Source organism: Catalinimonas alkaloidigena (genome assembly GCF_029504655.1).
In the GTDB taxonomy this organism is placed as follows: Bacteria; Bacteroidota; Bacteroidia; order Cytophagales; family Cyclobacteriaceae; genus Catalinimonas; species Catalinimonas alkaloidigena.
Genome location: NZ_JAQFIL010000001.1, coordinates 5,001 through 120,343 on the forward strand (window position 1 = coordinate 5,001; position 115,343 = coordinate 120,343).

General features: G+C 41.9%; 100 protein-coding genes, 2 rRNA genes, 1 pseudogene and 1 riboswitch (2 of these 104 cut by a window edge). Of the genes and pseudogenes, 67 read left to right on the forward strand and 36 right to left on the reverse strand.

Translation table 11 applies throughout. The features are described 5' to 3' along the window. The 5 genes from OKW21_RS00025 to OKW21_RS00040 form a co-directional block, all read left to right on the forward strand. Positions 1 to 757: ribosomal RNA gene (locus OKW21_RS00025) — 23S ribosomal RNA — on the forward strand; it begins 2,140 nt to the left of the window's first position. A 246-nt stretch (positions 758 to 1,003) separates the two neighbouring features. Beyond that, positions 1,004 to 1,112 (forward strand): 5S ribosomal RNA (gene rrf / locus OKW21_RS00030). Between the two features lie 206 nt (positions 1,113 to 1,318). After that, positions 1,319 to 1,681 (forward strand): ISAon1 family transposase N-terminal region protein, encoded by a 363-nt coding sequence (locus OKW21_RS00035; protein ID WP_277476278.1) that lies wholly within the window; start codon positions 1,319 to 1,321, stop codon positions 1,679 to 1,681. 61 nt (positions 1,682 to 1,742) lie between these two features. Continuing rightward, a complete protein-coding gene (locus OKW21_RS32660; RefSeq protein ID WP_420870092.1) occupies positions 1,743 to 2,051 on the forward strand; it encodes a transposase in 309 nt (102 codons plus the stop codon). After that, on the forward strand, positions 2,024 to 2,656 hold the full coding sequence (locus tag OKW21_RS00040; RefSeq protein ID WP_420870093.1) for an ISAon1 family transposase: 633 nt from the start codon (positions 2,024 to 2,026) through the stop codon (positions 2,654 to 2,656). The genes OKW21_RS32660 and OKW21_RS00040 overlap by 28 nt, the downstream gene beginning before the upstream one ends. Positions 2,657 to 2,938: 282 nt before the next feature. Here the strand turns inward: OKW21_RS00040 and OKW21_RS00045 are convergent, their stop codons facing one another. After that, on the reverse strand, positions 2,939 to 4,762 hold the full coding sequence (locus OKW21_RS00045) for an ABC transporter ATP-binding protein (protein ID WP_277476280.1): 1,824 nt from the start codon (positions 4,760 to 4,762) through the stop codon (positions 2,939 to 2,941). Positions 4,763 to 4,926: 164 nt separating this feature from the next. Here OKW21_RS00045 and OKW21_RS00050 point away from each other — a divergent pair, with 164 nt between their 5' ends. From OKW21_RS00050 to OKW21_RS00105, 12 genes are all read left to right on the forward strand, one after another. Beyond that, positions 4,927 to 5,907 carry an SDR family NAD(P)-dependent oxidoreductase gene (locus OKW21_RS00050; protein ID WP_277476281.1) on the forward strand — a complete coding sequence of 327 codons (981 nt, stop codon included), beginning with the start codon at positions 4,927 to 4,929 and terminating at the stop codon, positions 5,905 to 5,907. Between the two features lie 119 nt (positions 5,908 to 6,026). Further along, entirely contained in the window at positions 6,027 to 7,436 is a 1,410-nt protein-coding gene (locus tag OKW21_RS00055) for a tetratricopeptide repeat protein (protein ID WP_277476282.1), read from the forward strand. A gap of 10 nt (positions 7,437 to 7,446) precedes the next feature. Beyond that, the gene (locus tag OKW21_RS00060; protein WP_277476283.1) at positions 7,447 to 8,211 is read left to right on the forward strand and encodes a phosphosulfolactate synthase; all 765 of its coding nucleotides are present in this window, start codon (positions 7,447 to 7,449) and stop codon (positions 8,209 to 8,211) included. 62 nt (positions 8,212 to 8,273) lie between these two features. Then, complete coding sequence (locus OKW21_RS00065; RefSeq protein ID WP_277476284.1) at positions 8,274 to 9,224, forward strand: polyprenyl-phosphate transporter; 951 nt, start codon at positions 8,274 to 8,276, stop codon at positions 9,222 to 9,224. Between the two features lie 32 nt (positions 9,225 to 9,256). After that, positions 9,257 to 10,246 (forward strand): AAA family ATPase, encoded by a 990-nt coding sequence (locus OKW21_RS00070; protein WP_277476286.1) that lies wholly within the window; start codon positions 9,257 to 9,259, stop codon positions 10,244 to 10,246. Between the two features lie 197 nt (positions 10,247 to 10,443). Beyond that, on the forward strand, positions 10,444 to 12,126 hold the full coding sequence (locus OKW21_RS00075; RefSeq protein WP_277476288.1) for an IPT/TIG domain-containing protein: 1,683 nt from the start codon (positions 10,444 to 10,446) through the stop codon (positions 12,124 to 12,126). A gap of 99 nt (positions 12,127 to 12,225) precedes the next feature. After that, on the forward strand, positions 12,226 to 15,135 hold the full coding sequence (locus OKW21_RS00080; RefSeq protein WP_277476289.1) for a TonB-dependent receptor: 2,910 nt from the start codon (positions 12,226 to 12,228) through the stop codon (positions 15,133 to 15,135). Between the two features lie 119 nt (positions 15,136 to 15,254). Further along, positions 15,255 to 16,196, forward strand: a complete 942-nt coding sequence (locus OKW21_RS00085; protein WP_277476290.1) for a TIGR01777 family oxidoreductase — start codon at positions 15,255 to 15,257, stop codon at positions 16,194 to 16,196. Between the two features lie 162 nt (positions 16,197 to 16,358). Beyond that, positions 16,359 to 17,126 carry an LOG family protein gene (locus tag OKW21_RS00090; protein ID WP_277476291.1) on the forward strand — a complete coding sequence of 256 codons (768 nt, stop codon included), beginning with the start codon at positions 16,359 to 16,361 and terminating at the stop codon, positions 17,124 to 17,126. Positions 17,127 to 17,133: 7 nt separating this feature from the next. Continuing rightward, the gene (locus OKW21_RS00095) at positions 17,134 to 18,141 is read left to right on the forward strand and encodes a lytic transglycosylase domain-containing protein (RefSeq protein WP_277476292.1); all 1,008 of its coding nucleotides are present in this window, start codon (positions 17,134 to 17,136) and stop codon (positions 18,139 to 18,141) included. A gap of 475 nt (positions 18,142 to 18,616) precedes the next feature. Next, complete coding sequence (gene uvrA, locus OKW21_RS00100; RefSeq protein ID WP_277476293.1) at positions 18,617 to 21,490, forward strand: excinuclease ABC subunit UvrA; 2,874 nt, start codon at positions 18,617 to 18,619, stop codon at positions 21,488 to 21,490. Positions 21,491 to 21,659: 169 nt separating this feature from the next. Then, positions 21,660 to 23,051 (forward strand): NAD(P)/FAD-dependent oxidoreductase, encoded by a 1,392-nt coding sequence (locus OKW21_RS00105; RefSeq protein ID WP_277476294.1) that lies wholly within the window; start codon positions 21,660 to 21,662, stop codon positions 23,049 to 23,051. Positions 23,052 to 23,161: 110 nt separating this feature from the next. Here OKW21_RS00105 and OKW21_RS00110 read toward each other — a convergent pair whose 3' ends face one another. Both OKW21_RS00110 and hemW read right to left on the reverse strand, forming a co-directional pair. Then, the gene (locus tag OKW21_RS00110) at positions 23,162 to 23,719 is read right to left on the reverse strand and encodes an outer membrane beta-barrel protein (protein ID WP_277476295.1); all 558 of its coding nucleotides are present in this window, start codon (positions 23,717 to 23,719) and stop codon (positions 23,162 to 23,164) included. A 152-nt stretch (positions 23,720 to 23,871) separates the two neighbouring features. Next, on the reverse strand, positions 23,872 to 25,002 hold the full coding sequence (gene hemW / locus OKW21_RS00115; protein ID WP_277476296.1) for a radical SAM family heme chaperone HemW: 1,131 nt from the start codon (positions 25,000 to 25,002) through the stop codon (positions 23,872 to 23,874). Positions 25,003 to 25,149: 147 nt separating this feature from the next. On the opposite strand from hemW, the gene OKW21_RS00120 reads away from it, so the two are divergent. Beyond that, positions 25,150 to 26,601 carry a pyridoxal phosphate-dependent decarboxylase family protein gene (locus OKW21_RS00120; RefSeq protein WP_277476297.1) on the forward strand — a complete coding sequence of 484 codons (1,452 nt, stop codon included), beginning with the start codon at positions 25,150 to 25,152 and terminating at the stop codon, positions 26,599 to 26,601. Next, on the forward strand, positions 26,574 to 27,155 hold the full coding sequence (pnuC, locus tag OKW21_RS00125) for a nicotinamide riboside transporter PnuC (RefSeq protein ID WP_277476298.1): 582 nt from the start codon (positions 26,574 to 26,576) through the stop codon (positions 27,153 to 27,155). Before OKW21_RS00120 ends, pnuC begins: the two co-directional genes overlap by 28 nt. Before the next feature lie 99 nt (positions 27,156 to 27,254). On the opposite strand, the gene OKW21_RS00130 is transcribed toward pnuC, so the two are convergent. The 6 genes from OKW21_RS00130 to OKW21_RS00155 all read right to left on the reverse strand — a co-directional run bounded on the left by OKW21_RS00130 (position 27,255) and on the right by OKW21_RS00155 (position 35,379). Next, positions 27,255 to 28,100 carry a hypothetical protein gene (locus tag OKW21_RS00130; protein WP_277476299.1) on the reverse strand — a complete coding sequence of 282 codons (846 nt, stop codon included), beginning with the start codon at positions 28,098 to 28,100 and terminating at the stop codon, positions 27,255 to 27,257. Between the two features lie 97 nt (positions 28,101 to 28,197). Further along, entirely contained in the window at positions 28,198 to 28,599 is a 402-nt protein-coding gene (locus OKW21_RS00135) for a hypothetical protein (protein ID WP_277476300.1), read from the reverse strand. Between the two features lie 8 nt (positions 28,600 to 28,607). Further along, the gene (locus OKW21_RS00140) at positions 28,608 to 28,997 is read right to left on the reverse strand and encodes a T9SS type A sorting domain-containing protein (RefSeq protein WP_277476301.1); all 390 of its coding nucleotides are present in this window, start codon (positions 28,995 to 28,997) and stop codon (positions 28,608 to 28,610) included. Further along, positions 28,987 to 32,562, reverse strand: coding sequence for an ELWxxDGT repeat protein (locus OKW21_RS00145; protein ID WP_277476302.1), 3,576 nt, complete (start codon positions 32,560 to 32,562; stop codon positions 28,987 to 28,989). The genes OKW21_RS00140 and OKW21_RS00145 overlap by 11 nt, the downstream gene beginning before the upstream one ends. Positions 32,563 to 32,694: 132 nt before the next feature. Beyond that, entirely contained in the window at positions 32,695 to 33,354 is a 660-nt protein-coding gene (locus OKW21_RS00150; protein WP_277476303.1) for a response regulator, read from the reverse strand. A 6-nt stretch (positions 33,355 to 33,360) separates the two neighbouring features. Next, positions 33,361 to 35,379, reverse strand: coding sequence for a tetratricopeptide repeat-containing sensor histidine kinase (locus tag OKW21_RS00155; protein WP_277476304.1), 2,019 nt, complete (start codon positions 35,377 to 35,379; stop codon positions 33,361 to 33,363). Between the two features lie 80 nt (positions 35,380 to 35,459). On the opposite strand from OKW21_RS00155, the gene OKW21_RS00160 reads away from it, so the two are divergent. From OKW21_RS00160 to porN, 13 genes are all read left to right on the forward strand, one after another. Continuing rightward, a complete protein-coding gene (locus OKW21_RS00160) occupies positions 35,460 to 35,969 on the forward strand; it encodes an ATP-binding protein (RefSeq protein WP_277476305.1) in 510 nt (169 codons plus the stop codon). A gap of 26 nt (positions 35,970 to 35,995) precedes the next feature. After that, positions 35,996 to 36,092, forward strand: a riboswitch (TPP riboswitch). A 53-nt stretch (positions 36,093 to 36,145) separates the two neighbouring features. Next, the gene (locus tag OKW21_RS00165) at positions 36,146 to 38,440 is read left to right on the forward strand and encodes a TonB-dependent receptor (protein WP_277476306.1); all 2,295 of its coding nucleotides are present in this window, start codon (positions 36,146 to 36,148) and stop codon (positions 38,438 to 38,440) included. A 78-nt stretch (positions 38,441 to 38,518) separates the two neighbouring features. Then, positions 38,519 to 39,457: an ABC transporter substrate-binding protein gene (locus OKW21_RS00170; protein ID WP_277476307.1), complete on the forward strand. Its 939-nt coding sequence runs from the start codon at positions 38,519 to 38,521 to the stop codon at positions 39,455 to 39,457. A 131-nt stretch (positions 39,458 to 39,588) separates the two neighbouring features. Then, positions 39,589 to 39,798 (forward strand): ABC transporter substrate-binding protein, encoded by a 210-nt coding sequence (locus OKW21_RS00175; RefSeq protein WP_277476308.1) that lies wholly within the window; start codon positions 39,589 to 39,591, stop codon positions 39,796 to 39,798. Position 39,799: 1 nt separating this feature from the next. Beyond that, on the forward strand, positions 39,800 to 40,558 hold the full coding sequence (locus tag OKW21_RS00180) for an ABC transporter substrate-binding protein (RefSeq protein ID WP_277476309.1): 759 nt from the start codon (positions 39,800 to 39,802) through the stop codon (positions 40,556 to 40,558). Positions 40,559 to 40,691: 133 nt separating this feature from the next. Next, positions 40,692 to 42,434, forward strand: a complete 1,743-nt coding sequence (locus OKW21_RS00185) for a BamA/TamA family outer membrane protein (RefSeq protein ID WP_277476310.1) — start codon at positions 40,692 to 40,694, stop codon at positions 42,432 to 42,434. 180 nt (positions 42,435 to 42,614) lie between these two features. Further along, entirely contained in the window at positions 42,615 to 43,712 is a 1,098-nt protein-coding gene (locus OKW21_RS00190; RefSeq protein ID WP_277476311.1) for a DUF4271 domain-containing protein, read from the forward strand. Positions 43,713 to 43,836: 124 nt separating this feature from the next. Then, positions 43,837 to 44,622, forward strand: coding sequence for a uroporphyrinogen-III synthase (locus tag OKW21_RS00195; protein ID WP_277476312.1), 786 nt, complete (start codon positions 43,837 to 43,839; stop codon positions 44,620 to 44,622). A gap of 142 nt (positions 44,623 to 44,764) precedes the next feature. Further along, positions 44,765 to 45,724 carry a PorP/SprF family type IX secretion system membrane protein gene (locus tag OKW21_RS00200; protein WP_277476313.1) on the forward strand — a complete coding sequence of 320 codons (960 nt, stop codon included), beginning with the start codon at positions 44,765 to 44,767 and terminating at the stop codon, positions 45,722 to 45,724. Between the two features lie 162 nt (positions 45,725 to 45,886). Next, complete coding sequence (porK, locus tag OKW21_RS00205; protein ID WP_277476314.1) at positions 45,887 to 46,936, forward strand: T9SS ring complex lipoprotein PorK/GldK; 1,050 nt, start codon at positions 45,887 to 45,889, stop codon at positions 46,934 to 46,936. Between the two features lie 49 nt (positions 46,937 to 46,985). Beyond that, on the forward strand, positions 46,986 to 47,795 hold the full coding sequence (porL, locus tag OKW21_RS00210) for a type IX secretion system motor protein PorL/GldL (protein WP_277476315.1): 810 nt from the start codon (positions 46,986 to 46,988) through the stop codon (positions 47,793 to 47,795). A gap of 42 nt (positions 47,796 to 47,837) precedes the next feature. Beyond that, complete coding sequence (porM, locus tag OKW21_RS00215) at positions 47,838 to 49,424, forward strand: type IX secretion system motor protein PorM/GldM (RefSeq protein ID WP_277476316.1); 1,587 nt, start codon at positions 47,838 to 47,840, stop codon at positions 49,422 to 49,424. Positions 49,425 to 49,448: 24 nt separating this feature from the next. Beyond that, positions 49,449 to 50,387 (forward strand): type IX secretion system ring subunit PorN/GldN, encoded by a 939-nt coding sequence (gene porN, locus OKW21_RS00220; protein WP_277476317.1) that lies wholly within the window; start codon positions 49,449 to 49,451, stop codon positions 50,385 to 50,387. Between the two features lie 58 nt (positions 50,388 to 50,445). Here porN and uvrC read toward each other — a convergent pair whose 3' ends face one another. Then, positions 50,446 to 52,245 carry an excinuclease ABC subunit UvrC gene (gene uvrC, locus OKW21_RS00225; RefSeq protein WP_277476318.1) on the reverse strand — a complete coding sequence of 600 codons (1,800 nt, stop codon included), beginning with the start codon at positions 52,243 to 52,245 and terminating at the stop codon, positions 50,446 to 50,448. 12 nt (positions 52,246 to 52,257) lie between these two features. Further along, positions 52,258 to 52,842 (reverse strand): DUF6992 family protein, encoded by a 585-nt coding sequence (locus tag OKW21_RS00230; protein WP_277476319.1) that lies wholly within the window; start codon positions 52,840 to 52,842, stop codon positions 52,258 to 52,260. A 111-nt stretch (positions 52,843 to 52,953) separates the two neighbouring features. Between OKW21_RS00230 and OKW21_RS00235 the strand changes: the two genes are divergently transcribed. Both OKW21_RS00235 and OKW21_RS00240 read left to right on the forward strand, forming a co-directional pair. Further along, the gene (locus OKW21_RS00235) at positions 52,954 to 53,631 is read left to right on the forward strand and encodes a YggS family pyridoxal phosphate-dependent enzyme (protein WP_277476320.1); all 678 of its coding nucleotides are present in this window, start codon (positions 52,954 to 52,956) and stop codon (positions 53,629 to 53,631) included. 3 nt (positions 53,632 to 53,634) lie between these two features. Beyond that, positions 53,635 to 54,009 carry a DUF423 domain-containing protein gene (locus OKW21_RS00240; protein WP_277476321.1) on the forward strand — a complete coding sequence of 125 codons (375 nt, stop codon included), beginning with the start codon at positions 53,635 to 53,637 and terminating at the stop codon, positions 54,007 to 54,009. Between the two features lies 1 nt (position 54,010). Here OKW21_RS00240 and recR read toward each other — a convergent pair whose 3' ends face one another. Further along, positions 54,011 to 54,625 carry a recombination mediator RecR gene (gene recR / locus OKW21_RS00245; RefSeq protein WP_277476323.1) on the reverse strand — a complete coding sequence of 205 codons (615 nt, stop codon included), beginning with the start codon at positions 54,623 to 54,625 and terminating at the stop codon, positions 54,011 to 54,013. Between the two features lie 47 nt (positions 54,626 to 54,672). Continuing rightward, positions 54,673 to 54,981 (reverse strand): ATP-dependent Clp protease adaptor ClpS, encoded by a 309-nt coding sequence (locus OKW21_RS00250; protein ID WP_420870131.1) that lies wholly within the window; start codon positions 54,979 to 54,981, stop codon positions 54,673 to 54,675. Positions 54,982 to 55,043: 62 nt separating this feature from the next. On the opposite strand from OKW21_RS00250, the gene OKW21_RS00255 reads away from it, so the two are divergent. Continuing rightward, positions 55,044 to 56,534 carry a sodium:solute symporter gene (locus OKW21_RS00255; RefSeq protein WP_277476325.1) on the forward strand — a complete coding sequence of 497 codons (1,491 nt, stop codon included), beginning with the start codon at positions 55,044 to 55,046 and terminating at the stop codon, positions 56,532 to 56,534. Here the strand turns inward: OKW21_RS00255 and OKW21_RS00260 are convergent. Continuing rightward, positions 56,531 to 56,920: an ArsR/SmtB family transcription factor gene (locus OKW21_RS00260; RefSeq protein ID WP_277476326.1), complete on the reverse strand. Its 390-nt coding sequence runs from the start codon at positions 56,918 to 56,920 to the stop codon at positions 56,531 to 56,533. The genes OKW21_RS00255 and OKW21_RS00260 overlap by 4 nt on opposite strands. Positions 56,921 to 57,080: 160 nt before the next feature. Between OKW21_RS00260 and OKW21_RS00265 the strand changes: the two genes are divergently transcribed. The 4 genes from OKW21_RS00265 to OKW21_RS00280 all read left to right on the forward strand — a co-directional run bounded on the left by OKW21_RS00265 (position 57,081) and on the right by OKW21_RS00280 (position 63,240). Then, positions 57,081 to 57,728: a carboxypeptidase-like regulatory domain-containing protein gene (locus OKW21_RS00265; RefSeq protein ID WP_277476327.1), complete on the forward strand. Its 648-nt coding sequence runs from the start codon at positions 57,081 to 57,083 to the stop codon at positions 57,726 to 57,728. Between the two features lie 216 nt (positions 57,729 to 57,944). Beyond that, positions 57,945 to 59,705, forward strand: coding sequence for a complex I subunit 4 family protein (locus OKW21_RS00270; protein WP_277476328.1), 1,761 nt, complete (start codon positions 57,945 to 57,947; stop codon positions 59,703 to 59,705). 6 nt (positions 59,706 to 59,711) lie between these two features. Next, a complete protein-coding gene (locus tag OKW21_RS00275) occupies positions 59,712 to 61,292 on the forward strand; it encodes an NADH-quinone oxidoreductase subunit N (protein WP_277476329.1) in 1,581 nt (526 codons plus the stop codon). A gap of 43 nt (positions 61,293 to 61,335) precedes the next feature. After that, positions 61,336 to 63,240, forward strand: coding sequence for an amidophosphoribosyltransferase (locus OKW21_RS00280; protein ID WP_277476330.1), 1,905 nt, complete (start codon positions 61,336 to 61,338; stop codon positions 63,238 to 63,240). A gap of 142 nt (positions 63,241 to 63,382) precedes the next feature. Here OKW21_RS00280 and OKW21_RS00285 read toward each other — a convergent pair whose 3' ends face one another. From OKW21_RS00285 to OKW21_RS00295, 3 genes are all read right to left on the reverse strand, one after another. Further along, the gene (locus OKW21_RS00285) at positions 63,383 to 63,769 is read right to left on the reverse strand and encodes a VOC family protein (protein ID WP_338130020.1); all 387 of its coding nucleotides are present in this window, start codon (positions 63,767 to 63,769) and stop codon (positions 63,383 to 63,385) included. A 32-nt stretch (positions 63,770 to 63,801) separates the two neighbouring features. Then, complete coding sequence (locus tag OKW21_RS00290; RefSeq protein WP_277476331.1) at positions 63,802 to 64,344, reverse strand: YfiT family bacillithiol transferase; 543 nt, start codon at positions 64,342 to 64,344, stop codon at positions 63,802 to 63,804. A 436-nt stretch (positions 64,345 to 64,780) separates the two neighbouring features. Then, a complete protein-coding gene (locus tag OKW21_RS00295; RefSeq protein ID WP_338130110.1) occupies positions 64,781 to 65,674 on the reverse strand; it encodes a PAS domain-containing protein in 894 nt (297 codons plus the stop codon). A gap of 185 nt (positions 65,675 to 65,859) precedes the next feature. Here OKW21_RS00295 and OKW21_RS00300 point away from each other — a divergent pair, with 185 nt between their 5' ends. From OKW21_RS00300 to OKW21_RS00315, 4 genes are all read left to right on the forward strand, one after another. Then, positions 65,860 to 66,117, forward strand: a complete 258-nt coding sequence (locus OKW21_RS00300; RefSeq protein WP_277476332.1) for a 5' nucleotidase, NT5C type — start codon at positions 65,860 to 65,862, stop codon at positions 66,115 to 66,117. Next, on the forward strand, positions 66,101 to 66,277 hold the full coding sequence (locus OKW21_RS00305) for a 5' nucleotidase, NT5C type (RefSeq protein WP_277476333.1): 177 nt from the start codon (positions 66,101 to 66,103) through the stop codon (positions 66,275 to 66,277). Before OKW21_RS00300 ends, OKW21_RS00305 begins: the two co-directional genes overlap by 17 nt. Before the next feature lie 169 nt (positions 66,278 to 66,446). After that, positions 66,447 to 66,950, forward strand: a complete 504-nt coding sequence (locus OKW21_RS00310) for a DUF4112 domain-containing protein (protein ID WP_277476334.1) — start codon at positions 66,447 to 66,449, stop codon at positions 66,948 to 66,950. A 68-nt stretch (positions 66,951 to 67,018) separates the two neighbouring features. Next, positions 67,019 to 67,546: a flavin reductase family protein gene (locus tag OKW21_RS00315; protein WP_277476335.1), complete on the forward strand. Its 528-nt coding sequence runs from the start codon at positions 67,019 to 67,021 to the stop codon at positions 67,544 to 67,546. A gap of 82 nt (positions 67,547 to 67,628) precedes the next feature. Here the strand turns inward: OKW21_RS00315 and OKW21_RS00320 are convergent, their stop codons facing one another. From OKW21_RS00320 to OKW21_RS00360, 9 genes are all read right to left on the reverse strand, one after another. Further along, complete coding sequence (locus tag OKW21_RS00320; protein WP_277476336.1) at positions 67,629 to 68,468, reverse strand: zf-HC2 domain-containing protein; 840 nt, start codon at positions 68,466 to 68,468, stop codon at positions 67,629 to 67,631. A gap of 483 nt (positions 68,469 to 68,951) precedes the next feature. Continuing rightward, on the reverse strand, positions 68,952 to 69,323 hold the full coding sequence (locus OKW21_RS00325; RefSeq protein ID WP_277476337.1) for a hypothetical protein: 372 nt from the start codon (positions 69,321 to 69,323) through the stop codon (positions 68,952 to 68,954). Between the two features lie 69 nt (positions 69,324 to 69,392). After that, positions 69,393 to 70,163, reverse strand: coding sequence for an SDR family NAD(P)-dependent oxidoreductase (locus OKW21_RS00330; RefSeq protein WP_277476338.1), 771 nt, complete (start codon positions 70,161 to 70,163; stop codon positions 69,393 to 69,395). 138 nt (positions 70,164 to 70,301) lie between these two features. Next, positions 70,302 to 70,445 carry a hypothetical protein gene (locus OKW21_RS00335; protein WP_277476340.1) on the reverse strand — a complete coding sequence of 48 codons (144 nt, stop codon included), beginning with the start codon at positions 70,443 to 70,445 and terminating at the stop codon, positions 70,302 to 70,304. A gap of 28 nt (positions 70,446 to 70,473) precedes the next feature. Next, the gene (locus OKW21_RS00340; RefSeq protein WP_277476341.1) at positions 70,474 to 72,333 is read right to left on the reverse strand and encodes a DUF4974 domain-containing protein; all 1,860 of its coding nucleotides are present in this window, start codon (positions 72,331 to 72,333) and stop codon (positions 70,474 to 70,476) included. A 24-nt stretch (positions 72,334 to 72,357) separates the two neighbouring features. Further along, positions 72,358 to 73,389 carry a FecR family protein gene (locus tag OKW21_RS00345; RefSeq protein WP_277476342.1) on the reverse strand — a complete coding sequence of 344 codons (1,032 nt, stop codon included), beginning with the start codon at positions 73,387 to 73,389 and terminating at the stop codon, positions 72,358 to 72,360. Between the two features lie 64 nt (positions 73,390 to 73,453). Next, the gene (locus OKW21_RS00350) at positions 73,454 to 74,122 is read right to left on the reverse strand and encodes an RNA polymerase sigma factor (RefSeq protein WP_277476344.1); all 669 of its coding nucleotides are present in this window, start codon (positions 74,120 to 74,122) and stop codon (positions 73,454 to 73,456) included. Positions 74,123 to 74,341: 219 nt separating this feature from the next. Then, positions 74,342 to 75,136, reverse strand: a complete 795-nt coding sequence (locus tag OKW21_RS00355) for a zinc ribbon domain-containing protein (protein WP_277476345.1) — start codon at positions 75,134 to 75,136, stop codon at positions 74,342 to 74,344. Position 75,137: 1 nt separating this feature from the next. After that, a complete protein-coding gene (locus OKW21_RS00360; RefSeq protein WP_277476346.1) occupies positions 75,138 to 76,238 on the reverse strand; it encodes a Nif3-like dinuclear metal center hexameric protein in 1,101 nt (366 codons plus the stop codon). A gap of 97 nt (positions 76,239 to 76,335) precedes the next feature. Here OKW21_RS00360 and lpxK point away from each other — a divergent pair, with 97 nt between their 5' ends. The 7 genes from lpxK (at position 76,336) to ppk1 (ending at position 86,999) form a co-directional block, all read left to right on the forward strand. After that, positions 76,336 to 77,415: a tetraacyldisaccharide 4'-kinase gene (gene lpxK, locus OKW21_RS00365; protein WP_277476347.1), complete on the forward strand. Its 1,080-nt coding sequence runs from the start codon at positions 76,336 to 76,338 to the stop codon at positions 77,413 to 77,415. Between the two features lie 10 nt (positions 77,416 to 77,425). Then, positions 77,426 to 79,408: a putative porin gene (locus tag OKW21_RS00370; protein WP_277476348.1), complete on the forward strand. Its 1,983-nt coding sequence runs from the start codon at positions 77,426 to 77,428 to the stop codon at positions 79,406 to 79,408. A gap of 79 nt (positions 79,409 to 79,487) precedes the next feature. Further along, positions 79,488 to 80,090 carry a MiaE family protein gene (locus OKW21_RS00375; RefSeq protein WP_277476349.1) on the forward strand — a complete coding sequence of 201 codons (603 nt, stop codon included), beginning with the start codon at positions 79,488 to 79,490 and terminating at the stop codon, positions 80,088 to 80,090. A 116-nt stretch (positions 80,091 to 80,206) separates the two neighbouring features. Further along, entirely contained in the window at positions 80,207 to 82,042 is a 1,836-nt protein-coding gene (locus tag OKW21_RS00380) for a toxin-antitoxin system YwqK family antitoxin (protein WP_277476350.1), read from the forward strand. Between the two features lie 59 nt (positions 82,043 to 82,101). Continuing rightward, positions 82,102 to 82,476 (forward strand): CoA-binding protein, encoded by a 375-nt coding sequence (locus tag OKW21_RS00385; protein WP_277476352.1) that lies wholly within the window; start codon positions 82,102 to 82,104, stop codon positions 82,474 to 82,476. A 145-nt stretch (positions 82,477 to 82,621) separates the two neighbouring features. Continuing rightward, the gene (gene gyrB, locus OKW21_RS00390; RefSeq protein ID WP_277476353.1) at positions 82,622 to 84,610 is read left to right on the forward strand and encodes a DNA topoisomerase (ATP-hydrolyzing) subunit B; all 1,989 of its coding nucleotides are present in this window, start codon (positions 82,622 to 82,624) and stop codon (positions 84,608 to 84,610) included. Positions 84,611 to 84,884: 274 nt separating this feature from the next. Next, positions 84,885 to 86,999 carry a polyphosphate kinase 1 gene (ppk1, locus tag OKW21_RS00395; RefSeq protein WP_277476354.1) on the forward strand — a complete coding sequence of 705 codons (2,115 nt, stop codon included), beginning with the start codon at positions 84,885 to 84,887 and terminating at the stop codon, positions 86,997 to 86,999. Between the two features lie 11 nt (positions 87,000 to 87,010). On the opposite strand, the gene OKW21_RS00400 is transcribed toward ppk1, so the two are convergent. Then, positions 87,011 to 88,093: a sensor histidine kinase gene (locus OKW21_RS00400; protein ID WP_277476355.1), complete on the reverse strand. Its 1,083-nt coding sequence runs from the start codon at positions 88,091 to 88,093 to the stop codon at positions 87,011 to 87,013. 179 nt (positions 88,094 to 88,272) lie between these two features. Between OKW21_RS00400 and OKW21_RS00405 the strand changes: the two genes are divergently transcribed. The 6 genes from OKW21_RS00405 to OKW21_RS00430 all read left to right on the forward strand — a co-directional run bounded on the left by OKW21_RS00405 (position 88,273) and on the right by OKW21_RS00430 (position 93,493). Beyond that, positions 88,273 to 88,908, forward strand: a complete 636-nt coding sequence (locus OKW21_RS00405) for a peptidoglycan-binding domain-containing protein (protein ID WP_277476356.1) — start codon at positions 88,273 to 88,275, stop codon at positions 88,906 to 88,908. Between the two features lie 43 nt (positions 88,909 to 88,951). Continuing rightward, positions 88,952 to 89,293: a hypothetical protein gene (locus OKW21_RS00410; protein ID WP_277476357.1), complete on the forward strand. Its 342-nt coding sequence runs from the start codon at positions 88,952 to 88,954 to the stop codon at positions 89,291 to 89,293. 180 nt (positions 89,294 to 89,473) lie between these two features. Then, positions 89,474 to 90,301, forward strand: coding sequence for a hypothetical protein (locus OKW21_RS00415; protein ID WP_277476358.1), 828 nt, complete (start codon positions 89,474 to 89,476; stop codon positions 90,299 to 90,301). Next, positions 90,298 to 90,783, forward strand: a complete 486-nt coding sequence (locus OKW21_RS00420; protein ID WP_277476359.1) for a Rab family GTPase — start codon at positions 90,298 to 90,300, stop codon at positions 90,781 to 90,783. The genes OKW21_RS00415 and OKW21_RS00420 overlap by 4 nt, the downstream gene beginning before the upstream one ends. Continuing rightward, positions 90,780 to 92,705 (forward strand): ATP-binding response regulator, encoded by a 1,926-nt coding sequence (locus OKW21_RS00425; RefSeq protein WP_277476360.1) that lies wholly within the window; start codon positions 90,780 to 90,782, stop codon positions 92,703 to 92,705. The genes OKW21_RS00420 and OKW21_RS00425 overlap by 4 nt, the downstream gene beginning before the upstream one ends. Positions 92,706 to 92,788: 83 nt before the next feature. Further along, entirely contained in the window at positions 92,789 to 93,493 is a 705-nt protein-coding gene (locus OKW21_RS00430) for a LytR/AlgR family response regulator transcription factor (protein WP_277476361.1), read from the forward strand. Here OKW21_RS00430 and OKW21_RS00435 read toward each other — a convergent pair. Continuing rightward, positions 93,480 to 94,391: a Ppx/GppA phosphatase family protein gene (locus OKW21_RS00435; RefSeq protein ID WP_277476362.1), complete on the reverse strand. Its 912-nt coding sequence runs from the start codon at positions 94,389 to 94,391 to the stop codon at positions 93,480 to 93,482. The two genes, OKW21_RS00430 and OKW21_RS00435, sit on opposite strands and share 14 nt — an antisense overlap. A gap of 169 nt (positions 94,392 to 94,560) precedes the next feature. Between OKW21_RS00435 and metF the strand changes: the two genes are divergently transcribed. Beyond that, positions 94,561 to 95,514: a methylenetetrahydrofolate reductase [NAD(P)H] gene (metF, locus tag OKW21_RS00440; protein ID WP_277476363.1), complete on the forward strand. Its 954-nt coding sequence runs from the start codon at positions 94,561 to 94,563 to the stop codon at positions 95,512 to 95,514. Positions 95,515 to 95,690: 176 nt separating this feature from the next. Here metF and OKW21_RS00445 read toward each other — a convergent pair. Together OKW21_RS00445 and OKW21_RS00450 are read right to left on the reverse strand one after the other, a co-directional pair. After that, a pseudogene (locus tag OKW21_RS00445) lies at positions 95,691 to 96,617 on the reverse strand (PQQ-dependent sugar dehydrogenase). A gap of 180 nt (positions 96,618 to 96,797) precedes the next feature. Next, positions 96,798 to 97,652 (reverse strand): alpha/beta hydrolase, encoded by an 855-nt coding sequence (locus OKW21_RS00450; RefSeq protein WP_277476365.1) that lies wholly within the window; start codon positions 97,650 to 97,652, stop codon positions 96,798 to 96,800. Between the two features lie 80 nt (positions 97,653 to 97,732). Between OKW21_RS00450 and OKW21_RS00455 the strand changes: the two genes are divergently transcribed. From OKW21_RS00455 to OKW21_RS00465, 3 genes are all read left to right on the forward strand, one after another. Further along, a complete protein-coding gene (locus OKW21_RS00455; protein ID WP_277476366.1) occupies positions 97,733 to 98,515 on the forward strand; it encodes a sialate O-acetylesterase in 783 nt (260 codons plus the stop codon). Next, the gene (locus tag OKW21_RS00460) at positions 98,490 to 99,716 is read left to right on the forward strand and encodes a sialate O-acetylesterase (protein ID WP_277476367.1); all 1,227 of its coding nucleotides are present in this window, start codon (positions 98,490 to 98,492) and stop codon (positions 99,714 to 99,716) included. The genes OKW21_RS00455 and OKW21_RS00460 overlap by 26 nt, the downstream gene beginning before the upstream one ends. A 115-nt stretch (positions 99,717 to 99,831) precedes the next feature. Next, positions 99,832 to 100,608, forward strand: coding sequence for a YceI family protein (locus OKW21_RS00465; RefSeq protein WP_277476368.1), 777 nt, complete (start codon positions 99,832 to 99,834; stop codon positions 100,606 to 100,608). A gap of 96 nt (positions 100,609 to 100,704) precedes the next feature. Here OKW21_RS00465 and OKW21_RS00470 read toward each other — a convergent pair whose 3' ends face one another. Then, entirely contained in the window at positions 100,705 to 101,790 is a 1,086-nt protein-coding gene (locus OKW21_RS00470; RefSeq protein ID WP_277476369.1) for a DUF1573 domain-containing protein, read from the reverse strand. A gap of 225 nt (positions 101,791 to 102,015) precedes the next feature. On the opposite strand from OKW21_RS00470, the gene trpS reads away from it, so the two are divergent. Further along, positions 102,016 to 102,984, forward strand: a complete 969-nt coding sequence (gene trpS, locus OKW21_RS00475) for a tryptophan--tRNA ligase (RefSeq protein WP_277476370.1) — start codon at positions 102,016 to 102,018, stop codon at positions 102,982 to 102,984. Positions 102,985 to 103,066: 82 nt separating this feature from the next. On the opposite strand, the gene OKW21_RS00480 is transcribed toward trpS, so the two are convergent. After that, positions 103,067 to 105,313: a M1 family metallopeptidase gene (locus OKW21_RS00480; RefSeq protein WP_277476371.1), complete on the reverse strand. Its 2,247-nt coding sequence runs from the start codon at positions 105,311 to 105,313 to the stop codon at positions 103,067 to 103,069. A 160-nt stretch (positions 105,314 to 105,473) separates the two neighbouring features. Next, positions 105,474 to 105,887, reverse strand: a complete 414-nt coding sequence (locus tag OKW21_RS00485) for a hypothetical protein (RefSeq protein WP_277476372.1) — start codon at positions 105,885 to 105,887, stop codon at positions 105,474 to 105,476. A gap of 591 nt (positions 105,888 to 106,478) precedes the next feature. Here OKW21_RS00485 and OKW21_RS00490 point away from each other — a divergent pair. The 6 genes from OKW21_RS00490 to OKW21_RS00515 all read left to right on the forward strand — a co-directional run bounded on the left by OKW21_RS00490 (position 106,479) and on the right by OKW21_RS00515 (position 113,288). Continuing rightward, the gene (locus OKW21_RS00490) at positions 106,479 to 107,135 is read left to right on the forward strand and encodes a response regulator (protein ID WP_277476373.1); all 657 of its coding nucleotides are present in this window, start codon (positions 106,479 to 106,481) and stop codon (positions 107,133 to 107,135) included. 316 nt (positions 107,136 to 107,451) lie between these two features. After that, on the forward strand, positions 107,452 to 109,179 hold the full coding sequence (locus OKW21_RS00495; RefSeq protein ID WP_277476374.1) for a phospho-sugar mutase: 1,728 nt from the start codon (positions 107,452 to 107,454) through the stop codon (positions 109,177 to 109,179). 40 nt (positions 109,180 to 109,219) lie between these two features. Then, complete coding sequence (locus OKW21_RS00500; RefSeq protein ID WP_277476375.1) at positions 109,220 to 110,572, forward strand: DNA recombination protein RmuC; 1,353 nt, start codon at positions 109,220 to 109,222, stop codon at positions 110,570 to 110,572. 103 nt (positions 110,573 to 110,675) lie between these two features. After that, positions 110,676 to 111,020 carry a MerR family transcriptional regulator gene (locus OKW21_RS00505; protein ID WP_277476376.1) on the forward strand — a complete coding sequence of 115 codons (345 nt, stop codon included), beginning with the start codon at positions 110,676 to 110,678 and terminating at the stop codon, positions 111,018 to 111,020. 2 nt (positions 111,021 to 111,022) lie between these two features. Further along, positions 111,023 to 112,165, forward strand: a complete 1,143-nt coding sequence (dprA, locus tag OKW21_RS00510) for a DNA-processing protein DprA (protein ID WP_277476377.1) — start codon at positions 111,023 to 111,025, stop codon at positions 112,163 to 112,165. A gap of 37 nt (positions 112,166 to 112,202) precedes the next feature. After that, complete coding sequence (locus tag OKW21_RS00515; RefSeq protein WP_277476378.1) at positions 112,203 to 113,288, forward strand: tetratricopeptide repeat protein; 1,086 nt, start codon at positions 112,203 to 112,205, stop codon at positions 113,286 to 113,288. A 7-nt stretch (positions 113,289 to 113,295) separates the two neighbouring features. On the opposite strand, the gene OKW21_RS00520 is transcribed toward OKW21_RS00515, so the two are convergent. The 3 genes from OKW21_RS00520 to OKW21_RS00530 form a co-directional block, all read right to left on the reverse strand. After that, positions 113,296 to 113,925, reverse strand: a complete 630-nt coding sequence (locus OKW21_RS00520; protein ID WP_277476379.1) for a tetratricopeptide repeat protein — start codon at positions 113,923 to 113,925, stop codon at positions 113,296 to 113,298. 108 nt (positions 113,926 to 114,033) lie between these two features. Beyond that, complete coding sequence (gene hemF / locus OKW21_RS00525) at positions 114,034 to 114,930, reverse strand: oxygen-dependent coproporphyrinogen oxidase (RefSeq protein ID WP_277476380.1); 897 nt, start codon at positions 114,928 to 114,930, stop codon at positions 114,034 to 114,036. Further along, a protein-coding gene (locus OKW21_RS00530) for a CIA30 family protein (protein ID WP_277476381.1) crosses the window boundary here: on the reverse strand, positions 114,920 to 115,343 show its 3' portion. Its footprint extends 74 nt past the window's final position; only the last 424 of its 498 coding nucleotides appear in the window; the start codon falls outside the window, past its right edge; it ends in the stop codon at positions 114,920 to 114,922. The genes hemF and OKW21_RS00530 overlap by 11 nt, the downstream gene beginning before the upstream one ends.

Consider the following 115,343-nt stretch of genomic DNA (forward strand, 5'->3'; position numbering starts at 1 on the left):
TAGGCGGGAGTCTAGGAAGCGGTGTCGCCAGGCATCGTGGAGACAACCTTGAAATACCGCCCTTCTTTTATCTAGTGCCTAACCCTATCTGGGGACAGTGTGTGGTGGGTAGTTTGACTGGGGTGGTCGCCTCCTAAAAGGTAACGGAGGCTTCCCAAGGTGCCCTCAATGCCGTCGGTAACGGCATGTGGAGTGCAATAGCATAAGGGCGCTTGACTGTGAGACCTACAAGTCGAGCAGGGACGAAAGTCGGGTATAGTGATCCGGTGGTTCCGCATGGAAGGGCCATCGCTCAAAGGATAAAAGGTACTCTGGGGATAACAGGCTGATCTCCCCCAAGAGCTCACATCGACGGGGAGGTTTGGCACCTCGATGTCGGCTCGTCACATCCTGGGGCTGGAGAAGGTCCCAAGGGTTGGGCTGTTCGCCCATTAAAGTGGCACGCGAGCTGGGTTCAGAACGTCGTGAGACAGTTCGGTCCCTATCTGTGGTGGGCGTAGAAAGCTTGAGAAGTTCTGACCTTAGTACGAGAGGACCGGGTTGGACGAACCGCTGGTGTGCCGGTTGTGGTGCCTACTGCACCGCCGGGTAGCTACGTTCGGAAAGGATAAGCGCTGAAAGCATCTAAGCGCGAAACCTTCTTCAAGATGAGGCTTTCCTTGAGGGTCGTGATAGACGATCACGTTGATAGGTGGCAGGTGCAAGTGTAGAAATATATGTAGCTGAGCCATACTAATTACCCAATAGTCTTTCTGTGCACAGATTAATCTAAGTTTACATCTCTCTTACATATCTCATGTCAATATGATATTGATCGTTAAAAGTGAAAGCTTGAAAGTTGAGCAGTATAAAAGCTGTAACTTGAAACTATAAGCATTCACCTTTAACCAAAATCTCAGGATGGCTCTAGCGCCGGGGATCAGTTGAAAGCAACCCCTGCTCTTCCCATTCCAAACACTTCATAAGCTCAATAGGAGTTATGATAATAAAGTATTTAAGATCTTAGGGTGGCTCTAGCGCCGGGGATCACCTCTTCCCATTCCGAACAGAGAAGTTAAGCCCGGCAGCGCCAATGGTACTGCATTCCGCGGGAGAGTAGGTCGCCGCCTTTCTATTATTATTGCCCCTTTCTTGCTTAGAAAAGGGCAATCAAAGCTAAGCCTTACTACTGAAGTAGTAAGGCTTTTTTTTTGCTTATATGCTTATATGCTTATATGCTTATATCTAACATCTCATCTATCTCTTTCATTATAGTGGATCAAGCTTAAAAGTTGTGGGGTAAGTTGTTAGGGTATAATTTAGCCGTCAAAAAGAATCATTGGATAAAGCTATCATTTCTTTGTTTCTACCGGATGGGATGCTTGACTATTTTGAAGTTACTTCAGTAGAAAAGACAGAAGAGAGCTACACTATTAGTTTAGCAGAGAAGAACCAGCATCCGGAGGAATATGCAGGTGAGAACCTCATCTCCAAAGGCTATTTTGCAGAAATTACTGTAAAAGATTTTCCCATACGCGGTAAAGCCTGCTATCTGAAAGTAAAACGCAGAAGGTGGTGGAATGAAGATACAGGAAAGGTAGTTTTTAGAAACTGGGAATTGGTGGCTCAGGGCACGCGAATGACTATGGAATTCGCGTCTTTTTTAAAAGCATTGCATCGATACCACACCGGTAAGCTGTAAAAGCTTAGGCAACTACTTCCATATAAACGGCAAGTTATTAGAAGAGCAATATGCTGCTCATTTGAGTGACTACAGGCATTGGGATCAGTTAGAGCATGCCGAGGATTATGTTGTTTTTCCTGAGAATGTTGGTGAATATATCACTATTGATGAAACAGCAGTTTCACAGGGTGAACTTTACACAGTGATCACCAACAAAGCGGCCAGGGGGAATAAAGGCTGCCTTATTGCAATGATCAAGGGTACTAACAGTGAACGAGTAAAGTCTATCCTGCTTAGAAAGATCCCATTAGAAAAAAGGAGGCTGGTCAAAGAAGTCACCTTAGACATGGCGGCCATTCCATGGGGGCCAGTATGGAACAGATCGTGACTAAGACATTTACCAAAGCTGTTTTAGTCACCGATCGTTTTCATGTGCAAAAACTGGCTTATGAAGCAGTTCAGGAAATGAGGATAGCTTATCGCTGGGAAGCTATTGAGCAAGAGAACCAAGAAATGGAATTGAGCAAAGAAGTAGGCAGAACCTTCGTTGCCAACAGGTTAGAAAATGGTGATACTCCTAAACAACTACTGGTCAGGAGCAGGTACCTGCTCTTCAAGGACAAAAGCAAATGGACGTCTTCCCAAGTCCACAGGGCAGAAATCCTGTTCAAACTCTATCCACAGCTTGAGCAAGCTTATGAATTAGCTCAAAAGCTAGGACATATATACCAAAACACTAAAGAGAAAGGTGTCGCTTTCACCAGACTGGCCAGATGGTATGATCAGGTAGAAAAAGCTGGCTTTAAATCTTTCAATACAGTCTCTAGAACCATTCAGCAACACTATAAAACTATCTTAAACTTCTTTGATAGAAGAAGTACTAATGCTGCTGCTGAATCTTTCAATGCCAAAATCAAAGCTTTCAGGTCACAGTTCAGAGGGGTGAGAAACATTAGCTTCTTCCTCTACAGACTTTCCAAAATCTATGCTTAGTACTACTGTCCCCCAGATTTGTTGCTTGATCCATTATAGTGCTATCCATGAACATGAAACTGAGTTATGACAGGGCTGGCTTGGTTGTATGTTTATTTCCAAAAGCTCTTAAGGTACAATGTTGAACCTCATGTAATAGAGTGGAGCATTGCGTAGACAAGAAAATCAAATAGAAAAAACTTTTATAGTGTACTTGAGTTAGTTAGTCAAATAAGAATGTAGTAAGCCAGACTATCATTAGTATGGCTAAAAAATAATGCTGTTAACATTCACAACACCATGTTAATCTTCCTGTAGTTGTAGTTTTACAAGATTACTGTAATCTCCTTGAAGGGTATTTAATTGTTCATGCGTACCTTGCTCTACAATTTCGCCACCTTTGAGGACATAAATCCTGTCCACTTTTTTGATGGTAGCTAATCGATGCGCTATAATAATCGTAGTGCGATTTTCCATAAGGCGGTCAAGTGCCTGCTGGACAAGATGTTCTGATTCAGCATCTAATGAGCTGGTGGCTTCATCTAATATCAGAATTTCCGGATTCTTTAAAATAGCCCTGGCGATAGCCACTCTTTGTCTTTGTCCACCGGATAGTTTGACCCCTCGCTCTCCAACTTTAGTGTGATAACCTTCAGGAAATCCTTCTATGAAGTCGTGAGCGTTAGCTTTTTGAGCTGCAAGACGGACCTCTTCAAGGGAAGCTCCAGGTCTGCCATACATAATGTTTTCTTTAATACTTCCCCCAAACAAAATCACTTCCTGAGGGACGATTCCGATATGTTTGCGAAATTCCAGAAGATCATAAGCGCTGATATTTTGCCCATCAACCATAATTTTCCCCTGGTCAACATCATAATATCTGAGTAGCAATTGAGTAATTGTAGATTTACCCGCCCCACTATGCCCGACCAATGCTATTTTTTCACCTTTATTAATTTGAAAGCTAATATCTGTAAGTACTTGAACATCATTACGTGTAGGATATGAAAAAGCTACATTTTTAAATGCTATGCTACCTTGAATTACAGGGTCAGGTTTAGCCTTATAATATTGAGTTGGGTCTAACTCTTCTTGTTGATTCAGTATATCAAGCACCCGTTCAGAAGCACCTACAGCTTTTTGAATCTGTCCGTACAAATCACCCAAGCCTGCAATGGAACCACCGATTAAAGTAGTGTAAAGTATAAATGAAATTAGCTCCCCTATGGTAATATCACCTTGTTCTACTAAAGATGCACCGTACCATATTACTGCGACGATACCGCCAAAAAGTACAAAAATGACAAACGAAATAAATAAACCCCGATAAACAGCTGCTTTCAGCGCAATACTTACCACTGAAGTAAGAGCACTATTGTATTTTTTAATTTCAAAAAGCTCACTGGTGAAGGATTTTACTGCTTGTATTGCTTGAAGCGTTTCTTCTACGATAACATTAGTGTCAGCAAGTTGATCCTGTGTATTTTTAGATAGCTCACGAATTTTTCTGCCAAATAAAATAGATAGAATGACCAATACCGGGAAAGTAGCTAGCATAAATGCCGTAAGCTTGGGGGCCATCAGTGAAATGACAATGATACCAATAAAGAGCGTAGCAAATTGTCTTAAAAACTCCGCCAGCGTAGTGGAAAAAGTGTTCTGAAGTAGAGATACGTCGGAAGTAATTCGGCTAATAATTTCTCCGGTACGGTGTTGGTCATAAAAAGTCATTGGCAATGACATCAATTTACTGTACAAAGTCAGCCTAATATCTGCCATGGACTTTTCATTTACCTGGGCAAAAAAGTATACTCTAATGAAAGAGAAAATACTCTGAATCAAAAAAATACCCAACAGGGTGAGTGCAATCATATCTATGCTTTCACCGATCCAGGAAGTGTTACCGGACGCAACATCTATCAGTTCACCAGAAGCTAAGGGGAAGGTAAGCAGGGTCAGGCTGGAGAAAACCAGACTGACAATGCCTATTGTGAACTGCCATCTGTACGGCACTATAAATTTATAGATACCTAAAAGGCTCTGAAAACTTTTCTTGTTAAGTTTTACTTTTTTGGTCTTATCATCAGCAATAGTATCTACTGCCTGATGAGTATCCTTGTCTGCCATGTGCTAAAAAGAAATTGAAATACTTAAGCGCTAAAATAAAGAGAAATATACGATACAGCAGCTTCTTGTAAAAGTGTCATAAAACCTGAACAAACTACCAGCCGGGTAATTAAGCAGGGAAGCTGTATATTTGTTGGACTCATAAGAAAAGAAAATATTTTGACATGGTATTAGTTACGGGTGCCAATGGACTCATAGGCAGTTTTATTTGCAGAAAGCTTCTGGCAGAAGGATACATTATCAAGGCATTGAAAAGGGAGCATTCTGACCTGAAACTTCTGGAAGATATACAACAACAAATTACATGGGTCACTGGAGATTTGTTACAAGTAGGGGAGATGAAGGAGTATTTAGAGGGAGTGGAGCAGGTTGTTCATTGTGCAGCGATTGTTTCTTACGATAGCAAACATGAAGATCTGATGCGACGTGTAAATGTAGAGAGCACAGCTAATCTGGTTAATGCCTCTCTCCAGTCAGGAATAAAATGCTTCTTACATGTAAGTTCAGTGGCCTCAATAGGTAAAGATAAAAGTGCTGATATAAGTACAGAAGAAACCCAGTGGACGGATGGAGAAAAAAACACAGCCTATGCCCGCAGCAAACATCAAGCAGAATTGGAGGTTTGGAGAGCTTACGCGGAAGGTTTAAATACCGTGATCATTAACCCCTCCCTAGTATTAGGACCAGGCGATTGGGACAAAAGTAGCACGCAGGTATTTAAATACGTTTGGGAAGAAAACCGCTTTTATACAGAAGGAAAAGTAAACTATGTAGATGTCCGAGACGTAGCAGAAGTAGCAGTTCGACTATTGGGTTCAGAAATTAGAGGAGAACGCTTTATTATCAGTGCCGGTAGTGTGAGCTACAAAGAACTTTTTGAAACAATAGCCAGAGGGTTTGGCAAGCGGCCACCCCATATCAAAGTGAAAGGACTTATGATTAAGCTGGCTGTAATAATGGATAAAGTGAGAACAACACTAAGTAGGGGAACTCCTTTAGTCACTGATGAGATAGAGCAAATTTCTAAGAATCAACATACGTATGATAATGCTAAAATTAAGCAGGTATTAGATATAGAATTTACAGATTTTGAAAATACAGTCCGCTGGTGTTGCCGGCAACTAAAACCTGAAAGCATGGCCTGAGATAGTGCATTTAAAGAACTAAAGAACAGTTGGCGATGGTTGAAGTATTATATATATTTAAAGCAGGTCATCTGTAAATGGCACTCTTTACAGATGATTATTTTTCGATAACAACATGAATGTCAAGATGTATGGGAGAAAACTATAAAAGAAGAGAGGATGGTAATCAGCTGGCGGCGTGGTTTGAGGAGCAGAAGCAGAACAATGCCACGCAGTTTTTTGACTTAAATGTTTATATTGACCTTATTGACCACTATCTGCAGACAGACGATAATTCAAAAGCGTTGGACGTCTGTCATATGGGAACTGAACAATATCCCTACTCTGCTGAGCTACTCATGAACAAAGCTCAGATTCTTACCAATCTGGAAGAGTACGAAGAAGCCTTGGAGGCAATAGACAAAGCTTCTAACCTTCAGCCTAATGATACTGAGATACTAATGCTTAAAGGTAATATCCTTACCTACTCAGGGAGACATCAGGAAGCCATCCATGAATTTGAACATTTACTCAGCTTCAGTGCTGAGAAAGATGAGATATATTACAACATGGGGCTTGTCTATCAAAACGCTGCGGAATATGGTAAGGCGATAGATTGTTATAAACAGGCTATTGAACAAAATATTCATCATGAAGATGCTATGTATGAGCTGGCGTTCTGCCTTGATATGACTGGTGAACTGGAAGATAGTCTGGGGTACTACGAACGGTTCATTAACCAGGACCCCTACTCTCAGCATGCCTGGTACAATATGGGAATTGTATATAATAAGCTGGGTGAATATGATAAGGCAGTACAGGCTTATGAGTATGCCGTAGCCATTGACGAGCAGTTTTCATCTGCTTATTTCAATTTGGGTAATGCTCGGATGAACCTTAAGCAGTATCAAAAAGCGGTAGACGCTTATCTGCAAACCCATAAAATTGAAGGAGCCAGTCCCGAAACTTACTGTTATTTAGGAGGAGCTTACGAAAAGCTTAATCAGTACGAAAAAGCAATCAAATATTACCATAAGTCTGCTAAGCTGGACTATCTGTACGATGAAGCTTGGTTCGGCATAGGGTCGTCACTCAGCAAGCAGCAAAAATGGATGGAAGCAGTACATTTCTTCAATAAGGCTATCAAAATCAATGGTGATAATGCGCAGTACTGGCTGAAACTGGCTGAAGCTGAATATCAGGTGGGAAATATTGTCTCTTGTATGGATGCCTATCAGGAGGCTAGCCTGATAGACCCTGAAAACGTAGAAGTATGGCTGGACTGGTCTAATGTATATTATGAACAGGGAGATTATGAAAAAGCCTTAGAGCTAATAATTGACGGGATAGATGAGCTCCCAGAACAGGTAGATCTCTACTATTATGCTACCGCTTACCTTATTTGTGCCGGTAAATTCCGCGAAGCGTTTAATTTTCTGGAAAATGCTTTAACTTTGGATTTTGACAGACATGAAATTCTGTATGAGTTCTTTCCAAGGTTAGAAACTCAAAAAGCATTGTTTAAAATCATAGATCAGTACAGAAAATAAATCTTTTTTAATGAATTATACGCTAAGTCAGGTTCCTGAGCGGACACTGAAGCCCAGAGTTTATGGCTATACCATGGCAATGGACAAAGGTTTGAGTTTAAGAGAAGTAGAAGACTTTATTAGTGTAGCTGGTGAGTACGTAGATATAGTTAAACTCGGGTGGGGTACTTCTTTTGTCACCCCCAATTTACAGGAAAAAATCAAGATTTATCACGACGCTCAAATTCCAGTTTATTTTGGTGGCACCCTCTTTGAAGCATTTGCTATAAGAAGTCAGTTTGATGATTACCGTAAGATACTGGATAAGTACGGAGTATCATTTGCTGAAGTATCAGATGGCTCTGTAGATATGGAGCATGGACAAAAGTGTGAATATATCAGTAAGCTGGCAGAGCAGGTAACTGTACTTTCGGAAGTAGGCTCTAAAGATGCTGCCAAGATTATGCCTCCTTATAAATGGATAGAGTTAATGCAGGCAGAGTTGGAGGCTGGCGCCTGGAAAGTAATTGGTGAGGCTCGTGAGGGAGGTAATGTTGGCCTGTTTCGTTCCAGCGGAGAAGTCAGGTCAGGATTAGTAGAAGAAATATTGACCAAAATCCCTTTTGAAAAAATTATATGGGAGGCACCCCAAAAGGAGCAGCAGGTCTGGTTTATTAAGCTATTAGGGGCCAATGTGAATGTAGGAAATATTGCTCCTAACGAAGTTATTCCTCTGGAGACAATACGTTTAGGGCTGAGAGGCGATACCTTTAATCATTTTCTGGAACAGAAATAAATACCTGTTGAGCAAGAACTTTTCAACTTTGCTCAGATGACCATTTCATGCCCTAAAAAATCATGCAAAGACTCAGAAATTATATACAGCTTTTCTTGAAAGGTGTAGCTATGGGCGGTGCCGATGTGGTGCCTGGCGTATCAGGCGGTACTATCGCATTTATCACAGGTATTTATGGCACCCTGCTTGACTCAATCAAGTCATTTAATCTGGAAGCCATACAGCTCTTGCTGAAGTTTAAAATCAAGCCATTGTGGGAGCATGTGAACGGAAGTTTTCTGCTTACACTGCTGAGTGGCATTGCGCTAAGCATTATTACCTTAGCCCAGCTAATTCATATTTTTCTGGAAAACTACCCTATTCAGTTATGGTCGTTTTTCTTTGGGCTGGTGATTATAGCAGCAGTATCGGTATCCAGGGAGATTAAAAATTGGAGTGTAGGCGTTATTATAGCAGGAGGACTAGGTATAGTGATAGCCTTTATCATCACCTTGGCTACTCCTGCCGAAACCCCCACTGCAAGTTGGTTTGTGTTCCTGTCAGGTGCAGTAGCCATCTGTGCAATGATATTGCCTGGCATCTCCGGAAGTTTTATCTTACTTATCTTAGGCAAGTATGCTTACATCCTGGAAGCAGTGAATGAAAGAGATTTGGGAGTAATTGCAATCTTTGGAGTAGGTTGTATTATAGGGCTTTTAAGCTTTGCCCGCATCATTTCGTGGTTACTTCACAAATTTCATGATGTAGCAGTAGCCCTCTTAGCAGGTTTTATGATAGGCTCCTTAAACAAAATATGGCCCTGGAAAGAAGTAGTACAGACAAGAGTTAACAGCAAAGGCGAAGAGGTTCCTTTTATTACCGAAAACGTATTGCCCGGAGAGTACTTAGAAGCAACATCAATGGACCCCTTGCTTTGGCAGGCGCTGCTTTTTATGCTGCTTGGCATAGGCATTGTCGTCTTTTTGGAGCAATTTGCTACCCGAAGGAGCCGCAAAATAACATCTGCATCATAATTTGATTTATAGATAAAACTACCTTTTTAGCAATGGATAAAGCAACTGACGAAGCACTTAAGCAAGAATATCAGAGCAAAATACAACAGGTTTTTACTGAAGTAAAAAAAGTAGTAGTAGGACAGGAGTATATGGTAAACCGTCTGCTGATTGGCTTATTTACGCAGGGGCATATTTTGCTGGAAGGTGTTCCTGGTCTTGCCAAGACGCTCACTGTAAATACCCTGGCTAAAGTGCTGCATCTTAATTTCCAGCGCATACAGTTCACTCCTGATCTCTTGCCTGCCGACCTGATCGGTACAATGATATATAACCAGCAGAAGGCTAATTTTGAGGTAAAGAAAGGCCCAATATTCGCCAATCTGATTCTGGCCGATGAGGTTAACCGCTCTCCTGCTAAGGTACAGTCAGCTTTGCTGGAAGCTATGCAGGAAAAGCAGGTAACCATCGGAGAGACTACTTATCCTCTGGATCGTCCCTTCTTGGTGCTGGCTACGCAAAACCCGGTAGAGCAGGAAGGAACCTATCCTTTGCCTGAAGCACAGGTAGACCGTTTTATGATGAAGGTACATGTAGACTACCCTTCTAAAGAAAATGAGCTGGAAGTGATGCGCCGTATGTCTAATATGTCATTTAGCGGCGATCTTCAATCTGTGCTTACCAAAGAAGATGTATTCGCCATTCGTGATGAAATCAATTCGGTAAGTATCTCTGATTCGCTGGAGAAATATATCGTTGAGCTGGTATTTGCTACCCGTTTTCCCGGGCAATACAATATGCAGGATATCGCTAGTTACATTCAGTTTGGCGCTTCTCCGCGAGCCAGTATCAATCTTAATATTGCTGCCAAAGCTATTGCCTTCTTTGACCAGCGCGATTATGTATTGCCGGAAGATATCAAAGAGGTAGCACATGATGTGTTTAACCACCGTATTCTGCTCAACTATGAGGCAGAAGCAGATGGTGTTAGTACTTCGGACATCATCAAGAAGATTCTTCAGAAAGTGCCTATCAACCGATAGTTGAATATTAGTCAACATATGTGTATTATGAGTAAACTCCTGTGAATCAGGAGTTTTCTTGTTTTATGTGTTAACAATAAATTAACATCAATTCTTTATCATTAATGATTTGTTAACATTTCGGTCGTGATAGGTTAATACTAGATATTGAATTTTGCAGGTGAAATTTTTAGCAAGAAACACTACAAAATTCAATTATGAAGAAATTATCGCTAACCCTACTATTAACCCTCGGCCTGATGGCCACATTTTTTACATCTTGTGATGATGAAGATGATCCGGATCCGGATACTACCCCATCCATCACCAGCACTTCTCCTAGCAGTGGACCAGAAGGAACGACTGTAACGATTTCAGGTTCTAATTTTGGGGATAGTCCAAGTGTAAGCTTTGGAAGCACCAGTGCTACAGTATCCAGTTCCACCACTAGTTCAATTACTACCACAGTTCCCAGTGGGTTATCTGTCGGTGATGTAGACGTAACTGTTACTGCCGGAGGTGAAACTTCTAATGCCGTTACTTTTGAAGTAACTGAAGGTGATACTGAAGGTCCTGCTACAGTATATATCACAGATGATGACCTGGTAGCTGGTGAAACGTATGAGTGGACAGCTGACAATGAGTATTTTCTGACTGGACTTGTGTATGTAGAAGATGGCGCGGTCCTGAATATTGAAGAAGGTACTACTGTACGCTTTACTGCAGAGACAGGTAATGACAATACCTCTGCACTAATTATTAGCCAGGGAGCTCAGATTCAGGCAGTGGGTACAGCAGAAAACCCAATCATATTTACTTCTGAAGCCGATACAGTTAATGCTGGTTTAACACCATTTGACTTCGGACAATGGGGTGGTTTGATTCTACTGGGACGTGCGCCTACAGAAAAAGGTGGGGCAACTTCTAACATAGCCATTGAAGGTATTTCATCGGATGAATCTCGTGGTGTGTATGGAGGCGACCAGCCGGATGACAACTCAGGTACGCTGCAATATGTATCTATTCGTTATAGCGGAGTAGGTATTGCTGCCAATAGTGAAATTCAGGGACTGACGCTGGGTGGAGTTGGAAGTGGTACAACCATTGACCATGTGGATATCTATTCCAGTGGAGATGATGGTGTAGAGATATTTGGAGGCACCGTAGATATCAGCCATGTGAGTGTAGCCTTTGCTACAGATGACGCCTTTGACTTTGACGAAGGCTGGAGAGGCAACGGACAGTTCTTGTTCGCTATTCAGCTAGAAGGAAGCGATGAAGCATATGATCAAGTTGGAGAGTGGGATGGAGCTAATCCAGATGATGCCAGTTTATTTGCCGCTCCTAACCTTTTCAATGCTACGCTAATTGGCCCTGGGCAAAGTGCTACAGGTGCTCAACGTGGGCTATTGCTTCGTGATGCTTTCGCAGGAAAGCTTGGAAATTCTATCATGGAAGATTTTCCGGGAGTTGCTCTTCAGGTGGAAGATCGTGAAGGAGATGAAAATGACTCTTACGGAAGATTGGTAACCGCTACTGCTGATGGATACCAGCTAGAGATACTTAATAACACTTTTGCAGTATTTGGAGGCGCAACTGACTTAGCCAGTTTGGTAGAGGCCACAAGTGGGGAAGATGAAGGTTACACCGCTCAAACTGAGGCTGTAGTGGCTGAATTAACAAATAACAACAATGTATTCTCTGCTGATGCCGTATTAAGCGGAATCAGCCGTATTACTGATGGCGGGCTTGATCCTCGTCCTGCTGCAACTACTGATGCTACAGTTACTGTTCCGGAAGGACTGGAGCAGGTTGACTATCGCGGCGCGTTTGTGCCTGGTGAAGCTACCTGGCTGTCTGGTTGGTCTACCCTGTCTCAGTTAGGATATTTAGTTGATTAATACATCCAAGAATAATCTCAAACTACAATGAGAAGGAGGACCGCCATTCAGGTGGTGGTCCTTTTACTCTCCCTAAGATTCCATTTCAATTAAATAGTTATGAAAACAAATCTAATCAGTGCTTTCTTGATTTGCATGATTGCGGGCTTACAGACTGTATGGGCACAGAGTACAGGTACCGTAAGTGGACAGATCATAGATGCACAAACCGGTGAAGAATTAATTGGAGCCACCGTCCAGTTAGAAGGCTCCTCCACTGGAACAGTTACCGATATCAGTGGTAATTATCAGCTTAAATTAGATCCGGGTACTTATACCCTGGTAGTCAGCTATGTATCCTATGCCAGCCAAAAGATTGAAGGTGTAGAAGTAATAGCTAGTCAGAATCAATCGTTGGATGTTGCTCTTCAAGAAGAAAATACAGAGTTGCAGGAAGTAGTAGTCACTGCGCAGGCCATCAGAGATAATGATGTAGCATTGCTTAAAATACAAAAGAATGCCTTGGCAGTACAGGATGGAATCTCTTCCAAAGAAATGGCACAATTAGGTAGTTCTAATGCTGCGGAATCAATCAAGCAGGTAACAGGCGCCTCTATAGAAGATGGTAAATATGTAGTCATGCGAGGTTTGGGAGACCGTTATTCTATTTCTCAGCTTAATGGAGTGACCTTACCGAGTACCGACCCCTATCGTAACAGTACAAGCCTGGACCTGATTCCCTCAGATGTAGTAGAAAATATGGTGACTGTAAAAACATTTACGCCTGACCAACCCGGAAACTTTACCGGGGGTAAAGTAGATATTACGACCAAGTCACTACCTGAGGAGTTCTTTTTCAATTTTGGGCTTTCTGCCACATACAATACCAAATCATCATTTATCAACAACTTTCTTACTGATGGAGCTGAAGGAGAATTGGATTTTCTTGGCTACGATGATGGTACCCGTGCATTACCTGATGCATTTACCCAGCACCGCGAAAGAATTGGCAATCCTGCATTGGCAGGTGGCTTAGAGAGAGCCGGAAGAGCACCTGCCAATCAGGAACAAAGAGACATTATTGAACAAACCTCTAATGCTTTTGAAACGCCCTTTCTGGCAACCCAACAATCAGTACCTCTCAATCATGGGGTTGATATCTCAGTGGGGAATAGAACAACATTATTTGGAAAAAATTTAGGTTATAGCGCAGCAATCAGCTACGATAAGTCTTATACCTTTTATGATGATGGAACGTATGGCTTGTATTTTGACGCAGGTACAGAGGAATTACGAAATGAACAGTCTTATGATGTTGTGAATGGTGATGAAAATACCCAATTAGGAGGTATCATTAGCATTGCATATCAGTTTTCTCCTAATCATGAAATTACTTTAGAAAACCTCTATAACCATGACAACCTGGTAAATGCCCGCACCTATAATGGCTATTGGCAGTCTTTCCGGGGAGGTACCAACTTTGAAGACCGTATCGTTTCTTTCCAGGAAAGAGAATTAAATAATACCCAGCTACGAGGCAGACATTTCTTTAAGGATTTCCTTAACGGCGCGAAATTGGAGTGGACCGCAGGCTATGCCTTGTCCACGCAGGAAGAACCCGATATCAGACTGGCCGGTTTCGGTGTGCCTGGTTATAACAGAGGATACTCACTTAATCAATCGGAAATAGGTATTTTACCTTCCCGTATCTACAGAAATCTGGAAGACAACCAACTTAATGGTAAGGTAGATATTACTATCCCTCTTTCCCAGGAGCAAAGCGATAACCAGCTGAAGTTCGGAGGATATTACTCAAATAAACAAAGGGATTTTAGAGAGGACTTTGTTTCAATAGTCTCTCAAAATCAAAATTTATATAATCCTGATTTTACTACTTTCTCAGAGGCAGGAGAAGATGATGACATCTCAGATTTCTTCGCTTTAAATAATTTTGGGTTAGTCAACACCCCAGAAAGCACAGGTACAGGCTTTTACGGATTTGGAAATTACTATGCAGACCAGACTTTCTCGGGCAATATTTATGAAGGGACCGAAGAGATTTGGGCTACCTATCTGATGGCTGCTTATAATGTTACCAACAGCTTGAAGCTTATAGGTGGAGCGCGCGTAGAGTCTACAGATTTTACTGCAGAAGCATCTAATGGACGTACGGGTGGAATTGAGCAACTGGATGTTTTGCCGGCATTGAGCGCAATTTATAAGTTAAATGATAATTCAAATTTAAGAGCGGCGGCGAGCCAGACCTTGGCAAGACCTAATTTAAGAGAGATTTCCCCTTTTGTATCATACAGTGGTATTTCTGTTCCTATATATACTGGAAATCCTGATCTGGAGCGCACATTGGTCCAAAACCTGGATCTGCGCTATGAGATATACCCTAATGCAGGCGAACTATTCGCAGTGAGTGTATATTACAAAAACTTTGATAATCCTATCGTACTACAACTTACACCTACCACCACTACTCCGGAGATCCGTCCCGTAAATGTAGATAATGGTAGGGTACTTGGTGCGGAAGTTGAGTTTCGTAAATCACTCGGATTTATCTCTGCAGCTCTGCAAAACTTACGTTTTTCTGTAAATGCCAGTTTTATCAATTCTGAGGCTGATCGTACTGATGAAGAGAAACAGGTGATTGCTAATGCTGACAGGCCAAATCTTGAAGAGACTCGTCCTTTTCAAGGACAGTCACCTTATATCGTAAATGCAGCCTTGTTTTACACTCATCCGGAGACAGGATGGGAAAGTGCGCTGTCATTCAATATTTGGGGAGAAAGACTTGCTTTTGCTACTCAGGCGCTTGACCCAGATGTGTATGACCAGACTAGACCAGCCTTAAATTATACTTTGTCAAAGCGTATTGGTGAAAGCTACTCTATTGGTTTTAAAGCTGAAAATTTACTTAATCCAAAGTATGAGCAGGCTTATGATTATAGCGGTAAACCTGTATACCAGTCATATCAATTGGGTCGTTCCTTCTCACTAAGCGTTTCATATAGCATCAATTAAAAGAACCAATGTAGGAATTCAACCAAAAGCGGCCATAGTGCCGCTTTTTTTGTGCTTATCCGAGTATGAACATAATAATGTGAGCGTCGTTTTTAATATTCAACTATAAATGATTTAATATGAGCAAGAACGTACTCATTACCGGAGGTACAGGCATGATCGGCAGCAGGCTTACACCTATGTTACAGGAAGAAGGCTATGAGGTCAGTCACCTCAGCCGATCCCGACCGGATCGTTCCCGATCGGGTCGTTCCCAAAAAGAGAATGAGCCAGTAAAAACCTATGTGTGGGATATTCAGAAGAAAGAAATAGAACCCGAAGCTGTAAAACAAGCTGACTATATCATCCACCTGGCGGGGGCAGGGATTGCTGATAGCCGCTGGACAGATAGCCGTAAGCAAATTATTGTCAAAAGCCGTACTGAAACCACTCGCCTCCTGCACGATACTTTGGCCCAATTGGGAGAACATAAGGTAAAGGCTTTTTTATCTGCCTCAGGAATTTCTATTTATGGTGCTGATACCGGAAGTACAGAAATCTATGAAAGCAGTCCCAAAAGCGATGAGTTTATCGCAGATGTGGTGAAGCAATGGGAGGCTTCAGTAGATGAGATCTCCCGGCTCAACATCCGTACCGTAAAGCTCAGAACGGGTGTGGTCCTCAGTATGAAGGGGGGCGCGCTACCCAAGATTGTACAACCCATCAAATTGGGAGCGGGAGCACCGCTGGGTAGCGGTCAGCAGTATATGAGCTGGATTCATATAGACGATATCTGCCGTATGTATATACATGCGCTGGAAAACGAAACAGTAGAGGGTGTTTACAATGCTGTAGCCCCCCGCCCCGTTACTAACAAAGAACTCACACAAACCGCCGCTAAAATATTACACAGACCACTCTTCCTTCCCAATGTTCCCGCTTTTGCACTCAGGCTTGCTTTTGGCGAAATGGCATCAATTGTGTTAGGAGGTAATAAGCTCTCTAACCAAAAAATAGAAAGTACCGGATTTGACTTCAGGTATAAAAGAGTAGAAGCTGCGCTGACCGACCTTTTGAAGTAAAATTAAGATTGTACGCACCGGGAATGTTAAGAGAGGTATTTCCGTTACATATAATGCATTTGACAAAAATATTTGTAGCGGCTATTGAAGTCATTGTTACCCTACAAGTGTCTGTTTTATACAGCTGATATATACATTAACCATCAATTTAAGAAGAATATAATGAAAAGTGAGACTGATACGAATACCAACGGATCGCCTAAGAAGTTACCTGAGCATATACCTAGTCCGGGAGAACGCATCAAGAAAGCATTTAAAGAACGCGACTGGAACGAGATCAAAATTAATGACTCCTGGGCAGTATTCAAGATCATGTCGGAGTTTGTGGAAGGTTTTGAAAGTCTGGCTAAGATAGGTCCCTGCGTGACCATATTTGGCTCGGCGCGTACACAAAATGATCATCCATACTACAAAACTGCAGAAGAAATAGCTGCCAAACTGGTAAGGCATGGCTACGGTGTGATCACCGGTGGAGGACCGGGCATTATGGAAGCCGGGAATAAAGGAGCAAGAAGGGAAGAAGGTAAATCGGTAGGTATCAATATTATTTTACCCTTTGAGCAGTCCAGTAATATTTATATTGATCCGGATAAACTGATCACTTTTGACTATTTTTTTGTTAGAAAAGTGATGTTCGTCAAATATTCTCAGGGATTTATCGTCATGCCCGGAGGATTTGGTACTTTAGATGAGCTTTTTGAAGCCTTGACGCTGATACAAACTAAAAAAATCGGTAGATTCCCGATTGTATTGGTCGGTACAGACTACTGGAAGGGACTTCTGCACTGGATAGAAGAGATGGTACTTAAGCAAGAGCAAAACATCAGCAGTGTAGATATGGATTTGATTAATCTCGTAGATACCCCTGAAGAAGCAGTAGAAGTGATCGATAATTTTTATTCAAAATATACTTTATCACCAAACTTCTAACATAATTTTGAAGACATTAAGAACGCAGGTCAGAGTACAGTTTATCATTATTTTACTCCTGGTTTTTTACCTGGGATGGAGGGAGCTTACGGATGAGAATCAAAGCTCAGGAGTAAAAGAGGCATCTCTGCGTGGAGAACAGACAAGCACTGATGGGAGGGAGATGGCAGGTACCAATAAACTTCCGAATTACCAGGCGTTTATTGTGCCTACGCCCGATGAAGTTACTTTTGCCGGCGAAAAAATCCCGCTACAGGAGCCTGATCTGCGGGAGCGTTTTGACCGTGAAATCCACGTCAATGCCAACTGGCATTCCAATACCATTCTGATGATCAAGCGTTCGCACCGCTGGATGTCGCGGATTTCGGAAGTGTTGAAAAAGAACGATATCCCCGATGATTTCAAATATATCGTAGCGATTGAAAGTAACTTTGAGGAGAATGCGATGTCGCACCGCAATGCGGTAGGTTTCTGGCAACTGCTGGAAGGTACTGCCGAGCAGTACGGACTGGAAGTCAATGGTGAGGTAGATGAAAGACGTGACCCTATCAAGGCGACTGAGGCAGCCTGTAAATACCTTCACGATGCTTATGATAAGTTTGGTGACTGGACCAGTGTGGCAGCCTCCTATAATGTAGGCATGCGGGGATTGGAGCGTAGATTAGATGAACAAAAAGTTGACTCTTATTTTGATGTGTTGCTCAATGATGAAACCTCCCGCTACTTTTTCAGAGTACTGGCCGCCAAGGCCATTCTGGAAGACCCTGGGCTATATGGCTTCAATATTCCGGAGGCAGCCCGTTATAAGCAGCCTGCTTTTGATACAGTGAAAGTAGAAGAAACTATTCCTGATCTGGTAGAATTTGCGCATGAGCATGGGGTGACTTACAAAACACTCAAGCGTTACAATCCCTGGTTGCGGGATGATGAGCTGACGGTGAAGAAGAATACTTATGAAATTCTGATCTCCAAAGACCCGGTAGAGCAGCATATAGTGCAAAAGCTGGCTGACTAAGCCATTCTTGTAGAATGTGAATTTTCAATAATGAGCCGTTAATGTTAAGCATGGACGGCTTTTCTTTTCTGCGAATGTCAGGAATAAGTTAGTTCTGATAGTAACAAACCTCACTTACAACTAAACAAAAGCTTGATTTTTTGCGTAAATTCTCAACTAGAAAAGCAACTCCCAAAATTGTCAGGGAACTGCAGTTGAATTTAAGTATTCCCTTACGACAAAGCTCATAGAAGAAATCTTGTGAGCACTAAGAATTCGTTATTTTTCGGTTAAGCTGATTTAACATGCTGGCTTCTAGTTTCTTAAAATTAAGCTGGCGTGGCAAAAATGTGTTTTTATTTCTACGGAGCTGGAAATGAGAAACATTGCTTTGAATAGAAGCATGTACAATACTCATAATAAAAAATAATAACTTAGCACCTTTTGTACCTTCCATTAGTTAGGGTATAGACCGAAATTGTAATGTAATCTTTGTATGGAGCAAACAGAAGCACAAACTATACAATCACGCACTGCTGAGCATGATATTTCTACTTCTTATGACCAGGAAGCCATAGAAATTTTTGGTGCCAGAGAGCATAATCTGAAGAATATAGATGTATGGCTGCCCCGAAATAAGCTAATCGTAGTTACAGGCATTAGTGGTAGTGGTAAATCTTCTCTGGCTTTTGATACCATTTATGCGGAAGGGCAGCGCCGTTATATGGAAAGCTTTTCGGCTTATGCTCGCTCTTTCATAGGCAACCTGGAACGCCCCGATGTAGACAAAATCAACGGGTTGAGTCCGGTGATTTCTATTGAACAAAAAACTACTTCCAAGAACCCGCGCTCTACTGTGGGTACGGTCACAGAGATTTATGACTTTATGCGTCTGCTCTTTGCCCGTGCCGGGGAAGCTTACTCCTACCTAACCGGTAAGAAAATGAAGCAGCAGTCGGAAGACCAGATCATAGATTATATCCTGGAGAGTTTTGACCAGCAGAAACTCATTATTCTGGCCCCGGTAGTAAAAGGGCGTAAAGGACATTACCGAGAGCTGTTTCAGCAGATTCGTAAGATGGGTTTTGCCAAAGTACGGGTAAATGGCGAGGTGATGGATCTGGTACCTAAAATGCAGGTGGATCGCTACAAGACCCACGATATAGAGATCGTCATAGACCGGGTAGTGGTAGAGTCAGAAGATCGTTACCGTATTGCTGAATCTATCAAGACCGCGCTCAGCCACGGAAAAGGCATCATGATGATATCGGACACGGAAGGTAATGTAAGCCATTTCTCCAAATTCCTGATGGACCCTGAGACCGGACTTTCCTATGATGAGCCAGCGCCCAATACTTTTTCTTTTAATTCTCCCTACGGCATGTGCCCCTCTTGTCACGGGCTAGGTAAGATAGATAAATTTGCCCTGGATGCTATCATTCCTGACAACAGCCTGAGCATCAGCCGGGGAGGTATCGCTCCCCTTGGAGAATACCGTGACATCTGGATATTCAAAAAGCTGGAAGCTGTGCTGAAAAAGCATAAGGTGAAACTGAGTACTCCCATCAAAGACATTCCTGAGGATGTGATGAAGGTAGTGATGCATGGTGACAAAGAAACAGTAGCAGTAAAATCTATCAAATATCCCGGTTCCAATTACAATGTGAAATTTGAAGGAGTAATTGGTTATCTGGAAAAACAACAGGAGACTGGTACCGACAAAACACAGAAGTGGGTAAAGCAGTTTGTAAGCAGTAATACCTGTCCTGAGTGCGAAGGTGCCCGCCTGAAAAAAGAATCTCTCCACTTTAAAATGGATGATAAAAATATCGCTGAGCTGGCGATGATGAATATTGATGACCTGAGCCAGTGGTTCGTAGGTTTGGAAGACAGGCTCAGCGACAGGCAGCGACTCATTGCTACCGAGATTCTGAAAGAAATACGCAAGCGCATTGGCTTCCTGGTAGATGTAGGGCTTACTTATTTAAGTCTAAACCGCCCACTCAAGACACTTTCCGGAGGTGAAGCGCAGCGGATTCGCCTGGCTACGCAGATCGGTACGCAACTGGTAGGGGTGCTCTATATCCTGGACGAGCCCAGTATCGGCTTACATCAGCGGGATAATGTAAAACTCATCAAAGCGCTACAGGATTTACGTGACCTGGGTAATACTGTGATCGTGGTAGAGCACGATAAAGATATGATGCTTTACTCAGACTATATTCTGGACATAGGACCGGGTGCAGGAAGACACGGAGGGAAGGTAATCGCTTCCGGTAGTCCTAAAGACTTTGTCAAAAACGGAGGCATTACCGCTGACTATCTGAATAATGTGCGTCAGATCAAAGTGCCTGAAAAAAGAAGGGAAGGCAGTGGAAAAGAATTAAAGCTGAGTGGGGCAAGCGGTAATAACCTGAAAGATGTAACCCTTACTTTACCACTAGGCAAGATGGTTTGTGTGACCGGAGTATCAGGAAGTGGGAAGTCTACCCTTATTCATAACACGCTGTTTCCGCTGCTGAGCCAGCACTTCTATCGTTCTCATACAGAACCTTACCCCTATAAAGGTTTCAAGGGTATCAAGAATATTGACAAAGTCATTGAAGTAGATCAGTCGCCTATCGGGCGTACGCCGCGTTCTAATCCAGCTACTTATACCGGCGTATTTTCAGACATCCGTTCATTGTTCTCTCAGTTACCGGAAGCTAAAATTCGGGGTTATAAGCCTGGACGCTTTTCTTTCAATGTCAAAGGCGGAAGGTGCGAAACCTGTGAAGGAGCAGGTATGCAACTCATAGAAATGGATTTTCTTCCTGACGTACATGTGCCCTGTCCAAGCTGCAAAGGGAAACGATATAATCGTGAAACGCTGGAAATTCGCTTCAAAGGAAAGTCTATCGCTGATGTGCTGGACATGACCGTAGAACAGGCAGTAGAGTTTTTTGAAAATCAGCCGCGTATCCTGCGAAGGATACAGACTTTGGATGATGTAGGGCTGGGCTATATCAGCCTGGGACAGCATGCTACTACGCTTTCCGGAGGGGAGGCACAACGTGTGAAACTCTCTACCGAGCTTTCTAAAAAAGATACAGGCAAAACGCTTTATATACTGGACGAGCCTACTACCGGCTTACATTTTCAGGATATTCAGCATCTTTTGGATGTACTCAACAAACTGGTGGATAAAGGAAACACCGTACTGATCATAGAACATAATATGGATGTGGTTAAGGTAGCAGATTATATCATTGACCTTGGCCCTGAAGGTGGAAGAGAGGGAGGGGAGATCATTTGCGAAGGTACCCCTGAAGAAGTAGCAAAGTGTAAAAAAGGATATACTGCGCAGTTTTTAAAGCAGGAGCTTTCCTAGAAAAACATAGCGTACTCACAATATAGAAAAAACCCATGAAGCTATTCATGGGTTTTTTTGTATAAATATGCACTTGTAAGCCACTTACATAAACACATGACAGCCGCATACGTTGAATTAATGTGTATTACAAATTTTTATTTTTTGAACTTAACAAACCTCAATACATATGGCGGTAATAGAAACTCCTTCAGAATATGCTTATGAAAGCAGACACCTGGCAACTCAACTCCCCGATATTGGCAAGCCCCGGGTGGTAATTATTGGCGGAGGCTTTGCGGGCATACAAATTATCAAAAATCTGCGCATGAAAGATGTACAGGTGGTAATGCTGGATCGCCATAATTATCATACTTTTCAGCCACTTTTATATCAGGTAGCCACTGCCGGACTGGAGCCTGACTCTATCGCAGGACCATTGCGTAAGGTGTTTGACGAAGAAAAAAACTTCTTCTTCCGTATGGCTACCGTAGAGTCTGTTAGCCCGGAAGAGAGTATGGTGAATACTAATATCGGACGTATACATTACGATTATCTGGTGATTGCTACCGGAACAAAGACTAACTATTTTGGTAACAAATCTATTGAAGAGTTAGCTTTTCCTCTTAAGCAGGTGCCGCAGGCGCTTAACCTGAGAAGTCACTTTCTGCAAAATTTTGAGCGTGCTGTAACCTCAGATAATGAAGACGAAATTGACCGGCTTACTAATTTTGTGATTGTCGGCGGAGGGCCTACCGGCGTAGAGTTGGCAGGAGCATTGGGTGAGCTCAAAACGCAGGTGCTTCCCCGGGATTATCCTGAACTGGATTTTAACGCGAAAATGAATATTTATTTGGTAGAAGGTTTAGGCCGCCTATTACCGGCTATGTCAGAGAAAGCTGGAGAAAAAGCGCAAAATGATCTTGAAAATCGCTTCAAAGTAAACGTCAAACTTAATACGATGGTAGAGGATTTTGACGGTTATCAGGTCAAGCTCAATAATGGTAATACGATTAATACTGAAACATTAATCTGGGCTGCCGGTGTGATGGGCGTTACGCTTCCGGGGCTGGACAAGGCTACTGTAGAGAAAAGTCGTTACATCGTCAATCAATTCAATCTGGTACAGGGCTATGATAATATCTATGCTGTTGGTGATGTGGCAAAGATGTCTACTGAAGATTATCCTGATGGACACCCCCAACTGGCACCGGTAGCACTACAGCAGGGTGAAAACCTGGGAAAAAATATAAGTAAGCAACTTAAGGGTAAGGACATAAAACCTTTCCACTACTTGGATAAAGGTACTATGGCTACGATTGGACGTAACCGGGCCGTAGCTGATCTGCCCGGCGGGCTTAAGTTTGGTGGTTTTGTTGCCTGGATCATCTGGATGTTTGTGCACCTGATGTATCTGGTAAGTTTTCGTCAGAAACTCATTACGCTGGGTAACTGGGTATGGAATTACTTTACCTATGACAAAGGCACACGCCTGATCATTCGTCCATTTGATTACCGCTCCGTAATTACCAGAAAGAAAGAGCAGTTGAAGAAGGAAAGTGAGGCAAAGGAAACCGCATAGGCAGTAGCTACTTTGTATAAATTTTAGAAAATAAAAAGCCGGTTGATTCCGGCTTTTTGCAAAAAAAAGACCAGGCAAGTGCCCGGTCTTTAATCTATATACATAGACTACTAAAATTTAAATGAGATCCCGAGGTTAACGGGTACGAATTTGATGTTTTGATTGATATTAAAATCAGCTATCGGAATAGTCTCGTTCACATACATAATATGGTATTGCGCATTGGCGAAGAAGTCTATCCGCTCACTAACTGGATATAGTACGCCCAGTGAAGGTGCCAATCCCCAATATTCACGAGTGATGTTAAATCCTGCAGCACCTACTTTGAAGTTGTACAATCCCCCTTCCAGCCCGATATAGGGACGGAGTTTAGCACCGGGCAGTACGTACTTTACAGAAGCAGTAATCGGACTGATGCTGAAGTCAATCATGTTAAAACTAAAACCCGCAATTTCATCATTAAAGCGATGCTGGCTAAAGGATGCTCCTACCCTTAAATTATCATTGATCGCATAATCCAGATCTAAGCCGTAGCCGAATCCATTTCCGGCTACATTGTCTATGAGGCCCTGAGGCATGGATAAGCCTAGGCGGGGAGTGATAGAAACCTGGGCTTGCGCCGTAGCGAAAAGGCCTATTAAGCATATGGTGAATATTATCTTTTTCATAGCGTTGATGTTACTTTGTGTAATCTTTTATAAACTTACATGGGCAACATCTATGCTAAAATCTAATTGGAAAAAGAAAAAGTGCATGATTTTTGCTATGCAAAATCATCAAATATCTGATTTTCAGTGGATTATATCACAAAAAATATTTTTCACCTGACTATAAAGAGGTCCGAAGCGATTCGGTCAGCTAATAATTTACCTGAATCTGTCAAAATTAAGTACTGATCTTGCATGAGAATTTTTCCATCTGCCAACAGTTGGTCCAGGTAAATTTTGTTCTCCTGGTATAGGTCATATTTATACTCTTCCTTGATTTTCCGCAGGTCACAACCCCATTTGGTACGCAGTCCGGTCATGATATACTCATTGATCTGATCATGTAGCGCAAGTATGTCCTGTTCAGCAGGAATTTTCTCTTCTGTTAAAGCTTTCAGATAAAGGTTGTTATTAGAGATATTAAACTGTCGATGCTGACCATTATAAGAATGTGCTCCCGGACCAACTCCCAGATAAGGTTCTTTTCGCCAGTAATTGCTGTTGTGCCGGGAGTAAAAGTCCGGCAGGCAAAAATTAGAAATTTCATACTGCTCATAGCCATTTGTTTTGAGCGTAGAGAGCAGCATTTCAAACTGCTCGGCAGCGTAATTATCTTCTACTTCCTTCAGTTTTCCTTTTCTCAGCCAGTTCCCAAAAACAGTTTTTTCCTCAATGGTAAGGCAGTAGGAAGAGATATGCTGAACTTGTAGCGCTATTGCCTTGGCTAAATCGCTTTCCCAGATAGCGTGGTCTTTTGCAGGTATAGCGTAGATGAGATCAATACTGATGTTATCGAAGCCAACATCCTGGGCGAATTGTACACAATTGCTTGCTTCATTAGCATTATGGGCACGGTTCAGAAACTTCAAATGAGGCTCATGAAAGGATTGAATACCAATGCTCAGTCTATTGATACCTGCTGTTTTGAGGATTTTCAGCTTATCAGCATTCAGATCATCAGGGTTAGCTTCCAGAGTGATTTCTGCTTTATCAGTAATGGGAAAGAGCTGATCCAGACTTTTTAGCAACTGGCTCAATTCTGAAGCAGACAATAGAGAAGGAGTACCTCCGCCAAAATAGATAGTATTTACCAATTCACCACCTAAATAATCTTTCTGTAGTTGTAACTCACGTATAATTGCCTGTACCATTTCAGTTTTACGACTGGTATTGGTACTAAAGTGAAAGTCACAGTAGTGACATGCCTGCTTGCAAAATGGTATATGTATGTAAATTCCTGCCAAAGCTTAAGGTGTTATGGTGTGAAAGTGTTAAAGTATTATGGAAAAGGGCTTGTGCCACGAATATCAACTATAACACCAAGAACAATAACACATGAAATTAATCACTAATTTTGCTGCATCTTACAAATTTTTTTTACTACCAAAGCCATGAGCGATTTGTTACATAAAGCTTTTGATCCCGAAAATTTCCGTCAGTCCGGACATCAGTTGATTGATATGCTGGCAGATTACCTTCGGGAAACCCAATCGGATACGAACCTCAAAGCTATACCCTGGAAGACTCCTGACGAACAGTTGAAAGCCTGGAAGGAGGACGAAGCACAAGGAAAAGGTGATGTGATGGCGCTTTTTAAGCGAGTCATGGAAGATTCTATTCATATCCATCACAAAAAATACATGGGCCATCAGGTCGTCCCCCCTGCCCCGGTGACAGCCCTGGCAAGCCTGCTAAGCAGCTTGTTAAACAATGGAAGTGCAGTCTATGAGATGGGAGCTGTTGCCAATGCGATTGAAAGGGTAGTCGTACAGCGTATTTGCCGTGAAATAGATTGGCAGGATGAAGCAGGTGGCTTTCTCACTTCGGGAGGTACCCTGGCTAACCTTACCGCCCTGCTGGCTGCTCGCCGTGCCAAATCTTCGGAAGATGTGTGGCTTAAAGGCTCTGGTAAGAAATTAGCTCTGATGGTATCAGAAGAAGCGCATTATTGTGTGGACCGTGCAGCTCGGGTCATGGGTTGGGGCGATGAAGGTATTATTAAAATCCCTGCGGATAAACGGCTGCGCATGCATACCGAATCGTTGGAAGATTATCTGCAACAGGCTAAAGCTCAAGGTATAGAAGTGGTCGCGGTGGTAGGTAGTGCCTGCACCACCTCATCCGGTACTTATGATGATCTGGAAGCCATTGCTAATTTTTGTCAGCAGCATAAGCTGTGGTTTCATGTAGATGGAGCACATGGCGGAACGGCGGTTTTTTCTCCTAAATACCGTCACCTGGTCAAAGGAATGGAGCAGGCTGATTCAGTAGTCATTGATCTTCATAAAATGATGCTCACACCGGCACTGACTACCGCTCTGCTTTTTAAGAATGAGGCGGATTCTTACCGTACTTTTGCCCAGCAGGCGCAATATCTGTGGAGCGATCAGGAAGAGCATGAGTGGTACAATATGGGAAAGCGCACCATGGAATGTACCAAATTGATGATGGGTGTAAAGGCTTATGCTTTGCTCAAAAGTTACGGAACAGAAATCATTAGTGAGTATGTAACTCGTCAGTATGATTTGGGAAAAACCTTTGCCAGTATGATTGAAAAACGGCAAGGCTGGGAACTGGCGATGCCTCCTGCTACCAATATTGTATGTTTCCGTTATCGTCCTGAGAAACAGGATGAGACAGAAGCTGAACAACTTAATGCATATATCCGGCAACAACTTTTAGAAGAGGGTGAATTTTATATCGTGCAGACGCGCTTAAAAAATAAATTATATCTTCGCACCACTTTAATGAATCCCTTTACTACCGAAAAAGAACTCAATGCGCTGCTGGAGCGCATAGAAGAAGTGGCAGCTACATGGAAATCAACTACATTGAATTATTAGCTTTATTTTTTGGTGTCTTATCCGTATGGTTCAATACCAGAGAGCTCGTCTGGGGCTGGCCCATGGGTATTGTGGGCACCGTACTGAGTGGCATCCTTTTCTTAGAAGCCCGTTTGTACTCTGACCTGATTCTGCATATATTTTATGTGATTCTGGGATTTTACGGCTGGTATGAATGGCTGTATGGAGGACGGAATAAACAGGAACTAAAGGTAGGTACATTAGGCAAAAGTCGCTTGCTCTTTCTTATGATTTTGGGTGGGTTAGCTTGGGCTGGATTCGGATACTTTTTTGATAACTATACGGATGCCGACCTGGCTTACTGGGATGCTTTTACTACTTCTTTCAGCTTCGTAGGTACCTATATGCTGGCCCGGAAAAGAATAGAAAACTGGATACTCTGGATCATAGTAGATGCTGTGGCGGCAGGTATTTACATGTATAAAGAGCTTTTTCTCCTGTCGCTCTTATATTTTTTATACCTGGGCTTGGCTACCTATGGTTTTATCAACTGGAGGAAGTCTTTATTAGAGGAAAAAAAAGCAGCTTACTAAGCCGGTAGGAAATTCTGATAATAAGCTGCATATGGATGGAGCAGGGTTTACTGGCTTATAGGAGCGACTGCTGGAATCATACTTCAGCTTTGAGCGAAATCAAAAACAGTTAGGTGCGTAGTCGGGGCCATCGGAAGCGTAAGTAACAAAATAGCGTTCGCCGTTGAGCAGTGTCTTGTTATCCTGATAAGCCAAAGTATACTCATAGACTTCGCCACTGTTAAATAATAGCCTGAGCATAGCTTCTCCCTGTTGATTCCCTACAACCTCCCATCGGCCGTCTCCGGCGCTGCTGCCCCCGGAGCTACCAAACGCTCCTCCTGTATCTACTGACATGCTACTACTACCACTGTACTTAAAGAAACCTTGTCCGCAGAGATGAATTTCTTTTTGTATCTGATAGCCACCGCTTCCACCTCCGCTGCTGTAGGATTCCATATAAGTAAGCCTGGCATTAGAAAATTTTTGCTTCCATTGTGCTGCCACGGGTGGTACCTGAGGTTTGCTGAATATCATGCTATTCGCCAGATCTATTGCCAGCTGCCGGTGAGTTACCGAATACTGTTCGGGTGTAGAGGCGGCGATAATCACCACTCCGCTTCCATGAGGGTTTAGTATCCCTAACAAATAGGCGGTAACAGCAGTATTTTGTAAAGTGCCTTTGAAAACACCACCCAGACTGCTGTTACTTATTGCTTCCATCTGGTCTTGAAGTTGCAGATGAGTACCACCAGCTTCTATGATTCCCTGCTGGCCCTGCACTCTGATTTCTTCCAATGACTTTGCCTCCATGGGACTTAAAAAGGCAAACCCTGGTTTGGACTGATGTCCTACAATAAAACCTCCTTCTGCTTCCTGGCCTACCCAGCCTTCTGGTATGGTGAATTGTATTCCAAGATGTTCATAGTTTACTACCCCTGTAGTCTGAGCATTTACATGATTCATAGCTGAAAAAAAGATGAATAGTATGAAGAGGGAATAATAGGTTCTCACGGCTGGGGTATTTATTGTTAATCTAACAGCTTGGTAAACTTCATTTGCTTCAGAGTACGAGTTCGTACAAAACCAGGCTCAAGCCTGTTTTCTCACTCTGAATACTGAACTCTAATTGTAATGTGTTTTCATTGAGTTCAGGCATCCTTAATGATTGCTCCCGATCAGTATTACGATCCAGAATCAGCAGATTGGCACTGGAGGCAAACTCCCACCTTCCTACATGTTCATCCGGCATCAGAAAACGGTAGGTCTGGTCTGTGTTGAAAGTAAAACGGTAGCTACTGTAGTTCCTCGTTTCATCTAACTGACCGTCTATAGATACGGCCTGTACACGCCAGGTACGGGCAATCATTTCTGAGGGTGTAGTCTGTTCAACGGGAGCGTTTTCTTCTTCTTTACAGGCTACAAGTAGCAGGCATATAAAGAATGTAAAGACATATTTTTTCATAGTAATATCTATTGTTTAATTAGCTTCCTGAGGTTTACGCCTTTTTCGCTCATCAGCTGTACCATGTACAAGCCAGGAGATAACTGGCCTAATTTTATGTCTAAGCGTTGCGTATTAGGAGAGATTGCTTTTTTATACAGCAGTTGTCCGTTAGCTGAATAGATCAGTACTTCTACCGGCTCATCCAACTGGGAGTCTATAAATAATTGTGAGTAAGCAGGATTAGGGTAAGTACGTACTTGCCTCACCAGTCGTGGGTCTTGAATGCTGGTAATAGTAATTTCCACTTCTTCTGAAGTAGTTACACAACCTGTAGCATCAGTAACTTCTACGCTGTAGTTACCACTTTCAGAAACTTCAATACTTTGCGTGGTTTCAGAAAGTAACTCACCGTTCAAAAAACCAGCGATAATTACCTTCTAAGTCTACCTTAAGGGTAGCGCCATTTACCTGGATTACAGGTGTATCGGCAGTACAAATAAGCACTTCCACTTCCTCTGAGGTAGCCACGCAGCCCGTAGCATCAGTGACCTCAACGCTGTAGCTGCCACTTTCGGAAGCTTCAATACTTTGGGAAGTTTCGGAAAGTAACTCTCCATTTAGAAACCAGCGGTAGGTACCGGCCTCGCTCACTATAAGAGAAGTACCGTCTACCTGTACGTTTGGCACTTCAGCCGTACAAACGATCACTTCTACTTCCTCGGATCGGGCTATACAACCCGATGCATTGCTTATCTCCACCTGGTAGCTACCGCTTTCCTGTACAGTGATGGAACGAGTGGTGTCAGACAGAAGAATGCCCTCGTAGAACCACCGGTAGAAGCTACCTTCGGAGGCTGTCAGAGCGTTCCCTGACACTGTGATTTTGGGGGATAGGGTGGAGAAATCAATGGCAAAGGGTTCGGAAAGTACACTATCATTGAGTGCCCAGATATCTTTACCAGCCTTCACCAGCACTTTTACCTTATCGCCATCGCTAAAACCATTAGTCTTGAAAGTCTGGCTGTTTTGATCTGCTACAGCTTGGTCATTTACATACCACTGATAGGTCAGATTTGCACTCACATTGGTAGTAGAAACGGTAAAGGTGATGCTGTCTTCTGCCGAACAGACAGTACTGCTACTGGCGCTTACCTGAGTCTGCAAACGGAAAGGAGACAAGGCCCAGAGCTCACGTCCGTTGCTTTCATCAAGAGCGGTGAAAAAGAGCGTTTCATTGATAAAGCCTAATAAGCTGGGAGAACTATCATTTGGGCCGGTAAAAATATCCTGTACCAGTTGTGTGCCTTCAGGAGTACCATCGGTACGCCAAAGCTCTAATCCATGCTCTTCATCAGAGGCGGTAAAAAATAAAGTGCCATTCGCATTGATAAATCCACTATTGGCCTCAATATCTATGAGCAGTTGTGTTCCAGCTTCGGTGCCATCGCTGCGCCAGATTTTCCGGCCGGTACTATCGGTAGCGATAAACAGTAAAAGGTCGTTGTACACCGTTAAGCCTCTCGGGTTGCTGCTGCGAACGAAATTGTTGTTAGCCGGGTAGATATCCTTAACCATCACAGTTCCCTGCTCAGTGCCATCACTTTTCCAGAGCTCCGTGCCAAACTCACCGGTACTAGCACCGAAAAATAGCGTGCCCTGATAATTGACGAATTCAACGTTGGAAGGTATACCATCGTCATCCTCGTCTCCCGGAAAGATGTCTTTTACCAGTACCGTGCCATCGGTAGTACCGTTGGTCTTCCACAACTCCCGGCCCGAAGTGCCATCGTCAGCCGAGAAAAAGACCGTCCCGTCTATTTCCAGAAAGTGGCGGGGAATAGAGTTGCCAAGCGGGTTGATATCAGTTACCGGGACGGTACCCGTCTCGGTGCCATCGGTTTTCCACAGCTCGCTTCCTTGTAAGGAAGTACCAGCCCGGAAGTAAAGCGTATTGTTCAAGATAAAATAGTCATCCTCCTCGAGAATGTAGGCTCCATCTGCGTTGCCAGGGTTAATATCTTTGATCAATACCGTACTTTCGGCCGTACCGTCCGTTTTATACAGCTCCCAACCTAGTTCACTGGTTCGTCCGGCAAAAAACAGGCTGCCGTTTATCTGTGGTTGCTTTCGCTGAAATAGGATTGTCAGCCCGGCTGCTTCGGCGGAATCAAGTAATGGTTGGCTACCCTCATCGGTACCATCACTGGTCCAGATTGTCCGACTCGTGCCCGGTGCCGGGGCGGTGTAGAGGAGCTGATCATTAAATACTTGCAGACCAAAAGTAGCCTCACTTTCTTGCAGAAGGCTGGTATTTTCACTTGTTCCGTCGGTTTGCCAGACCCCTTCGTCGGTAACAAAGAAGGTCTGATTCTGAAAGCTGATCGGATTACTGTACAAACGGATATCTTCGGATTGTGAATTAATATCCTTCACCAAGGCCGTGCCTTCCGTAGTACCATCACTTTTCCATAGTTCGCGGCCATTTACCTCGTCAAAACCGGCAAACATCAGTCGTCCTCCCACAGCATGAAAATTCACATCTTCGTACGTACGAAAGCCGTCTTCCTCCCCGGGTTTAGAATCTACCAGCATGAAGGTGCCCTCCTCGGTACCGTCGCTGGTCCAGAGCTCCCGCCCGAACTCGTGGGTGCTAGCAATAAAGAACAGCCTATTAAGAGATGCTGCATTAACGGCAGTGAGATATTCTATATTCCTATTACTGGCGGTAGTGACTTTTTTCACCAGGGAAGTGCCCTCGGTAGTGCCGTCGGTTTTCCATAATTCCCTACCCCCTACTGTTTCCGCCCCTTCGAAGTACAGTGTATCGTTCATAATGGCAAACTCTCCTGCAATGGGTACATCGGATATTTGTTCAGTTCCCTCATCGGTGCCATCAACTTTCCACAGCCTGAAATTTCCCTGTAAAAACAGTTGATTTTGGTAAGGAATGAATGCCCGAGTATTGATATCGTTTCCGTTTTCATCCAGTACTATCTCAGCATTACCTTGCAGGCCATTAGTCTTCCAAAGTCTTCTAAACACTGATTCTCTTACTGTAAAGTACATAAAGTTACCTACTACCTCTAGCAAATTAATATCGCTTCCTGCTTCGCCCCCGGTGATGTCTGCAATCATGTAGGTGCTTTCAGCCGTGCCTAAGCTAATCCATAGCTCCCGGCCGTTTACCCCATCATCGGCGGTAAAAATGAGAGTGTTTTCAAAAGCTTTCATCTGATAGAAATTTGTGGAGCTGATCCCTTCACTAATGTCTTTTACCAATACCGTTCCCGCGGCGGTGCCGTCGGTTCTCCACAGTTCATTCCCATGTTCCCCATCATTGGCTACGAAGTAGATAAAATCCTGTGCGGCTGTCATATGGGAAGGCAAACTGCTGAACGGAAGACCGCTGCCGGTTACATTGGGGTTAATATCCTTGACCAGGGAGGTGCCCTGGGCGGTGCCATCGGTACGATAAAGCTCGGTGCCTTTATCCTTTGATCCGCTGAAGTACAATATGTCGTTAAAGTACACGTGCCGCCCGTTGCCAGTACTGATCCCGCTACCGCTTCCTTCGTTCAGGTCTACCACCATCTGGGTACTGGCGGCGGTTCCCTGGCTTTTCCATAGCTCATAGCCGTGCTCCCCGTCCGTGGCAGCAAAGTACACTGTGTTCCCTATTGCTTCCAGGAAGTTGATACTCGAGTCATCTTCTCCGGGCCGGATGTCTTTTACGAGCTGGGTCCCTACCTCAGTGCCGTCGCTGCGCCAAAGCTCCTCGCCATTTGTTCCGTCGTTGGCTACGAAGAACAGCCGGTCGGCACCATCAACGCCGGGGGATGGTTTCATCACGATCCCCTCAATTTCAGGGTCAAAATCGAAAGTGCTGGCGCCGCTGGTGGTGAAGTCGTTGAGCAGTACAGGTTCCTGGGCAAAAGAAGCAAAAGCGAATAGGGTCAGGGGGATGAGTGCCGCCAGTTTCATAGACAGTGGGTTTTAAGAATATGAGTGTAGTCCTAAAATTCACTGAATTATCAATAAAAAAACTCATGGTTTTCAGTGAGTTTTAAAAATCACGGTTTTCCGTGATGAAGGAAGGGCTATAATTATGGCAGCTTAGTCTACCAGCCCTTTCTCAATGGCAAAGCGAACTAGGCCGGCAGTGTTACGTACGTTGAGTTTTTGCAGCAGATTCTTTCGGTGAGTCTCTACCGTGTTTTGGCTAATGAACAGTTTGTCGGCGATCTCCTGGGTGGTGAATTCCTGTATGATGAGCTCCAGTACTTCTCTTTCACGCCGGGAGAGTCTGGGAATCATAGTGTGGCTCGTTTTACTTTCGGGTAATATGCCTTGCATAAGGGCTTCCTTTACCTCTTCTCCGAAATAGGTATCACCGGCTGCTACAGTGATAATGGCCTGCTGGAGCTGTTCCTGTCCGCTATTTTTCAGCACATAGGCCCGGGCTCCGTGTCTGATCATGGTCTGTATGAAGCTGGCCTCATGGTGCATGGTAAGCGCTATCACTTTGATTTGAGGAAATTTCTGATGCAGCAATTTATTGAGCTCTATACCGTCCATATCCGGTAGGTTGATGTCCAGTAACACCACATCAGGTACTGATTTTTTGAGCTGACGGAGCGCTTCATTGCCACTTGTACTTGCTCCTATTATTCTGATGCGTGCATGATTGACAAACATAGACTGAATGCCATTGATAAACATCTGATGGTCATCAATAATAAATACGCTGATTTTTGATGTGTCTTTAGAACCCATGCTGGCTTAAGTATGTAATAGGACTTCCTTTTCTTTTTGAACTATAGGTACATAAATAAGAACGCTGGTTCCTCTTCCCGGAACGGTGTCTATTTCTAAAGTTCCGTCTACGTAGCTGACACGTGATTGCAGGCTTTTCATACCCAAGCCTCCTTTTTTCTGAGCTTGTTGCAGGTCAAAACCTATACCATTATCTTCTACCAGCAGATTGAGATCTTCTCCCTGTTGTGTCAGTTGTATCATCACTTCGGTAGCCTGTGCATGTTTGATAATATTGTTCATCAACTCCTGAATAATACGGTAAAGGTTTATTTCTACTTTCTCTTCCAGCCTTTTTTTGATTCCGTATACCTGCACATCTACTGATATTTTTTTTGTTTTTTCTATGGTATTCTTCATGTCCAGAATAGCCGATACCAGTCCAAATTTGGTAAGGGTGCCGGGCATCATGTTATGGGCAATTTTTCTCACTTCACCACAGGCCTCTCCCAGCAGTTGGTTAGCTTCCTGGTAAGAGCCAAGCCTTTCCTGTCTGATATGATCCTGTACAGTGCTAAACTGCATTTGTACATTGGCCAGTAGATTACCGAGGCCATCATGCAGGTCTTTGGCGATACGTTTTCGCTCCTCTTCCTGTCCGGCTACCATAGCTTCCATAGAGATGATTTTCTGCTGTTTTTCCAGCTGGTCTACTCTCCGCTGGTGTAGTTCCTCATTTTTAAGGGTGATTAGCTTCTGGTTTTTGATTTTGGCTCTGAAAAAGAAAATCAAAGTGAGGATAAACAGAAAGGCAAGTACAAAAACAACCGTAAGCGCCTTAATTTCAGTGTCTTTCTGTACAATAGTAGCTTGTTGTATTTCCTTATCCCGGGAGAGTAGCACGATCTCTTTTTCTTTCTTTTCTGTTTCGTATTGCGCCTGTAAAGTGTTGATCTGCCTGGTATTAGATTCATTTAGCATACTATCGTGCAGTACGGTATATGACAGGTGATGCTGATAGGCCAGGCGATAGTTGCCCATATGCTCATAAGCCAGGGCCAGCATTTTGTAAGCATCTCTCAAAGTAGGGCGGTCACCTATTTCGGCAGATAGCGCTATAGCCTGCTGAGCGTATTGTTGGGCTTCTAAAGCTTTATTTTGGAGGTTATTCAAAAAAGCCAGTTTCAGGTAGCTTTCGGCGATTTCTTTTCTCTGCCCCAGTTCCTTTCTGATGGTTAAACCTTCCAGCAGAAAATCAGAAGCCAGTGCATAATCCCCTTTTTCTGTGTATACCTCTCCAATATTGGTCAGTTGATGAGCAATACCCCAGGCTACATTTTGAATTTTATCTATTTCATACGCTTTTTGAAAATACATAAGCGCACTGTCAAATTCCAGGGTTTCGGCATAGAGGCTCCCAATATTACTCAGGCAGTTGGCCTGTTGGTTTAAATTCTCCTGTTCTTCAGCTATTTGTAGCGCAGTGTGGGTCATTTCCAGTGATTGCCCGTAGTTTTTAAGTTTCTTGTGAATAATGCCCATGCTGTTGAGAACATCAGCCACCATGTACTGGTCATCTACGTCCTCAGCTATTTTTAGTGCTTTAAGGTAATGCTCCAGACTTTTTTCGTACAAACCCTGAAAGCTCGTAACTACGCCCATGTTAAAGCGAGCCTGCAGGGTATTAGATTCACGTCCGTTTCGCAGGTGAAAATCTATTACTTTTTGAAAATAATACAGGGATGAATCATAATTGCTCTCTAGACGATGGATCAAGCCCCAGTAATGATACACTCTGTGTATACCCAGGCTATCGCCCATTTTTTTGCTTAGGTTTAGGCCCTGCGTAGCGTAATGTTTGCTTTTTTGCAAGTCGTAAAGTAAATGTTGCCAGGTAAGGCCAAAGTAAGCCTTAGCTTTAAGAGAGTCGGGATTAGGAGTCCGAACCACTTTTTCCAGGCTATCAATCAATTCCAGGTTTTGGGAGATGCTTTGATTAATAATTATAAACGAAAGCAGTAAGCTAAGAAAGACAGGAGATTTCATGACAGGCAAGTTTTGACTTTATACAAAATAAAGATTCCTTAGTAGAATTGCTAAACACAGTATTAGAAACGTACCTTAGCATGCAGATAAAAATCACCATCACGGGACCTGAGTCCAGCGGAAAGACAACTTTATCCAGAACATTGGCAGAGAAGTTTAATACGCTCTGGGTACCTGAGTATGCCCGTGATTACATCAATCAGCTCCATCGTCCTTATGAGGAAAGTGACCTGCTGGAAATTGCCCGCGGTCAGTTAGCCAGAGAAGATGAGTATGCCCAACAAACCCGTCAGATATATTTTTGTGATACCAGTTTGGAGGTGATCAAGATCTGGAGCGAGTTCAAATTCAAAAGGTGTCATCCCTGGATACTGGAACAGCATCAAAAACGGAAAGCCGACTTCTATTTACTCTGTGCACCTGATCTCCCCTGGGAGGATGATCCTCAGCGTGAAAACCCTGATGATCGGGAAGAACTTTTTGAAATCTATCAGCAGGAATTATCCGGTGAGCCTGTGCAGGAGGTTTGGGGTGGAGAAGGAAAAAGACTTCAAGCAGCAGAGGAAGCGATTCGTGTTTTGCTTCCTTAACATTTACTTCATAGCTTTGTTACTTTACTAAGTAAAAGGGGTGCCCTATGGTACGGGCTGAGATTATACCCATTGAACCTGATTCCGGTAATGCGGGCGAAGGGAAGGTATAGTAAATAAAGATTTGGGAGCTATCCCCTGGCTTCCTGTTTACTAACCATTTTAAGTTTTTTAACATGCGAGTTTTTTTGTTGCAGATACTGGCTGCATTGATATTGCCAGTAGGTGCATGGGCGCAGGTGACCGTTAGCGGAAAGGTAACGGATGCGCAGACCAACGAAGCATTAGCAGGTGCTAATGTGACAATTGCAGGTACCACCCAGGGTACAGTGACTAATTCTGAAGGTAAATACAGCCTTCAGGTGAATCAAACACCGGCCACGCTCAAAGTAAGTTTTGTGGGCTTTGACAGTAAGGCAGTTAGGATTAGTGCGGAAACAGGAAGTGTAACGAAGAATTTCAGCCTTCCTGCTGCCCGTTCTCTGGAAGAAGTGATGATCAAAGCCATTCGTGCTGACCAAAAAATTCCTGTTACGCAGAAGACCATCACCCGGCAGGAGATTGAGGAAGTTTATGTAGGTCAGGACGCCCTCTTTGTATTGGAAAGAAAGACCCCTTCCATTCTGGCCTATTCTGAGTCAGGGACTAACCTGAGCAACTACGGGCAAATGCGTTTGAGAGGCATTGACCAGACGCGCATCAATATCACACTGAATGGTGTACCCCTCAATGACATGATTGATCAGGGCGTGTTCTTCTCAAATTTCACGGACTTTGGCAATAGTATAGAGTCGGTGCAGGTGCAGCGTGGTGTAGGGACCAGCACCAATGGAACTGCCTCTTACGCTGGCTCCATCAACTTTGAGTCAGTCAACCTGAGAGATAGCGTTGCCAGTGCGGAGGTACAGCTTCTGGGAGGCTCTTTTGATACCTACCGTGCCAGTGGTGAGGTGAAAACAGGCTTGCTCAACGATAAATTTGCCTTCTACACCCGCTTTACCCGCACTACTTCAGAAGGCTATCGCTATCATAGCGGTACGGACTCTTACTCTTTCTTCTTCTCAGGAGGTTATTTCGGAGAGAAAGATATGGTGAAGATTACCGGCTTTACCGGTCGTACCAAAAATGACCTGGCTTACCTTCCCGTGGCTTTGCCCGATATTGAAGCTGATCCCCGCACCAATTATGTCTCAGAAAATGATACGGATGATTTCGGGCAGCATTTGGTGCAGTTAGAGTACACACGCTTTCTAGGTCAGAATACTTCATTAGTATCCTCTGTTTACTATGGAGGAGCAGGGGGAGACTTTCCGGCAGGTTTTCCGGACGAAGAGGGTAATTTCATGCAGATCAATTACCCACTCTTCAATGACCACTATGGCTTTATGTCATATCTGAACCATACTTCTGATAATGGACAATGGGAGATAAACGGAGGCCTCCACGCTTACACTTTTCAGCGGGAAAATATAGAAGCTATTATTCCCAACTATGCAGAGCCGTATTACCAGGATGAGTCACGAAAAGATGAGTTGAGCTTATTTGCCAAAGCCAGCTACGAATTGGGTAATCTGATTCTTTTTGGTGACTTGCAATTCCGCACTGTCCAACTGGACATGACGGCAGACGAAACTTTCCTTGGTCAGGAAGCCGCTATCCCTACCCGTAGCTGGACATTTTTTAACCCCAAGGTTGGGCTAACGTATGAATTGAACAGCTATATGAATTTGTATGCTTCTTATGGCAGAAGTGGTCGGGAGCCTACACGTACGGATATTTTGGGCTCTACCCAGATCAATACTTTTAACCTGGAGGATGCTCAGAACCCGGATGCCGTGCAGGCTGAGTATGTCAATGATTTTGAAGGCGGCGTGCGCATGAGCAACAGCCAGCTTTCTGGTCAGGCCAATGTTTTCTACATGCAGTTTGAAAATGAAATTGCACCCATTGGAGAAGCTATTCCCGAAGGCTTTATCCAACTACGGAAAAACATGCCCAGCAGCTATCGCCGTGGTGTAGAGGTAGACTGGGAGTATCGCCCGGTTACACAGTTTACCTTCAGTGGAGATGTAACCTATATGCAGAGCCAGATTGATGAGTACGCCCCGGAAGGTGCCGATCAGGTGTATACGAATGTAGCGCCGATCATCAGCCCGGAGTGGATTGTTAATGCAAGCTTGGAGTATAGACCAATCAATTGGCTTACTGTAGCCGTGAGTCCACGCTATGTGAGTGAGTCGTATCTGGAGCCTACCAATCAGGAAGATTTGGTGTTGCCGGAATTTTTTCTGCTGGATACGCGAGCTACACTTTCTTTCGGGAAACATACTCTAAGCCTGCAACTCAATAATTTACTGGACAAAGAATACTACAGTTATGGGCAGCCGGTAAGTTATAATGGTCAATTGGTCCCCGGCTATTTTGTGCAGCCTCCCCGTAATTTTTATGCTATCCTAAGGCTAAGGTTTTAGCCGATCACACTTTTACAGTTCAGCGTTCACGGTTTTTCAGACTGGGGGCGCTGAACTTTAAACACAAATACTATTCATATGAAACTAAAAATAGCGCTGGACTGGACACCCAACGTAATTCATGCAGGAATGTATCTGGCCCAGCTTGAAAATATATTTGCAGAACACGGACTGGAAGTAGAATTAATTTCTACCGATGTTGATAATTACACCAAAAAACCGATTGAACGCCTCATTGAAGGTGAGGTAGACATTGCCCTAGGCCCTTCCGAACATCTGATCAACTATCGTCTGCTCAAAGAAGAAAGTTTTCCTGTCAAGGCCATTGCTACCGTGATGCAGGAAGAAACCAGTGCTTTCGTTACGCTCAAGTCCAGCGGAATTGATCGCCCGGCTAAGCTGGATGGAAAAACCTATGCCGGGTATAAAACAGTGCTGGAAGAGAATTTGATCACGACCATAATTCGCAATGATGGAGGGAAAGGAGAAATTGAGCTGACTACTCCTCCACGCCTTAGCGTATTTGATGGCTTTCTACAGAGAAAAGCGGATACCTGCTGGGTGTTTATGCCCTGGGAAGGTATCATTGCGCAGCAAAAAGGATACGAACTGAATGCTTTTCACCTCAAAGATTATCAAGTGCCTTATGGGTATTCTCCGATACTAATGACATTGGAAAGTACTCTTAAAGAAAAGGGGGCAGCTTTGCAGCACCTTTTACAGGCTTGTGGGCAAGGCTATATTCGGGCTGCAAGCGAGCCGGAAAAAGCCGCTGCATTTCTGGTACAGGGTATAGCTCACAGTAATTTTGAGGATATCAGTTTTATCATGCGTGCGATGCAGGTCATTGCTCCTACATTTTTAAATCAAAATGACCGCTGGGGAGTTATGAGTAATGAACGATGGAATGATTACACCCGGTGGTTGATCAAACATAAAATGCTGAAAAAAGCAGATGGTATTGTATTGGAAGAAGCTGATACGGAAAGTTTCTTCACCAATACGCTGCTGGATTAATCGGATGAAGAGCCTCATTGGCTCTTCATCGTTTTTATGTTTTCCTCCACGAAGTGATAGCACGCGAAATATTAGCACATTTTTTATTCTGAGCTTTGAAGTTATAAAGGTTGAAAATAAATTTTTTTGACATGAAACTTACATTGGCACTCGACTGGACGCCCAATAGCATGCATGCTGGAATATTGGTAGCAGAAGCAAAAGAATATTTTGAAGACAATGGCCTTGGTTTGGAAATAATTAACCCTGCTTCGGATAATTATGCCACAACTCCGGCCAAAAAGCTTTCACAAAAGCTGGTAGACCTGGCCATTGCACCCTCTGAAAGTGTGATCATATAATATGCGTAAAGAGCCTACTCCTTTGGTAGCAATCGCTGCCAATCTGCAAAAAGATACCAGTGCGATAGTAGCGTTGGAGCATAGTGGTATAGATAGACCTAAAAAAATGGATAATAAAACTTTCGCTTCGTATGAGGCAAGGTTTGAAAACGATATGATTAGACAGTTGGTGAAAAATGATGGAGGAGAGGGTAGTTTTAAAATCAGCAATCCTGCGGTACTCAGTATGTGGGAAGCATTGCTGGAAGGCAAGGCAGACGCTAGCTGGGTTTTTCTTCCCTGGGAAGGGATGAAAGCAAAGTACGAACGGGATAATCTGAAATTTTATGCTTTTCAATTGGGAAACTATGACATTCCTTATGGCTATTCTCCACTAATCATTAGTCATCAGGATGTAGTAGATCAGAAAGGAATAGCTATCAAAGTGTTTTTAGAAGCAGTAGAAGAAGGATGGCGCTATGTATACAATTCTCCTGAAAAAGCGGCTAAAGAGCTGCATAAGCATGCTAAACAATCTGAGTTTGAAAATTTGGCTTTTTTAGAAGAATCACTAACAATGCTTCAGCCTGCCATTAATACTTCTTACGATCGCTGGGGATTTATGGAAGGTGAACGCTGGGTAGGCTTTATTGACTGGATGATACGGCATCAAATCCTGCAAGATGAAGAAGGGGTACCCATGAACTACGGGCAGATAGATTCTTCTATGTTGTATACTAATGAATTTTTCAAATGGCATGAAAAGAATAAGGCTTTTTAACGCCCACTTCTTACCTGCACGATCATAAATTCTTCCTGAGATTCTTACATCTCAAATATGATGACATATTACTTTTTTGCTTTTCAAGCTTTTTTGGTGAGCTTTACAACTGTTCCTGTTATAACGTATTTGGATGAAGGTCAGGGAGTTATCAGTAATTTTTGCTTACATGCTTATGTGGCTTTTCTCTGCACAAGAGGGAGCAGCGCAGGCTGTAATATTGAATGGTAATGCAGAAGACAAAAAGATACTGAAAAACTATCCTTTTGAAGCAGAGGTTACCGATAGTTTGAGTGCTGTGCAATTCCTTAAGGAACTCATTAGCCGTCTACAGGGAGATGGCTATTTTACTGCCAGTGCTACAGTATTAGAAAAAGTAGATGGTAGTCGTTGGCAGTCTCATATCACCCTAGGTGAACAATACCAATGGGCATATCTTGATCCCGGAAATCTGGATCCATTGATGCAGGAGCGTTCAGGTTTTAGGGAGAAATTTTTTCTGCATCGCCCCTTCTCCTATCAGGATCTGAACAAAATGATAGAGCGCATCCTGCAGGAAGCCGAAAATAGTGGCTTCCCATTTGCCAGTGTTCAACTCACAGAAATAAAAGTGTATCAAGGAGAGGTGAGTGCAAGTCTTCATTATGAATCCGGGCCTTATATCACATTTGGAGATTTACAGCTTAGCGGTACCAACAAAGTAAAAGCAGATTTTCTTGCTTCTTACCTCAAAATTCCTTCAGGCAGCGCGTACAGTGAAAAAAAAGTTGAGCAAATTACGCAATCCATACGAAGCTTACCATATGTCGAAATGACAGTTCCATTGGAAGTGAGCTTTCAAAATGATGAGGCAGAAGTACATCTTGCACTAGCAAACCGTAAGGTAAACCAGATGGATGGACTGGTGAACTTACTACCTAATGAAAATGAAGGCGGAATATTGCTAACAGGTAGCCTGGAAATACTGCTTAATAACCTGATGAAAAGCGGAAAACAATTGAGTTTGCAGTGGCAGCGCCTCCAAGTTGAATCGCAGCAATTGTCAATTAGCTATCAGCATCCGTATCTGTTTCGCACTCCTTACCAGGCAGGTTTTTCGTTTAACCTCTTGAAGGAAGATACGTCGTTTATCAACCGTAGTCTTGCCTTTAATCTGTCTTATCCACTTCCTCGGGCCAGTCTGATTAGTTTAAATGTCGATTTTCGAAGCAGCAGTGTTCTTAGTGACCTGGATTTACAGCCAATGAATTCTGGTACATTGGGAGAAGTTGGTGATTTTGGCTTACTGAACTTAGGCATCAATCTACAACTCAATCGTCTAAATGATGTGTTGTTACCTACAAACGGATGGAGCTTTTCCAGTACTATAGGAGTAGGAAGAAAGCATATCACATCTACTACTATAGAAGCCGATAAGCAAGTGAGCTGGCAACCCTTCTCACAATTGACACTGAGGCAATATTATAGGTTGGGTAAGCTTTGGGTACTCTATCATCGTCTGAGTGGAGCATATTTGGCAGGAGAGAGTTTGTATCTGAACGATTTGTACCGGCTGGGTGGTTTACGGTCTTTGAGAGGCTTTAACGATAATTTCTTCTATGCATCTTATTATGGTATGTCTAATCTGGAAGTTCGCTTATTGCTAGAACAGGCAGCACAGACACAATCTTATTTGTATATTTTTTACGATCAGGCCATTTTAGGGCATCAGCTGGCAGAGCATTATCAGGAGAGGCCGCTTGGTTTAGGGCTGGGGCTAAGCATTACTACAGATGTGGGAGTGTTTAATTTTGCTTATGCAGTAGGCAAGATAAAATACCAAACTTTAGATTTTAGCTTATCAAAAATCCATTTTGGGTACATTAGCCGATTTTAATCTTAATTTTGCAAATAGCATTAAAATTTATTACATCAAAATCACCCCCTAATGGTAAGGCACATTAAATTTGCGGTATAATAAGTGCTGCGTTTTGTTAGAATAAGCTAGTTTGGTAGATATCTTATGAGAAATTATTTCTTGATTTTAATATGTTCTTTACTCAGTGCTAATGTACTCATGAGCAAACCCTTACCTGAGGCTTGGCAGAGTCAGTATGAAGTTATCAAAAACCTCAATAGGGAGTGGGTCACTATTGACGATAACAATCGTTATGTGCCTTACATAGATAAGAGCATGGCAGAGGTCCCTGTAGTAGGAGTTATTCTTGAAGTATCAAGATACAGTAGTAACAAATTGCTGGTCTGTACTCCTGCTAATAGCGCAGTGCTTATCGAGAAGAAAATATCTTCTTATCATCAGGAAGAAGCTTGTGTGCTTCTTGACGTAGATAGCTTGAAAACAGTATATCAGAAAGATAAAATACTCATCTCTGTATTTCAGTCCAAAAAAAAGTTTGAGAATGTAGGAATCTGGGCAGTACAATCTAAGACTACCTCTGCACTGCACAGTGCTAATTTGTCTTATAAGAGAGACATCAGTATTCTTCAGGATTTTTTTACATCAGCTATACTTACACTTTTGATTTTCTATGCTGTACTCATCAACCAATACCCAAGAATTTATAAAAACTTATATAGCCTGACGCGTGTATTTTCGTTTAAGGTAAGGGAAGATAATAGTAGAATTCGCTTGATTAATGAAGCACATATTATGTTCCTTATACAGCATTGTTTTTTGGTAGCGTTCTTGTTCATCATGTTGGTTTCTACGACTGACTTAATACAAGTTGAAGTACCTTATCTTGATTTTCAGCCTACTACTTACGTTAGGTATATGCTTTTGTGGGGACAGGTATCCCTGTTGGTGTTAGCCGCTATATGGCTGAAGTATATTATTGTAATGCTTTTTGGTACACTTTTCAAATTGAGACAACTTCGCGTTCTCTATATGCTTGATTATATGCGGATGTCTTTGATTTATAGTGCCTTCCTTTTTGTATTGCTGATCATCATTTTTGCGGGTATAGGATATTATAATAACTACTATTTTAATCTGATTATTTATCTTTTTATTTTACTGGCTTCACTTCGGGTTATCGTTCTGTATTTCAGGCTTTTCAGGAGTGCCTCATTTAGAAATATATATTTATTTTCGTACATTTGCGTCGCAGAAGTCATACCCTTATTAATAGGCCTTGAAATACTTGTTATTTGATTTCTTAATTACAGGTATAAATAATGGAACAGAATTAATATGATTTATTCTTTGTTTCATTAGGGTGTGTTATTCATCAATGAAGCCCGTTATATAAAATTTACCAAAATAAATAGGTGTTAGTATGAGCGAAAGCACGATCAAAATCCCCAAAGACAGGTTATACAAAGTAAAAAGTATCCTTGTTTCACAGCCCGAACCACAAAATGAGAAGTCTCCTTATTATGACCTTGCCCAAAAATACAGTATTCAAGTAGACTTTAGACCATTTATAGAAGTAAAGCCCGTAAATGTTAAGGACTTTAGGAAGCAGAAGGTAGATATTCTTGAACATACGGCGATTATTTTTACTAGCAGAAACGCAATTGACCACTTTTTTAGCATATGTACCGAGCTTAAAATTGAGATGCCTGCTGAAATGAAGTATTTCTGTATCTCAGAGCAAACAGCTAATTATCTTCAGAAGTACATTGTGATTAGGAAAAGAAAAATTTTTACAGGATTTAGAACTGCTCAGGACCTTATTGAAATTCTCAAAAAGCATAAAGGTGAGAAGTATTTATTCCCCTGCTCAAGTATTCGTAAAAACGATATTCCTGATTTTCTAGAAAAAAATGGGTATAAATATTCCGAGGCGGTAATGTATGAGACTGTGGCGGCCGACCTTTCTGACCTGGCAGATGTAAACTATGATGTCATTGCTTTTTTTAGCCCGTCTGGAATCAATTCACTGTTCGTAAACTTCCCTGATTTTAAACAAAATAGAACAAGAATAGCCGCTTTTGGCCCTACTACTGCCAAAGCAGTAGAGGATGCAGGCTTATTTCTGGATATTCAGGCGCCTATCCCTAATGCGCCTTCTATGACTGGGGCACTTGAAGCCTATATTAAGGAAGCAAACAAACAATAATTATTTTTTTCAATTGGATTATTGTAAACAGAGGTACAATTAGATACATTAGTATACGTTGTATGTTATACCTATAATTGAATAAATTAATTATTGTTGAACTGTTACCTTTGGGCGTGATCAGTGCTTTTTGTAGTCGCGTATGAATAAAACATTACTTATACTTGTTTGTATCACGATTATTGGCTTAACCAACAGCCAGGGGCAGCAAAGTGCGCAGTTTAGTCAATATATGTTCAATACACTTTTTTATAATCCTGCTTATGCAGGAGTAGAAGGTGTTACTACATTAACAGCTTTTCATAGAACACAGTGGGCAGGCTATCAGCCTACTTTGGATAATGCTGGAGGCATTAATACTCAGGTAGTTAGTTTGAATGCCCCTATTCTACGATTAAGGAGTGGTTTTGGACTGCACATCGTTAACGATAATATAGGTCCGTTGACCAATCTGGAGGCGCAGGCTTCTTTTGCTTACCATCTTGGGGTGGGTGATGGCAAACTTAGTTTAGGAATAAGAGTAGGAGCCTTTTCTCAAACTGTCGACTATGACCAATACCGACCTGTAGATCCCGATGATGAATTATTACAAGGTAACGGGAGAATTTCTCAGTTGCGCCCTGATTTCTCGGCGGGAGTGTTCTATAGAGCAAGGCAATACTACATCGGGGTAGGCTTTAAACATTTAATTGATAGTCAATTTGAATTTGTTGGAGTGGATACTTTGAACAATCCACTGGAAAGTCACATTACTGTAACAGGAGGGCTCGATTATGAGCCTACATATAAAGTACGTCTAACTCCATCTTTTTTAGTGCAGTCAGACTTAAACTCTTACTCATTTGATATTGGTATACTAGGTACTTATGATGATACCATGTGGGGAGGAGTTTCTTTTAGGCAACAAGAAGCTTTGGTGGGTATGATAGGATATAGCTTTTTTAAAGAAAAGTCTCTTAAACTGGGCTATGCTTTTGATTATACGCTTATTGCTCAGGAAGCTAAAGCTGCTACTTCCCATGAGATCATGGTGACATACAGTTTGCCTATGTCTTCTGCCAATGATAAGAAAATCATCAGAACGCCTAGATTTAGGCAATAAATAATTAATATAGTTATATTAATTATTTGAATGGTTATGTTTTTTGAAAAAACTGATGAAATCTTACAAGACAGAAAATTGCTAGAATTTGAGTGGTCTGTTTGAAACTTGATCACAATATTTGTGTTGATATTTCGTGTATGTATAAAAACAATTTGTGTTATGAGCAAAACTCTTCTAAGAAGCGGGAGTGCAATCTTCTCTTTTGCGCTACTTCTTGCGCTACAAGGTTGTGGGCTCTTCGGTGATAGTGGCGAGGATTTCGGCCAGCTAGTAGGAGTTCAGGGCAGAGAATATGATGGAATGCCTACTCCTTACGGAATGGTGCAGATTCCTGCCGGAACATTCCACACCGGACAGTCTGATGAAGACCCAATCGCATCCCAGATTAACTTCAATAAGCAAATCACTATTGGAGCTTTCTACATGGATGATACTGAGATTACCAATAATGAATATCGTCAGTTCATTTATGAAGTTCAGGAAGGTCAGGGTGAGTATGAATTTTTAGTAGGCATGGGTGCTAACTTTGTTGATGACGAGTTATATCCTGATACTACAGTATGGTCAAGGAATTATACTCACCATATGGGAGATCCTCTTGTACAATACTACTGGTCGCATCCTGCGTTTGACAATTATCCTGTAGTAGGTGTAGATTGGGAAGCTGCTAAGGTCTTTTGTCAATGGAGAACAGCATATCTTAATAACTATCGCGAGAGCAATGGCATGTTTGTGATGCCAAACTTTCGACTTCCTTCTGAAGCAGAATGGGAATATGCCGCGAGAGGCGGCCGTGATATGGCAAAATATCCCTGGGGAGGGCCTTATATCCGTAACTCTAAAGGATGCATGCTAGCCAACTTCAAGCCAGGACGTGGTAATTACTTTGATGATGGCTTTGCATATACTGCTCCTGTAGCTGCATATTTTGCTAATGATTTTGGTCTGTATGATATGTCTGGTAACGTATCAGAGTGGTGCGAAGACGCCTACAATCCTGCTGCGACAGCTATCGTATGGGACTTAAACCCAACCTATAATGACGATAACGAGCCTCGTAAAGTTGTAAGAGGTGGTTCATGGAAGGACGTATCCTACTTCCTTCAGACAGGAACCAGGACTTTTGCACACAAAGATTCTACAACAGCTTATACCGGCTTCAGATGTGCCATGACGTACATTGGCAGATCATCTGGAAACGAATTCTAGTCAATATTTAACAATCTAAATCAGTAAATCACTCGAAAATTTTAAAACAATGAGCAAGAAAAAAGGTGGATTCTCAGAACTACTTTATGGCACAATAATGCCCAAAATTTATGGTATCGGTGCTGCAGTTGTAATTGTTGGTGCTATGTTCAAAATCCTTCACCTACCAGGAGCTGGTATTATGTTAGGTGTGGGTCTTACCACAGAAGCCATAATATTCTTATTTAGTGCGTTTGAACCTAAGCATAATGAATATGACTGGTCTTTAGTATATCCCGAACTTATGGGCGATACTGAAGCTAGTGATAGAAGAAAGATTTCTAACGGAAAAAGTAATGGTGATTCTGTTACTAAGAAGTTAGATGCAATGCTAGAAAGTTCTAAGGTTGGGCCTGAATTGATCGACAGTTTAGGAAGAGGAATGAAAAATCTTTCGGACTCAGTTACTAAAATGGGATCTCTTTCTAATGCAGCATTAGCTACTGACGAATATGCTAAAAATGTGAAAGTTGCATCCTCTTCATTATCGGAAATGAATAAATCTTATTCTACTGCAATTCAAGCTATGTCATCAATGTCTGATGCTAGTAAAGATACCAAAGAGTATCATGTACAGGTACAGCAGGTAACTAAAAACTTGGCTTCTTTGAACTCAGTTTACGAATTGGAGCTGCAAGATGCTAATAGCCACTTGAAAGCGATGAATAAATTTTATTCTAATCTGAGCAGTGCTATGGAAAATGTTTCCGAGGCAAGTAAAGATGCTGAAAGTTTCAAGAATAACTTTGCTTCATTGAACAATAACATTTCTTCATTGAATAGGGTTTACGGAAACATGCTTAGTGCCATGAAGGCCTAATTATTTATATCGATTTAAACATTATTTTAACTTAAAAATAATATGGCTGGAGGAAAAGAAACCCCGAGGCAAAAGATGATCGGTATGATGTACTTAGTACTTACCGCACTTTTAGCCTTGCAAGTTAGTAACACAGTACTGGAGAAATTTATCTTCATTGATAATAGCTTGGAACAATCTGCGGATGGTGCCAAGTCTCAGAACAGCAATACTGTTGACCGTATTCAGTCAGCAGTAGAAGATGCTGGAAATCGTAAAGAAGACGTAGCAGTGCTTGAAAAAGCCAGAGAAGTAAGGGCAAAAACTAATCAGGTATTAAATACGCTTGATTCCTTAAAGAAAGAGTTTGTGGTAGTCACTGGTGGAACTGAAGAAGATGGGACTTATGTAGGTGGAAAAAGCGAAGATGAGATAGCTGACATCATGGTAAGACAAGGTAAAGGAGAAGAGCTTAAGAAAGCTTTAAATGGTTACGCAAGCTATTTAGCAAGTACTACCGGGCAAGATGTGGCTCCCATTGCACTTGATGCTATTGAGAACCCTGTATTTAAAGATAATCCTGAGCAAAATATGAAGAGCTTCTCAGAGATCACTTTCCAGAGTACTCCTATGGTAGCTGGTTTAGCATCACTGAGCCAGTTGAAAAATGAGGTTCTTTCTCGTGAGACAATTGCTTTAGATCGTCTGGCACGTCAGGTAGGTGCAGCAGATATGAAGTTTGATAACATTGTGGCTATGGTTAGGCCTGAGTCAAATGTAGTAGCTGCAGGTACCAAGTATAAGGCGGATTTATTTATTGCTGCTTCATCAAGTGCGGTAGATCCTGTCATGACCGTGAATGGTAAGTCTATTCCTGTAAATGGCGGTATGGGTCAAATCGAGTTTACAGCCAGTGCAGACAAATATGATGAAAGCAATAAGGCTGAAAAGTCATTTAAAGCTTCAATCGCTATTGAGCAAGGGGGTAAGAAAGAAGTTTACGAAGAGACTTTTAGCTACTTTGTAACTAAGCCGGTGATCCAGATTCAGTCTGAGTCAGTGCAAGCACTATACTTAAACTGTGGAAATGAACTTCAGGTTAATGTTCCAGCATTAGGAACTACTTATGATCCTTCATTTACTGCTCAGGGTGGTACTGCTATCAAAGGCCAAAAGACAGGTTCAGTTACTGTAATTCCTAAAGCTCCAAAGCTTACACTGGGAGTAAGCAGTGGTGGTAACAAAATTGGTGACGAGACTTTCACTGTTAAGAGAGTTCCTAAGCCTATGATAGTAGTTAAAGGTCCCGGAGGAGGATTGGTGAATATGCAAAAAGGAGAAACTGCAAGTAGGTTGAGATCTATCAAAATAGAGGCTGTTGCCGATGAGGATTTTAAAAACTTCTTACCTAAAGATGCGCGATACAAAGTTATTGAGGCAGACATCATTTTAGCAAGAGGTAGCCGTCCTATTGATAAAGCTTCTTTATCAAATGAAACTGCTAACCTGGGCCGCATGATGTCACAGGCTAAGGCAGGAGATAGATTATCTATAGAAATTAAGAAAGTACAGCGAATGAATTTTAAAAATGAGTTAGAAGACGTGCCTTTAGGGGCTAGTGAGTCTTTCATTAACGTTCCGCTGAACTAATATTGAAAGTTATAAACAGGTGTTATGATGCAAATAAAAAGATTTATTACACACAGTTTGGGGGCCTCCATGGTTGCCCTCTGTGTATCCAGTTCGCTATTCGCCCAAGAATCTGATGGGTATAATGCAAATTCTATCAGACCGATACATGAATCAGATCAACTCTATAAAACCAGAGTTTGGAGACGCATGGATCTGGAGGAAAAGCAAAATAAACCTTTCTTCTCAACAAACCGCGAGATTACGCAGGTAATGATTAATGCTGTTATGAACGGCACTTTATATCCTTACACCAGTGATTCTTTAAATGAGCGGATGTCAAAGGAGCAGTTTATTGAAAACTTAACAATTCCTGCCGATGGTCCGGCTCTATCTGAAGATGAAATAGCGATGGGCTTTGGGCAACAAGAAGAAGCTCAGGAAGATGATGGCTGGGGCGGAGGATGGGGAGACGACTCCTCTTCATCAAGTGGTCAAGGTGCTGAAGGTACAGCTGTGGAGTCTTCTGCTTCAACTTCAGAAGCTTCAGCTTCTACGAATAATCTCTTTTATGCAACAGATGTAACTATTCTTGAGATTATGGAGGACATAATCTTTGATAAGTCACGTGGTCGCCAGTATTATGACATACAGTCAGTGACAATGATCTTACCCCCTGAGATGTTTCCTCTGACAGGTTTACAGAAGCCTGTAGCTACTTTCAAGTATATGGATCTGATGCGTGTATTTGAGGAAAACCCTGAAATCGCAGTTTGGGTCAACCCTTACAATGATGCTAAACATCTGAACTTGAAGCACGCTTTTGATCTGAGATTGTTTAATGCTCATATCGTTAAGTACTCAAATCCTGAGGATGAATATATCATTGACAAAACAGGTGGAGACAGGAGATCAGCTTTGATGGAGTCATTGAATTATGAATATAATCTGTTAGAAAGAGAGCACGAACTCTGGGAATATTAATGCTATCATAACACAATTGTTTATACTATAAGAAAGGAGAGGGTGACCTCTCCTTTTTTTATGTTTGTGTCTGAAGCGCTTCTTTAATGGCTTTTGCCTTGGCAGGACCGATAAGGTCAGTTAACTTTTGGTCATCAGCTTCACGGATATTTTTGACAGACTTGAAATTTTTAAGTAAAGACATAGCGGTTTTTTTTCCGATACCGGGAATTTCTTCTAAAGCAGATTTTAGAGCTGCGTTTGACCTCTTTTGCCTATGAAAGGTAATAGCAAAACGGTGTGCCTCATCACGAATACGCTGAAGTAATTTCAAAGACTCCGATTTTTTATCGATGTGCAAAGGGTAGGGGTCTTCAGGCATGTAAATTTCCTCCAGTCTTTTAGCGATGCCTACAATAGGAATAGAGCCGTATAATTCTAAGTCTTTTAAAGCTTTACACGCAGCACTGAGTTGTCCTTTCCCTCCATCAATTACAATAAGATCGGGCAAAGGTAGTTCCTCCATTTTTAAACGGTGGTATCTGCGATAAACAATTTCATTCATTGAACCAAAATCATCAGGCCCTACCACTGTTTTGATATTGAATTTACGATAGTCTTTTTTTGAAGGCTTTCCATCTTTAAAGCAGACCATAGAGGCTACCGGATTACTACCCTGAATATTTGAGTTGTCAAAGCACTCTATCTGCATGGGAAGGGTTTTTAACCTAAGGTCTTCTTTAAGAGTAACCAAAACTCTATTTTCTTTTTGCTTGGTATTCAAGACTTGATTGTAACGCTCTTTCTTATAGAAAAGAACATTCTTGATAGACATATCTACGAGCTTACGTTTATCTCCAATTTTAGGAACTATGATGTTGACAGCCTCTATCTGTATAGAAATATCAATATTTGTTAAAAGGTCTGTAGCATTGCTAAGGTACCTGTTTCGCAGTTCTACAATCATCAGGGCAAGTACTTCTTCATCTGGCTCATCTAGCTTTTTCTTTACCTCAATAGTTTTGGTAAGTACAATGGAGCCATTGTTTACTTTAAGATAATTAATGAAAGCGATCTTTCCATCCGAGACAATAGTGAAGACATCAGTATCTCCAATTTGAGGATTTACGACCAGTGATTTTGCCTGGTATTTTGAGAGAAGCTCGGTTTTTTCTTTGAACATCTGGGCAGTTTCAAATTCTAAGTTTGAGGCTGCTTCCTGCATTTTTACTTTAAAGTAATTGCGGGCTATGCCCAAATTACCTTTCAGAATATTAGTAGCTTGTTCTATATCACGATTGTAATCTTCTTCACTTTGTAAATTTTCGCATGGCCCTTTGCAATTACCAATATGATATTCCAGGCAGACCTTAAACTTACCGGATCTGATATTTTCATCGGATAGATCGTACCGACAGGTTCGGATAGTATAGAGATTTCTAAGTAATTCCAGAATGTTGTTCATGGCCTTGATACTGGCAAAAGGCCCGAAATAGTGACCTGCTCCAGGTACCATTCTCCGGGTGGGGATGATACGGGGAAAACGCTCTCTGGTAAGCAAAATATAAGGGTAGCTCTTATCATCTTTCAGCAGTATGTTATACTTAGGCTGATTTTTTTTGATCAGACTGTTTTCCAGAAGCAGCGCATCAAACTCAGAGTTTACGATGGTAAACTCAATGGAAGTAATTTCACTTACCATTTTTTTCGTCTTGCGACTACTGCCTGCCGAGCGGTTAAAATAACTACTAACTCTCTTCTTCAGGTCTTTTGCCTTACCTACATAAATTAGATCATGCTGGTGATTATAAAACTTGTAAACTCCGGGCTGATGAGGGAGTTTATTAATATCTGCTACGTTGTAGTAAGTAACTTCCATGCTACCTGAATATCAAAATCTTAAGCTCAAACCTATGCCGTTGACTGAACTGCTAAGTAAAGGTAATAATTCACTGGAACGAGCATCTAAAACAAAATATAATACAGTATCAAAAACGAGCAGGAAAGCTCCCTGGAGGATTAGCGCTTGGCCATAGCCAGTAAATCTTTTTGAATTTCTTTCTATGCTTTTTGCCTTTTCTAATAAATAAAGACCTCCTGCCATATAAGCCACATCTAGGCCAGCATTAAATAACAACGTTTTTTGTAAGCCAAAAAATTCGTCAGTAGTAGTAGAAAGTTGGAGGGTGTCGGGAGCTATTTGTAAGCTGTTATAGTACCCAAAACCCGCTAAAGCGAGGTTTACCACATTCCAAAAGGTGTTCATCTGATAAAAGTAATACCGACTCCCGGAAGCCTGCGTCATCAACAAGCTATTGACAGCGATATTGCCTACTGCCCACCCCCCCAGCGTGAGCATACCTATTTTGGTAATCTGTTTTTGTTGCTTATAAAAGCTGATAATTTCATTATCAGCTTGGCCAAAGGCCTGAAAAAAAGCCCAGCAGAAGATAAGTGTAAGTATATATTTTTTCATCAAAAGCTTAATTTTTACCCTTAACCTGTTTTGTCTAAATTACCGACTATTAAACAACACTGCTGTAAAAGCATTGTTGATATCAAGTGAATAATAAAAGTATTAATAAATATGAGTGTTGCGAAAAATTTAGAAGAGTTGCGAGCAAAGGTTAGCTCATATCCCTGCACGCTGGTGGCAGTGAGTAAAACCAAACCCGTAGAAATGCTAGAAGAAGCTTACAAAGCAGGTGTAAGAGACTTTGGAGAAAACAAGGTACAGGAATTGGTAGACAAGTATGAGCAACTGCCCAAGGATATTCAATGGCATATGATAGGTCACTTGCAGCGAAACAAAGTAAAGTATATCACTCCCTTCGTGCATATGATCCATTCGGTAGATAGTGCTCGCCTCCTTAAGGAGATAGAAAAGCAAGCCAGAAAGGAAGAGAGAGTCGTGGACTGTCTGCTACAAATGCATATTGCTGAAGAGGAAAGTAAGTATGGTTTATCTGAAGAGGAGCTATTTGAAATTCTTAATGGTGAGATGCTGGCTAAGGCCAGGTATGTTAGGATCAAAGGTTTGATGGGCATGGCTACCTTCACTGAGAATGAACAACAAATAAGAAAAGAGTTCAAATCTCTGAAACGGATTTTTGAAAAAGTGAAAGCAGATCAACAATTGCCGCAGAACGTAGAGATAAAAGAGCTTTCCATGGGCATGAGTGGAGATTATCAAATTGCCTTGGAAGAAGGAAGCACTATGTTGAGGATAGGGACTACAATTTTTGGAGAAAGGAACTACAATTAAAATATGCAGAAAATTATTTTATTGAGTGCTTCAGCTTTGGGAGCGCTCTCAGTGATGATAGGCGCATTCGGGGCGCATGCGTTAAAAGCTAGTCTGGAAGCAAGTAACAGGCTGGATACTTTTGAAACAGCAGTGAAGTATCAATTTTATCACACATTGGCACTTTTGGCTATTGGCTTACTCATGTACAGGCTCAATGATAAATTGCTGGATTATGCAGGCTTAACTATGATTGGGGGAATATTAGTTTTCTCCGGCTCGCTTTATATCTTATGTCTTTCTGGCATACGTTGGCTGGGTGCTGTTACTCCTATTGGTGGCTTACTTATGATTGCAGGTTGGGTATTACTATTTTGGGCAATTGCCAGGGCAGGTTGAGCTAGCTTTGTTCATAAGCTTTGCGACCCAGAATACTTCTTCCCAAAGTTATTTCATCAGTATACTCAAGCTCACTCCCAATAGGTACGCCCCGGGCAAGGCTGGTAATTTTTACCGGATGATCTTTCAGTTTTTTAGTAATGAAAAAGGCAGTGGTATCTCCCTCCATAGTAGAACTGAGCGCCAGGATGATTTCTTTTACTTCAGATTCAGGGGAAATAACCCTGTTAATGACCGACTGCAAATGTAAATCGCCGGGGCCAATGCCTTCAATAGGTGAGATGACACCACCCAGTACATGATAAAGCCCTCGGTACTGAGAAGTGTTCTCTATGGCAATAAGATCGGTGACTGTCTCAACTACGCAAATGATGCTATGGTCACGCCTTTCGTTAGCACAGATGCCGCAGATCTCACTATCAGAAATATTGTGGCAACTTTTACAGTACTGGGTCTTAGTCCGAAGGTTTACCATAGCCTCTGAAAGAGACTTAGTGAAATCTTCTTCTTCCCGTAGCATATGTAACGCCAACCTGAGGGCTGTTTTTTTTCCAATTCCTGGAAGCTTGGCTATCTCATTGACAGCATCTTCTATCAATTTAGAAGGATACTCCATAAAAGTTTAGGTGATAAGAGGGTTGATGATAGTGCTTACAGAAAAAATTAACGGATAACTGCACCGATACCTGCATCACAAATTGCGTCACGTTGTGGCTTGAGCTCTTCATAGCTTCCTTTCTTTACAGAACACTTTCCTTTATAATGAATAATAAGTGTACACTGTTCTGCCTGTTCAGGGCTATGTTTACAGACCTTAATCAAGGTGTTAATCACATGATCGAAAGTATTGTAATCATCGTTTAACACGATGAGATCTTTGTTTTCAACAACTTCTTCTTTTTCCTCATGTAGAACTTCTTCTAATACTTCTACTTCTTCTTCAATTGCTGCGTATCTCATAGGTTCAAACATATCCATTTAGCAAATTTAAAAAAAAAGACCCAATTTCGTGCCCCATTACTTAACAATAACACATGTCACCAATATTAGTTCTAAGCGTAATTGCCGGATATTTTGTTGTCCTTTTACTGATTTCTTATTTCACATCTCGTGGCGCTACTACCCAGACATTCTTCAATGCCAACCGTTCATCACCCTGGTACCTGGTAGCGTTTGGAATGATCGGTGCTTCCTTATCTGGAGTAACATTTATCTCAGTACCTGGTGAGGTAGGTAACTCTCAATTCTCGTATTTTCAGGTAGTGTTAGGCTATGTTCCGGGCTATGCTTTTATCGCATTAGTATTAATGCCCTTGTATTACCGGCTTAATTTAGTATCCATCTATGGGTACTTGGAGCGGCGTTTTGGATTCTGGTCGTATAAAACTGGTGCTTTTTTCTTTCTGCTCTCGCGACTCATAGGGTCTTCTGCACGCTTATTCCTGGTAGCAGGGGTACTACAAATAGCAATCTTTGATAGCTTTGATGTGCCTTTCTGGATAACAGTTTTTGTTACGATTGTACTCATCTGGTTGTATACTTTTCGGGGAGGTATCAAAACCATCGTATGGACAGATACACTGCAAACGTTCTTTATGCTATCTTCCGTAGCCATTAGCATTTTTCTTATAGGGCAGGAATTAGAAATGTCTCTTGGAGATATGATCGCTAATGTAGAACGTCGCAAAATTTCCAAGATCTTTTTCTGGGACTGGGATAGTGCCAATAACTTTTTTAAGCAGTTTATTTCCGGCGCTTTTATTGCCATTGTGATGACCGGTTTGGACCAGGATATGATGCAAAAAAATCTAACCTGCAAGAACCTGGGAGAAGCTCAGAAGAACATGAAATGGTTTACCGTGACAATAGTTTTTGTAACGCTGATGTTTTTGACATTAGGGGCATTACTTTTTTTATATGCTGATACTAAAGGGATCGCGATTCCTGAAAGTACGGATGACCTTTACCCTATGCTGGCTGTAAATCATTTTGATACTTATGCAGGTATTATTTTTATGTTGGGTATTATCGCTGCCGCTTACTCAAGTGCAGATTCAGCTCTGACAGCGCTCACTACTTCATTTTGTGTGGATTTTCTGGGATTAGGAAATGAACGTGCTGAGACAAGAAATGAGAAAGGTAAAGATATTGACAAAGCAGTACGTATGAGAGTACATGTAATGTTTTCAGTCCTCTTATTTTTAGTGATTCTGCTCTTTAATGCCTTCAACAGTGAGAGTGTGATTGTGGCTGTATTCAAAATAGCGGGTTATACATATGGCCCTCTTCTAGGACTATACTCTTATGGCCTCTATACGTCAAAGAAAGCTCAGGACCGCTTAGTCCCCTGGGTGTGTTTGCTGGCACCGGTCATCAGCTTTGTACTGGATACTAACTCAGCTATCTTGTTTAATGGTTTTCAGTTTGGCTTTTTCATACTGATCGTAAATGGAGCGCTTACTTTTATTGGCCTGTTACTGATCAGCAAGGGGCAAGTAGAAAAAGAGCGTTTACAAAAAGCTTAACTGGAATAAAGCTTCTTTTGGTGGTGTAGCTTCCATATTGCAAGTTCTCGGTTAGAATAAAGAATATGAAAAGTCTCAAGATCATGAAGTAAAACAGCGTCCTTATTCATATACTGAAATATCTGGGCAATAATATCTCTCGCCTGCTGCTTGATGCGATAGTACACAAACTGGTCTACTTTACGGGAACTGACCAGGCCTGCATTTTTGAGAAAGCGCAGATGACGTGAAGTTTTAGTCTGGGTAAAGTCCAGGATGTGCTCCAGGTCAGTAATACACATTTCTTCCTGTTTGTAGAGAAGAAACAGTATTCTTACCCGCGCCTCATCAGAAAGTGCTTTGAATACGCCAAGTCCAAAGGATAAGCTGAAATTTTTTACTCGCATATTAAGTTGTTCTATGTAGCTAGGCTTATTGATCTATGTTTTATGGTATAATTAACTTAACATAAAACATATAAATTCTCTAAGTGTATTATTAATATTAATTTTCTGTGACTATTTTAGTAGAACGTTCGTTAATGTTACAAAAGAAATAAAAGCTGATTTGAAGTATATAGGTAAAATATTTGGCGTTGCGGTATTGATGAGTTTTCTTTTGACTTTTGCTGTTAACACAGCTCAGGCACAGGGAAAAAGTAGTGTTATTCAGCTTTCAGGTCTAGTTTTAGGAGAAGACAGTACTTCAGCACTGGCAGGCGCTAACATTTACGTGCCCGCTGCTGGTCGGGGTACTTCTACCAATCAGTACGGATATTTTTCCTTGCCGGTACTGGCTGGTGATAGTGTAATTCTTAGTTCTATTGGTTATAAGAAGCAGTACTATCTTGTTCCAGAAGATCAAAAAGAGAGTCTCACTATCGTGGTTGAACTTCAGACAGATACCACTTACTTACCGGGAGTAGTCGTTTTCCCTTTCCCTACCGAAGAAATTTTTAAAGAGGCCGTGTTGGCTCTGGAGTTACCTGATCAGGATCAGTATGATAATATGAATGAGAACCTTAATGCTGATCTACTAGCCCGCATGTTTGAGGCCATGCCCATGGATGGCAGTATGAACCATCGCTATTTTATGAATCAGCAGTTTGATCGTTTACAGTATGGTTCCGGACCTCGCCCCAATCCCCTGCTTAACCCTTTTGCCTGGGCAGAGTTTATCAAATCCTTGAAGCGGGGAGACTTCAAGAAAAAATAAAGCAGACAATTATCTGCTCCTTTTCGCAGACAATTTTATACCTATTTAGAAGGGATAGCCTGACCTAATAAGGCTCTCCAGGCATTGATTTTGAGCAGATAACGTCATAAATAAAGAATATAGATAAAAATATGTCTGTACAATTTATCTTTCCATCAGAATAGCTAATTTTGGGGCTTCATTAACAAGCGGTACAAACTGAGTTAGCTTGATTGCATGGATTCATACCTACTTTCCCTTTTAATTTTCATACCGCTGGCAGTTGCATTGATCCTGTTACTGCTTCCTGCACGATATGTACAGGTCTTTAAGTGGATGACTCTACTGGCTACCCTGCTACAATTAGGAGTAGCCATTTTTGTATACATCAACTTTGAAAAGAGACCTGAGCAGATAGCTCAGGATAGTGAAGAGACTACCTCACAGTTGATACAGGCTCAACTGTCTGAAAAAGTAGAATGGATACAGATAGACATGGGAAGCCTGGGTACACTCTCTATAGATTACAATCTGGGGGTAGATGGCCTTAGCATCAGCATGGTATTATTGTCAGTGCTGGTATTGACAATAGGAGCCATTTCTTCCTGGAAGATCCATAGTAATGTTAAAGGGTATTTCTTGCTTTACCTTCTGCTAAGTTCCTCAGTCGTGGGTTGCTTTGTGGCATTAGACTTTTTCCTTTTCTACCTGTTCTTTGAGTTTATGCTCCTCCCAATGTACTTCCTGATAGGGATGTGGGGAGGTCCGAGAAGAGAATACGCAGCGATCAAGTTCTTTTTGTATACACTATTAGGATCCATATTTATATTGATAGCTATCATAGGGCTGTATGTGAGTGTAATTGACCCGCTTGAAACCGCAGTTTCTCTGGGGCTTGCATCTAATGTTGACGCTGTAACACCACAGCTCATTGAGCAGGTACAAAATATGCTGGCCGAAGGGCAGATTGCCTCACAATATATGGTACGTACCTTCAGCATGATTGCGATGACTGACGCTGGCAATTTCATTCCTGGTACGATACTGAGCCTACTAAGCCAGTCTACTCTCTTAGGGGTTTCTGTCAGGCTTTGGGCATTTCTGGCCCTATTGATTGGTTTTGCCATAAAATTACCGGCAGTGCCGCTACATACGTGGCTGCCGGATGCCCACGTGGAAGCGCCCACCCCTATCTCGGTAGTTTTAGCGGGGATCTTGTTGAAAATAGGAGCCTATGGTATACTCCGCACAGCTTACAGTATTTTTCCAGAGGGGGCAGTATACTATGCCTGGTGGATAGGTTTGTTTGGCCTGATTGCTATTATATATGGTGGCATGAATGCTTTAGCTCAGAAAGATGTAAAAAAGCTGATTGCTTATTCTTCGGTATCTCATATGGGCTTTGTCCTCCTGGGCCTGGCTTCTATTACGGTGGAAGGTATCAGTGGAAGCATCTATCAAATGTTTAGCCATGGCCTTATCTCTTCCATGCTCTTTCTTATTGCCGGAGTACTCTATGACCGTACCCATGATCGTATGATTGCTCACTATGGAGGTTTGACAGCCCGTATGCCTTATTTTACCGGTTTGGTAGTAATCGCTTTCTTCGCTTCTTTAGGCTTGCCTGGCTTCTCTGGTTTTGTAGCGGAAGTATTGGTTTTTCTGGGTGCGTTCAACTCAGCAACACTCAATGAACTGCTTCCTCGCTGGATGCCTATCTTAGCCACCTTCGGGCTAATACTGGGTGCAGCTTACTACTTATGGACGCTCCAGCGTATGTTTTTTGGAACCTACTATGTTCGGGACAGCAGTTGGACCCCTAAACTTAAAGATTTGAATGCCAGGGAATATATCATGCTGGTGCCTTTGGCATTAGCCATTATAGCTTTTGGTATTTTTCCTCAAATCTTAATAGATATGATTGATGTTACCGTGAGTAAGTTCGTGTACTACGTGAACACCACAGGTCAGGAAAATTTACAGCTCATACTCAGATAAATTTACGTGCAGCAAACGATAGATACCGGACTACTAGGGCAGAAGCTTAGCGAGATAACAGCGAGCCTGAGCTATCTGATGCCTGAGGCGGTGCTCACTGCTTTCCTGCTATTGCTGTTGTTGGTAGATCTTATTGCTGGCCGTAGGGGGGCTTACTGGCTGATCAGCTTGTCTCTGATAGGCTTTGGTGTGCATCTGTTTATGCTCTTCAAACAATGGGAGTTGCTGGCTGTACTGCAGGAACCTCCCCTGTTATTGGGTATGCTAAGGCTGGATGGGATAGGAGTTTTTTTTAAAGCTTTATTCTCTCTTTCAGGAATTTTTACGGTATTGCTGAATATGCATTACCGCAGCGGCTCAGAAAAAGTAGAGAGCGAATCTTTAAAGCAGGTAGGAGAGTTTTATGTAATACTATATGGACTTTTACTCGGAGCTACTCTTATGGTGATGTCAGCCAACCTACTGATGCTCTATCTCGCCATTGAAATCGTCTCCATTGCTTCCTACATCCTCACAAACTTTAATTTTGATAAGAGAAGCGCTGAAGCAGGTATAAAATACCTTCTTTTTGGAGGAATAGCGTCAGGATTGTTACTCTATGGCATCTCCTTATTATATGGTTTTAGTGGCTCATTACTGTGGAATGAGCCCGGTTTTATTAACAGCCTTGGTCAAATACCCTCTCTGGCCCTGACCCCTGCCTTACTATTGATCGCTGCCGGATTATTATTTAAAGTTTCCGCGGTTCCCTTTCATATCTGGGCTCCTGATGTATATGAAGGAGCGCCTACTCCTGTTGTCGCAATGTTCTCAGTGGTACCCAAAATAGCAGGGATTGCTGTGCTCATACACTTTTCCGGCTTCTTTGATGCTCTGCAGACACAAATAGTGGCAATAGATTGGCAATGGGTGGTCGGAATTATTGCAATTGTTACTATAGTCTTAGGCAACTTTGCTGCCCTGTCTCAGACAAATGCCAAACGTATGATGGCTTATTCTTCCATCGCCCATTCGGGTTTTCTGCTGGTAGGTATAGTGGCATATTCTGAGTTTGGGACCCACAGCATCATGTTTTACGGAGCGGTATATCTGCTTATGAATTTTGCCGCCTTTTTATTGATCAAGATGGTTAGCCGGGAGACTGGCTATGAGTATATTAAAGATTACAAAGGCTTAGGAATGGAGTTCCCGGTCATCGGTGTGCTATTTCTTATTGTGATGATTTCGCTTACTGGGCTTCCGCCTACTGCCGGCTTTACGGCAAAACTCTTTATTTTTTCTTCTTTGTGGCAAACTTATCAGGCATCAGATAGCACTATTATGGTACTGCTGTTGTTAGTAGGGTTGCTTAATACTGTAGTTTCATTATTCTATTATTTAAAAATTCCTTATTACATGTTTTTTCGTGAGAAAGAAGAAGATAATGAGGAAAGACAGCAGATGCTAAAACCAAAAGGGCAATTAAACCCATTCAGAGCAGTAAATACCAGTGATATGTTCCTGGCTTTCTTGTTGGTTATTCCCTTATTGGTACTGTTCTTCAAAGCAAACTGGCTGATGGAACTGATAAATTTTATTCACTTTTGACAGTAGGTTTCGTATTTTAATATAAAGCGCTAAAAAGTCTGTTATGACCGATATCATCAAACATGAATGTGGCATCGCAATGATCCGTCTGCGGAAGCCTCTGCAGTATTATATTGACAAATATGGTACTCCCCTCTACGGCGTCAACAAGCTTTATTTGTTGATGGAAAAGCAGCACAACCGGGGACAGGATGGTGTGGGAGTAGCCAATATAAAAATTGACGTGCCTCCCGGCTCCAGGTACATCAGTCGATATCGTTCCATAGCAGAACGGCCTATTTCGGAAGTTTTTAAGAAGATCAACAAAAAGTTCAGAAAAGCCAAGAAACAGTACGGAAGCGAAAAACTTAAAGATGCTGCCTGGCTACAAAAGAACGTCGCTTTTACCGGCGAGCTTTGGTTGGGCCATCTTCGCTACGGCACGCATGGCAAAAACTCCATAGAATACTGTCACCCCATGCTACGGCAAAACAACTGGCGTAGCCGTAACCTGGTAGTAGCCGGCAACTTTAACATGACTAATGTGGATGAGCTTTTCGATATCCTGGTGAAGCTAGGGCAGCATCCCAAAGAGAAAGCAGATACTGTTACAGTGATGGAGAAGATCGGTCACTTTCTGGATCAGGAAAACCAGGAGCTTTTTGATCAGTATAAATTCAGCCATACCAATCAGCAGGTTACTGAGATTATAGAAGATACATTGAATTTGCAAAGGGTACTACAACGTTCCTGCAAAGACTTTGACGGGGGCTACGCTATGGCTGGCCTCATTGGTAGCGGATCCTCTTTTGTAGCCCGTGACCCCGCAGGAATCCGTCCTGCTTACTACTATGCCGACGATGAAGTAGTGGTGGTTGCTTCCGAGAAACCTGCGATCAAAACAGCATTCAATGTACCTTATGATAGCATCAAAGAAATTGAGCCTGCACATGCACTGATCATTGATAAAAAAGGCAATTACAGCGAGCAGCAGTTTATTGAAAAGCTGGAAAAACGTTCATGCAGCTTTGAGCGTATTTACTTCTCCCGGGGTTCCGACCCTAATATTTATCATGAGCGCAAAAAACTGGGCCAGCTTCTGATTCCACAGATTCTGAAAGGTATTGATTATGACTTGCAGAACACAGTGTTTTCCTATATTCCTAACAGTGCTGAAACTTCATTCTTAGGGATTCTACAGGGCTTGGAAGATCATTTGAGCAATGAGCGCATTATGGCGATACAGGAAGCTCAGAAAAAAGGGGACAATATTGATGAGTCTTATATCACCCGTTTACTTTCTTTTCGCCCAAGAGTGGAAAAGCTGGTTGTAAAAGATGCCAAACTGCGCACTTTTATCACAGACGATGACCATCGTGATGAGTTGGTGGCACACGTTTATGATACTACTTATGAAGTAATCAAAAAAGGAGTAGACAATATTGTGGTAGTAGATGATTCTATTGTCCGCGGAACTACTCTGGAAAAAAGTATATTACGGATGCTGGACAGGCTGGAGCCTAAGAAAATCATCATCGCTTCTTCTGCTCCTCAGATTCGTTTCCCTGACTGTTATGGCATTGATATGTCTAAGATGAATGATTTTGTAGCTTTCAGAGCCGTACTTGCCTTACTTAAAGAAGCACACATGGAAAACCTGATTGACGATGTATATGAGCAGTGTGTGGCTGAAGGTACTAAACATGGAGCACCTAACTTTGTCAAAGAGCTTTATGTGCCATTCAGCTACGAACAGGTTTCGGAGATGATCGGCAAAATTGTACGTCCTGATGACCTCAAGGCTGAGTTGGAAATTGTGTATCAAACCGTAGAGAATCTACATAAGGCCTGTCCTGAACATAAAGGTGACTGGTATTTCACTGGTGATTATCCCACCCATGGCGGGAACAAAGTGGTGAATAAAGCTTTTGTCAACTTTATGGAAGGTAAAGCAGTGCGTGCCTATTAAAGTCAATACGTAAGTATAAATATTGTAAAGCCATCTTCCGGATAATAGAAGATGGTTTTTTTATATTTCAGCTCCAAAGGAAATCACTTTCGAGGAGCCTGTGGTTGTGGGAAGGAATTGTGATCAGTTCAACAGCAAATCCCTAAACTGTGAGCTCTATCGGATTGCCGTCCGGGTCCAGCATCTGGCTTTCGTAATACCCATCGCCGGTAGTACGTGGGCCATCCATTTTCTTGTATCCATCTTTTACCAGCCTTGCAGTAAGCTCGTCAACTTTTGCTTTACTCCCCAACGAAAACGCCAAGTGAGTAAAGCCAATAAGAAAAGTTTGATGTTCTGCCTCCTGCACTTCCGGCCTCTTCATAATTTCCAGTCTGGCTCCGGCATCAAACTCCAGGAAATAGGTCTCTAATCCTTTTTTAGGGTTAAAATATTTATCATTACTTTTTGCCCCAAAGTATTTGATATAAAAATCTCTGGAGCGCTCCAGGTCTTTTGTCCAGAGAGCAATGTGTTCAATCTTGATCATGGATGTTTTGTTGATTGTGAACTACTCACTAATTAAAATTCACCTTTATACTTTTTTGCTTGTCGTACGTGAGCGAGATGGTGATTGGAATGCCAGGCGTACATTCCCAGGGCTTCATTTAAAGTGAACACTTTGCCATGCTCTGGGTGTACAAATGGACGTTCAAAGTCTTCATCACTCATGCGCTCCAATAAAAACACCCACTTCTTGTGCAATCCATCAAGTAACTGGAGAGACCATGCGATAGGGCTCTCGGTGGTGTCTGTGAGTTTGGCCCATAGCGCTTCTTCATAGGGACGAATGCTAGGCTGATCTTCTGTCAAAGCCAGTTTGAAGCGCATGAGGCAGTTCATATGGCTATCGGCACAGTGATGTACGACTTGCTGGATAGTCCAGCCCTCGGGCCGGTAAGGCCAGGAGAGTTCATTATCAGTAAGTGCAGAAGTTTCAAAGGCAAGTTTATCAGGAAATTGAGCGATTGCTTTTATCCACTCTTCTCTATGCGAAGAGGAAATACTACTGGGTTTCACGAATGATCCTATAGGGTAACGAAGGGTATTGAGGTCAATGCTCATAATATTTCAAATGTGGGTTGACATCGCTAAAATAATATATGTAATGGGTTTTATGATTCTTTGTCATGTGTAAACAGTAGAATTTATTTATGCCAGGCTGTATCTGATAATTCAAAACGACTCTGGTCATTATTAGTTAATATAGCACTAGACGGTATGAATTGGAAGTCCATTGATGGGAAATGAGGCCAGACTTGTTTTCGAGGAATGAAGGTGAGCGAGCAGCGGCATGGAAGGCTCATCATATGATGCTGAATGGTATGTTCTGGATATTTTGTGGTGGCCGCTTATACATCATTTGACCATTGCTGATCAATGGCTTCTATGATACTTTGGTTCCTCTTTAAATGAAAATAAAGTTTTCTGCTTCAGCCTCGATGCCAAGACTTTTCAAGTGATGTAAAAGCCTAAAGTGATAATTGTACATACCTTTAGCTTAAACATCTGCGGCTGATTCAATTCCAAAAGTTTTGAGTTGATTAGCATAAAGATGCTCTGCCATTAAATCATCGGTGATATGATAACGGGCACCCATGTAATTACAGACCTCTCCCTTTTCGTTTTTAATGGGCACATTAGTAGCATCTACCCAGTTGTGGGTTCCATCTTTTGTCCTGTTTTTAATGACTCCTTTAAATACTTTGCCCTGTTTAATAGTCTGCCAGAATATTTTAAATAAGGCTTTGGGCATCTCAGGATGGCGAAAAATATTGTGGCTTTGTCCGATCAATTCCTCACGGGAATATTTAGAGACTTCACATAGCTTCTCATTGGCAAAAGTAATGGTGCCGTAAAGATCAGCCTCTGATAAAATTGTGGTTAAGCCAAAGACACGCTCTCTGACATGCAGTTTTTCATACAGTTTCTTATTCTCTTCCACCTGCCGTTGTGAATGCTCCTGCGTAGCAGCAAGTTCTTCCATATTTTGCCGCATTTCTTCTGAATGTTCCTGCGTCTGCTGGAGTAATTGCTGGGTTTGCTCTACCACCCTTTGGCTGTTGATATGTGCCGCGATGATTTCACCCAGTTTTTCCAGAAAGTCAATTTCAAAAGCAGCTATTTTTTGGAAGGAAGCCAATTCGAGTATACCCTGAACGGTATCATTTACCATTAAAGGAATCACGAGAAGCGCCGTGGGAGTTGCTTCCCCTAGACCAGAAGTAATATTGACATAGTTTTGAGGGATATCGGTAAGATACACATGCTGCCTTTCCAGAAAAGCCTGACCTATAATGCCCTGACCGGGAAGGATTGTTTTTTCGGCATGTTTTTTCTTGCCATAGGTATAACATGCCTTCAGTATCCTAAGGTTGATTATAAAGGAAATAATTGAACATAGAGGCTCCTGCTCCTACCGGGGTATACAGAAAATGCGCTGCTTCACCTCCTGCCGTGCAGGCTTTTTATGAAGCAGCCAACCTTCTGCCAGTACCTCAATATCTCCTTCGTTGCTGATGCCCTGGGCAAACTTGTACGGCTTTACGAAGAAGAGTACGAAAAGTAAAGCCTGATCAATTGCACGGGAAATTTTTAGAGCAGGCCATCAAAGCAGAGCATTCGCAGGTAGTACGAGAATATTTATTTGAGGCAGATTTTTTTAAAGATTTGGAAGTAATGCCCGAAAGTGAGGAAGTGATCAGGGCGATGCATAAGCGCTATGAGATCTTTATTGTCTCTGCCGCTATGGAATTTCCGGATTCATTATGGCATAAATACAACTGGTTGCAGGAGTACCCCTTCTTACGCTGGAAAAACTTTGCTGTTTTGTGGTGATAAAAGCATCATTCAGGCCGATTACCTGATTGATGACCATCCTAAAAATCTGCTTACATTTTCTAGTGAGCCTATTATTTTTACTTCACCTCATAATGTAGATGAAACCCGTTTTCTCAGGGCTAATAACTGGAAAGAAGTAGGAGATATATTTCTCTGAGAAAGTACTTATAGCTGAAAAATGATGGTACTTACAACTTCTTTGTATTTTAATGGTTAACCATAGAATACTTACTGATTTTGAAGGTGTTTGAGATATACCGTCAATTAAGTAAGAGAAATACATTATTTTCATATCGCTATTAACCAAAACCTATATTTTTTCAGCTATGCGACAAACAAGAGGCAGTTATACAGGCACCCATACGCGTGAAGCACCAGATTTGAGCTGGGTGGATAGCCTTACTAATCTGATGGATAGCCGTTTCAAGTTGCCAGGAACTAATTTTCGTTTCGGCTTAGACCCTATTTTAGGACTGATCCCCGGAATAGGAGACGCTACCAGCTTACTGATTTCCGGAAGTTTAATCTTTTACATGTACCGGCATGGGGCCAGCCGCAAAGCAATGATCCTGATGGTTGGCAATGTATTGTTAGACGCAATCATAGGGAGTATTCCTATCCTGGGAAATATCTTTGACTTTGCTTATAAAGCTAATGAACGCAACATACGCATCATGAAGCGGCACTATCAGGAGGGGAAGTATCAGGGAAAAGGAACAGGAGTGTTGATTATGATAGGCCTGGTCCTTCTGGGCATTATCGGGTTGATTCTCTGGGGGACCTGGGAGCTGGTTTCATGGTTATTCGCGGGACTTCAGACAGGCTTCTAAAAACAAGTCTATCTTCTCACAGTTATCTCAGTAGTAATCAATTTTTTGAACTATAAATAACAGAAGATATGAGTAGAGTTGAAGAAGTGAGCAAGCATAACGAAGTTTCTCAGGCCCTGAAGAAAATCACCTACGGGTTTTATATCGTCACTTCCAGGAAAAATAGTGATGAGATGAGTACACGTGAAAAAGACTATATCGCTGCTGCTACAGTAAGCTGGGTTAGCCAGGGGTCATTTGATCCGCCATTGGTTACCTTAGCGGTTAAAAAACAGTCTGACTTACACGAAACGATAGAGAAGAGCCGAGTTTTTGCAGTAAACATTATAGGAAAGGATCATAAAGATATGCTATCATCTTTTGCAAAAGATAGCTCAGTAGAAGGAAATAAAATTAATGGGTTCTCTTTCTCTTCAGGCAAGACAGGTGCTCCCATACTTGATGAAGTCCCCGCTTATTTTGAGTGTGAGCTGCGCGAAGATGTAACTATCGGTGATCATAGTATTTTTGTAGGAGAGGTAGTAGCAGGTGATACCCGTGATGCTGAATCTGTCCCTTTGGTAGAGTGGGACACAAATATGCACTATGGAGGTTAAAGCATAGTGACAATATAATAAAAAAACAAGAAAGGGGGCCACGCCCCCTTTTTCGTATCTTAAGTTTAGTAAAAATTATTGTTTATTGTTGCCTTAGCTGTCCTACACTATTGTTGGGTATGTTCTGGATATTTTGAGCTTCAGGAGTCACACTGTTATCAGTAGCGGCGTCAATCTTTTCAATTTTTTGCAAAGGCTGAACACTTTTAACTGCCTCTGTCTGTCCTTTCGCATCATCTTCAGCCTCTGAAGATTTTTCGGCTGCCTTCTCTTCTTTCTGAGCGCTTTCCCCCTTGCTAATCTCTGAAGCCTCAGCAAGTGTGTTTTCTGGAACAGGTGTTTTTTCTACTTTCTCAGCAGCTTTTGCTGGCTTTTTTTCTTTTTCTACTTTGGTCTTTACTGAGGCAGGTTTAGGCTGAGAAGAAGTAGCTGATTTGCTTTGGCTCTTTTTCACCGCAACTTTTGGTGCTTCTTTTTCCTCTGGCTTTTCTTCACTTTTTACCTCATCGGTCTTTTTCTTTATGGTGGTAGAAGTATTTGCTTTTGGTTTTGGTTTTTGAGTTTTCTTTGCGCTTGCGCCTAGTTTTGGGAGTTCATTGCCTGTTTTATCAGCTTTTGAAATCAGGTTAAAGTCATTTTCAACCATGGTATTTACAGCAAAAAAAGAAAAAATAAATAACGCACCTACCGCGGCAGCGGCTCTGATCAGCTTGATACGACCTTGGGTAAATCCACGTTTGCGCGGTTTTACATCACTGGTGAGCTTACCTTTCAGCTTACTCATATAAGCTTTGTAATGTTCCTGCTCCTCATTTTCAACATATTCTACGATAATACCAGAGCAGTGTGAGCAGTGCTTAAGGTGTAATTCTACTTCCTCTTGCTCACTTGCTGAAAGCGCATTCATTAAGTATTTGCGCATCTTGGATCTGGATAGATGTAAACTAAACTCTGTGGTTTTGTATTCCTTGCTCATTGTATATCTATTTTTCTGTAAGATTTTTTTCCATTGACACCTTGCCATGATTTCATGGCATGAGATTCAATTTTTGTACCTCCCCAAGAAAAAGTAATGCGTAGGAGGCATTTTCTAAGCAACGCTATTGTAATAAAAGAGGATAATAGATGAAAAAACCTATAATAAATTAAAGAAAAATAGGGTAAAGTTAAATTATTTGTATTTGTCTGAGGCAATGAAGTACGGGTATAGCACTATTTTAATGTCCGGAAATCGTGTCTATGGTTAAGATAGATGAATATCAAGGTCTCCAGAAAGATAATAAGAGCAATTGATGGTAAATTTTTACTAATCTATGGTACTGCTGTAAGGTAAGCTGATAATAATATATAAAAAAGCCCACCCATAGGGTGAGCCTCATTGTGTAATTATTCCACAGGAGATGATTTAACTTTTGTCAAAAAACTCATGGTTCAACAAACGGCTGAGCGTATCTACATGATCTTCAGGTTTAACCTGCTGAATATCATTTTCAATAAGATGATCATGCCCCAGTATCATGGATCGTTGAATTTCATCGGGATTTTCAGGGCGACTATAGTATAAGGCTACGTATTCATCATCGCTTATGCCATACTCATTAAGTATTTCTTTTATTTTATCCTCAACGCCAGCCTGATTACGGGATGATAACGCCAGGTACCTGATTTCCTCAGTATTTTCTTCGTGATAACGAGGAAAGCTTTCTTTTATCTTTTTCTCAAAAGACGCCTGATCCTGCTCTTCATTGAAATGAGATATAATTATATAGTTAGTCATAAAAATTAAAGTTTAAAAAAAATAATCTTACAAAAAATGAACAGGCAAATGGCGTAAAAGTTATAAAATTTACGTCTCGTAGATCATCTTTACTGTCATGCCTCCATCAATAATCATATTTTGCCCGGTCATAAAGGTAGATTCGCCGGAACATAAAAAAACTGCGGCTCTGCCAATATCTTCGGGAGTTCCTACCCTGCCGACCAGATGCTGTGTTTTGTCAATTTCACGATGTATGACTTCTTCTCTTTCTGAAGCTTTCTTCCAGTCTCTTACTTCAATCCAGCCGGGGCTGATCGCATTGACTCTTACCTGAGGAGAGAGACTGTTGGCAAGGGCATGGGTGAGTGCTAAAATTCCACCTTTGCTGGCAGCATAAGCTTCGGAGTCAGGCTCAGACATCAGCGCACGGGTAGAAGCAATGTTGACAATCGCGCTTTTGCCTGTTTTTTTGAGATAGGGAGCCGCATACTTGCTAAAAATAAAGGCACTTCTAAGGTTGATGGAGAGCACTTCGTCAAACTCCTCAACACTAAGCTCACTTATGGGCTTAAAGCGTGAAACACCTGCATTATTGACCAGAAAATCTATCCTGCCTTCCTGTTCAGCTACTTTTTGGATAAGTGATTTGATAGCATCTTCCCGGGAAACGTCACAGGGAATAAAGGTAGCTTTGCTTCCTTTGTCATTTAGCCATTGTTGTGTTTCAAGCCCGGCTTCTTCGTCTTTTTCAGCTATGATGGCATGCGCCTCGTGATGTGAGAATGCCTGGACAATGGCTTTTCCTATACCTTGTCCGGCGCCGGTGACGATGACAACTTTGTTTGCAAATGAATCCATGCTAAGCTAACTGTACAAGCCTGCTGCTGGTTTGGAAAAATCACCCGAGGAATAAAAAAAGTCAGAAGCTTAAATCCGAATCATATCTGACAGGATTGATGCTTCTGACTAGCCAATAATAAAGGTGTGCAAAGAGATCTAATGTATTTGCATTGATGACTTTTTCTTTTTCCGAAACTCTCTTTCTACTTCATCAAACAGGCGAATGGATTCCTCCCAGCCCCGAGCATAACTCATATTGACCATAAGTAGGTAATTACGTACTGTTGTGAATCTCTTCATAACAAAAAGGTTAAGTTGGGTTAATGATCTAAAATCTTAGTCCTAGGTGAAAGCCAGGCCACATCTGTAGGTTAGTACCACTATAAGTTCTGTCAAAAACAGTCCACGGAGCCAGGTCTGTACCTATGCTTCCGTCAATGTCATTCCTTCTTTGCGATACCATTACGTTGAAAGTGGGTGCCACAAAAATCCCAAAATGTTCAGAGAACTGATGGTTATAAGCAATTCTCAGTGTGTTGAGCAGATTCAGTTCTGTATTTTCAAAGACACGGTCTCCATCTTCCTCCACCTGAAAGCTCATCAGATCTATATTGAGATGATCACGTGAAGACAGGTTGAGCTGAGTGCCTACACCGTAACCAAAGCCCCATCTGAGGCTTTCAGCAGCAAACTGTGAGCCGAAAGCGAAGATGTTATAAAATTTTTCTACGCCTATTTTGAAGCCAACATTAGCATGCAATGTTTCACTTCCCCATACTTCCAGGCGGCGATATCCATTCTTTCTGACTATGCTTAAAAAGCCGATAGGGATACCATCCACACTATCAGCCACATTAAAAACACCTAACTGAGCTCCTTTTACATTTCGGGCCAAATTAATAAAGCCCGAACCTTGAAACCCTTCTACATCTCCCGAAGCGACATTCATAAAGCCCGCCAACTGAACATTGGCGTCATGGCTGTAATTGATAAAGCCACTAAGCTGCCCGCCGCTCATATCACCCGAAGTAAAGTTACCAAAACCGGCAGCCTGTAATGCCTGTGCATTATCGGTCACAACGTTCATAAACCCGGACAGTTGAGCGCCCTTGGTGTAGCCGGTACTCATATTCATAAAGCCGGAAGCCTGTATACCTTCCACCTCTCCTGCTGCCGTATTGATGAAACCTGCAAACTGCCCGCCTTTCATATTTCCTCCATTTACGTTGGCAAAACCTGCAAACTGCGCACCATCCACATCATTTTTCACCACATTGAAAAAGCCGGCAAACTGTGCCCCTCTTACAAAGTCATTTTCAATATTGCCAAAGCCGGAAAACTCAACTCCATCCAGCCCGGCAGCATAACCTACCAGCAAGTTGAGAGAAAATTCATTTACGTACTTCCCTGCCTGTGTTCCGTTGGTACTTAGTGGGTAGATCAGGCCGAACTGAAAGCTCTTTCTTTCATAATCGTTTTCATCTTCGCCGGGCATTTTCTGGAAAAGCTTTCTGAGCCCTATGCCTACTCTTTCAAATCTCCTGCCCAGATTTGTTTTCTCTCTTTTCTTATTAGTCGGAATATCAGGCCTATTATTTTGTGTGTTTGCAGAATTTTCTAATGATTTTTCAGGAATTTCATGCGCTTCTTTCTGATTTGGCTTAACCTTTTCAGTAGGAATAGTGCTTATTACCTGCGGTTGTTTGCTGATAGACACAGAAGCGGTGTTGTCATTTGCTTCTGCTAAACTGTCGGCTTCTTCGTTTTCAGCAGTATAGCCGGGCGCAGGAGGAGTAGCCCTGTTATGTACACTTCCCTGAGAGCTTACTTTAGTCTCCTGTTTTTCCTCCTCAGGCGTACTCTCTTTCTTGACCTTCTGCAGGTTTTTCTTCAGAATCACCTGTCCACTGACTACCTGATAAGAGATCATGGTCTCTTCAAAAATTTTGTCCAGAGCCAGGTAAAGAGGTTGATTTTCCAAGTTGATCGTGACCTTTATATCTTCCGGTATTTCATTATTCAAGTAAGAGAAGCGAACCTCATATTCCCGCTGTATATTTTGTATTATTTCTGTAATGGGAGCATCCCGATAGCTGAGGCTAACCTTTTGGTTAAGGATAGAGTCCTGATGCAGAGGGTAAATGGCCAGGCAAAGCCAGGCCATATGAATAATCGTAGCCAGTTTCATGTCTTCGTAAGTTAAAAGTTTCACTTATTGGCAACCCTGGCCGGAGATCATGTATGTTGAGCCTTGTCGCTCAAATGACAAGTTTCCGGTGACAGACAGCACGTGCAGTACATCTTGCAGCTGCTCTCCTTCAAAAGTTGCCGTATATCGGCAGTTGGCCAGATCGGGATTATTCAATTGTATATCTGTATGGTACACATCTTCCAGTACATCAATTACCTCCTGAAGGCTGGTATTCTGAAACTGTATATGCTGATTTTGCCATGCTCTGAAGTTCGGGTTTTCTATAGGCTCTTTCTTTTCAATAGCCTTCTTTTCACTACCCAGCGTAGCTTCATAGCCCGGTTCAAGGAATACCGCATTGTCATCATCAGCAGGCGAGAAAGCTACCTTTCCGCTCACCACCTGTACCTTTACTGGTGTGTCAGGATAAGCCCTGAGGTTAAAAGAAGTACCGATCACTTCAGTTTTGGCGCCTTCACTGAAGATGGTAAACCTTCTCCCTTCTGCTTCTTTGATTTCAAAGAATGCTTCGCCGCTCAAATGAACTAAGCGATGCTCAACATTAAACTCTTCAGCGTACTGTAGCTGACTGTTTTCGTTAAGCCATACCTGGCTGCTATCCGGGAGCAGGAGTGTGGTCCGTTCATTTTCACCGGTACTTAGCGTAAGCATTTCGGGAGTACCTGTGCTGTACCACCACCAGGTTCCGGCAGACAAGAGCAGAACGACAGAAGCAGCAATAGCTGCAATACGCTGATAACCCCAGTGGACTACTTTGGCTAAAGGTTTATTTTCTGCATGCTCTTTCTGGTAATACTCTTGCTCACTTTCTGCCCGGAACTTAAACCGCTGCCAGCCTTTGTCTACCTCCGGATGATAGTCGTCAGCAGGGCGAGGTGTTTGTTCCCACATGTGTAGCACCTGGTCAAAAGTAGTCTGATTCTCAGCTTTGCTCTCTTTCCAGGATTGAAGCTTTTGTTTTTCCTTTTCAGAAAGTTCGTCGCTGAGATATTTTCCAATAAGTGACCAGATATCTTCTTGAGCTTGTCCCATAAATCTATCCAACTATCATTAATACAGGTGAGCTTACATTTACCCTACCCCGGTTTGAAAAAAATTATGTAGAATGATTAATAAAGTTTTGTAAATGCATTCGCATCATCTTAAGCGCTTTGCCCATATGTTTTTCTACTGCCTTGACCGATATGCTTAGCTGATCCGCAATTTCGGCATAGCTCATTTCCTCGTAACGACTCAAGGCAAACACAGTGCGGCACCTGGGAGGTAATGCTTGTACTGCATGGTCTATGTGCAGGCTTACTTCCTGATAGCGGAGCTCATCTTCAGTATTGTTGTTACTGTAGCGTAGGTTGTTAACGTCACTTTCACCCATGCTGGTATTTCTGCGATTTTTCTCCAGATAGTTCAGTGCGGTATTGACAGAGGAACGGAAAAGGTAAGATTTGACAGACTGACTTAAATCCAACTGATCTTTTCTGCGCCATACTTTCATAAACACATCCTGCACAATATCTTCTGTCGCCTCGGTATCGTGGGTGATGTTATAGACCGTTTTGCAGAGGGGGGCATAAAAGCTACGGAAAATATGCTCCATGAACTTCTCTTCATCTTCTTCTTTGAGCCGGATCAGAAAAGTATTATCCTGCCTGTCCTGAGAAGTGTAGTATGGATTAGGTTTAAATTTACTGTAGGAAGCTGTATATGCGCCTAATCGGCGGTAAAGGGATAAAAGCCCTAAAGCAATGGTTGGCTGATGGATTAACATGGGTATGGCCAGTAGAGTATTGGTAGATCAAGTTAGCATGTATATGAGCTCCATACCAATATATATGCCACCCCGATAAAGAGGCATGCAGGTAAGAAAATAAGGCTTCAGGCAAGTGATATTGTTCAAAAGCGAGCAAATATGTTCATTAACGGACAAAAAAAGGGTTGCAACCTATTGCTGCAACCCTATAATAAAGTTTGGAAATTTTATGAAGGCTTATTTTTTTCTGCCTCTTCTTCCTTTAGGCTCTTCTTCTTCCTCTACTTCCTCAACATCAGCAAGGATACGGCCAGAGTATTCGTCAAAGATGATACGTCTTTTTTCTTTAATTTCTACCAAACGTTGAGGAGGGATAATAATGTTACAACCTTCTGCGGCTCCTCTTTTTACTTTCACCACAGCCAGGCCATTGGAGAGACTATTTCTTAGCTTTTCGTAATAATGATAAAGCTTTTCGTCAATATTAAGAATTTCGTTCACAACTGACTCTCTCTCTTTGGCAAGCTTATCCTCATCTTCCTGGCTTTCGGCGATGATCTTTTCCAGTTCCTGACGTTTGGTTTCAAGGTCTTTGGTACGATGATCAATCAACTCCTTAGTAGTATTGATCTCTTCTTTCTTAGCCTCAATTTTGGCGTAGCCTTCTTTGATGCGTTTTTCAGAAATCTGGATTTCCAGGTTTTGAAGCTCTATTTCTTTAGTGATGGCGTCGTACTCACGGTTATTACGGACGTTCATCTGCTGCTCTTCATATTTTCTGATGAGCTCTTCCGCTTTTTTGATAGCAGCCCGGTTAGACTCTATCTCCTGCTCCATATTCTCTACATCATTCTCAAACTTGTCAAGGCGTGTCTGATAACCGGCAAGCTCATCTTCCAGATCACTGACCTCTTCTGGCAAGGCACCACGGATCTTCTTGATATCGTCCAGTTCCAGGTCTATGTTTTGTAATTTAAGAAGGATGTCTAGCTTGTCTGCTACCGTCTTGGGTTGCGCTGTTGAACTTTCCATATTACTTGTAGTAAAATATTGGGTTTGTATTGGTCTTGGCCAAATGAACTGCGAAATTAACAAATTTCCGCGACAATAATTCCATTATCAGCTCTTTTGTGTAAACTTCGCTTTCATAATGGCCAATATCGGCAATCATGAGGTGATCTTCGGCATCAAAAAACTCATGATATTTAAAATCAGCGGTCACAAAAGCATCCGCTTGCATGTGGATAGCCTGGGGAAGCAGAAAACTACCCGCACCACCACATACCGCTACCCGCTCAATTTTACGGGCGGGCGCCTGCGTATACCGGATACACTGAAGCCGCATACTTTGTTTTAGGTGATCTAAATAATCCTCTGCTGGCATGGCTTCGGGCAACTTACCTATCATCCCTGAGCCCACCTCCTGGTTTTCGTTTTCCAGCGCATGCAGATAGTAGGCTACTTCTTCATAAGGATGCGCCCGGCGCATGGCAGAAAGCACCTGGCTAGTCAGTGGTGCAGGAAATATTACCTCTATACGTTGTTCTTTTACCTTTTCCAGCTTTCCCCGCTCTCCAATAGCAGGGTTTGCCTGCTCATTAGGTTGAAAAGTACCGGTGCCCTCCACCTGAAAGCTACAATTGGTATAGTTCCCAATATGCCCGGCTCCTGCTTCACTTAAAGCATTCAGCAGGCTTTCGCTGTCTTCTGTAGGCACAAATACAGTAAGCTTATTCAGTAATTGTTTTTTAGGCAGCAGGGTCTGAGTTTGTTGCAGTCCAATTTTCTCACATATTTTTTTATTCACACCCTGACTCACATTATCCAGATTGGTATGGATAGCATAAATCGCAATATCATTTTTGATGGCTTTGATCACAGTCCGCTCTACATAATTGCGTCCGGTAAGACTCTTAAGGCCTCTAAATACGATGGGGTGGTGTGCTATGATCAGGTTGCAGCCTTTATCTATGGCTTCATCTACAATAGCTTCGGTAGCATCCAGGCTGATCATGACTCCCTCTATTGTATCGTTTCTGTTGCCTGTAATCAATCCGGCATTATCATAACTTTCCTGATACGCCCGCGGTGCTATGCTTTCCAGGTGGGCGATTACTTCTTTAATCTTGCTCATAGCTTCGTAAGTGTTTGATAGGAAATAGGTTTTACGTTATTTCGCAATAATTTTTGCAAAAGATATATAGAATTTGTCGCAAAGAAACAACAGCGGTTTGAGCTCCTTGTTACGTCCCCTTCGCTGGGTACTGTCCCCTTTAGCAGGAATTTACTGGGGAATAACCGCTTTACGTAATCACCTGTTCAACATTGGCTATACGCCTTCACTGAGCTTTGAACCGCTGATCATCAGCGTGGGCAATCTGAGTGTAGGTGGCACCGGCAAGTCGCCCATGATTGAATATCTGGTAAGGATGTTGAGCAAAGAATATGATTTAGCCATACTGAGCAGGGGATACCGTCGTAAGACTAGTGGAGTACGTTTGGCTGGAGAAAATGATACTGCTGAAACCCTGGGAGATGAACCTTTTCAGTTTTATCGCAAATTCGCCGGGACAAGCAAGTCAGGTAGAAAAGTGGTGGTAGCAGTAGGTGAAGAGCGGGCGCTGGCGATCCCTGAGATTCTGCATCACCATCCGGAGGTAAAGCTCATACTATTGGACGATGCTTTTCAGCACCGCAAGGTGAAAGCGGATGTGCAGATATTGTTGACTACCTATCAGCGTCCATTTTATCAGGATCGTATATTACCTTTGGGCCTGCTGAGAGAGAGCAGAAAAGGGGCGCGGCGGGCAGATATCGTGGTAGTCACTAAATGTCCGGAAAATATAGGAGAAGAAGAGCGGCAAAAGATGACAAAGAGGGTACACGCTTATGCGGCTAAAGATGTGCTGGTTTTGTTTTCAACCATCAGCTATCAGGAGCCGAAAACAGTATTTAAAACAGAAGAAAAATTGGAGGAGCCTTTGCTGTTATTCTCAGGTATTGCCAATGCTGACCTTTTTGCTCACTATGCCCGACAACAATTTAATGTATGTGAAGATATAAGATGGGGAGATCATCACCGTTATAGTGAGTCGGATGTACAAAAAGTACAGCGCATAATGAAAACAAGTGGTGCGAAGTCTGCGCTTACCACTGAAAAGGACATGGTAAAATTATTGGAACCTGTACAAAGCCAGCTATGGGAAGCTATCCCGCTTTATTACCTGCCAATACAACTTTCATTTTTAGAGAGTGAAAGCAATTTTCAGCAATATATCAGCCATAAATTACGATCAGTAGAAAAAGAATAACCATACTGTTTTGAACAATAAGTTTGCTAACCTCCTACTTTTTTTAGTCGTTATGCTATTGCTCTCTGACTTTGCATATGCTCAGAGAGTGGTGATTCCCGGGGATACAGCTACCAGCAACCGCCAGAACAAGGAGGATTCGGTGCAATATGGTCCTGCTACCACCAGCTACATTTACGAGGATGCCTTTAAGTATAACAGGGTAAAGTATGATACGCTGGATACTTTGATTGAGTTTGCTCATCGTTATGACCGGGTAGAGGCTGTAGGTAGCAAACGACAATATCTGGGTACACTGGGTACGGCCAACCGCTCAATATTTCCTCAGATTCCTGAAGTAAGCGGAGCTACCTCAGGACTAAATGCCTACGACATATATGTCAATGAGCCTAAGAGTGTTAGGTATTACGATACCCGCTCTCCTTATTCTCAGTTATATCTCACCTTCGGGGGCAATAACCGGAGCGTAGTAGATGTGGACTTTGCCAGAAATGTAACGCCCAACTGGAGTGTAGGAGCGGCAGTAAGGACAATAACCGCTGACAAGCAAAGCGCGAGAAGTAGCCGGGGTGACCGACGATCAGAATCCTATTTTCTGGAGTTCTCCACTTTTTTTCGTTCCAAAAATGAACGCTATCATCTTATGGCGCACTACGGCAGGCTGAACCACAGAGTAAATGAGACCGGGGGCATAGTAGGCGATGCTTTTGATGATGACCTTTTTGAGGATTTCTTTCGGTACAACAATTCTGATATATACCTAAATAGCTTCGTAAACCGGGAATTCAGGCTTAATTATCACGTGTACCATGAGTACAAGCTGAACGATCGCTTGCAACTCTATCATGAGTTTGATCGTCGTCATCAGAATACTTTTTTCTTTTATGAACCTCCTTCCGGCACCATTGACCCGGATGGATATTTCAGAAGAATTCTGGTAGATACGACTGGAACTGCTGACAGGGTTAATTATGACGAGCTGGACACGGAGGTGGGACTCAAGGGAGACCTGGGACCGTTGTTCTATAGTGTGCATTACCGACTGCGTCGCCCGGAGATGGACTATCTTTTTGCGGAAGATACTTCTAACCTGGAACTCTACGGTGGCTTTGACCTTCGTCTGGAGTTGGGAGAGAATACATTTCTGCGTGGTGGTGCTGATTATCAATCTACGCAAAACTACCGCATAGAAGCCGCGTTTAATAGTCCAATCCTGAAAGGTAGCTATACGCGCTCAAGGAATCTGCCTGCCTATCTTGCTTTGCGCTATCTGGGCAACCATAATGCCTGGGAAAATGATTTTGAGCCAATAGGTATGGACCAGATTACTGGTTCCATTGAGTATCAGTTCCCTTACATCTATCTGCGCCCTTTTGTGACCCTTACCAATGTAAACAGGCCCATCTACTACCAACGTGACACCCCTATACGAGCTGATACATTACTTTTACAAAGCAAGCAGGCGGTTCCAGTACAGGCAGATGGCGCTGCTCAAATCCTTTCTCCCGGACTGGAGTTCTCTTTTGACTTTCTGAAAAAGATGCATTTTCAGGGAGAAGTAATTTACACGCTTACGACCGGCAGGGCTACTGAAGCCTTTGCCATACCCTCACTTTATACCAATGGTAGCCTTTATTATCAGAGTAAACTGATAGATGACAAAATCACCTTGCAGGTAGGCGTTGACTTTCAGGCACTACCCTCATATCTGGCCTATGATTATGATGTGGGAACGCAGCAGTTTTTTATCCAGCAGCAGTTGTATGGTACTGAGGAACAGCTATTGGATAATTTTGACACACCACTTCCCAATGAGATAGGGTACGTGGTTTTTGATGCCTTCCTGAACCTGAAGGTGCGTACTGCAATTGTATATGTTAAAATGCCCTATGTCAATCAGGGCATGTTAGAGAACGGCTACTTTGCCACGCCTTACTATGTAGGGCAACCCCGTGTACTGGATCTGGGTATCAAGTGGCAGTTCTTCGATTAGTGCACTTTTAAGTATGAAGGCTTGTTTACAATAAACGTATCCTTGTATCTTGCCTGTGTAAACAAAGCCGGAGAGAAGCATGATAGAACCAAAACAGACGATTCTCAAATTACAGTTGCCCACTGATCCGCGCTGGGTGACACTGGTAGACGAAAATCTGGAAGAAATACTCACAGACCATGCTTATTGTGAGCAGAAGGCAGCTTCTTCCTGTATTTCATTGATCATTCAGTTTCCTGAAAGAGACAAGCTGGTAGAAGTATTGACGCCAATTGTGGCCGAAGAATGGGAACATTTCAGCAGAGTAGTATATCAGCTTAGAAAGCGAGGCTATACACTGGGAAAGAAACGTACCGATGCTTATGTAGTGGAATTAGGCAAGCAGGAACGAAAAGGGGGACGCATAGAACGTCAGCTGATGGACAAACTGCTAATCAATGCCTTAATAGAGGCACGCAGTTGTGAGCGCTTTAAAATCCTCTGGAAGAATCTACAGGAAGAAGAGCTTAAGCAGTTTTATTACGAACTTATGGCTTCCGAAGCTGGACATTATGTTACCTTTATCAAACTGGCGAAGGAGTATATGCCTGAAGATGTGGTGAAAGCCCGTTGGGAAGAGTTGCTAAAGATAGAAGCGGATATTATCAGTCGTATGGAAGTAAGAGCCGACAGAATGCATTAGATGTAGTATTAAAACTATTTTTTACTTCCTGATAGTCAATTTTTTAACCATTTTAGACGTTTATTTTTTGTATACTTTTTCATAAAATACCGGTGCTCAAAACAGTATTTCTCAGTATGCTTACCAGCCTATTGGCGGTTCAAAGCCTCATAGCACAGCAGGAAATCACGCTGTATTATGATAGTGAGAAAACTGTACCTAAAGAACGCTTCTCTGTAAAGCCCTCTGACTTAAGCATTTTAGATGGGCCATATACAGCTTTTTTTACCGATGGCGCTGTGCGTATTCAAGGAAATTATGAGGAAAACGTAGCCAGTGGATTTTGGGAGTACTTTTACGAAAACGGACATCCCAAAATGCGGGGGAATCTGGAAGACAATATTAATTATGGCTTCTGGGAATACTTTTATGAAAATGGCAATCCTCAAATGAAAGGCGCAGTGTATGATAGTATACGGCAGGGGCCTTGGGAGTTTTTTTATGAAAATGGTAATATCAAAAGTTCCGGCATCTTTGAAGATAATGAGAAGGCAGGAAAGTGGCGCTACTACTATGAAGAAGGGCCATTAAAGTCGGAAGAAGTATACAAGGGAGACACCTTACACTACACAGAGTATTACGCGAGCGGCGATATTAAACTGGAAGGCACCAAGGTAAAAGGAGAGAATGTAGGCCTGTGGGTATCTTACTATGAAAATGGTACTATTCGCTCCGAAGGCAGATATAAAGCAGGAAGTCGGAATGGCCCCTGGAAGTTTTATCATGACAATGGCAAACTCTCATCGGTAGGAGATTTTCTGGATGGCTCTACCGTAGGAAAATGGACGTATTATTACGAAAATGGAAACATCAGTGCTGAAGGAGCGGAGAAAGATGGAGCGAAAGAAGGCTACTGGAAACTATACCATAGCGATGGAGATTTTAAGGGAGAAGCCATTTTTAACGAAGGAGAAGGGACTTATCGTGAATTTTATGAAGATGGCAGCCCCAAAGTAAAGGGCTACATAGTAAACGGACTTAATCAGGGCAAGTGGGAATATTACTATGAGGACGGGAGTATAGAAGGAGAATGTATTTTTGTGAAAGGCAAAGGAGCTTACACCGGCTATTATCGTGATGGAAGCCTTAAAATGAAAGGAACAGTAGAGCAGGGGGAACGTACTGGCGTCTGGGAACTCTACAAACCCAGCGGAGAGCTGGCTGGCTATTACGAGAGTATTTACGAAGATAATAAGCAGGCATTCCGGGCTTTGCGCAGTGTGGAAGCTAAAAATGAAAAACAGGAAAAAGAAGGCTTTGCGCTTAACCCTGATTACTTGTACCGCAAGAAGAAACCCCGCTATTTTAAGCCAAGAGTTAATGAGCTAAGAGCAGTAATCGTCGGCATTAACCCCCTGGGCCTGGTGCTGCAACGTTTGCCTCTCAGCATTGAATATTATATGCAGGAACGGCTGGGCTATGAAGTAGAGATAGGTATAGAAAGAAACCCCTTCTTTTATTCTGGCAAGAACATGGATGCCGGTTCAGTTTATCAAAGGGGAGGCTTTGTGGCCATTAAGCAGAAGTTTTACCATCCTGATACACGTTCTGGTATCTTATATTTTGGCCACAGGTTGGGTTTTGACTTCCTCTACCACATGGCTACTATAGAAGATACCAGTGCCCCCGAACCTGATGTTGAACTGATAGCAAAAGAACAAAAAGCAACGTATGCGCTTATTGTGGGTACAAGGCTCATGAAAGACGCAGAAGTAATCAATACCAGACTCAATAAAGAGAGACGCTCCCATAGCCTGACTTTTGACCTCTCAGCAGGTTTAGGAATAGGATACCGTTTTTTTCACAAAGACTATCATAACAACGGGAAATTTGACGAAATGCTGGAAGAAGTAAGTCAGGCCAAAGTCTTATTTCCCATATACCTGGGGGCTACCATAGGTTATGTATTCTGATTTTTTTGCGGATTAGATTGTAGTCTTATTTTTTATCATTCATCTGAAGAAAAATTTTTATGACAGATAGTAAGAAAACCGTAGTAGTAGGCGCCAGCCCTAACCCCTCTCGCTATGCCTATCAGGCAGCACACATGCTGAGCCGGTTTGGACATGAGTTTATTCCCCTAAGCATCAAACGGGGTAGCGTGGCCGGAGAAGAAATTATGAATCTTAAAGAAAAACCCCCTATCTCTGAAGTGGATACGCTAAGCTTGTATATCGGCCCTCAGCATCATGATGAGTGGATGGACTATTGGCTTAGTCTCTCGCCAAAGCGTATTATCTTTAACCCCGGCACGGAAAACCTTGAATTTATGGAAAAAGCCAAAGCGGAAGGAATAGAAGTGGTTAGCGGATGTACACTGGTGATGCTACAGAGCGGAATTTATTAAATTTTCTTTTCTGTTGATAAACAGTAAGTTATGGGTAATACACGATTGGCAAAATTTTTATGTTATTGCCCTGGGCTAATGCATAAAAAAGCATGCGAAATCCGTTAAAAAATTGTATTTTTGCACATTAAGGACTTACAAACATATGGACGAACTGAAGGATTCTAATATCAAAACTGACTCACTAGCAAAAACGAGGGAAGGCGAATATTCCGCCAACAATATTCAGGTGCTGGAAGGCCTGGAGGCTGTTAGGAAAAGGCCTGCGATGTACATTGGAGATGTTAATGTCAAAGGACTACACCATATGGTGTATGAGGTGGTGGATAACTCCATTGATGAGGCCCTTGCCGGCTACTGTGATAGAATAGATGTCACTATACATGAAGATAATTCTATTTCCGTAACAGATAACGGTAGAGGTATTCCTACCGATATCCACACCAAAGAGAATCGTTCTGCACTGGAAGTGGTAATGACCGTACTCCATGCCGGAGGTAAATTTGACAAAAATACCTATAAGGTTTCCGGAGGATTGCATGGTGTAGGGGTTTCCTGTGTAAACGCTCTCTCTGAGAATCTGAATGCCACTGTACACCGTAATGGTAAAATCTTTGAGCAAGAGTATTCAAGAGGAGTGCCTCTTTACCCAGTCCGGGAGATAGGTGCTACTGATAAAAATGGTACTATAGTTCGCTTTAAGCCTGATTCTGAAATTTTTCAGGTCAGAGAATATAAGTACGAGACCATTGCTTCACGCCTACGCGAACTGGCTTTTCTGAATGCCGGAATCCGTATCGGTTTGACAGACCTGCGTGACCTGGACGAAGATGGAAAGCCCGCAAGCGAAGAGTTTCATTTTGAGGGGGGATTGGTAGAATTTGTCAGCTACCTGGATAACAATCGTGAAAAACTGATTCCTGAGCCTATCTACATTGATAGTGAAAAAGGGGAGGTGCCGGTACAGGTAGCTTTGACCTATAACACTTCTTTTACCGAGAACGTGGTTTCTTATGTAAATAACATTAACACCATTGAAGGAGGTACCCACGTCTCTGGTTTTCGCAGAGCACTTACCCGCACGCTTAAATCTTATGCCGACCGTTCCGGCTTGCTGGACAAAGTAAAAATTGATATCAGTGGAGATGACTTCCGTGAAGGTTTGACAGCTGTCATCTCGGTAAAAGTAGCCGAGCCTCAGTTTGAAGGGCAGACCAAAACCAAATTGGGTAATTCTGACGTAATGGGCGCAGTAGAAACCTGTCTGGGAGAAGCCCTGTACACTTTCCTGGAAGAACATCCCAAAGAAGCCAGAGCGATCATCAACAAAGTGATTTTGGCTGCTCAGGCCCGCCATGCGGCACGCAAGGCTCGTGAGATGGTACAGCGTAAAAACGTGCTCACCGGTACAGGCCTGCCTGGTAAGCTTGCCGACTGCTCAGACACTGACCCCAGCTACTGTGAACTTTACCTGGTGGAGGGTGACTCGGCCGGAGGAAGTGCCAAGCAAGGTCGTGACCGTAAGTTTCAGGCAATTCTGCCGCTGAGAGGTAAGATCCTTAATGTGGAGAAAGCCCAGGAGCACAAAATTTATGATAATGAGGAGATCAAAAATATCCTCACTGCCTTAGGGGTAAGCTTTGGTACTGAAGATGATGATAAGGCACTGAATACTGAAAAGCTGCGCTACCACAAGATTGTGATCATGACCGATGCCGATGTGGATGGTAGCCATATTCGTACACTGATTCTTACTTTTTTCTTCCGTTACATGAGAGAACTGATCGAGAGCGGCTACGTATATATCGCACTGCCACCACTTTATCTGATCAAGAAAGGGAAGGAAGAGCATTACTGCTGGACAGAAGAAGAGCGGGAAAGAATAGTGAAAGAACTGGCTGGCGATGGGAAAATAGAGAATGTAGGCGTACAACGCTACAAAGGTTTGGGAGAAATGAACCCCGAACAGCTCTGGGAGACTACCATGAACCCTGAATCTCGTAGCCTTAAGCAGGTGACTATTGATTCTGCTGCCGAGGCAGATCACCTCTTCTCTATGCTGATGGGTGATGATGTAGCCCCTCGTCGGGAATTTATTGAGAAAAACGCTAAATACGCGAATGTAGATATCTAACCCAGCCTACTTTCGTCTTTTTTAGCATAAATATTTTTTGCAAAAAACCGTCCTGAAAATTAGTTCTACTAACCTAGAAAAAGCGTTTTGCTTTTTTTAGTAACATTGCTAACAAAATGCTGGGGCGGTTTTTTTATGCGTTTCAGTCTGTACATTGTGAGGCACATTTTAGTAGTAAAACTGGATGAATGAGTAGAACATTTTTTCGTATTTCATCATTAGAATAATTAAGTTGAGATTTATTAAGCAAAGCCTTATAACCTTTATACACTGGATGTTAGTCAAAGACAGAGTACAATCTTCAATAGCCACAAGTAATTACATAAGCCGTGATCTGAGTTGGATGCAGTTTAACTACCGAGTGCTGGAACAGGCCAAAAAATCCAACCGTAATATTTTCGAGAAGCTTAAGTTCATGGCCATCACCTCCTCTAACCTTGATGAGTTTTTTATGATCAGGCTGGGTAGCTTATACAATTACCTGGACTACGGAAAAGAGAGAATAGACTACTCAGGCCTCCGGGAAAGACCTTTCCGTAAAAAGCTACTGAAAGAAGCGCACCAATTTTTCAAGGAGCAGAATAATTACTATCTGGAAAAACTGGTGCCGGAATTTAAGAAACAGCATTTCCGGATTGTCAAAAATATCAAAGCGCTGGAAGCAAATGAGCAAAAAAAGATTTCCGATTATTTCAACCGGACGATTTATCCTATGCTCACGCCGATGGTGTATGACAGCTATCATGCCTTCCCTACGCTGATGAATAAGATACTTATCTTTGGAGTAGTGACACGCAATCCGCAGGAAAAGAAAGATCAGAAGAAGCTTTCCTTCGTACAGATTCCGCAGAACCTGCCTCGCTTTTATGAAATTGACAGGGGGGATGAATTATTATTTGTCCCCATTGAAGAGGCGATCCGTGAGCATATAGACCTGCTTTTCAGAAACATAGAGATGGTATCCGTCAGTCTGTTTCGTATTACGCGTAATGGCGATTTTACCCTGGATGAGAGTGACGATATTGAAGCCAACTTTATTGAAGAAGTAAGGCGAAAACTGAAAACCAGGAAAACAGGAAGGGTAGTAAGGGTAGAGGTAGAAGAAGGGTATAGCCACTGGATGATGAGGCTGCTGGTTAACCGCTGGAATATAGATAAAGATAATATATTTGAGGTGCCTAAAGGCGGGCTGATTGATTACACAGTGCTCTTTGAAGTAATTGGTAATAGCGAATTTAAGAATAAGCTGCCCAAGCAGCATTTGCCCGTGCCGCCACTGACTTATCCTGAAACTGGTACCGAAGATATTTTTGAGGTGTTAAAGGATAGAGATATTCTCCTGCACCATCCATATAACGATATTGAACCACTTTTAGACCTTATTGAGCAGTCGGCTGAAGATTCTAATGTGCTGGCAATCAAGTTGACTATTTACCGGCTTGCCAAGGACTCCCGCATCACTACTGCATTGCTCAAGGCAGCAGAAAGTGGGAAACATGTTTCGGTTCTGTTTGAGGTGAAAGCTCGTTTTGACGAAGAGAATAATATGCGCGAAGCGCAGAAATTACATAAAGCAGGCTGCTTTGTTATCTATGGAATCAGTAATTTTAAAACCCATACCAAGCTTCTGCTGATCGTAAGAAGAGACGGAAAGAGCATTACGCGCTACGTTCATATGTCCAGTGGCAACTATAATGAGAAAACAGCCAAACTGTATACAGACCTGGGCTTACTAAGTACCAATGAAGTTTACGCTCATGATGTATCAGAATTCTTCAATGTAATCACCGGACACTCCCTGCCTTCTAACTACCAGTACCTGCTTACCGCCCCCAAAGATATGCGGCAGCAGTTGATAGAACTGATCAGAGCGGAAGCTGAAAATGCTAAAAATGGCCTGCCCAGTGGTGTGGTAATCAAAATAAATTCGCTGGAAGACCGGGAAACTATCGAAGAACTGTACAAGGCATCACAGGCGGGCGTGACTATCAAACTGATAGTGAGGGGTATCTGCTGTCTGCGCCCCGGACGTTCCGGCCTGAGTGAAAATATCAGTGTACGCTCTATCGTAGGAGACTATCTTGAGCATTCGCGTATTTACTATTTCCACAACAACAATGACCCTAAGGTGTATGGGGGTAGTGCCGATGTGATGGTACGAAGCTTTGACAGACGCTTGGAATCTCTGTTCCTGTTTGTAGATCCAATCGTTAAAAAGCAGGCCATTAATATTCTGGCTTATAATCTTAGGGATAATGTAAACACCTATATTATGCAGGAAAGTGGCGAATATGTGATCAAGGAAAGAGGCAAAACTCCTGCTTTTAATATTCACCGGGAGTTTTATAAAGTTACACGTGATGAGTTAGACAAAGTAAAGCTGTTTTAAACCGCAAAAAGTCAATGCTCATTCTCAAGGATAGCAAGAAGATCATTGTACCTTTTGGTACTGAATTTTGGTAGATGAAGGCAAAAAGTAACGTATTCGGCACTGGAGGTTATAGAGATATCACCCCCCATTCTCCGTAATGCGTAGCGGGCGGTATAGAATTCTAAACCATGATCTTCAGGCATGGCAGAGCTGCGGTAAAACATAGTAAAGAGGTTTTTTAAGGTTTCAGGGGGAATAGCCAAATGCTCTTCCTGGATACAAATGATGTCATAGCTCTCATCCTGCTTAAGTTTGACTTGGATATCACGCTGAGAAAAGCGGTTTTGTGACCAGAATCTGGTGTTTCCCTGTAAAATCTTATAAATGGCGGTGGTAAGCAGGTATGCGTCTGCATGAAGATAGGTCTTCTCCGGAAACAATAAATTAAGGTGAAGAGAGCTTACTAAAGTGGCTTTGGACTTCTCTTTTAACTCTTCAAAGAGAGCATTAAGGTGGATAGACTCAAAATTAAGCTTCCAGTCATGGATATGGGATATCTCCAGCAGCTTCTCCAGCATGGTTTGCATATTATCCGACACACTACTTATTTTGCTGAAGTAATCATCCTGTTGCTTCTTTTCCAGCAGCGCAATGTTACAAATTCCTCTTATCGTTGCGATAGGCCCAAGAAAATTATGATAAGCTTTATAAAGGAAAATTTCAATATCCTGATTGGCAAGCGAAAGCTCCTGATAAAGGTCAACAAGGTGTTTGGTACGTTCTTCTATCTTTTTTTCTAATTTACTACTGTACTGCTGAAGCTCCTCATACTGGCGGTCTATGTGATGGGTCCCTACCTTTTCCTTTTTGGCCCCTTTTTTACTCAAGAAAAAAGGAAAAAATGTATTGTGAAATTTTTCCGACCTGAAATGGCTGATGGAAATCCAGATCAGAAGTAAGCCAGCTACAATCCAGAGCATAATCCAAGGCCAGGTAATAAATTTCATATAAAAAACGAAAAACACTGTAAAAATACTGAGTCCATAACACGCCAGTAATACACCATGATATTGAGGTAGGTCATCAGGTACACTCAGTAGAAAATTTTTCATAACTAATTAAAAATTATATAATTTAATGAAAAAGCTTACTTTCGTTTGTATTTGTTAGTTGATGATTCAAATTTGATAAAAAATATATGTGAGAGGGGCATTACTCGATAAATGCGGGTAAACGCGGGGTGCTTTCCACGAAAAGCTCGGTGAATTAATAATTATTAGTGTGCAATAAAATGAAACGCTTAGCCTTTTTAGTCATCATCATCGCTCTACCAATACTTGTTTATTTTCAGTATAGCAATTATGAGCGTTTTCACCCTCCTAGTACATATGACTATGTCATCAATGATAGTATTGATGTTCATTATCACGATCAGTCGGTTTTGCAGCAGTACTATAAAAATGCTTTTGAGATCGGAACTTTTGCCAGGAGCAGCTGGCGAACTTACGAGATTGACGTGCAATTTCCTGATCAGGAAGACGAGCAATCCCGCCAAGCTGTTGAGTATTATCAACAGCTACTCACGACAACTGCTCATCTGGAGGATGTGCTGATCTACTCAAAAGGATTGAAAGACAAGGGGTTTGATAATCAGCAGATTGCGGAAATAGAAAAGCAAGGTATATCTCCCAGAGGGTTTTTGTTGCAGCAATCCGGGCTTCTGCAGGGGCTGGAACGTGGTGACAAAGGAGAAGCGGTATGGGAGTTACAAAGAATACTGCAGCAAAAAGGCTATGACCTTCCCGTGGATGGGGTATTTGATGTAGTTACCGAAGACGCTCTCAAAAAATATCAGCAGGCTGAGGAGTTATACCCCTCAGGAAAAGTGGATGCATCATCTCACCACGAATTAATACGTAGCTTATAAACATTGAGCCATCATAAAATACCATTTAGTAAACACATATGCCATGAACAAAGTATCTGAGAAATCGCAAGGGGCTGAAAAAGATCCTAAGATAGAAGCCATTAAAGAGATCATCTTTGGTGAAAATATCAAAGAAATTGAAAAGGATTTTAGTGAGACAAGGACACTTATAAAGCAACAGAAAGAAAACCTCAATACTTATATTGAACAGACAAAGGTAGAGTTGGAGAAGAGCATTGAGCAAATGAAAAAAGATTTTGACCAACAAATGAATGTCTTCAAAGAGGATATGACCCAAAAAATTAATCACCTTCAGGAGTCATCATCCAATCGCCACAAACTAGGCAAAATGTTAGAAGAGTTAGGCAAGAACCTGCAGGCTTAACTTTAGCTAAAAAATGAAATCTGTAAGCACACTCTCTTATCTACAGAAAACAGTGGAAGCATAAATAATGCTTCATAAGTAAATTTCACATGATCAAGTGAATAATCCGTTTGCCTGGCTATATAGTATTGGCAAATTTTGTATTTTATTTAATTATAAAAGCTTACGAGCATAATTCGGATGGACAAGTACGATGCATTTGACCAATTACGTCAGCTACTTCTGGAAGAAGATCAGCAAGAGCACGAGTTGCTTGTGAAGCAAGTCAAAGAGCTGGAAGAGAGTATTAACATCCGGAAGCGCCTTCAACAAAAAGTAGAGCCTATCATAGATGAAAAGTTTGAGATGTTAAAAGAAAACTTTCCTGAGATCTATGGACAGGTGATCACCAAAACGATCAAAACGCAGATACGGGAATCCAGAGATGAAGTAATTGATGCGCTTTATCCTATTATAGGAAAGTTGATTCAAAAGTATATAGTAAGTGAGATCTCTGCTTTATCCGAACGCATTGATCGTCAGCTCGCGCATATGTTTTCATGGGAAATATGGCTTGCTCATATCAAGTCATGGTTTAGCGGACAGCCCGTTGCTCAGCATTTGCTTAGCCACGCTTTACCTCCCACCATAGAAGAGGTGTTTGTAGTAAGGCAGTATTCCAGCACACTTATCGGTAGCTACTCCCGCGAAGGGCTTATGGATGGAGATATGGTGGCCAGCATGCTTACTGCTATTAAGAGTTTTGTAAAAGAGGCCTTTGCCAAGCATAAGCAAGACCTGGAAGTGATAGAGTATGAAACATACAAGATATTCATCAAGAATTTCCAGACTTTCTATATCGCGATAACTATCTCAGGCGTAGTCAACCAAACGATCAGAAAGCGAATAGATAACCTGACACTTGATTTCGCCCAAATGTATATGCAATCCCTGCCGATAAAGGAAATGGAGCGGGAAGATTACCTTTCAGAGCCCCTCAATCAGTTTTTTACCAACGTTAAACTGTGAGTTTCAGTAAGAAGATCATATTGCTGGGCCACTATGGAGTAGGAAAGACCTCTCTTGTACAGCGCTTTGTGTATCGCAAGTTTTCTGAACAATACCTCACCACCATAGGAGTAACAATAGAGAAGAAGGTAGTAAAAGTCGGAGAAAACGAGGTCTCCATGATCATATGGGATATTGCCGGCGAGTCAACCCATGCCAAAGTACCAAATGTATACAAACTAGGGGCTGACGGGGTAATTTATGTTTTTGACATGACCAGGCCAGCTACTTATCAGCACCTGGAAGAAGAGTTGGAAAGCCTTCGCCAATTGCTATTGAACGTGCCAATATTACTAGTGGGCAATAAAAAAGACCTACTCATCGAGAAAGAGCAAAATACAATCATAGAGCATCTACCTTTGTACCCGTGTGCACTGACAAGTGCCAAGACCGGAGAAAATGTAGAAAATATTTTTGCAGCACTGGCTAAAAAAATGCTATGAAAGATGATATTCTAAAAGCTAAGCTCGACTATTTTGATAAGCGCTCTCAGTATGTTGTGCTTGATAATGAAGGCCTGGCAGTAGACTCTTGTAACTCTCTTTTTCGTGTTCCCCATAAAGCTTCCTTATTTCAGTTGATCCCTTTTCTGGAGGGGATGGAAAGTACGCTAAAAAGGTTAGAGCCTGGCAAAGACCTTCGTTTTTTGTGCATCAAAACCAGCCTGATGAATAGAGAAGGCTACTTTAACTTTATCTTCAAAAAACAGGAGCAGGGGCAAATCTTGTGGTTTATATATGACTTTACTGAGTTTTATACCTTCTTACTACCCTGGCAGCAGGAGCGAAATGAACGGAGCATAGAAAGTGAGTTACTGCTCGTTCAGCAAAAAACGGCAGAGATGGAAAAACAACTTCTGCAATATCAGAATGAAGAGCTGAAGCGTATACAGGAAATGAAAACAGTGTTTTTTTCTCAGGTAAGTCATGAAATCCGTACGCCTCTCCATAGCCTCATAGGGCTAATCAATCTGATTGAGCCCTATGGTAATGCAGAAAACCGCTCCCATCTGTCTACTTTGCGGTCAGTTTCAAATCACTTGGCTTCTATTATCAACGATGTATTAGATCTCTCCAAACTTGATTCAGGGAAAATTCGTCTTCAGAAAGAAGCTTTCTCTTTACATGATACCATCAAAAAACTGATACAGGCATTTACGTATCAGAGTCAGGAGAAGAACATTGGCTTGTGGTATGAAATAGACGCATCACTACCTGATTACCTGAAAGGAGATGCTGTCCGTTTGTCACAGATCCTGTACAATCTTGTTGGTAATGCTGTAAAATTTACCAGTAAGGGTGAGGTTAGCCTTCATATAACATCATTACAGCAGAATAAGCATGAGGTGCTTATAAATTTTGAAATCGTAGATAGCGGAATCGGTATTGCCGAAGATGAAATCAAGAAAATTTTCACCCCCTTTGTGCAGGCAAGTGAAAATACTCACCAATGCTATGGAGGGACAGGCCTGGGGCTAAGCATAGTACAGAAACTGGTTGACTTATTTGGTGGAACACTGGAAGTAAATAGCGCAGTCAACCAAGGAACCAGGCTCATAGTAAGCCTGCCTTTTACTATAGAGGAAAACATTCCGGATAGTAAAATTAAGAAAGATGACCTCACTGAATTTACGTTAACACGTATTCAGACAGTGCTGATCGGAGAAGATGACCAGATGAACCAGAAAGTACTTAGCCAACTGCTCAAACGCTGGGGGATAGCAACTACGGTTAAAAATAATGGCAAAGAAGTACTCCGCAGTTTGTCAGCGGATGAACCCTATGATCTGTTGATTTTGGATTATCAGATGCCTGAAATGGATGGTATTGAAGTGCTTCAGCAAATGAAAACCCTGAATCTCAACATCCCGGTGATCATGCTCTCGGGTAATTTATTGAAAGAACTAAAAATACCTGAGCGAGACAACAGCCTTACCTTTATGCTTCACAAACCGGTGCAGGCAGTTGATCTACAACAAAAGTTACTGATAATAGACCAGTTCACAGGCCCGGCTATAGATCTGCGATATATGCGACAGATCACGGATGGTGACCTCATGTTGATGTCTGAGTTGATGGATACCTTTGTTGTACAGGCTCCGAAAGAAGTTGAAAAAATCAGGGAGGCCTGGTTGCGTGAAGATTACACGACACTATACAAAGCGGTGCACAAGGCTAAGCCAGGCTTTCAGTGTGTAGGCACAGCAGAAGTTAACAAGCTTCTGGACCAATTTGAAGAAGCGTTAGAAGAAAAAAAACAACAGCGGGAGTACACGGAAACTATTCAGTTTATCACGCAGTGGGCCAGCCGTGCTATTCATAGCATTAAGCATGAGCGGAAGAAACTCCTGGAGCAGGAATTATGAATCACTTTTATCCGTGAAAATTATCGGAAAAGCTGGTATATTAACACTTACAAACATGCTTTAGGAGTTTTTTCATAAAAACTATGGATGGTAAGATAGATTGTGTAGTGGTAGATGACGACCAGATGATGCTGAAAATAATAGAGTCGCTCATTAAAAAAACTGACCAACTAAATCTGGTAGGTTCTTATGACCATGCGGTTAATGCTATCAATATCCTGGAGCAGCAGCCCATTGACCTGATATTTCTGGATATAGAAATGCCTGAAATGAATGGGCTGGAATTTATCAAGGCTTTATCTTACCATCCCCAGATCATTCTGATCAGCAATAAAAAGCAGTATGCCCTGGATGCTTTTGAATATGATGTAGCTGATTACCTCTTAAAACCTATTGCCAGCTACGCCCGCTTCATGCAGGCTATAGGTAGGGCAAAAATGAACCTGCAGCAGCGTGCGGCCAAGAATACCAAAACCCAAAAACATATATATTTGAAAGTAGACTCTTTACTCGTGAAGTTTGACCTGGAAGATATCCACTGGATAGAGGCTTTTGGGGATTATGTAAGGGTGAAGACCACCGATAACTTATCTACCGTGTATGCTACATTAAAGTCGGTGGAAGATGCCTTGCCTCCATTGGATTTTGTGCGTATACATCGCTCTTACATTGTACGTGTGGATAAGATTGAAAATATTGATATTGGTAATCTGCAAATAAAGGATAAAATACTCCCCATCAGCCAATCTCATAAGAAAAAGCTCATGGGTATGATCAACTCACTTTGAGCTGATGCTTTTCGTAGAGCATCTGCATCACACCGTCTTTGAGCCCAAGTTTTGGAACCAGTATTTTGCTGGTTCTGGCCCATTGCATGGCCGAAATGTAAATATTGGAAGCGGGAATGATTACATCAGCACGGTCGGGGTTGAGTTGTAGTTTATTGATGCGCTCTTCCAGCGTATGACTAGCCAAAAAATCCCGGGTGCTGATAAGTTTGTTGAGCGTGAGTATCTTACCGTTTTTCGTACCAGAGAGATCAAATATTTTATTGATGTTCCCTCCCGTACCAATAGCGATAGGCGTGCCGTAATTTTTTTTGACATTCTCTTTGACCCACTGTCCCATTTCATTCCATACCTGCTCTAAGGACTTGCGAGTATTAAGCTTTCTTACAGAACCGATAGGAAAGGAGTGAGCCACTACTTTTTCTTTATTTACATAGAGGTTTAGTTCGGTACTTCCTCCTCCCACATCAATATGAAGATAGGTTTTATTTTCTTCCAGAAAGCTTTTCAGGGCATTATTCAAAATTTCTGCTTCGGCATCCCCGTCAATAATTTCCAGTTCAAGCCCATACTCATCGCGCACCTGCGCTATCAGTTGATGTCCGTTTTCAGCTTCACGCATGGCAGAGGTGGCACAGCCCATATAGTCATCTACTTCGTAAAGGTCTATCAGCAGTTTGAATGCCTTCATTAGCTTTAAAAATTTAGCAGAGCTTGTGGCCCCTATGCGGTGCGAAGGCTCGTCTTCATTGTCCCCAAAAACATCTTGTCCCAGGCGCAGGGGAAAACGAACGTATTCCAGCTTTTTGAAAGTAGTTTTTTCTTCATAGCTAATGACACTGCTTACCTGAAGGCGTATGGCATTTGACCCTATATCAATTGCGGCTAATTTTCTCATATAAAAAATATTCGTCTACTACACAAAAGTAAAAAAGAAATTGGTCCGTATACGGTAACATAAAGGCAGCTAAAGGTATAATTGTTAAACAATAAGTGCACTCAGAAATTCTAAAATCAATGGGCAATATACTGTTGTCTCATAAGAGTTTTTGTAATTTCGCATCACCATGAAAGTAATTGAACATATACAAAAAGCGAATCGTACACTATTTACCATTGAAATTCTTCCTCCCAAGAAAGGAGAGGACATTAACACGCTTTTCAATCATGTAGAAACTTTATTGGAGTTTGAACCCTCTTTTATTGATGTTACCTATCACAGGGAAGAGTATATCTATAAAGAACAGGGGGACGGAAGCTTTAAGAAACTTACCACCCGTAAGCGGCCAGGTACTGTAGGAATCTGTGCCTCTATTCAAAACCGCTATAACATAGATACCGTACCTCATCTAATCTGTGGTGGGTTCTCAAAAGAAGATACCGAAAATATGCTCATAGAGCTGGACTTTCTGGGCATTGAGAATGTGCTGGCGCTGAGGGGAGATCCCATCAAATCGGAGCCGGGGTTTAAAGCACACCCCGACGGGCATTGTTATGCCAGTGAACTGATCAAACAGGTGACCGATATGAATAAGGGAACTTATCTGAATTCAGGGCTGGAAGAAGCAACGCCTACCAACTTTTGCATAGGAGCGGCGGGCTATCCTGAAAAACATTTTGAGTCTCCCAATCTGGATACTGACTTTCAGCATCTCAAGACAAAGGTAGATAATGGAGCTGAGTTTATTGTGACTCAGATGTTTTTCAATAATCAGGCTTACTTTGATTTTGTCAAACGCTGCCGTGAACATGACATAAATGTTCCCATTATCCCCGGCCTGAAGCCGATGGCTACGCTGAAGCACCTGACGCTGCTGCCGCAGTTTTTCCATCTGGATATACCTGCTGAATTAGCCTGCGAAGTAGAGAAGTGTAAGGATAACAAACAAGTCAAAGAAGTAGGGGTGGAATGGTGTGTGCAGCAGTGCAAAGAGCTCATTGAATTTGGGGCACCAGTACTTCATTTCTATACCATGAGCCGTTCTGAGCTGGTAAAAAGGGTAGCTGAGAAAGTATTTTAAATCAAAAAAAGAGTTAAGCCTTCGGTTAATTTTCCGAGAAGAGACTCACTGTAAATTATACAGCTAAGTAAAAATATTAGAAGTCTTCATTTTTTATGAAATGAAGGCTTCTTTGATGAAAAAAGAGATTAAAACGAAACGCGGTGGCGGTGCTGAGAAACCCTTTTAGAAACGTTTTACTTTTTCAAAGGACGGATGTGCCAGATATTTCCGTCTTCTTCATCGGTAAGCACATAAAGGGTGCCATCAGCGGCCTGTTCCACATCCCGGATGCGCCCTCCCAAGGGAATTCGTTCTACCGCAGAGGCGCTGTCCTTCTGTATTTCCACACGTACCAGACCTCCGCTGGTTAATCTGCCAATCAGCAGGCTGCCTTGTCACTCGGCAAACGCCTCTCCTGTATAGTACTCCATGCCTGAAGGAGAAATGGTAGGTGTCCAGTGAATCAAGGCATCGGCAAACTCAGGGTGAGTAGTAGGATCAGGGATGTCCGTACCATCATAGTTATTCCCCCAGCTTACCACCGGCCAGCCGTAATTGCGGGATGCTTCGGGCTGGTTGAGTTTATCCCCCCATAGGACCCATTTCAGCTACCCGGTGTTGGGATCAATGGTTGCACTTTCAATATTACGGTGTCCATACGACCAGATTTTATCTTCTGCCTCCTGCTGGTTTACAAAAGAGTTATCTTCAGGAATGCTGCCATCCGTATTGATACGTACAATGCTTCCGAGGTGATTGGATGGACTTTGGGCTGGTTCAAATTTAAACCTTTCTCCCAGAGTCAGGAACAGTGTTTCTTCTTTAGCGAATACGATTCTGCCTCTGAAGTGGTTAGGTCCTTTTACTTTGGGTTCCTGACTAAAAATCACTGTAAAATTATGGGTCCTTCCGTTTTCAAATTTTCCCCGGCCCAGTGCAGTGGAAGCAGTACTGTCAGTACCGGGCTCAGCAAATGAAAGATAGATATATTGACAGAGATGCTCAAACACAAAAAGATGCATATGGCACCAAAAAAATATTTTATATCGCTCATTTTTGCTTTTATGTTTGATAAAAAAATCTTTCTCCAGCCATAACCTGGTATCCAAACCAATGTTCATATATCTAAAATATTGGTGAAAAGTGACTAAAGGATTTAAGTTTTATTTAAGGAAAAAAAATGCTTTATCGGGCAATTTGAAGTCGGAATACCAATAAGTTCGTTCGTTGCTAGTAAGTTCTAGCTCAGGATATTACCGAACTTCAAGAGCCAGATTAAAAATAAATATCCGCATGTAGAATTAGTAAACCCTGCGTTCCACCCACTGCCTGAGGTTTCTTAATACTTCATCTCGGGCAACCGGAATTTCGTTGATCATCTCGTGAAACAGCTTATCATAAAACTTTATTGTCTTGTCTTCACTGCCAGCCAGCTCATAAAACTTCTGAGAGCCTTTAGGCATCGTAATTTTGTCACCGGTTCCGTGTATCACATAGAGCGGTATACGTAGCTGAGGTGCCTTAGCATACAGTGTCTCATGTACTTTAAACATCTCATATCCCAGCCTTACTGAAGCGTACCCATGTACAAGAGGATCTGCTTTGTAGTCAGCGATCATTTCCTTATCATGTGAAATGTATTTTAGGTTAAGGTTTACGCCTAAAGTAAGGGAGGGCGCCAGCTTAATCAGGCCTGAGGCGGCTGCCCTGGCTAATTTCGTATATGTGTTTAAATGAGGTTCGATTCCTGCCGAGCTAAGGATTAATGCCTGTAGATATTTTTGGTAAGTAATAGCATAGAGGGCGGCTATGGTTCCTCCCAGAGAATGGCCCATCAGCAAAACCTGCTTTACCCCCTGCTCCTCGGTAACCAGCTTGATTAGCTCATGCAGGTCTTCCACATATACCATCAGGGAGCTGACATGCCCTCTTTTTCCTTCACTTTGTCCATGTCCACGTGCATCCATAGCATAGAAAGCAGTACCGCTTCCGGCAAAGTAATTTATCAGGTTAGTGTAGCGGTTGCTATGCTCCCCCAAGCCATGCTGGAAGACAATCGTACGTTGCGTCTGTGCTTCAGGTATCCATTTTTGCCAGAAGCATTTGCAATTGTCTTTGGGTGTGTAGAAGAAATCCTGTGTATTTTGATAGCTCATTTGATGTACACTTGATGAGAAGCTTTTAAAATCTTATGAGTTTTTATAATATAGACACCTCTGTTACTGAATCCAAGACTATGAAAAACTACAACAATTACCTGCTCAGATTTATCGCGATCTTATTTATTGCCATGCTAGGCTTTACTTCATGTGAAAGCCCCGATGCTACTGGTGTGGAAATACACCAGCTTTTTTCAGATCATGCCGTACTCCAGCGGGAGATACCTCTGAAAATCTGGGGAAACGCTGACCCCGGAGGAACAGTGGAAGTAAGCCTGGGTGAGCAAAGCCAGAGGGCAGAAGCTGACGCTGATGGTAACTGGATGGTAGAGCTCTCCGAAATGACAGCCGGGGGGCCCTATGAACTACAGATTACAGGAGGTGATACCACTATTATCTTGGATGATATTATGATAGGAGATGTATGGCTGGCTTCGGGACAGTCCAATATGCAGTGGCCGCTTAGCGCACAGGTTGACAATTTTGAAGAAGAAATTGCCAATGCTAACTACCCTGAGATTAGGCTGTTTACCGTGGAGCGCAATACCAGTTATGAGCCTCTGGAAAGCTTAGCGCAAAGTTCCTGGGCGCAAACTTCGCCTGAAACGATCGGGAGCTTTTCGGCAGTAGCCTACTTCTTCGGCCGTGAGATTCATCAGGAACTGGATGTACCTATCGGCTTGATCAACTCCAGCTGGGGAGGTACGCCAGCCGAAGCCTGGACCAGTGAAGAGGCAGTAAGCGATATGAGCGAATTTGCCGATACTCTTCAGCAGATTGAGCAACAATTACAAACAGACCCCTCCACGACTGACGTAGAGAAAAGAAAAGAGCGTGACCGCATTGTTGTCAGAGGCTAACGCCCAGATGCAGCAGGAAAATTTTTCGCCTGATCTTGATACTGAGGAATGGCCTAGCATGCAGCTACCCGCCTCCTGGGAAGAAGCTGATACGGCTCTGGCAGCCTTTGATGGTTTTGTGTGGTTTCAGAAAACCATTGATATCCCTGAGAGATATGCCGGTCAGGCAATGACTTTGCACCTGGGCAGAATTGATGATGCTGATATCACCTGGTTCAATGATGAAAAAGTAGGGCAGACCTATGGCAACAATAATTTCAGGACGTATGAAGTCCCTGCATCAGTTGTAAAAGCTGGAGAAAATACCATTACTGTAAGGGTACAGGACAATGCTGGTAATGGGGGCCTTATGGGACCTGTCAACCAAATGTATATGGAACTCAGTGGTGAACAGACAGGCATTTCGCTGGACGGACCGTGGAAATACAATGCCACTGAACCTCTGCCTAAAGTAGACATGTTCCCCAGCGAACCGGCTATTTTATACAATGCGATGATCAACCCGCTGATTCCTTTTATGCTAAAGGGAGTGATCTGGTACCAGGGAGAGAGCAATGCTTCACGAGCCAAGCAATACCAGACATTATTCCCTCTCATGATAGAAGACTGGCGTAATCAGTGGGGCATCGGTAAGTTTCCTTTCCTTTTTGTACAGCTTGCTAATTTCATTACCGGAGGGCCGGGTGATGATAGCTGGGCTGAATTGAGAGAAGCACAACTTATGGCTTTAGATCTGGATAATACGGGAATGGCCGTAACGATAGACATTGGAGATTCTACTGATATCCACCCCCGTAACAAGCAGGATGTAGGGAAAAGGCTGGCTATAGCAGCACTCAAAGTAGCTTATGGGCAGGAGAATGCATGGAGTGGCCCTATGTATGAGTCTATGCGGGTAGAAGGAGATTCAGTTATACTTACATTTTCCGAAGTAGCTGAAGGGCTTATGGTTGTACCCGGAGAGAAGTTAAAAGGCTTTACCATTGCGGGTGCCGATCAGCAGTTTTATCCTGCAACAGCGAAAATTATCAGTGAAAATGAAGTTTCTGTTAAAAGCCCACAAGTGGCAGAGCCGGAAGCTGTGCGTTATGGATGGGCCAATAATCCAAAAACAAATTTATATAATGAAGCTTTCCTACCTGCATCACCCTTCCGTACTGATGACTGGGAAAATTTACAGAATAATCAAAATGAAATTTGAGGACTTATAGTACATTCATTCTGTGTAAATGATTATCCATTATGAAACATTTTGATGTAGCAACAGTTAATATGACTTGTTTAAAACAAACAATTTTTATTAATCAAGCTAATTTATGAAGACATTGAAGTATTTCTCTTTGGCTATTTTTGCCTCTTTTGTGATGGTAAGCTGTGCCCAAAAACCGCAAAGTGATAATGCTGAAGTATCAGAAGCGCAAGAAGTAGAAGAAGTAAGCGCCAGTGCTGGTACTTATGGTTTGGACCTATCGCAAAGTGAGTTGATGTGGAACGGTTTTAAGCCTACCGGACAGCACTATGGCACTATCGCTATAGAGGATGGGGCTATTGCAGTAGAGAATGATGAAGTAGTAGGAGGAAGTTTTACAGTGAACCTTAACGAAATCGACGTGCAGGATCTGGAAGGTGAAGACCGCGATAAGCTTACCGGCCATTTGAAATCAAAAGATTTCTTTCATGTAGAGCAGTATCCTACCGCTAAGTTTGTCATCACTGATGTAAATTCCTACAGTGGAACTACTGCTTCAACTGAGGAAAATGATAATATGGCAGTTAAAGTAAATGATGAAGAAGTCAGTGAGTATAAGCTGGAAAATCCCACGCACATGGTTACCGGTAATCTTAGCATGCGCGATACTACGCTTAGCATCACTTTTCCTGCTCAAATTAATATTACCAATGATCAGGTAACTGCTGAAGCTAAATTTAATATTGATCGTACCAAATGGAATGTGTCTTACAATGATGAGGGAGATCCGGTTCGTGTAGCCAAAGACAAATTCATTTATAATACTGTAAATATCGGCTTTGATATTACTGCTAACAAGGGCAACCAGCCTCAGGCACCTGCCAGTGAAAAAACTGATGGTTAACAGTAGAATCAGGTCATTATGTAACAAGAAAGGCTACCCAAAAGAGTAGCCTTTTTTATTCATGCTGTTGTTATTTATTATTACTCGCTATCTGAGTTAGCTAGTTACTCTTCCATTAATTGTAATTTGCTGAGTAGGAGATTTAGGGTCATTAGAAAAGATAGTTACCATTTTTTGCTGTCTGCCTCTTCTTCCGTTAGAATTAAAAGTAACCGTAATCTTGCTGCTTTCCCCGGGAGCCAGTGTGTCTTTTTCCGGTGCTGAAACTGTACAACCGCAGTTGGCCCTGGTTTCACGAATGTTTAAAGGGCTTTTTCCGGTATTGGTAAATGTAAAGTTAGCTCTTACCAATTCTCCTTCCTGTATGCTGCCAAAGTCATGGCTGGTTTTTTCTAAAGTAAGCCGGGGCGCCTGCCTGAGTTCTTCCTCAGTCATAGGCGGGAAGTACTCTTCAATGGTAGCCATAACAGTAAATTCTTTTACACTATCTTCAGCTTCGTTGGTAAAAATACGAATACGGTCAGAGGCAAAGCCCAAACTTTTGCGCGCTTGAGCGTCATAAGTTAGATTGATGCTTCCCTTCTGATTGGGTAATAATTCTTTAGGCGCTACATCTATAGTGATATAGTCTGGAGTATCTGAGTTTGCACTGAAGATTACACTTTCCTCACTGTCGTTAAAAACCTCAAATGACTTGGTCACTGGCTCTTTGGTCAGCACTTTACCCATATTGAACGAACGGTATTTTACCCTTAAACGGCCAAGCTGAGTAGGAAAATCATCCTCAGGAGTTTTGGGCTTAGGCTGTACAATACCCTGAATGTACAATACTGCATTGCTGGTTTCAGCATTGGAGGTGACAGTAATGGATTTTCTGAAAGTTCCCGGACGGTTCATGGGATTGTATTGTGCTACTATGGTGCCGCTCTCTCCGGGAGGAATAGGGTCTTTGGACCAGGTAGGCGTAGTACATCCGCAAGAGGGACGCACATTGCTGATGATAAGCGGCGACTTACCGGTATTGGTGAATGAGAATTCATGAGCTACCGGACCTCCTTCTTCCCGTATGGCACCAAAATCATGGCTGGTGTTTTCAAATTTGATAGAAGGCTTCTCATCCTGGGCCCAGGCAAAGGGTGACAGAAAAATCAAACAAGCGATAAACGACAACTTTCTTTTCATGAGAGATATTTTAGCTTATGTTTTGGGCTGAATAAGTTTTTCAGGTAGACGAACAATTTTTGTGCTATACATGTCATTTCCGTAGGGAATTCGGTTTTTTATCTTACCCACTTTCATACCATATCAACTTAAAATGAATTTGTTGAGAAAAGTTCGTCTTCTCACTTTATTTTGTCCTTGAAGTGATATTTTCATTTACTTTGTCAAAAAAACTGAAGAATAAAGATGTCAAGAATATTAACAGGAATACAAAGTACAGGCAGGCCGCACCTGGGAAATATATTGGGCGCTATTGTTCCGGCTATTACCCTTTCTAACCAAGAAAATAATGAGTCGTTATTTTTTATCGCTGACCTTCATTCTCTGACCACAATCAAAGATGCTGAAACCAGGAGACATAATACGGATGCAGTAGCTGCTGCCTGGTTAGCTTTTGGCTTTGACACTGATAAAAACATTTTCTATAGACAGTCGCGTATTCCTGAGGTGTGCGAAATGACCTGGTATCTCAACTGCTTTACGCCTTATCCGATGCTGGCAAATGCGCATTCTTTTAAAGATAAGTCAGACAGGCTGGCTGATGTCAATGCAGGCCTGTTTACCTATCCTGTACTGATGACTTCAGACATCATCATGTACGATGCGGATTTTGTGCCGGTAGGCAAAGATCAGCAGCAACATCTGGAAATGGCCCGTGATATTGCCAACACTTTTAACAAACAGTACGGAGAGACCTTCGTGCTGCCGGAAGCTAAAATTGATGAAAGCCGTATGACGATTCCCGGTACGGATGGCCAAAAGATGAGTAAGTCTTATGGCAATACCATTGATATATTTTTGCCGGATAAAAAACTGCGAAAGCAGGTAATGAGTATTGTGACAGATAGTACCCCTTTGGAAGAACCTAAGAACCCGGATGGTGATACAGTATTTGCGCTATACAGCTTATTGGCTTCTGATGAGCAGGTTGCGGAAATGCGCAAGAAGTATGAAGGCGGTAACTACGGCTACGGTCATGCCAAGCAGGAACTGTACGAACTAATCTTAGAAAAGTACGGGGAAGAGCGTAAGGCCTTTAACTACTATATGAAGAACCTGCCGGAACTGCACGCCAAGCTTGAAAAAGGAGAAGCGAAAGCTCGAGAAATTGCCCGTAAGGTTTTAGGAAAAGTGAAAGAGAAATTAGGATACTGACGATGGTGTTATGCTGCGATAGTATTATAGTTGGTTTATTGCTTTTCAACCATAACACTATCGCAGCAAGAACTACGAACTACTATTCTCTGGAGTTTTTGTCCTTAAACCGATCAAACTTAGACTTCTCTTCCTGTCTTGGGAAAACATTATCGCTTAAGTCAGTGTCGGCAGTTTCCTGATCAGGATCAAGCGTGATAGAAGCCAGTTCTTTATCCAAAGCAAATACTTTACTAGCCTTATTCTCATTCTTACGCCAGATCTCAGCCGGAATCTTACGCGTTTCAGAAGTGCCATCAGCATAATTGAACTGTATGATGATTGGCATCACTAAGCCTCCTTCATTCTTAAAAGTAACTTCGTAGATATTTTTACCTTCGTACTGCTTACGAATGGCGTCATCATTCTGTCGGTTCATAAACTCACCGTAGAAACGCTCGTCAGTGTCAGAAACTGTAAGCGGTTCGTAGGTATCAGGCCATTCTTTAGTTTCTTCATTGGCTTCCGCAGAAGCTTCTTCTTCATTAAGGTTACCTTTTTTGGTCTGAACGTTGTGCTCTACACTTACTTCTTCAGGTTGAAGTTTGTACCATTTCACATCCTCCACGGTAAGATCCACATGATCGGTGGTATAGAACCAGCCTTTCCAGAACCAGTCCAGGTCTACGGCAGAAGCATCTTCCATGGTGCGGAAAAAGTCAGCAGGAGTAGGGCTTTTGAATTTCCAGCGCTGAGCATATTCTTTAAAAGCTGCATCAAATAGTTCAGGTCCCATAATCGTATTGCGGAGGGTATAGAGTGCAGCAGAAGGCTTGCCGTAAGCATTGTATCCAAACTGCATGATCTGCTCAGAGTTAGTCATAACAGGGCGAATATGATTCTTATCGCCGCCCATGTAAGCAGTAATAGTCTGCGGCGTACCAAACTTGAGAGGCATATCAGGATAAAACTCTTCACTGGTCAGGTTTTCCAGAAAGGTGTTCAAACCTTCGTCCATCCATGTCCACTGACGTTCATCGGAGTTCACGATCATTGGAAAGAAGTTGTGTCCTACTTCATGGATAATCACACTAATCATCCCCCACTTTTTGCTGTCAGTATAAGAACCATCAGGGTTAGGGCGGCCAAAATTGAAGCAGATCATGGGGTACTCCATGCCGATAGAAGCTGCATGAACCGAAATGGCTACCGGGTAGGGATATTCAAAGGTGCGGTTTGAGTAACCTAGCAGGGTATTCTTAACCGCCATAGTAGACTCTTTTTCCCAAAGTGGGTTGCCTTCTTTAGGGTAAAAAGACATTGCCATAGGCTGGTTTTGGTCAAGTTTTACTGCCATAGCATCCCAGATAAACTTACGGGATGAGGCAAAGGCAAAATCTCGTACTCTGTCAGCTTTAAAGACCCAGGTCTTTTTGCCAGTGGCTTTGGTTTGCTCATTTTCTCTTGCCTCTTCTTCGGTCACGATCATCACTGGTTTTTCAAACTCATTTTTGGCCTGAGCCAATCTCTTGCTTTGCTCGGAAGTGAGCACATTCTTAGCATTTTGCAACTCACCGGTAGCGGCTACGATATGGTCTTCAGGTACGGTAATAGCCACCTGAAAATCGCCGAAGGAAAGAGCAAACTCTCCATTGCCTAAGAACTGTTTGTTCTGCCAACCATTCACATCATCGTACCTTGCCATGCGAGGGTAAAACTGGGCAATGGTATAAAGGTAGTTGTCGTCTTCAGGAAAATACTCATAACCAGAGCGACCTCCATCCATCATACGGTCATTGATGTTATAAGACCAGTCTACGTGAAAACTGAAGTTTTCTCCGGGATTAAGCGGCTGAGGCAGATCCACCTTCATCATCGTTTTGTTGATAATGTGTTCCAGCGGTTTTCCATTATCATCCGTGACAGATTTGATGTCAAAACCTCCGTCAAAATTATCTTCGTACATCACGTATTTTTGAAACATACGGGCAGGTAAAGAATCTCTTATACTGCTTTGTTCTGTGATGGGCGTATTAGAGTCCTGCGCTCTCATATTCTGGTCAAGCTGCAGCCAGAGATAGGTAAGCGGCTCAGGTGAATTATTATAATAAGTAATTCTTTCCGCCCCCCTTACAGATTGCTTGTCATCATTAAGCTCAACTTCTATATCATAGTCGGCCTGCTGTTGCCAGTACTTATAGCCAGGAGCACCGGAGGCTGTACGGTACTCATTGGGTGTAGGTAGGGTGGTTCCCAACTGCTCAAACTTTCCCTTATGTTCCTGCCTTTCTTGCGCCCAGGCTGTGCTAAAGCCTAACAGAAGCGTTAGCATCGCTGAAATATATCTCATAATATTGTATCTGTTTATTCCTGCATATATCACATAAACTTGCAATATACGCAGGAATAAAATGACAATTGGAATTAATAAGTTCTATTATGGAGAGAATTGCTGTGGAAAAAGGCAGGAAAGAGAATAAAAAAAGCCTGCTATATAACAGGCTCAAAATTTATTTAGCTATCCAGACTTGTTCTTCCTGATGGTTGCCAATCTGAAGCATCAGGCGGGTGGGTTTGGGCACTAATACAAGCCGGGTAAGCTTATCCGGGTATTCGTCTACATCTACCAATACTCCCCCATCAGCTGCATGATAAACCACTTTCCCCTTATCTTCTTCTTTTACATATTTATTGGCCAGATAGGCAATTGGCAGCAAAACATCATTATCCGGACATAATTCATCATGTACATCAGCCAGGATATCTTCTAAATACTCACCATACTGCTCTACAAAGTCATCTTCCAAATCATGAAGTTCTTCTTCCACCTGATCGTAATTCTTATCATTATAGTTAAGCTGACTCAGGATGTTTTTCTTTTCTACAATTTTTACCAGTACTTGGTCAAGCGCTTCAATATCCATAAAAAATAATTTTAATCATCAGTGTTTGTTACAATTTCAATCGGAATACGCAAAATTCATAAGTCTAATCGGAACTTGCAAAGCAAGTACCTAAAATGTTTTCAAACTTATCTGATAGTGAGCAATAAATAAATTAAGCATTTCGTTTACTTTTTGTTTTACTAAGTTAAACGGAACATAAAATATTGTATACATATCAAAATGGGAAGGTTGGATTTTTGAGCGAGTAAATTGCACGAAGATTTTTTGCTGAAATACACCTGCTGTACATCACAAAGCGAAAACTAGCTACACACACCTTGAGTGAGCCCACTTCTGTACCTAATAATCATTCATTACTTTAATTTCATAAGTGGATACTTAGGGTTTCAATAAGGATAATAATCTATTATTTTGCATTTTTAGTAGAATAATCGGATAGTTTGTGTGTATCTTTCCAAGATTATATTGATTTTAGTAATCTTGATAAAGCATGTGCAAACACTTTGGAATCAGCGTGCTAGTACCTGTTAAATAGAATCATCTTTTTTTGGAGAGGAATAATAGAAAGTAGTAATTACAAAGTTTTTTAATTTATACATAGATATATAAATGCATCAGGTTAATATCCTTTTAGTGGATGATCATCAGATAATTCGTGACGGCATAAAATTAATGTTACAGAGTTGTGATTTTATCAACATAGCAGAAGAGGCTTCAAATGTTACAGAAGCACTACAGGTATTGGAGAGGAGTAGTGATATTGGCATGGTGATCTCAGATATTTCTTTGCCTAGAGAGGATGGCTTTGAGTTGCTCAGGGCAGTTAAGAAAAATTACGATGATGTTCGGTTTTTATTTCTGAGCATGTACATAGAAGAGCAATATGCATTACAGGCAGTAGAACACGGTGCTGACGGGTATCTCCCCAAAGATGTATCAGTAAATGCATTGATCGGAGCCATCAAGACAATTCGCGAAGGAGATATTTGCTATGATAAAAAAATATCAGATCTCATCATCAAGGCTTTTATCAATAAGAATATTCGCAGGTACGGCATAGGTGAGTCTAGCCGCTCACTTACTAAACGTGAAAAAGAGATTCTTGCTCAGGTGATTGATGGGGTAAGTAATGCAAACATAGCAGAAAAGCTGGACATCAGCGTACGTACAGTAGAAAACCATAGAGCCAATATTCTAAGAAAAGTAGGGGTGAAAAATACCGCAGAACTGGTTCGTTATACATTACAGCATGATGTGCTGAACTGATTACCTTTTTAGCCTAATATTGATTATTTCACTTCTAAGCTTAGCGCACTAAGACATTTTTCTAAGAGGATTTCTTTTGAGATAGACTTATCATAGACTATTTTGTTTTCTGTATACATGTTTTCCCAATTTAGAAAGTACACGCCTATAGAAGTCCTTTGTATAATTAATTAGACTGGAGGTGATTCTCTCTTTCAAAAAGCCTACTCAAGCTATTTTAATCAAAATTATCCTGTAAATTTAAGCTGTCGTCTCTCGGGGACAACCTAAACTTTTTTATAATTTTGAGTATAGCTAATCATCCAAAACTTACATTATGGATATTAAAATAAAAGAAAAAGCCCAAAAATGGTTAGATAGCAATATTGACGATGAGAGTAAACTCACCATCAAAAAAATGTTGCAAGACAGTAATGAAGAGGAACTGGTTGATGCCTTTTATAAGGATCTGGAATTTGGTACCGGAGGACTAAGAGGCGTGATGGGAGTAGGCTCAAATCGTATCAATAAATATACGGTGGGTATGGCCACTCAGGGACTGAGTAATTATCTTTTACAAACCTATCCTGATAAAGACATTAGCGTGGCCATTGCTCACGACAGTAGAAACAATAGCCGTTACTTCGCCCAGGTAACCGCAGATGTCTTCTCTGCCAATGGCATCAAAGTTTACTTTTTTGATGACCTAAGGCCTACACCGGAACTTTCGTTTGCAATTCGTACGCTTAACTGCGATAGTGGAGTAGTGCTCACTGCCTCTCATAACCCCAAAGAATATAATGGGTACAAAGCCTACTGGAACGACGGAGGGCAGTTGATAGCGCCTCACGATAAAAATGTCATTCGTGAAGTAGGTAAAATTGAGGGCATCAATGCTGTAAAGTTTGATAAAGACGAAAGCAAAATTCAAGTCATAGGCAAAGACATAGATGACCAGTACCTGAGTATGTTAAAAGGGCTTTCGCTATCTCCTGAAGCGATTGAGCGACAGAAAGACCTGAAGATTGTTTTTACCTCTATTCATGGTACGGCTATCAAGCTCGTTCCTCCCGCATTAGAAAAACTCGGTTTTACGAATGTGCACATTGTGCAGGAGCAAGCTAAGCCAGATGGTAATTTTCCTACTGTGGTGTATCCCAACCCTGAAGAGTCTGAAGCTTTAGATATTGCGCTCAAGCAAGCCACTGAAATAGATGCTGATATCCTAATGGGAACAGACCCTGACGCTGACCGGGTGGGTATAGCTGCAAAAAACCCTCACGGAAAATTTCAATTGCTTAATGGGAATCAGACTGGTAGCATGCTGATTCACTACCTTCTGAAAATGTGGCAGGAGAAAGGTAAGCTAGACGGTAAACAGTTTGTTGCTAAAACAATTGTGACTACCGACCTGATTGAGAAAATAGCTGAAAACTTTGATGTCAGTTGTTACGATACGCTTACCGGGTTCAAATATATCGCTGCTTTGATTCGGGAAAAAGAAGGACAAGAAGAGTTCATCGGAGGGGGAGAGGAAAGCTACGGATATCTTTTCGGGGATAAAGTAAGAGATAAAGATGCAGTGGCTTCCTGTGTAATGATTGCCGAGATGGCAGCTTACGTTAAAGATCAGGGTATGAGCCTGTTTGACTTCCTCTTAGATACCTATCTGAAGTTTGGTTTATACCATGAACGTTTGCACTCACTAACCAAGAAAGGTAAAAGTGGAGTAGAAGAAATACAGCAGATGATGCTGGATCTGAGAAATGATCCTCCGAAGACCATAGGAGGGGAGAAAGTAGTTAAGATCATAGATTATCAGGAAGGTAAGGAAAAGGATATGACAAATGGAGATGTCAAACCTATTGACTTTCCAGAGTCTAATGTGCTACAGTTTTTTACTGAAGGAGGAAGCAAAATATCAGCCCGTCCGTCCGGCACCGAGCCCAAGATAAAGTTCTACTTTAGCATCAGAGGGGAACTGGATAACAAATCAGACTATGACAAGAAAGTAGAACAACTGGAAGAGAAAATTTCTGGAATTATTCGGGAAATGCAGATATAAACTTTTCTGATCAATATTTTAAGCTATCCTTCTTTTGTGAATGGGGGATAGCTTTTTTATTTTAAATGAGACAGATGACATAGATATGATTGTAGAGTCTTTATTATTATTAGCAGCAGTAATCTTAGGTGCTATGGGAGGCTGGTTTGCAGCACGCTTCAGGTATCAGCGACCTTTTACCAACCCTCAGGAAATTGAGAGAAAGTACATTTCCAAAGAACTGTATAGCGATGCCAAACGAGAACTGTACGATAGTCAGCAGCAGGTACTGAGACTAACCAAAACACTGGCAGCAAAAGAGCAGCAAAATCAATCCCTACATGAACAACTACTGAATCAGAAAAGTGATATTCAGGACCTTCAGCAACAGTTCAGACATGAGTTTAAAAGTTTGGCCAATGAACTACTAGAGGAAAAAAGCCAAAAATTTACCGCTTTAAACGAAGAAAAGCTTAGTTATATCCTCAATCCTCTCAAGGAGAAAATTACTGATTTTCGCAGCAAAATGGAGCAGACCTATCATGAGGAAATTCGTGAGCGAGCCTCTTTAAGAAAAGAAATTGAACAACTAATGCACTTGAATCAGCAAATTAGCGAAGATGCTATTCGTCTTACCAAAGCACTCAAAGGAGATAGTAAAGTGCAGGGAGACTGGGGGGAGATGCAGTTAGAACTTATTCTGGAAAAGGCCGGCCTGGAAAAAAATATTCACTATAGCAGTCAGAGTAGCTTTAATGATCAAACTGAAGAGCGAACCCAGCGTCCTGATTATATCATTAATCTGCCAGAGAGCAAACATCTTATTCTGGATGCCAAAGTCTCATTGACTGCCTACGAAAACTACTACAATACGGAAGATCAGGGTGAGAGGAATCATTATCTAAAAGAACATCTGGATAGCATATATCGACATATGAAAGGCCTGAGTGAGAAAAATTACCAGCAATTATACCAGATCAATCAGCCTGATTATGTGATTATGTTTGTGCCTCTTGAGCCAGCGTTAACAGCAGCCCTTCGTGAAGATGCTAAAGTTTTTGAGAAGTGCCTTGATAAGAACATCGTTTTGGTCTCTACTTCTACCCTGCTAGCGACCCTGCGTACAATCTCTTACATCTGGAAGCAGGAAAATCAGAAAAAAAATGTCGTAGAGATTGCCGTAGAAAGTGGTAAATTGTATGATAAGTTTGTAGGCTTTGTAGATGACCTTGGAAAGATTGAAAACAGTTTGCAGTCTGCTCAGGGACATTACCAACAAGCTGTTAATAAACTATGTTATGGTAAGGGAAACCTGGTCAGAAGGGTAGAAAAGCTGAAAGAATTAGGAGCCAATGCGAGCAAATCTATTCCTGATACTTTTCTGGACAAGAGTATAGAAGTAAGAAAGATGTAATATTTAACTTTATTTATTTAAAATATTACTTTTTTAATTAAAATATCATTAAATTAGCATCTTCAATAGGAATAAGATGCAGCTTAACGCAAAGCACACACATATGACCTATAAAGAAAAAGAAATTGAGAAGAAATACTTTTCCATAGGAGAAGTAGCCGAGCAACTTAACATTGCACCTTCTCAGATAAGGTTCTGGGAAGGAGAATTTGATGTCATCAAGCCGCAGAAGAACCGGAATGGAAAACGGCAGTTTACGAAGGAAGATATTGAGAAGCTTAAGATGGTATATCATCTGGTAAAAGAAAAAGGATATACCTTGCAGGGGGCCAAACAAATGATAAAGAATAACAATAAAGGTCTCAAAGATAAAATGGAAATGATTGAGTCTCTGGAAGAAGTGAAAGCATTTTTAGTTGAGTTAAAACAAAAGCTGGATAACCAATAAGCATGAGTGTGGCAAGCAATAGTTTTTCTGAAATAGATACCAGAATTAATCAGGTTGCGCTAAGCATGTTGCCTTTTGTAGGCGGGGCATTAGCGAAGCAGTTAATTAACTATTGTGGGTCCGCAGAGGCGGTTTTTACTAGTCCGATCAGGCACTTAAAACGTATTCCCGGAATTGGAGATAAGATTATTGGAGGGATAAAAAATGCTACTGACTTATTAGAGAAAGCGGAAAAAGAGGTTTTTCGTTGTCAACAAGCAGACATTAACATCTTGGCTTATACTGATGAAGAGTATCCGGAACGACTCAGGCACATTTACGACGCACCCATTCTTATTTATTATAAAGGAAAAGCTAACCTCAACCATCATCGGATACTGAGTATTGTAGGAACTCGCCAGGCAACCCCTTATGGTAGAGAAGTAGTAGAGTCCCTGATTAGTGAACTAAGCATGTACCAACCTCTGATTGTCAGTGGGCTTGCTTATGGTGTAGATATCAGCACGCATCGTGCAGCATTAAAGTACGGATTGCCTACAGTGGGTGTAATGGGGAGTGGTATGGATATTATCTATCCTGCTGTGCACCGTGAAGAAGCTTATCAAATGCTAGCAGAGGGTGGTTTACTCACTGAGAATCCTTTGGGAACTAAACCAGATGCAAGAAAATTTCCGGCAAGGAATAGAATAATTGCAGCGCTGTCAGATGCAACAATTGTAATTGAAGCGGCTGAAAAAGGAGGGGCGCTAATAACTGCAAATCTGGCAAATGATTACGACAGAGAAGTTTTTGCAGTGCCTGGAAACTGGAATCAACCTTATTCAAAAGGCTGTAACAAACTCATAAAACAACACAAAGCACATATCCTTACCCAGGTAAATGATATTGTTGAAATGTTAAATTGGGATTGTGAGTTCAATGCGAAGAAAAAACTGAATCAGCCTGTTTTACAGGTAGCAATAGATGAAGATGAACAGCAAGTTGTAGATGTGTTGAGCAGACAATCAGAAGCCATGATTATGGATAATCTAAGTTGGCATACTCAGTTTTCAATTAGCAAGCTTGCATCAATACTATTGAGTCTAGAGTTTAAAGGTGTTATTAAGTCACTACCTGGAAAGAAGTACCAGATGGTAGGGTATTAAGGTGTATGATAATTATTCAACATTAGAGCATTTAGCTATGGTGAAAAATTATTATCATTTGTTGGGAGTTGACTATGATGTCTCTTCCGCTGATTTGAAATTGGCATACCGTAATCTTGCCAAAAAATACCATCCGGATGTAAATCCGGGTGATAGTGAGAAAGAAGAAATGTTTAAGCTCGTAAGCGAGGCTTATGACATATTGTCTGATCAGAACAAGAAGGCAGCTTACGATCTCACATTATTGCTTGGACTTAATGACCTTTACGCAAGTCTTGAGGAAGAGGAAAGAAGGTATCGTTACGCACGGAGACGTGCTTACTATTCTGGTAACTATTATCCTCCTAAGAAAGAGCCCATTACCTATTCTAAAAAAGTATATGCCGCGGTAATTTCATTAGTGGTTGTGGCTGCTTTGTCCGCGCTGATTGTCCCTTTTGGCTTATCACATTATTCTTCTGCATACCATTACGACAAAGGTCTTGAGTATTATAATGATCACCAGTATTTTGCTGCACTTAATAGCCTGCACCGTGCTATTATTGACTTTGGAAGCAAAGAAATTGAAGCCTGCTTACTTTCCGGGAACATACTGATGAATCAGTATGGACAGTATTCTGCTGCGATGGAATATGCCAACATTGGTTTAAAAAGAGCTTCCACAGATATTGAAAAAGTTCAGCTACTTTATCTGAAAGGTATGTGTATGAAAGAAGGTGGTGACTATCATAATGCAATCAATCAATTTGAAGAGGCCAAAGCAATCTGGCCGGAGTATGATAGTCTTTATTTTCAGATGGGTACTATACAAGCTTATCATTTGGGAAATTATCAAGAAGCTAAAGACCTCATTGATCACCTCATGGTAGTAAACCCAAGTTTTCATGAGGCGTATTATACCCGTGCTTATTGTAATTATCGGCTAGGAAATTATGAAGATGCTTCAAAAGATATCACTGCTTTTTTATCTACTGGCCAAACTAAGGAAGGGGAAGCTTATTTGATGCAAGCATTGGTGGCTGATAAGCTACACCATTCAGAAGAGGCATGTATTGCCATAAAAAAAGCTTCTCATCACGATGTGAGAGAAGCTATTAAACTTAAAATGAAATACTGCCTGTAGTGACTATCTATTGAATAGCACGGCGGTTACAGATATTTCTTATCATATCATAAGCTTTTAAATCACCTAATTCGCCTGCCTTGCTAAGGTCAAGGCAGCCTTCTTGCATTAGCCCATGTTCTATGCGTAACACACCTCTGAGAAAGTAGGCATCAATATTTTTAGGGTGAATCTGTAGTATTTTTGTACAGTCATTGATAGCATCCTTGTAGGCCTCTAATTCTCGGCGTGCTTGTCCTCTTTGGTAATAGGCATTTACATGATTTTCGTTGAGTTTAATAGCTTCCCCAAAATCCTCAATGGCACCGTAGTAATCCTGAAGCGAGAATTTAATGCTACCCCGTTCATAATACGCTTCTGCATATTCAGGGTTGATCTCTAGTACCATGTTGTAATCCTTCATAGCACCATGGTAATCTTCAAATATTTTTTTAGTATTACCGCGAAAAAAATAAGCGTGATAGCGTAATGAGTCAGCATCTATAGCCTTATTGAAGTTTATTAGTGCTTCTTTATACATCCCTTCCCCAAATAGCTTTCTTCCTTTCTCTACATACGCTGTAACCTCTTCTTGCGCTCTGGCCCCAAATATGACTGAGATAGATAGAGCTAAAGCTAAATATAATTTTCCAAGCATATCTCTATGTTTTTTAATAGTAACATGCTAGCAAAGTACTATAAAATAGTCCTTAAATTAAAGTTGTATGAGTTCTACTAAGAGCATATGTAATATTTGAAATCAAATTTAGATTATATCCAACCAATTAATACCCTTACGTAAATATTTTTGTGTGGTATGTTCTTTACTACCTTCTATTGGCTGATGGCTGTAGATCCAATTCGCTTGTGGAGGAAGACTCATTAAAATAGATTCGGTACGTCCCTGAGTATCAAGGCCAAATTTAGTCCCCTTATCCCAAACCAGGTTAAATTCTACATAGCGTCCTCTTCTGACCAACTGCCATTCTTTTTCACGCTCTTCAAAAGGCAAATTTTTATTTTTATGGATCAAGTATGTATAAATAGGCGAAAAAGCATTGCCTACATCCTGTACAAAGTGAAATAGTTGCTCCAAACTCATTTCTTTTGAAGGAGATAACCTATCAAAAAAAATCCCTCCTACTCCTCTGGTTTCCTGTCGGTGTCTTACATAAAAATAATCATCAGCCCATGCTTTAAATTTTGTATAGTACTCGGGGTGATGCTTATCGCATATTTTCTTTAGTTCTTTGTGAAAATACTGAGCATCAGACAGATCTATATAATGAGGAGTGAGGTCAATACCACCACCAAACCAACTGGTGCCATTTTCCATTTCAAAGTAACGAACGTTCATATGGATAATGGGTACCATAGGACTTAGCGGATGCATGACAATGGAGACACCAGTGGCATAAAAATCTGTTTCAGAGAGTTGGAGAGCCTTTAATATTTTTTCTGGGGTTTTGCCATGAACCGCTGAAAATGCTACTCCTCCTTTCTCAATAACATCACCCTGAATAATGCGAGTTCTACCGCCGCCGCCGCCTTCTCGTTTCCAGCGGTCTTCTATGAATTTACCACCATCGGCCTTTTCCAATTGATTACATATATTGTCTTGTAAGGACATGAACCAATTTGTGATCTCTTCTTTATTGTACATAAGGTTTGATGCTTTTAACGGTTAGATGAAAGGGCCCTTCCTGTTGCTCAGAGATAAGAAAACCAACCATAGAAATACGAGAAGGATCAAAACTTTCCTCGACTTTTCTACCCCGAATAGATGCTTCAAGTTCTAAAAATGGTATATGAACTATTTGCTCGGTTGTACATGAGTGAAAACGGGCTTGAAAACGAGGGCTTTTTGGAGTGAGTTGATTGGCCAGGTTTAGTTTATAGGACTTATTATCTCCAATAATCACAATACTAAGCCCCTGATATGCTTGTAAGTTAATTGTTGGCAAAATCTCATAGCGCACCGAAGCAAAGCCTCCATTATTTTTCAAAGATAGTTCACCTGACCACTCTAGGTGATTGTTATGATTTTGGTAAGCTGTACTCTTTGAAATACCTCCC

What these genes read in the sequence shown, in the direction of transcription:
- OKW21_RS00040 (WP_420870093.1), top strand. Translation starts at nt 2,024, where the DNA reads ATGGGGGCCAGTATGGAACAGATCGTGACTAAGACATTTACCAAAGCT.
- OKW21_RS00045 (WP_277476280.1), bottom strand. Translation starts at nt 4,762, where the DNA reads ATGGCAGACAAGGATACTCATCAGGCAGTAGATACTATTGCTGATGAT.
- OKW21_RS00050 (WP_277476281.1), top strand. Translation starts at nt 4,927, where the DNA reads ATGGTATTAGTTACGGGTGCCAATGGACTCATAGGCAGTTTTATTTGC.
- OKW21_RS00055 (WP_277476282.1), top strand. Translation starts at nt 6,027, where the DNA reads ATGTCAAGATGTATGGGAGAAAACTATAAAAGAAGAGAGGATGGTAAT.
- OKW21_RS00060 (WP_277476283.1), top strand. Translation starts at nt 7,447, where the DNA reads ATGAATTATACGCTAAGTCAGGTTCCTGAGCGGACACTGAAGCCCAGA.
- OKW21_RS00065 (WP_277476284.1), top strand. Translation starts at nt 8,274, where the DNA reads ATGCAAAGACTCAGAAATTATATACAGCTTTTCTTGAAAGGTGTAGCT.
- OKW21_RS00070 (WP_277476286.1), top strand. Translation starts at nt 9,257, where the DNA reads ATGGATAAAGCAACTGACGAAGCACTTAAGCAAGAATATCAGAGCAAA.
- OKW21_RS00075 (WP_277476288.1), top strand. Translation starts at nt 10,444, where the DNA reads ATGAAGAAATTATCGCTAACCCTACTATTAACCCTCGGCCTGATGGCC.
- OKW21_RS00080 (WP_277476289.1), top strand. Translation starts at nt 12,226, where the DNA reads ATGAAAACAAATCTAATCAGTGCTTTCTTGATTTGCATGATTGCGGGC.
- OKW21_RS00085 (WP_277476290.1), top strand. Translation starts at nt 15,255, where the DNA reads ATGAGCAAGAACGTACTCATTACCGGAGGTACAGGCATGATCGGCAGC.
- OKW21_RS00090 (WP_277476291.1), top strand. Translation starts at nt 16,359, where the DNA reads ATGAAAAGTGAGACTGATACGAATACCAACGGATCGCCTAAGAAGTTA.
- uvrA (WP_277476293.1), top strand. Translation starts at nt 18,617, where the DNA reads ATGGAGCAAACAGAAGCACAAACTATACAATCACGCACTGCTGAGCAT.
- OKW21_RS00105 (WP_277476294.1), top strand. Translation starts at nt 21,660, where the DNA reads ATGGCGGTAATAGAAACTCCTTCAGAATATGCTTATGAAAGCAGACAC.
- OKW21_RS00110 (WP_277476295.1), bottom strand. Translation starts at nt 23,719, where the DNA reads ATGAAAAAGATAATATTCACCATATGCTTAATAGGCCTTTTCGCTACG.
- OKW21_RS00120 (WP_277476297.1), top strand. Translation starts at nt 25,150, where the DNA reads ATGAGCGATTTGTTACATAAAGCTTTTGATCCCGAAAATTTCCGTCAG.
- pnuC (WP_277476298.1), top strand. Translation starts at nt 26,574, where the DNA reads ATGGAAATCAACTACATTGAATTATTAGCTTTATTTTTTGGTGTCTTA.
- OKW21_RS00130 (WP_277476299.1), bottom strand. Translation starts at nt 28,100, where the DNA reads ATGAATCATGTAAATGCTCAGACTACAGGGGTAGTAAACTATGAACAT.
- OKW21_RS00135 (WP_277476300.1), bottom strand. Translation starts at nt 28,599, where the DNA reads ATGAAAAAATATGTCTTTACATTCTTTATATGCCTGCTACTTGTAGCC.
- OKW21_RS00145 (WP_277476302.1), bottom strand. Translation starts at nt 32,562, where the DNA reads ATGAAACTGGCGGCACTCATCCCCCTGACCCTATTCGCTTTTGCTTCT.
- OKW21_RS00150 (WP_277476303.1), bottom strand. Translation starts at nt 33,354, where the DNA reads ATGGGTTCTAAAGACACATCAAAAATCAGCGTATTTATTATTGATGAC.
- OKW21_RS00155 (WP_277476304.1), bottom strand. Translation starts at nt 35,379, where the DNA reads ATGAAATCTCCTGTCTTTCTTAGCTTACTGCTTTCGTTTATAATTATT.
- OKW21_RS00160 (WP_277476305.1), top strand. Translation starts at nt 35,460, where the DNA reads ATGCAGATAAAAATCACCATCACGGGACCTGAGTCCAGCGGAAAGACA.
- OKW21_RS00165 (WP_277476306.1), top strand. Translation starts at nt 36,146, where the DNA reads ATGCGAGTTTTTTTGTTGCAGATACTGGCTGCATTGATATTGCCAGTA.
- OKW21_RS00170 (WP_277476307.1), top strand. Translation starts at nt 38,519, where the DNA reads ATGAAACTAAAAATAGCGCTGGACTGGACACCCAACGTAATTCATGCA.
- OKW21_RS00175 (WP_277476308.1), top strand. Translation starts at nt 39,589, where the DNA reads ATGAAACTTACATTGGCACTCGACTGGACGCCCAATAGCATGCATGCT.
- OKW21_RS00180 (WP_277476309.1), top strand. Translation starts at nt 39,800, where the DNA reads ATGCGTAAAGAGCCTACTCCTTTGGTAGCAATCGCTGCCAATCTGCAA.
- OKW21_RS00185 (WP_277476310.1), top strand. Translation starts at nt 40,692, where the DNA reads ATGAAGGTCAGGGAGTTATCAGTAATTTTTGCTTACATGCTTATGTGG.
- OKW21_RS00190 (WP_277476311.1), top strand. Translation starts at nt 42,615, where the DNA reads ATGAGCAAACCCTTACCTGAGGCTTGGCAGAGTCAGTATGAAGTTATC.
- OKW21_RS00195 (WP_277476312.1), top strand. Translation starts at nt 43,837, where the DNA reads ATGAGCGAAAGCACGATCAAAATCCCCAAAGACAGGTTATACAAAGTA.
- OKW21_RS00200 (WP_277476313.1), top strand. Translation starts at nt 44,765, where the DNA reads ATGAATAAAACATTACTTATACTTGTTTGTATCACGATTATTGGCTTA.
- porK (WP_277476314.1), top strand. Translation starts at nt 45,887, where the DNA reads ATGAGCAAAACTCTTCTAAGAAGCGGGAGTGCAATCTTCTCTTTTGCG.
- porL (WP_277476315.1), top strand. Translation starts at nt 46,986, where the DNA reads ATGAGCAAGAAAAAAGGTGGATTCTCAGAACTACTTTATGGCACAATA.
- porM (WP_277476316.1), top strand. Translation starts at nt 47,838, where the DNA reads ATGGCTGGAGGAAAAGAAACCCCGAGGCAAAAGATGATCGGTATGATG.
- porN (WP_277476317.1), top strand. Translation starts at nt 49,449, where the DNA reads ATGATGCAAATAAAAAGATTTATTACACACAGTTTGGGGGCCTCCATG.
- uvrC (WP_277476318.1), bottom strand. Translation starts at nt 52,245, where the DNA reads ATGGAAGTTACTTACTACAACGTAGCAGATATTAATAAACTCCCTCAT.
- OKW21_RS00230 (WP_277476319.1), bottom strand. Translation starts at nt 52,842, where the DNA reads ATGAAAAAATATATACTTACACTTATCTTCTGCTGGGCTTTTTTTCAG.
- OKW21_RS00235 (WP_277476320.1), top strand. Translation starts at nt 52,954, where the DNA reads ATGAGTGTTGCGAAAAATTTAGAAGAGTTGCGAGCAAAGGTTAGCTCA.
- OKW21_RS00240 (WP_277476321.1), top strand. Translation starts at nt 53,635, where the DNA reads ATGCAGAAAATTATTTTATTGAGTGCTTCAGCTTTGGGAGCGCTCTCA.
- recR (WP_277476323.1), bottom strand. Translation starts at nt 54,625, where the DNA reads ATGGAGTATCCTTCTAAATTGATAGAAGATGCTGTCAATGAGATAGCC.
- OKW21_RS00250 (WP_420870131.1), bottom strand. Translation starts at nt 54,981, where the DNA reads ATGTTTGAACCTATGAGATACGCAGCAATTGAAGAAGAAGTAGAAGTA.
- OKW21_RS00255 (WP_277476325.1), top strand. Translation starts at nt 55,044, where the DNA reads ATGTCACCAATATTAGTTCTAAGCGTAATTGCCGGATATTTTGTTGTC.
- OKW21_RS00260 (WP_277476326.1), bottom strand. Translation starts at nt 56,920, where the DNA reads ATGCGAGTAAAAAATTTCAGCTTATCCTTTGGACTTGGCGTATTCAAA.
- OKW21_RS00270 (WP_277476328.1), top strand. Translation starts at nt 57,945, where the DNA reads ATGGATTCATACCTACTTTCCCTTTTAATTTTCATACCGCTGGCAGTT.
- OKW21_RS00280 (WP_277476330.1), top strand. Translation starts at nt 61,336, where the DNA reads ATGACCGATATCATCAAACATGAATGTGGCATCGCAATGATCCGTCTG.
- OKW21_RS00285 (WP_338130020.1), bottom strand. Translation starts at nt 63,769, where the DNA reads ATGATCAAGATTGAACACATTGCTCTCTGGACAAAAGACCTGGAGCGC.
- OKW21_RS00290 (WP_277476331.1), bottom strand. Translation starts at nt 64,344, where the DNA reads ATGAGCATTGACCTCAATACCCTTCGTTACCCTATAGGATCATTCGTG.
- OKW21_RS00310 (WP_277476334.1), top strand. Translation starts at nt 66,447, where the DNA reads ATGCGACAAACAAGAGGCAGTTATACAGGCACCCATACGCGTGAAGCA.
- OKW21_RS00315 (WP_277476335.1), top strand. Translation starts at nt 67,019, where the DNA reads ATGAGTAGAGTTGAAGAAGTGAGCAAGCATAACGAAGTTTCTCAGGCC.
- OKW21_RS00320 (WP_277476336.1), bottom strand. Translation starts at nt 68,468, where the DNA reads ATGCGCAAATACTTAATGAATGCGCTTTCAGCAAGTGAGCAAGAGGAA.
- OKW21_RS00325 (WP_277476337.1), bottom strand. Translation starts at nt 69,323, where the DNA reads ATGACTAACTATATAATTATATCTCATTTCAATGAAGAGCAGGATCAG.
- OKW21_RS00330 (WP_277476338.1), bottom strand. Translation starts at nt 70,163, where the DNA reads ATGGATTCATTTGCAAACAAAGTTGTCATCGTCACCGGCGCCGGACAA.
- OKW21_RS00335 (WP_277476340.1), bottom strand. Translation starts at nt 70,445, where the DNA reads ATGAAGAGATTCACAACAGTACGTAATTACCTACTTATGGTCAATATG.
- OKW21_RS00340 (WP_277476341.1), bottom strand. Translation starts at nt 72,333, where the DNA reads ATGAAACTGGCTACGATTATTCATATGGCCTGGCTTTGCCTGGCCATT.
- OKW21_RS00345 (WP_277476342.1), bottom strand. Translation starts at nt 73,389, where the DNA reads ATGGGACAAGCTCAAGAAGATATCTGGTCACTTATTGGAAAATATCTC.
- OKW21_RS00350 (WP_277476344.1), bottom strand. Translation starts at nt 74,122, where the DNA reads ATGTTAATCCATCAGCCAACCATTGCTTTAGGGCTTTTATCCCTTTAC.
- OKW21_RS00355 (WP_277476345.1), bottom strand. Translation starts at nt 75,136, where the DNA reads ATGGAAAGTTCAACAGCGCAACCCAAGACGGTAGCAGACAAGCTAGAC.
- OKW21_RS00360 (WP_277476346.1), bottom strand. Translation starts at nt 76,238, where the DNA reads ATGAGCAAGATTAAAGAAGTAATCGCCCACCTGGAAAGCATAGCACCG.
- OKW21_RS00375 (WP_277476349.1), top strand. Translation starts at nt 79,488, where the DNA reads ATGATAGAACCAAAACAGACGATTCTCAAATTACAGTTGCCCACTGAT.
- OKW21_RS00380 (WP_277476350.1), top strand. Translation starts at nt 80,207, where the DNA reads ATGCTTACCAGCCTATTGGCGGTTCAAAGCCTCATAGCACAGCAGGAA.
- OKW21_RS00385 (WP_277476352.1), top strand. Translation starts at nt 82,102, where the DNA reads ATGACAGATAGTAAGAAAACCGTAGTAGTAGGCGCCAGCCCTAACCCC.
- gyrB (WP_277476353.1), top strand. Translation starts at nt 82,622, where the DNA reads ATGGACGAACTGAAGGATTCTAATATCAAAACTGACTCACTAGCAAAA.
- ppk1 (WP_277476354.1), top strand. Translation starts at nt 84,885, where the DNA reads ATGTTAGTCAAAGACAGAGTACAATCTTCAATAGCCACAAGTAATTAC.
- OKW21_RS00400 (WP_277476355.1), bottom strand. Translation starts at nt 88,093, where the DNA reads ATGAAAAATTTTCTACTGAGTGTACCTGATGACCTACCTCAATATCAT.
- OKW21_RS00405 (WP_277476356.1), top strand. Translation starts at nt 88,273, where the DNA reads ATGAAACGCTTAGCCTTTTTAGTCATCATCATCGCTCTACCAATACTT.
- OKW21_RS00410 (WP_277476357.1), top strand. Translation starts at nt 88,952, where the DNA reads ATGAACAAAGTATCTGAGAAATCGCAAGGGGCTGAAAAAGATCCTAAG.
- OKW21_RS00415 (WP_277476358.1), top strand. Translation starts at nt 89,474, where the DNA reads ATGGACAAGTACGATGCATTTGACCAATTACGTCAGCTACTTCTGGAA.
- OKW21_RS00425 (WP_277476360.1), top strand. Translation starts at nt 90,780, where the DNA reads ATGAAAGATGATATTCTAAAAGCTAAGCTCGACTATTTTGATAAGCGC.
- OKW21_RS00430 (WP_277476361.1), top strand. Translation starts at nt 92,789, where the DNA reads ATGGATGGTAAGATAGATTGTGTAGTGGTAGATGACGACCAGATGATG.
- OKW21_RS00435 (WP_277476362.1), bottom strand. Translation starts at nt 94,391, where the DNA reads ATGAGAAAATTAGCCGCAATTGATATAGGGTCAAATGCCATACGCCTT.
- metF (WP_277476363.1), top strand. Translation starts at nt 94,561, where the DNA reads ATGAAAGTAATTGAACATATACAAAAAGCGAATCGTACACTATTTACC.
- OKW21_RS00450 (WP_277476365.1), bottom strand. Translation starts at nt 97,652, where the DNA reads ATGAGCTATCAAAATACACAGGATTTCTTCTACACACCCAAAGACAAT.
- OKW21_RS00455 (WP_277476366.1), top strand. Translation starts at nt 97,733, where the DNA reads ATGAAAAACTACAACAATTACCTGCTCAGATTTATCGCGATCTTATTT.
- OKW21_RS00465 (WP_277476368.1), top strand. Translation starts at nt 99,832, where the DNA reads ATGAAGACATTGAAGTATTTCTCTTTGGCTATTTTTGCCTCTTTTGTG.
- OKW21_RS00470 (WP_277476369.1), bottom strand. Translation starts at nt 101,790, where the DNA reads ATGAAAAGAAAGTTGTCGTTTATCGCTTGTTTGATTTTTCTGTCACCC.
- trpS (WP_277476370.1), top strand. Translation starts at nt 102,016, where the DNA reads ATGTCAAGAATATTAACAGGAATACAAAGTACAGGCAGGCCGCACCTG.
- OKW21_RS00480 (WP_277476371.1), bottom strand. Translation starts at nt 105,313, where the DNA reads ATGAGATATATTTCAGCGATGCTAACGCTTCTGTTAGGCTTTAGCACA.
- OKW21_RS00485 (WP_277476372.1), bottom strand. Translation starts at nt 105,887, where the DNA reads ATGGATATTGAAGCGCTTGACCAAGTACTGGTAAAAATTGTAGAAAAG.
- OKW21_RS00490 (WP_277476373.1), top strand. Translation starts at nt 106,479, where the DNA reads ATGCATCAGGTTAATATCCTTTTAGTGGATGATCATCAGATAATTCGT.
- OKW21_RS00495 (WP_277476374.1), top strand. Translation starts at nt 107,452, where the DNA reads ATGGATATTAAAATAAAAGAAAAAGCCCAAAAATGGTTAGATAGCAAT.
- OKW21_RS00500 (WP_277476375.1), top strand. Translation starts at nt 109,220, where the DNA reads ATGGGGGATAGCTTTTTTATTTTAAATGAGACAGATGACATAGATATG.
- OKW21_RS00505 (WP_277476376.1), top strand. Translation starts at nt 110,676, where the DNA reads ATGACCTATAAAGAAAAAGAAATTGAGAAGAAATACTTTTCCATAGGA.
- dprA (WP_277476377.1), top strand. Translation starts at nt 111,023, where the DNA reads ATGAGTGTGGCAAGCAATAGTTTTTCTGAAATAGATACCAGAATTAAT.
- OKW21_RS00515 (WP_277476378.1), top strand. Translation starts at nt 112,203, where the DNA reads ATGGTGAAAAATTATTATCATTTGTTGGGAGTTGACTATGATGTCTCT.
- OKW21_RS00520 (WP_277476379.1), bottom strand. Translation starts at nt 113,925, where the DNA reads ATGCTTGGAAAATTATATTTAGCTTTAGCTCTATCTATCTCAGTCATA.
- hemF (WP_277476380.1), bottom strand. Translation starts at nt 114,930, where the DNA reads ATGTACAATAAAGAAGAGATCACAAATTGGTTCATGTCCTTACAAGAC.